The sequence below is a fragment of the Rhizobium sp. CG5 genome (genome assembly GCF_023701945.1).
Classification (GTDB): Bacteria; Pseudomonadota; Alphaproteobacteria; order Rhizobiales; family Rhizobiaceae; genus Allorhizobium.
The window spans coordinates 112,805-226,294 of sequence record NZ_JABAEF010000008.1 but is presented as its reverse complement, the minus strand read 5'-3'; the positions used below and the strand labels follow the sequence as shown (position 1 = coordinate 226,294).

107 protein-coding genes and 1 tRNA gene (2 of these 108 only partly in view) are annotated in these 113,490 nt (G+C 62.3%); 68 read left to right on the top strand and 40 right to left on the bottom strand.

Going from position 1 to position 113,490, the window contains the following annotated elements:
* The 9 genes from HGO38_RS15425 to HGO38_RS15385 all read left to right on the top strand — a co-directional run.
* A protein-coding gene (locus HGO38_RS15425) for an ABC transporter substrate-binding protein (protein ID WP_250956779.1) crosses the window boundary here: on the top strand, positions 1-180 show its 3' portion. The gene continues 1,056 nt to the left of window position 1, outside the view; 180 of the gene's 1,236 nt are visible here — the last part of the coding sequence; its start codon lies off the left edge, out of view; it ends in the stop codon at positions 178-180.
* 179 nt (positions 181-359) lie between these two features.
* Positions 360-1,265, top strand: a complete 906-nt coding sequence (locus HGO38_RS15420; protein ID WP_250956778.1) for a carbohydrate ABC transporter permease — start codon at positions 360-362, stop codon at positions 1,263-1,265.
* 19 nt (positions 1,266-1,284) lie between these two features.
* On the top strand, positions 1,285-2,193 hold the full coding sequence (locus HGO38_RS15415; protein WP_502941578.1) for a carbohydrate ABC transporter permease: 909 nt from the start codon (positions 1,285-1,287) through the stop codon (positions 2,191-2,193).
* Positions 2,194-2,196: 3 nt separating this feature from the next.
* A complete protein-coding gene (locus HGO38_RS15410) occupies positions 2,197-3,288 on the top strand; it encodes an ABC transporter ATP-binding protein (protein WP_250956777.1) in 1,092 nt (363 codons plus the stop codon).
* A 191-nt stretch (positions 3,289-3,479) separates the two neighbouring features.
* Positions 3,480-5,936: a beta-mannosidase gene (locus HGO38_RS15405; protein ID WP_502941575.1), complete on the top strand. Its 2,457-nt coding sequence runs from the start codon at positions 3,480-3,482 to the stop codon at positions 5,934-5,936.
* A gap of 72 nt (positions 5,937-6,008) precedes the next feature.
* Positions 6,009-6,770, top strand: coding sequence for a sugar phosphate isomerase/epimerase family protein (locus tag HGO38_RS15400; protein ID WP_250956775.1), 762 nt, complete (start codon positions 6,009-6,011; stop codon positions 6,768-6,770).
* Positions 6,771-6,804: 34 nt separating this feature from the next.
* The gene (locus HGO38_RS15395; RefSeq protein ID WP_250956774.1) at positions 6,805-7,938 is read left to right on the top strand and encodes a Gfo/Idh/MocA family protein; all 1,134 of its coding nucleotides are present in this window, start codon (positions 6,805-6,807) and stop codon (positions 7,936-7,938) included.
* A gap of 165 nt (positions 7,939-8,103) precedes the next feature.
* Positions 8,104-9,156, top strand: a complete 1,053-nt coding sequence (gene mgrA / locus HGO38_RS15390; protein ID WP_250956773.1) for an L-glyceraldehyde 3-phosphate reductase — start codon at positions 8,104-8,106, stop codon at positions 9,154-9,156.
* Between the two features lie 173 nt (positions 9,157-9,329).
* Positions 9,330-10,946 (top strand): glycoside hydrolase family 43 protein, encoded by a 1,617-nt coding sequence (locus tag HGO38_RS15385; protein WP_250956772.1) that lies wholly within the window; start codon positions 9,330-9,332, stop codon positions 10,944-10,946.
* Here the strand turns inward: HGO38_RS15385 and HGO38_RS15380 are convergent.
* Both HGO38_RS15380 and znuA read right to left on the bottom strand, forming a co-directional pair.
* Positions 10,943-12,856: an O-linked N-acetylglucosamine transferase, SPINDLY family protein gene (locus tag HGO38_RS15380; RefSeq protein WP_250956771.1), complete on the bottom strand. Its 1,914-nt coding sequence runs from the start codon at positions 12,854-12,856 to the stop codon at positions 10,943-10,945. The genes HGO38_RS15385 and HGO38_RS15380 overlap by 4 nt on opposite strands.
* A 293-nt stretch (positions 12,857-13,149) precedes the next feature.
* The gene (znuA, locus tag HGO38_RS15375; protein ID WP_250956770.1) at positions 13,150-14,166 is read right to left on the bottom strand and encodes a zinc ABC transporter substrate-binding protein ZnuA; all 1,017 of its coding nucleotides are present in this window, start codon (positions 14,164-14,166) and stop codon (positions 13,150-13,152) included.
* Positions 14,167-14,270: 104 nt separating this feature from the next.
* Here znuA and HGO38_RS15370 point away from each other — a divergent pair, with 104 nt between their 5' ends.
* From HGO38_RS15370 to HGO38_RS15360, 3 genes are read left to right on the top strand one after another with little or no spacing between them, the layout of a single operon-like run.
* Complete coding sequence (locus HGO38_RS15370; protein ID WP_250956769.1) at positions 14,271-15,185, top strand: ATP-binding cassette domain-containing protein; 915 nt, start codon at positions 14,271-14,273, stop codon at positions 15,183-15,185.
* On the top strand, positions 15,178-15,993 hold the full coding sequence (locus HGO38_RS15365) for an iron chelate uptake ABC transporter family permease subunit (protein ID WP_250956768.1): 816 nt from the start codon (positions 15,178-15,180) through the stop codon (positions 15,991-15,993). The genes HGO38_RS15370 and HGO38_RS15365 overlap by 8 nt, the downstream gene beginning before the upstream one ends.
* A 6-nt stretch (positions 15,994-15,999) precedes the next feature.
* Positions 16,000-16,395 carry a Fur family transcriptional regulator gene (locus HGO38_RS15360; protein WP_168474219.1) on the top strand — a complete coding sequence of 132 codons (396 nt, stop codon included), beginning with the start codon at positions 16,000-16,002 and terminating at the stop codon, positions 16,393-16,395.
* A gap of 17 nt (positions 16,396-16,412) precedes the next feature.
* Here HGO38_RS15360 and HGO38_RS15355 read toward each other — a convergent pair whose 3' ends face one another.
* The 7 genes from HGO38_RS15355 to HGO38_RS15325 form a co-directional block, all read right to left on the bottom strand.
* Positions 16,413-16,940, bottom strand: a complete 528-nt coding sequence (locus HGO38_RS15355; RefSeq protein WP_250956767.1) for a gamma carbonic anhydrase family protein — start codon at positions 16,938-16,940, stop codon at positions 16,413-16,415.
* A gap of 80 nt (positions 16,941-17,020) precedes the next feature.
* Entirely contained in the window at positions 17,021-17,290 is a 270-nt protein-coding gene (locus HGO38_RS15350; protein ID WP_250956766.1) for a hypothetical protein, read from the bottom strand.
* A gap of 50 nt (positions 17,291-17,340) precedes the next feature.
* Positions 17,341-18,729 carry a serine hydrolase gene (locus tag HGO38_RS15345; RefSeq protein ID WP_502941577.1) on the bottom strand — a complete coding sequence of 463 codons (1,389 nt, stop codon included), beginning with the start codon at positions 18,727-18,729 and terminating at the stop codon, positions 17,341-17,343.
* 182 nt (positions 18,730-18,911) lie between these two features.
* The gene (locus HGO38_RS15340; protein ID WP_250956764.1) at positions 18,912-19,697 is read right to left on the bottom strand and encodes a hypothetical protein; all 786 of its coding nucleotides are present in this window, start codon (positions 19,695-19,697) and stop codon (positions 18,912-18,914) included.
* 309 nt (positions 19,698-20,006) lie between these two features.
* Positions 20,007-20,561 (bottom strand): transglutaminase-like cysteine peptidase, encoded by a 555-nt coding sequence (locus HGO38_RS15335; RefSeq protein WP_250956850.1) that lies wholly within the window; start codon positions 20,559-20,561, stop codon positions 20,007-20,009.
* A gap of 403 nt (positions 20,562-20,964) precedes the next feature.
* A complete protein-coding gene (locus HGO38_RS15330) occupies positions 20,965-21,120 on the bottom strand; it encodes a hypothetical protein (protein ID WP_250956763.1) in 156 nt (51 codons plus the stop codon).
* An 85-nt stretch (positions 21,121-21,205) separates the two neighbouring features.
* On the bottom strand, positions 21,206-21,817 hold the full coding sequence (locus HGO38_RS15325; protein ID WP_250956762.1) for a PilZ domain-containing protein: 612 nt from the start codon (positions 21,815-21,817) through the stop codon (positions 21,206-21,208).
* 329 nt (positions 21,818-22,146) lie between these two features.
* On the opposite strand from HGO38_RS15325, the gene HGO38_RS15320 reads away from it, so the two are divergent.
* Together HGO38_RS15320 and HGO38_RS15315 are read left to right on the top strand one after the other, a co-directional pair.
* The gene (locus tag HGO38_RS15320; RefSeq protein WP_502941574.1) at positions 22,147-22,905 is read left to right on the top strand and encodes a rhomboid family intramembrane serine protease; all 759 of its coding nucleotides are present in this window, start codon (positions 22,147-22,149) and stop codon (positions 22,903-22,905) included.
* A gap of 143 nt (positions 22,906-23,048) precedes the next feature.
* Complete coding sequence (locus HGO38_RS15315) at positions 23,049-23,483, top strand: CBS domain-containing protein (RefSeq protein WP_250956761.1); 435 nt, start codon at positions 23,049-23,051, stop codon at positions 23,481-23,483.
* 84 nt (positions 23,484-23,567) lie between these two features.
* On the opposite strand, the gene HGO38_RS15310 is transcribed toward HGO38_RS15315, so the two are convergent.
* From HGO38_RS15310 to folE, 3 genes are all read right to left on the bottom strand, one after another.
* On the bottom strand, positions 23,568-24,527 hold the full coding sequence (locus tag HGO38_RS15310; RefSeq protein ID WP_250956760.1) for a patatin-like phospholipase family protein: 960 nt from the start codon (positions 24,525-24,527) through the stop codon (positions 23,568-23,570).
* A 108-nt stretch (positions 24,528-24,635) separates the two neighbouring features.
* A complete protein-coding gene (hisI, locus tag HGO38_RS15305) occupies positions 24,636-25,097 on the bottom strand; it encodes a phosphoribosyl-AMP cyclohydrolase (protein WP_250956759.1) in 462 nt (153 codons plus the stop codon).
* A 31-nt stretch (positions 25,098-25,128) separates the two neighbouring features.
* Positions 25,129-25,734 (bottom strand): GTP cyclohydrolase I FolE, encoded by a 606-nt coding sequence (gene folE / locus HGO38_RS15300; RefSeq protein ID WP_250956758.1) that lies wholly within the window; start codon positions 25,732-25,734, stop codon positions 25,129-25,131.
* A gap of 294 nt (positions 25,735-26,028) precedes the next feature.
* Here folE and HGO38_RS15295 point away from each other — a divergent pair, with 294 nt between their 5' ends.
* The 5 genes from HGO38_RS15295 to HGO38_RS15275 all read left to right on the top strand — a co-directional run bounded on the left by HGO38_RS15295 (position 26,029) and on the right by HGO38_RS15275 (position 30,360).
* Positions 26,029-26,478 carry an iron-sulfur cluster assembly scaffold protein gene (locus HGO38_RS15295; protein WP_250956848.1) on the top strand — a complete coding sequence of 150 codons (450 nt, stop codon included), beginning with the start codon at positions 26,029-26,031 and terminating at the stop codon, positions 26,476-26,478.
* Positions 26,479-26,481: 3 nt separating this feature from the next.
* Entirely contained in the window at positions 26,482-26,865 is a 384-nt protein-coding gene (yidD, locus tag HGO38_RS15290) for a membrane protein insertion efficiency factor YidD (RefSeq protein WP_250956757.1), read from the top strand.
* A gap of 3 nt (positions 26,866-26,868) precedes the next feature.
* A complete protein-coding gene (locus tag HGO38_RS15285; protein WP_250956756.1) occupies positions 26,869-27,300 on the top strand; it encodes a DUF2267 domain-containing protein in 432 nt (143 codons plus the stop codon).
* Between the two features lie 114 nt (positions 27,301-27,414).
* Positions 27,415-29,403: a threonine--tRNA ligase gene (gene thrS / locus HGO38_RS15280; protein ID WP_250956755.1), complete on the top strand. Its 1,989-nt coding sequence runs from the start codon at positions 27,415-27,417 to the stop codon at positions 29,401-29,403.
* Between the two features lie 114 nt (positions 29,404-29,517).
* Positions 29,518-30,360, top strand: coding sequence for a lysophospholipid acyltransferase family protein (locus HGO38_RS15275; RefSeq protein WP_250956754.1), 843 nt, complete (start codon positions 29,518-29,520; stop codon positions 30,358-30,360).
* Between the two features lie 9 nt (positions 30,361-30,369).
* Here the strand turns inward: HGO38_RS15275 and HGO38_RS15270 are convergent, their stop codons facing one another.
* On the bottom strand, positions 30,370-31,317 hold the full coding sequence (locus tag HGO38_RS15270) for an RgsD C-terminal domain-containing protein (RefSeq protein WP_250956753.1): 948 nt from the start codon (positions 31,315-31,317) through the stop codon (positions 30,370-30,372).
* A 117-nt stretch (positions 31,318-31,434) separates the two neighbouring features.
* On the opposite strand from HGO38_RS15270, the gene HGO38_RS15265 reads away from it, so the two are divergent.
* Together HGO38_RS15265 and HGO38_RS15260 are read left to right on the top strand one after the other, a co-directional pair.
* Positions 31,435-32,019 carry a nitroreductase family protein gene (locus HGO38_RS15265; protein ID WP_250956752.1) on the top strand — a complete coding sequence of 195 codons (585 nt, stop codon included), beginning with the start codon at positions 31,435-31,437 and terminating at the stop codon, positions 32,017-32,019.
* Entirely contained in the window at positions 32,019-32,636 is a 618-nt protein-coding gene (locus tag HGO38_RS15260) for a flavin reductase family protein (RefSeq protein ID WP_250956751.1), read from the top strand. Before HGO38_RS15265 ends, HGO38_RS15260 begins: the two co-directional genes overlap by 1 nt.
* Here HGO38_RS15260 and HGO38_RS15255 read toward each other — a convergent pair.
* Positions 32,633-33,406 (bottom strand): aldolase/citrate lyase/malate synthase family protein, encoded by a 774-nt coding sequence (locus HGO38_RS15255; protein ID WP_250956750.1) that lies wholly within the window; start codon positions 33,404-33,406, stop codon positions 32,633-32,635. The two genes, HGO38_RS15260 and HGO38_RS15255, sit on opposite strands and share 4 nt — an antisense overlap.
* A gap of 89 nt (positions 33,407-33,495) precedes the next feature.
* Here HGO38_RS15255 and HGO38_RS15250 point away from each other — a divergent pair, with 89 nt between their 5' ends.
* The gene (locus HGO38_RS15250) at positions 33,496-34,632 is read left to right on the top strand and encodes a DUF2336 domain-containing protein (protein WP_250956749.1); all 1,137 of its coding nucleotides are present in this window, start codon (positions 33,496-33,498) and stop codon (positions 34,630-34,632) included.
* 24 nt (positions 34,633-34,656) lie between these two features.
* On the opposite strand, the gene HGO38_RS15245 is transcribed toward HGO38_RS15250, so the two are convergent.
* Entirely contained in the window at positions 34,657-35,109 is a 453-nt protein-coding gene (locus HGO38_RS15245) for a hypothetical protein (RefSeq protein WP_250956748.1), read from the bottom strand.
* 196 nt (positions 35,110-35,305) lie between these two features.
* Positions 35,306-36,439, bottom strand: coding sequence for an esterase-like activity of phytase family protein (locus HGO38_RS15240; protein WP_250956747.1), 1,134 nt, complete (start codon positions 36,437-36,439; stop codon positions 35,306-35,308).
* Between the two features lie 267 nt (positions 36,440-36,706).
* On the opposite strand from HGO38_RS15240, the gene HGO38_RS15235 reads away from it, so the two are divergent.
* Positions 36,707-38,434, top strand: coding sequence for an ABC transporter ATP-binding protein (locus HGO38_RS15235; RefSeq protein WP_250956746.1), 1,728 nt, complete (start codon positions 36,707-36,709; stop codon positions 38,432-38,434).
* A 37-nt stretch (positions 38,435-38,471) separates the two neighbouring features.
* Here the strand turns inward: HGO38_RS15235 and HGO38_RS15230 are convergent, their stop codons facing one another.
* From HGO38_RS15230 to parE, 3 genes are all read right to left on the bottom strand, one after another.
* Positions 38,472-39,638 (bottom strand): AI-2E family transporter, encoded by a 1,167-nt coding sequence (locus tag HGO38_RS15230; RefSeq protein ID WP_250956847.1) that lies wholly within the window; start codon positions 39,636-39,638, stop codon positions 38,472-38,474.
* Between the two features lie 269 nt (positions 39,639-39,907).
* On the bottom strand, positions 39,908-44,956 hold the full coding sequence (locus HGO38_RS15225; RefSeq protein WP_250956745.1) for a putative Ig domain-containing protein: 5,049 nt from the start codon (positions 44,954-44,956) through the stop codon (positions 39,908-39,910).
* Positions 44,957-45,299: 343 nt separating this feature from the next.
* Complete coding sequence (parE, locus tag HGO38_RS15220; RefSeq protein ID WP_250956744.1) at positions 45,300-47,363, bottom strand: DNA topoisomerase IV subunit B; 2,064 nt, start codon at positions 47,361-47,363, stop codon at positions 45,300-45,302.
* 218 nt (positions 47,364-47,581) lie between these two features.
* On the opposite strand from parE, the gene HGO38_RS15215 reads away from it, so the two are divergent.
* From HGO38_RS15215 to pyrG, 4 genes are all read left to right on the top strand, one after another.
* Positions 47,582-48,469: a lysophospholipase gene (locus HGO38_RS15215; protein ID WP_250956743.1), complete on the top strand. Its 888-nt coding sequence runs from the start codon at positions 47,582-47,584 to the stop codon at positions 48,467-48,469.
* Between the two features lie 156 nt (positions 48,470-48,625).
* Positions 48,626-49,396, top strand: a complete 771-nt coding sequence (tpiA, locus tag HGO38_RS15210) for a triose-phosphate isomerase (protein WP_250956742.1) — start codon at positions 48,626-48,628, stop codon at positions 49,394-49,396.
* Between the two features lie 97 nt (positions 49,397-49,493).
* On the top strand, positions 49,494-49,895 hold the full coding sequence (gene secG, locus HGO38_RS15205; RefSeq protein WP_250956741.1) for a preprotein translocase subunit SecG: 402 nt from the start codon (positions 49,494-49,496) through the stop codon (positions 49,893-49,895).
* Positions 49,896-50,028: 133 nt separating this feature from the next.
* Positions 50,029-51,666 carry a CTP synthase gene (gene pyrG / locus HGO38_RS15200; RefSeq protein ID WP_352230490.1) on the top strand — a complete coding sequence of 546 codons (1,638 nt, stop codon included), beginning with the start codon at positions 50,029-50,031 and terminating at the stop codon, positions 51,664-51,666.
* Between the two features lie 148 nt (positions 51,667-51,814).
* On the opposite strand, the gene HGO38_RS15195 is transcribed toward pyrG, so the two are convergent.
* Positions 51,815-52,852: a glutamine synthetase beta-grasp domain-containing protein gene (locus tag HGO38_RS15195; RefSeq protein WP_250956739.1), complete on the bottom strand. Its 1,038-nt coding sequence runs from the start codon at positions 52,850-52,852 to the stop codon at positions 51,815-51,817.
* A gap of 519 nt (positions 52,853-53,371) precedes the next feature.
* Between HGO38_RS15195 and HGO38_RS15190 the strand changes: the two genes are divergently transcribed.
* A complete protein-coding gene (locus HGO38_RS15190; protein WP_250956738.1) occupies positions 53,372-53,569 on the top strand; it encodes a DUF2735 domain-containing protein in 198 nt (65 codons plus the stop codon).
* Between the two features lie 67 nt (positions 53,570-53,636).
* Here the strand turns inward: HGO38_RS15190 and HGO38_RS15185 are convergent, their stop codons facing one another.
* Genes HGO38_RS15185 through HGO38_RS15165 form a run of 5 tightly spaced genes read right to left on the bottom strand, consistent with a single transcriptional unit; the run spans position 53,637 to position 59,115 of the window.
* Complete coding sequence (locus HGO38_RS15185; protein WP_250956737.1) at positions 53,637-54,863, bottom strand: molybdopterin molybdotransferase MoeA; 1,227 nt, start codon at positions 54,861-54,863, stop codon at positions 53,637-53,639.
* On the bottom strand, positions 54,860-55,348 hold the full coding sequence (gene moaC / locus HGO38_RS15180; RefSeq protein WP_250956736.1) for a cyclic pyranopterin monophosphate synthase MoaC: 489 nt from the start codon (positions 55,346-55,348) through the stop codon (positions 54,860-54,862). The genes HGO38_RS15185 and moaC overlap by 4 nt, the downstream gene beginning before the upstream one ends.
* A complete protein-coding gene (gene trpC / locus HGO38_RS15175) occupies positions 55,345-56,160 on the bottom strand; it encodes an indole-3-glycerol phosphate synthase TrpC (protein WP_250956735.1) in 816 nt (271 codons plus the stop codon). The genes moaC and trpC overlap by 4 nt, the downstream gene beginning before the upstream one ends.
* Positions 56,161-56,175: 15 nt before the next feature.
* Entirely contained in the window at positions 56,176-57,192 is a 1,017-nt protein-coding gene (trpD, locus tag HGO38_RS15170; protein ID WP_250956734.1) for an anthranilate phosphoribosyltransferase, read from the bottom strand.
* A gap of 30 nt (positions 57,193-57,222) precedes the next feature.
* Positions 57,223-59,115: a peptidylprolyl isomerase gene (locus tag HGO38_RS15165; protein ID WP_250956733.1), complete on the bottom strand. Its 1,893-nt coding sequence runs from the start codon at positions 59,113-59,115 to the stop codon at positions 57,223-57,225.
* 268 nt (positions 59,116-59,383) lie between these two features.
* On the opposite strand from HGO38_RS15165, the gene HGO38_RS15160 reads away from it, so the two are divergent.
* Positions 59,384-62,023, top strand: a complete 2,640-nt coding sequence (locus HGO38_RS15160; RefSeq protein ID WP_250956732.1) for a cation-translocating P-type ATPase — start codon at positions 59,384-59,386, stop codon at positions 62,021-62,023.
* Between the two features lie 77 nt (positions 62,024-62,100).
* Here the strand turns inward: HGO38_RS15160 and gltA are convergent, their stop codons facing one another.
* Positions 62,101-63,390, bottom strand: coding sequence for a citrate synthase (gene gltA / locus HGO38_RS15155; protein ID WP_250956731.1), 1,290 nt, complete (start codon positions 63,388-63,390; stop codon positions 62,101-62,103).
* A 277-nt stretch (positions 63,391-63,667) separates the two neighbouring features.
* Between gltA and HGO38_RS15150 the strand changes: the two genes are divergently transcribed.
* The gene (locus HGO38_RS15150) at positions 63,668-66,226 is read left to right on the top strand and encodes a ComEC/Rec2 family competence protein (RefSeq protein WP_250956730.1); all 2,559 of its coding nucleotides are present in this window, start codon (positions 63,668-63,670) and stop codon (positions 66,224-66,226) included.
* Here the strand turns inward: HGO38_RS15150 and lexA are convergent.
* On the bottom strand, positions 66,207-66,926 hold the full coding sequence (gene lexA, locus HGO38_RS15145) for a transcriptional repressor LexA (protein WP_250956729.1): 720 nt from the start codon (positions 66,924-66,926) through the stop codon (positions 66,207-66,209). The genes HGO38_RS15150 and lexA overlap by 20 nt on opposite strands.
* A 291-nt stretch (positions 66,927-67,217) precedes the next feature.
* Here lexA and HGO38_RS15140 point away from each other — a divergent pair, with 291 nt between their 5' ends.
* The 20 genes from HGO38_RS15140 to HGO38_RS15045 all read left to right on the top strand — a co-directional run bounded on the left by HGO38_RS15140 (position 67,218) and on the right by HGO38_RS15045 (position 82,390).
* The gene (locus tag HGO38_RS15140) at positions 67,218-67,754 is read left to right on the top strand and encodes an HXXEE domain-containing protein (RefSeq protein WP_250956728.1); all 537 of its coding nucleotides are present in this window, start codon (positions 67,218-67,220) and stop codon (positions 67,752-67,754) included.
* A gap of 17 nt (positions 67,755-67,771) precedes the next feature.
* Positions 67,772-68,665, top strand: a complete 894-nt coding sequence (locus HGO38_RS15135; RefSeq protein WP_250956727.1) for a VOC family protein — start codon at positions 67,772-67,774, stop codon at positions 68,663-68,665.
* Positions 68,662-69,510, top strand: a complete 849-nt coding sequence (gene kdsA, locus HGO38_RS15130) for a 3-deoxy-8-phosphooctulonate synthase (protein WP_250956726.1) — start codon at positions 68,662-68,664, stop codon at positions 69,508-69,510. The genes HGO38_RS15135 and kdsA overlap by 4 nt, the downstream gene beginning before the upstream one ends.
* 178 nt (positions 69,511-69,688) lie before the next feature.
* On the top strand, positions 69,689-70,963 hold the full coding sequence (gene eno / locus HGO38_RS15125) for a phosphopyruvate hydratase (RefSeq protein WP_250956725.1): 1,275 nt from the start codon (positions 69,689-69,691) through the stop codon (positions 70,961-70,963).
* Between the two features lie 145 nt (positions 70,964-71,108).
* Positions 71,109-71,426, top strand: coding sequence for an FtsB family cell division protein (locus tag HGO38_RS15120; RefSeq protein ID WP_168474176.1), 318 nt, complete (start codon positions 71,109-71,111; stop codon positions 71,424-71,426).
* A 152-nt stretch (positions 71,427-71,578) separates the two neighbouring features.
* Positions 71,579-72,625, top strand: a complete 1,047-nt coding sequence (gene pdhA / locus HGO38_RS15115) for a pyruvate dehydrogenase (acetyl-transferring) E1 component subunit alpha (protein WP_250956724.1) — start codon at positions 71,579-71,581, stop codon at positions 72,623-72,625.
* Between the two features lie 17 nt (positions 72,626-72,642).
* Complete coding sequence (locus HGO38_RS15110) at positions 72,643-74,055, top strand: pyruvate dehydrogenase complex E1 component subunit beta (protein ID WP_250956723.1); 1,413 nt, start codon at positions 72,643-72,645, stop codon at positions 74,053-74,055.
* A gap of 12 nt (positions 74,056-74,067) precedes the next feature.
* Positions 74,068-74,361, top strand: a complete 294-nt coding sequence (locus HGO38_RS15105) for a hypothetical protein (protein WP_250956722.1) — start codon at positions 74,068-74,070, stop codon at positions 74,359-74,361.
* A 1-nt stretch (position 74,362) separates the two neighbouring features.
* Positions 74,363-75,727: a pyruvate dehydrogenase complex dihydrolipoamide acetyltransferase gene (locus HGO38_RS15100; protein ID WP_250956721.1), complete on the top strand. Its 1,365-nt coding sequence runs from the start codon at positions 74,363-74,365 to the stop codon at positions 75,725-75,727.
* A gap of 125 nt (positions 75,728-75,852) precedes the next feature.
* The gene (locus HGO38_RS15095) at positions 75,853-76,116 is read left to right on the top strand and encodes a hypothetical protein (protein WP_250956720.1); all 264 of its coding nucleotides are present in this window, start codon (positions 75,853-75,855) and stop codon (positions 76,114-76,116) included.
* A 54-nt stretch (positions 76,117-76,170) separates the two neighbouring features.
* Complete coding sequence (locus HGO38_RS15090) at positions 76,171-76,809, top strand: SGNH/GDSL hydrolase family protein (protein ID WP_250956719.1); 639 nt, start codon at positions 76,171-76,173, stop codon at positions 76,807-76,809.
* A gap of 1 nt (position 76,810) precedes the next feature.
* Positions 76,811-77,407 carry a GNAT family N-acetyltransferase gene (locus HGO38_RS15085; protein WP_250956718.1) on the top strand — a complete coding sequence of 199 codons (597 nt, stop codon included), beginning with the start codon at positions 76,811-76,813 and terminating at the stop codon, positions 77,405-77,407.
* A gap of 121 nt (positions 77,408-77,528) precedes the next feature.
* Positions 77,529-77,768: an HP1242/YdcH family protein gene (locus HGO38_RS15080; RefSeq protein ID WP_250956717.1), complete on the top strand. Its 240-nt coding sequence runs from the start codon at positions 77,529-77,531 to the stop codon at positions 77,766-77,768.
* 79 nt (positions 77,769-77,847) lie between these two features.
* Positions 77,848-79,293 (top strand): dihydrolipoyl dehydrogenase, encoded by a 1,446-nt coding sequence (gene lpdA, locus HGO38_RS15075; RefSeq protein ID WP_250956716.1) that lies wholly within the window; start codon positions 77,848-77,850, stop codon positions 79,291-79,293.
* 105 nt (positions 79,294-79,398) lie between these two features.
* Positions 79,399-79,614: a GlsB/YeaQ/YmgE family stress response membrane protein gene (locus HGO38_RS15070; RefSeq protein WP_250956846.1), complete on the top strand. Its 216-nt coding sequence runs from the start codon at positions 79,399-79,401 to the stop codon at positions 79,612-79,614.
* Positions 79,615-79,763: 149 nt separating this feature from the next.
* Positions 79,764-80,729 (top strand): lipoyl synthase, encoded by a 966-nt coding sequence (lipA, locus tag HGO38_RS15065; RefSeq protein WP_168474166.1) that lies wholly within the window; start codon positions 79,764-79,766, stop codon positions 80,727-80,729.
* Positions 80,730-80,760: 31 nt separating this feature from the next.
* A complete protein-coding gene (locus tag HGO38_RS15060; protein ID WP_250956715.1) occupies positions 80,761-81,042 on the top strand; it encodes a type II toxin-antitoxin system RelE/ParE family toxin in 282 nt (93 codons plus the stop codon).
* An 8-nt stretch (positions 81,043-81,050) separates the two neighbouring features.
* Entirely contained in the window at positions 81,051-81,347 is a 297-nt protein-coding gene (locus HGO38_RS15055) for a HigA family addiction module antitoxin (protein ID WP_250956714.1), read from the top strand.
* Positions 81,348-81,361: 14 nt separating this feature from the next.
* Entirely contained in the window at positions 81,362-81,928 is a 567-nt protein-coding gene (locus HGO38_RS15050) for a P-loop NTPase family protein (RefSeq protein WP_250956713.1), read from the top strand.
* Between the two features lie 9 nt (positions 81,929-81,937).
* Positions 81,938-82,390 carry a type II toxin-antitoxin system RatA family toxin gene (locus HGO38_RS15045; RefSeq protein WP_250956712.1) on the top strand — a complete coding sequence of 151 codons (453 nt, stop codon included), beginning with the start codon at positions 81,938-81,940 and terminating at the stop codon, positions 82,388-82,390.
* Here HGO38_RS15045 and HGO38_RS15040 read toward each other — a convergent pair.
* Both HGO38_RS15040 and HGO38_RS15035 read right to left on the bottom strand, forming a co-directional pair.
* The gene (locus HGO38_RS15040; RefSeq protein WP_250956711.1) at positions 82,375-82,881 is read right to left on the bottom strand and encodes a CinA family protein; all 507 of its coding nucleotides are present in this window, start codon (positions 82,879-82,881) and stop codon (positions 82,375-82,377) included. The genes HGO38_RS15045 and HGO38_RS15040 overlap by 16 nt on opposite strands.
* Positions 82,878-84,092 carry a bifunctional 2-C-methyl-D-erythritol 4-phosphate cytidylyltransferase/2-C-methyl-D-erythritol 2,4-cyclodiphosphate synthase gene (locus HGO38_RS15035; RefSeq protein ID WP_250956710.1) on the bottom strand — a complete coding sequence of 405 codons (1,215 nt, stop codon included), beginning with the start codon at positions 84,090-84,092 and terminating at the stop codon, positions 82,878-82,880. Before HGO38_RS15035 ends, HGO38_RS15040 begins: the two co-directional genes overlap by 4 nt.
* 152 nt (positions 84,093-84,244) lie before the next feature.
* Between HGO38_RS15035 and dusB the strand changes: the two genes are divergently transcribed.
* The 9 genes from dusB to HGO38_RS14990 all read left to right on the top strand — a co-directional run bounded on the left by dusB (position 84,245) and on the right by HGO38_RS14990 (position 96,183).
* Positions 84,245-85,261, top strand: a complete 1,017-nt coding sequence (gene dusB / locus HGO38_RS15030) for a tRNA dihydrouridine synthase DusB (RefSeq protein ID WP_250956709.1) — start codon at positions 84,245-84,247, stop codon at positions 85,259-85,261.
* On the top strand, positions 85,258-86,403 hold the full coding sequence (locus HGO38_RS15025; protein ID WP_250956708.1) for a two-component system sensor histidine kinase NtrB: 1,146 nt from the start codon (positions 85,258-85,260) through the stop codon (positions 86,401-86,403). Before dusB ends, HGO38_RS15025 begins: the two co-directional genes overlap by 4 nt.
* Positions 86,403-87,854, top strand: coding sequence for a nitrogen regulation protein NR(I) (gene ntrC, locus HGO38_RS15020; protein WP_250956707.1), 1,452 nt, complete (start codon positions 86,403-86,405; stop codon positions 87,852-87,854). Before HGO38_RS15025 ends, ntrC begins: the two co-directional genes overlap by 1 nt.
* 219 nt (positions 87,855-88,073) lie before the next feature.
* Complete coding sequence (locus tag HGO38_RS15015) at positions 88,074-90,347, top strand: sensor histidine kinase NtrY-like (RefSeq protein WP_250956706.1); 2,274 nt, start codon at positions 88,074-88,076, stop codon at positions 90,345-90,347.
* Positions 90,337-91,701 (top strand): nitrogen assimilation response regulator NtrX, encoded by a 1,365-nt coding sequence (gene ntrX, locus HGO38_RS15010; protein WP_250956705.1) that lies wholly within the window; start codon positions 90,337-90,339, stop codon positions 91,699-91,701. Before HGO38_RS15015 ends, ntrX begins: the two co-directional genes overlap by 11 nt.
* A 60-nt stretch (positions 91,702-91,761) precedes the next feature.
* Entirely contained in the window at positions 91,762-93,138 is a 1,377-nt protein-coding gene (gene trkA / locus HGO38_RS15005) for a Trk system potassium transporter TrkA (protein WP_250956704.1), read from the top strand.
* A gap of 218 nt (positions 93,139-93,356) precedes the next feature.
* The gene (gene hfq, locus HGO38_RS15000; RefSeq protein ID WP_003539403.1) at positions 93,357-93,599 is read left to right on the top strand and encodes an RNA chaperone Hfq; all 243 of its coding nucleotides are present in this window, start codon (positions 93,357-93,359) and stop codon (positions 93,597-93,599) included.
* A 74-nt stretch (positions 93,600-93,673) separates the two neighbouring features.
* The gene (gene hflX / locus HGO38_RS14995) at positions 93,674-95,014 is read left to right on the top strand and encodes a GTPase HflX (RefSeq protein ID WP_250956703.1); all 1,341 of its coding nucleotides are present in this window, start codon (positions 93,674-93,676) and stop codon (positions 95,012-95,014) included.
* A 230-nt stretch (positions 95,015-95,244) separates the two neighbouring features.
* On the top strand, positions 95,245-96,183 hold the full coding sequence (locus tag HGO38_RS14990) for a hypothetical protein (protein ID WP_250956702.1): 939 nt from the start codon (positions 95,245-95,247) through the stop codon (positions 96,181-96,183).
* Between the two features lie 18 nt (positions 96,184-96,201).
* Here the strand turns inward: HGO38_RS14990 and mazG are convergent, their stop codons facing one another.
* On the bottom strand, positions 96,202-97,050 hold the full coding sequence (gene mazG / locus HGO38_RS14985) for a nucleoside triphosphate pyrophosphohydrolase (RefSeq protein WP_250956701.1): 849 nt from the start codon (positions 97,048-97,050) through the stop codon (positions 96,202-96,204).
* Between the two features lie 47 nt (positions 97,051-97,097).
* Entirely contained in the window at positions 97,098-97,688 is a 591-nt protein-coding gene (locus tag HGO38_RS14980; protein ID WP_250956700.1) for a deaminase, read from the bottom strand.
* A gap of 390 nt (positions 97,689-98,078) precedes the next feature.
* On the opposite strand from HGO38_RS14980, the gene cysG reads away from it, so the two are divergent.
* The 5 genes from cysG to HGO38_RS14955 all read left to right on the top strand — a co-directional run bounded on the left by cysG (position 98,079) and on the right by HGO38_RS14955 (position 103,149).
* Positions 98,079-99,500: a siroheme synthase CysG gene (gene cysG / locus HGO38_RS14975; RefSeq protein WP_250956699.1), complete on the top strand. Its 1,422-nt coding sequence runs from the start codon at positions 98,079-98,081 to the stop codon at positions 99,498-99,500.
* A 2-nt stretch (positions 99,501-99,502) separates the two neighbouring features.
* Positions 99,503-99,817, top strand: coding sequence for a DUF2849 domain-containing protein (locus HGO38_RS14970; protein WP_250956698.1), 315 nt, complete (start codon positions 99,503-99,505; stop codon positions 99,815-99,817).
* An 8-nt stretch (positions 99,818-99,825) separates the two neighbouring features.
* Positions 99,826-101,496, top strand: coding sequence for a nitrite/sulfite reductase (locus HGO38_RS14965; protein WP_250956697.1), 1,671 nt, complete (start codon positions 99,826-99,828; stop codon positions 101,494-101,496).
* A gap of 10 nt (positions 101,497-101,506) precedes the next feature.
* Positions 101,507-102,013 carry a DUF934 domain-containing protein gene (locus HGO38_RS14960; RefSeq protein WP_250956696.1) on the top strand — a complete coding sequence of 169 codons (507 nt, stop codon included), beginning with the start codon at positions 101,507-101,509 and terminating at the stop codon, positions 102,011-102,013.
* Between the two features lie 323 nt (positions 102,014-102,336).
* Positions 102,337-103,149, top strand: coding sequence for a ferredoxin--NADP reductase (locus tag HGO38_RS14955; RefSeq protein WP_250956695.1), 813 nt, complete (start codon positions 102,337-102,339; stop codon positions 103,147-103,149).
* Positions 103,150-103,399: 250 nt separating this feature from the next.
* On the opposite strand, the gene HGO38_RS14950 is transcribed toward HGO38_RS14955, so the two are convergent.
* From HGO38_RS14950 to HGO38_RS14925, 6 genes are all read right to left on the bottom strand, one after another.
* Positions 103,400-104,023, bottom strand: a complete 624-nt coding sequence (locus tag HGO38_RS14950) for a GntR family transcriptional regulator (protein WP_250956694.1) — start codon at positions 104,021-104,023, stop codon at positions 103,400-103,402.
* A gap of 161 nt (positions 104,024-104,184) precedes the next feature.
* On the bottom strand, positions 104,185-105,390 hold the full coding sequence (locus tag HGO38_RS14945; RefSeq protein ID WP_250956693.1) for an ABC transporter permease: 1,206 nt from the start codon (positions 105,388-105,390) through the stop codon (positions 104,185-104,187).
* Positions 105,380-106,096 carry an ABC transporter ATP-binding protein gene (locus tag HGO38_RS14940; protein WP_250956692.1) on the bottom strand — a complete coding sequence of 239 codons (717 nt, stop codon included), beginning with the start codon at positions 106,094-106,096 and terminating at the stop codon, positions 105,380-105,382. The genes HGO38_RS14945 and HGO38_RS14940 overlap by 11 nt, the downstream gene beginning before the upstream one ends.
* Before the next feature lie 4 nt (positions 106,097-106,100).
* Positions 106,101-107,399 carry an efflux RND transporter periplasmic adaptor subunit gene (locus tag HGO38_RS14935; RefSeq protein ID WP_250956691.1) on the bottom strand — a complete coding sequence of 433 codons (1,299 nt, stop codon included), beginning with the start codon at positions 107,397-107,399 and terminating at the stop codon, positions 106,101-106,103.
* A 401-nt stretch (positions 107,400-107,800) separates the two neighbouring features.
* Entirely contained in the window at positions 107,801-107,995 is a 195-nt protein-coding gene (locus HGO38_RS14930) for a hypothetical protein (RefSeq protein WP_250956690.1), read from the bottom strand.
* Between the two features lie 159 nt (positions 107,996-108,154).
* Positions 108,155-108,469 carry a hypothetical protein gene (locus HGO38_RS14925; RefSeq protein ID WP_250956689.1) on the bottom strand — a complete coding sequence of 105 codons (315 nt, stop codon included), beginning with the start codon at positions 108,467-108,469 and terminating at the stop codon, positions 108,155-108,157.
* Between the two features lie 282 nt (positions 108,470-108,751).
* Between HGO38_RS14925 and HGO38_RS14920 the strand changes: the two genes are divergently transcribed.
* Positions 108,752-108,988 (top strand): DUF4189 domain-containing protein, encoded by a 237-nt coding sequence (locus tag HGO38_RS14920; RefSeq protein WP_250956688.1) that lies wholly within the window; start codon positions 108,752-108,754, stop codon positions 108,986-108,988.
* 169 nt (positions 108,989-109,157) lie between these two features.
* Here HGO38_RS14920 and HGO38_RS14915 read toward each other — a convergent pair whose 3' ends face one another.
* Positions 109,158-110,033 carry a class I SAM-dependent methyltransferase gene (locus HGO38_RS14915; RefSeq protein ID WP_250956687.1) on the bottom strand — a complete coding sequence of 292 codons (876 nt, stop codon included), beginning with the start codon at positions 110,031-110,033 and terminating at the stop codon, positions 109,158-109,160.
* 337 nt (positions 110,034-110,370) lie between these two features.
* Here HGO38_RS14915 and HGO38_RS14910 point away from each other — a divergent pair, with 337 nt between their 5' ends.
* Entirely contained in the window at positions 110,371-111,240 is an 870-nt protein-coding gene (locus HGO38_RS14910) for an FkbM family methyltransferase (protein ID WP_250956686.1), read from the top strand.
* 77 nt (positions 111,241-111,317) lie between these two features.
* Here HGO38_RS14910 and HGO38_RS14905 read toward each other — a convergent pair.
* Positions 111,318-111,393 (bottom strand) — tRNA-Lys (locus HGO38_RS14905).
* A gap of 193 nt (positions 111,394-111,586) precedes the next feature.
* Between HGO38_RS14905 and HGO38_RS14900 the strand changes: the two genes are divergently transcribed.
* Together HGO38_RS14900 and HGO38_RS14895 are read left to right on the top strand one after the other, a co-directional pair.
* Positions 111,587-112,333, top strand: coding sequence for a cytochrome c biogenesis CcdA family protein (locus tag HGO38_RS14900; RefSeq protein WP_250956685.1), 747 nt, complete (start codon positions 111,587-111,589; stop codon positions 112,331-112,333).
* A gap of 66 nt (positions 112,334-112,399) precedes the next feature.
* Positions 112,400-113,362: an AEC family transporter gene (locus HGO38_RS14895; RefSeq protein WP_250956684.1), complete on the top strand. Its 963-nt coding sequence runs from the start codon at positions 112,400-112,402 to the stop codon at positions 113,360-113,362.
* Here HGO38_RS14895 and HGO38_RS14890 read toward each other — a convergent pair.
* Positions 113,291-113,490 carry the 3' portion of a UbiH/UbiF family hydroxylase gene (locus tag HGO38_RS14890; RefSeq protein WP_250956683.1) on the bottom strand. Its footprint extends 1,051 nt past the window's final position, so the window shows 200 of its 1,251 coding nt (coding positions 1,052-1,251); the start codon falls outside the window, past its right edge — the gene reads right to left on this strand; its stop codon occupies positions 113,291-113,293. The genes HGO38_RS14895 and HGO38_RS14890 overlap by 72 nt on opposite strands.

Here is a 113,490-nt window from a genome sequence, read left to right as displayed (position 1 = left end):
ATGAAGAAGGGCCTTGATATCCTGGCCAAGGGCAATGTCATCATCAGCACCGACCAGCTGGTATCGGCCGACACCCAGAAGCAGCTCGAGGATCTTTTCTCGGAGTTCTTTGCCACGGCCACGATGACGCCGGACGACGCGCAGAAGCGCTTCACCGCCATCATTGCCGCCGCCGACTGAACGTAAAGGTTCGTTGTCTTGAAAGGCCGGTCCCGCATGGCGGGGCCGGCTATCGAACCCGAAACACTTTCGCTGGGACCGGCTCGGGCAGGTCGTCGCCATCGCTCGCAGAGCGTGCCGCGGTGTGCTGACCTGTCGCCACCATCAGCAAAGTCGTTGTGAGCCAGGAGGACCAACCCATGACGGGCCAAGCGCGCGCCGGCCGGCCAAACCAATGGCTGCGCAATCTGAATTCCAAGATTGCCTCCATCCCGATGATCATCACCTCCGTCGTCATCTTTCTGGGCGGCACCTTATGGACGGTGTTCTATTCCTTCACCAATTCCAAGCTCCTGCCGCGCCTATCCTTTGCCGGGCTTGATCAGTACGAGCGTCTCTGGGCGGCACCCCGCTGGGTCATGTCGATCCAGAACCTGGCGATCTACGGGCTTTTCTCGCTGGTGTTCAGCCTGCTCATCGGCTTCGTGCTGGCGGCCCTGATGGACCAGAAGATCCGCTTCGAAAACACCTTCCGCACCATCTTTCTCTATCCCTTTGCCTTGTCCTTCATCGTCACCGGCCTGGTCTGGCAATGGATCCTCAATCCGGAATTTGGCGTGCAATCCGTGGTGCGGTCGCTGGGCTGGACGAGCTTTGCCTTCGATCCGCTCTACAATTCCGACATCGTCATCTATGGCATCCTGATCGCGGCCCTCTGGCAGGGCACCGGGCTGGTCATGTGCCTGATGCTGGCCGGCCTGCGCGGCATCGACGAGGATATCTGGAAGGCCTCGCGCATCGACGGCATCCCGATGTGGCGAACCTATATCTTCATCATCATCCCGATGATGCGCCCGGTCTTCATCACCACGCTGGTGATCATCGCCAGCGGCATCGTCCGGGTCTACGACCTTGTGGTCGCGCAGACCTCCGGCGGTCCGGGCATCGCCTCGGAAGTGCCGGCCAAATATGTCTACGATTACATGTTTCAGGCGCAGAACCTTGGCCAGGGCTTTGCGGCCTCCACCATGATGCTGCTGACGGTCGCCATCATCATCGTGCCCTGGGCCTATCTGGAATTTGGCGGAGGACGCAAACGTGGCTGACACTATCGCTGACAACACCATGGCTGCCGGGCGCAGCGCGCGTATGGCGGACGGTCCTCGCGGCAAGAAGCCGAAGCCGACATTCTCGCCCCGCAACATCATGCTCTACGGCACGCTGTTCGTGGCGGCCGCCTATTATCTGCTGCCGCTCTATGTGATGGTCGTGACCTCGCTGAAGGGCATGCCGGAAATCCGGCTCGGCAACATCTTCTCGCCGCCGGTGGAAATCGTCTTCGAACCCTGGGTGAAGGCCTGGAGCGAGGCCTGCACGGGTCTGAATTGCGACGGCCTGTCGCGCGGTTTCTGGAATTCGGTGCGCATCACCATTCCCTCCACCATCGCGTCGATCGCCATTGCCTCGGTGAACGGCTATGCGCTGGCCAACTGGCGCTTCAAGGGAGCGGAGATCTTCTTCACCATTTTGATCATCGGCGCCTTCATCCCCTATCAGGTGATGATCTACCCGATCGTCATCGTGCTGCGCGAAGTCGGGCTCTATGGATCGCTGACCGGCCTGATCATCGTGCATTCGATCTTCGGCATGCCGATCCTGACGCTGCTGTTCCGCAATTACTTCGTGTCGCTGCCGGAAGAGCTGTTCAAGGCGGCCCGTATCGACGGGGCGGGCTTCTGGCAGATTTTCCTGCAGATCATGGTGCCGATGTCGCTGCCGATCTTCGTCGTCGCGATGATCCTGCAGATCACCGGCATCTGGAACGACTTCCTGTTCGGCGTCGTCTTCACCCGGCCTGAATATTACCCGATGACGGTGCAGCTCAACAATATCGTCAACTCGGTCCAGGGCGTGAAGGAATACAACGTCAACATGGCAGCGACGCTGCTGACCGGCGCCGTTCCGCTCATCGTCTATTTTGTTTCCGGCCGTCTGTTCGTCCGCGGCATCGCTGCCGGCGCAGTCAAGGGTTAAGCCATGTCCATCAGTGTATCGATCAAGGATCTCTCGCTCAGCTTCGGTGCCGTCACCGTGCTGAAAACCCTCAACCTCGACATCAAGGATGGCGAATTCCTGGTGCTGCTCGGCTCGTCCGGCTGCGGCAAGTCGACCCTGCTCAACTGCATCGCCGGCCTGCTCGAGCCGACCGAAGGGCAGATCTTCATCAAGGACAAGAACGTCACCTGGGAAGAGCCCAAGGACCGCGGCATCGGCATGGTGTTCCAGTCCTATGCGCTCTATCCGCAGATGACGGTGGAGAAAAACCTGTCCTTCGGCCTGCGCGTTGCGAAAGTGCCGGCCGACAAGATCAAGGAGAAGGTGGCCCGCGCCGCCGAAATCCTGCAGATCGAGGCGCTGCTCAATCGCAAGCCGGGCGAATTGTCCGGCGGTCAGCGCCAGCGCGTTGCCATCGGCCGTGCCCTGGTGCGCGATGTCGATGTCTTCCTGTTCGACGAACCGCTGTCCAACCTCGACGCCAAGCTGCGCTCGGAACTGCGCGTCGAGATCAAGCGGCTGCATCACTCGCTGAAGAATACGATGATCTACGTCACCCATGACCAGATCGAGGCGCTGACGCTGGCCGACCGCATCGCCATCATGAAGAGCGGCGTCATCCAGCAGCTTGACGATCCCATGGTGATCTACAATCGCCCGACCAATCTGTTCGTCGCCGGCTTCATCGGCTCGCCCTCGATGAATTTCCTGCAGGGCGAACTGGTCGAGCGCAACGGCGCGATCGTGTTCGAGACCGGCCGCGTCACCTTCTCGCTGGCCGGCTATGACGCCGGTGAGCCCTTGACGGCGGGCCGCAAGGTCACCCTCGGCGTCCGGCCCGAGCATATCAAGGTCGACGACGACATCCCGGCCGGTGCCGAGATCCATAGCGCCGTCGTCGATATCGAGGAACCGATGGGCGCCGACAACCTGCTCTGGCTGAAACATGCCGGGCATATCATGTCGGTGCGCATCGGCGGCACCCGCCGCTTCGCGCCGGGCGCCTCGGTGCGCCTCAGCTTCGACATGTCGGTCGCCTCGCTGTTCGACGCGGCAACCGAGGAGCGGATCTGAGACGGCGTAACCTGCCCCTCACCCTGACCCTCTCCCCGCAAGCGGGGAGAGGGGACGGCCGGGGTGGTGCCTCTTGTCCCTTCTCCCCGTGAACGGGGAGAAGGTGCCGGCAGGCGGATGAGGGGCATGCGACAGCGGCCCTTGTGACCGCGAAAATTGGAATGGGCCGACGACCCGAAATTGAGATGACCATGATAATTGCTACACCCAAGACCATCGATCTTTCCGGCACCTGGCAGCTGCGTTCGGCGGACGGCGAGCATGCCACGGACATGCGGGTGCCGGGCGACGTGCATTCGGCGCTGCAGGCGGCCGGTATCATCGAGGACCCGTATCAGGGTCGCAACGAGATCGACGGGCAATGGGTGGCAAAGCGCGACTGGATCCTGGAGCGGACCTTCACGCTCAGCGACCTGGAAACCGGCTGGTATCTCGATATCGACTATCTCGACACGGTCGCGGTCGTCTTCGTCAACGATATCCCGGTTCTGTCGGCCGACAATTGTTTCCGCCGCTACCGGCCCGATGTCTCCTCGGCCCTGCAGCCGGGCGACAATACCATTCGCATCCACATCCATTCGAGCATAACCGCCGGTGCCGAGCGCCAGGCCCGCCAGCCGTTCTACGTGCCGTATTCCACCGACAACTCGCCGATCCCCAATGGCAACATGCTGCGCAAGCCGCAATGCCATTTCGGCTGGGACTGGAATATTGCCCTGGCACCGCTCGGTCTTTACGGCACCGTTGCCCTGAAGAAGCTCGACCCGGCCCGCATCGAGCATCTGGTCACCCGCCAGGTCCATCATGGCGACGGCAGCGTCGATCTGCATGTGGCGCTGACGCTTTATTCCGAAGACCCGGCCATCGTGCCGGTGCATTTCGGCCTCGATGGCGAACGGCTCAGGCTCGACTGCGGCATCGGTGCCGGCGAGACGGTGGTCAACCACGTCTTCCACATCGACAGCCCCAGGCTCTGGTGGCCGGCCGGCAGCGGCGAGCAGGCACTTTCTGCGCTTGAGGTCGACATCCCCGGCGAGACCGCCCACCGCCAGATCGGCTTCAGAACCGTGGAACTGCTGACCGACAAGGACGCGGCCGGCAATCGTTTCGCTTTCCGCATCAACGGCCGCGAAATTTTTTGCCGCGGCGCCAACTGGATCCCGGCCGACGCCCTGTTCTCGCGCACCAGTCCGGAAAAGACCGAGGACCTGCTGCGCTCGGCGGTCGATGCGAACATGAACATGATCCGCGTCTGGGGCGGCGGCTTCTACGAGCAGGACCATTTCTACGATCTCTGCGACCGGCTCGGTCTTCTGGTCTGGCAGGACTTCATGTTTGCCTGCAATCTCTATCCCTGCAGCGAGGATTTCCTGGAGAATGTCGCAGCCGAGGTCGACTATCAGGTTAAACGGCTGTCGTCCCATGCCTCGATCGCGCTGTGGTGCGGCGACAACGAACTGGTCGGCGCGCTCAACTGGTTCAAGCCATCGCGCGACAACCGCGACCGCTATCTGGTCGCCTACGACCGCCTGAACCAGGTGATCGAGCAGGGGCTGAAGAAGGCGGCGCCCGAGGCCCTGTGGTGGCCGTCGAGTCCGGCGTCCGGCTATCTCGACTACGGCGATGCCTGGCATGCCGATGGTTCGGGCGACATGCATTACTGGTCGGTCTGGCACGAGAACAAGAGCTTTGACAATTACCGGACCGTCCGGCCGCGCTTCTGCTCGGAATTCGGCTTCCAGTCCTACACGTCCCTGCCGGTGATCGAGAGTTTTGCGGCGGCAAAGGACATGAACATCGCCTCGCCGGTGATCGAACTGCATCAGAAGAATGCCGGCGGCAACGAGCGCATCGCCGGCACCATGTTCCGCTATTTCCGCTTTCCCCGGGACTTTGCCAATTTCGTCTATCTGAGCCAGATCCAGCAGGGCCTGGCCATCAAGACGGCGGTGGATTTCTGGCGCTCGCTGAAACCCCATTGCATGGGCACGCTCTACTGGCAGCTCAACGACACCTGGCCGGTCGCCTCCTGGGCAAGCCTCGACTATGGCGGCGGCTGGAAGGCGATGCATTTTATGGCGCGCCGTTTCTTCCAGCCGGTCGCGGTTGCCGCCATTCCCGCGCAGGACGGCCGGTCGATCGCCTTTTCCATGGTCAACGATACGGCCGAGCCGCTGACCATCGACATGAACCTCTATGCGCTCACCCTGGACGGTGTGCGCGTGCCCATGAAGACCGCCAACGATGTCTGCGAAGCCGATCGCGCCGGCACGCTGATGACGCTGGACACAGCAGAGATCAAACCGGGCCAACTGATCGTCTGGAGCTTTATCGCCTCCAACGGCATGAGCGGCGAGGGCCATTACGTGCACGGCACCTACAAGGCGCTGGAGCTGCAACCCTCCGGCCTGACGATCACGGCAGCGCCGCTCAGCAGCAGCGGCTATGAGCTGACCGTCAGCGCGACCGGCCTCGCCCTGTTCGTGATGATCAACAGCGATGTGCCGGGTCGGTTTTCCGACAATGCCTTTGATCTCACGGCCGGTGAAAGCCGCCGCATCCTGTTCACGCCGTCGGCCGCGATGCCGGGCGGCGTGGAGCCAAGATTTACCGCCTACGATCTCCAGTCCTGCCAGCAGGCAGCGTAGGCCCATGACCCACCACAACAAGCCTCAATGGCACCCGACCGTTGATGCAGCCGATCTCGAGGAGGAGACGATATGACCAAGCTAGGTTTCCAGCTCTACAGCGCCCGCAATTTCCAGCCCTTCAGCGCCATCCTGCCGCTTCTGTCGGAAGCGGGATATGCCTCCGTCGAAGGCTACGGCGCCATGTATGCCGCCGTGGACGAGGCGGGCCTGCAATCCCTGAAGGCCGATCTCGACAGGAACGGCCTGACCATGCCGACCGGCCATTTCGGCCTCGATCTCCTGGAAAGCGATCCGAAGCGCGTTCTGACGATTGCCGCAACGCTCGGCATCGAGGCGGTCTATTGCCCCTATCTGCTGCCCGACCAGCGGCCGAGCGATGCGGCCGGCTGGTTTGCCTTCGGCCAGCGCCTGCAGGCGGCCGGCAAGCCGATCCGCGATGCCGGTCTGCGCTTCGGCTGGCACAATCACGATTTCGAGTTTGTCACCTTGGAGGATGGCTCGACGCCGCAGGAGCAGATCTTTGCCGGCGGCCCCGATCTGCTCTGGGAAGCCGATATCGCCTGGATCATCCGTGGCGGCGCCGATCCCTTTGCCTGGATCGAGAGCTACGGCAAACGCATCTCCGCCGTTCACGTCAAGGATATCGCCGCTCCCGGCGAGAACAAGGACGAGGATGGCTGGGCCGATGTCGGCCATGGCACCGTCGACTGGAAGGGCCTGATGGATGCGCTGAAGGCCTATAAGGTGCGCGACTTCGTCGTCGAGCATGACAATCCGAACGACATTGGCCGGCTGATCAGCCGCTCCATTGCGTCCTTCAATTCCTATTGATCGAAACCTGTTCTGGAAAAAACTGGATAGCCCCATGACACGCGAACTCGGCGTCGGCATCATCGGATGCGGCAATATCTCGACCACTTACTTTTCTCTGGCCCCGCTGTTCAAGGGGCTGAAGGTGCTGGCCTGCACCGACCTCAACATGAATGCCGCCGAACTCCGGGCGGAAGAATATGGCGTCATCGCCCAGCCGATGGAGGAGCTGCTCGCCAATCCGGATCTCGACATCATCGTCAACCTGACGATTCCGGATGCCCATTTCGCAGTCTCGAAGCGCATCCTGGAGGCCGGCAAGCACGTCTATTCGGAAAAGCCGCTGGTGCTGAGCCTGGAGCAGGGCGAGGAACTCAGGCGCATTGCCAGGGAGAAGGGCCTCTTCGTCGGCTGCGCGCCGGATACGTTTCTCGGCGGCTCGCACCAGCTGGCGCGGCAATTCATCGACCAGGGCGGCATCGGCCGCATCACCTCGGGCACCTGCCATGTGATGAGTCCCGGCATGGAAATGTGGCATCCCAACCCGGATTTCTTCTTCCTGCCCGGCGGCGGACCGATCCTCGACCTCGGGCCCTATTATATCGCCAATCTGATCAACCTGATCGGCCCGGTCAAACGGGTGGCGGCGCTGACTTCGATGGCGTCTGAGACCCGCACCATCACCAGCCAGCCGCGCAGCGGCGAGACCATTCCGGTCAAGACGCCGACCAATATCCACGCGCTGCTGGAGTTTCAGAACGGTGCGACGATCACGCTGTCGGCAAGCTGGGATGTCTGGTCGCACCGCCACGCCAATATGGAACTCTACGGCACCGAGGGCTCGCTCTATGTGCCGGATCCGAATTTCTTCGGCGGCATCGTCGAGGCCAGCGGCCGCAACAAGGAGATTGCGCCGCTCGCCGAATGGGACCATCCGTTCGGCATCAACAACCAGGAACATGCCAACGGCCCGCGCGCCAATTATCGCACCGCCGGGCTTGCCGACATGGCGCTGGCGATCCTCGGCGGCCGTGACGCGCGCTGCTCGCTGGAGCGCGCCCTGCACGGCGTCGATGTGATGGTATCGATCCTGAAATCCGGCGAAACGGGGCAATTCGTGACGCTGTCGACGACATGTACCCAGCCGGCAGCTCTCGGGGTGGACGAAGCGCGGGCTTTGCTGAGATAAAGCGTTGTTGCCCCTCATCCCCCTGCCGGGACCTTCTCCCCGCAGGCGGGGCGAAGGGGGCAGAGCGGCGACCCCATCGGCCTTCTCCCCGTTTACGGGGAGAAGGTGGCGGCAGCCGGATGAAGGGCAATCCCGCTTCGACGCGCATTGGAGAGAGAACCGCCCATGACCTATACCCCGGCCGAGAACCGCTATGCCAAAATGGCCTACAATCGTTGCGGCAAGAGCGGCCTGACACTGCCGGCCATCTCGCTTGGCCTCTGGCACAATTTTGGCAATGACACCCCCCATGCCACCAAGCAGGCGATCTGCCGCACGGCCTTCGATCTCGGCATCACGCATTTTGATCTCGCCAACAATTACGGCCCGCCGGCCGGCAGCGCCGAAACCGCCTTCGGCGAGATACTGAAGACCGATTTTTCAGGCTACCGCGATGAGATGATCATCTCGTCCAAGGCCGGCTACAACATGTGGCCGGGACCTTACGGCGAATGGGGCAGCCGCAAATACCTGATCGCCTCCTGCGACCAGAGCCTGAAGCGCCTGGGCCTCGACTATCTCGACATCTTCTATTCGCACCGCTTCGATCCCGATACGCCGCTGGAAGAAACCTGTGCCGCGCTCGATCACATCGTCCGGTCGGGCAGGGCACTTTATATCGGTATCTCCTCCTATAATTCGCAGCGCACTCGCGAGGCCCATGCGATCCTGAAACGCCTCGGCACGCCGCTTTTGATCCATCAGCCGAGCTATTCGATGATCAACCGCTGGATCGAGGTGGACGGTCTGGTCGATACGCTCGAAGAGCTGGGGGTGGGTTCCATCGTCTTCTCGCCTCTCGCGCAAGGCATGCTGACCTCGAAATATCTCGGCGGCATTCCGGAGACCAGCCGCGCTGCCCAGGGCAAGTCGCTCAACAGGGATTTTCTGACCGACCGGAACGTCGACAATATCCGCAAGCTCAACGCCATTGCCGAGCGGCGCGGCCAGACGCTGGCGCAGATGGCGCTGGCCTGGGTGCTGCGCGGCGGACGCATCACCACCGCCCTGATCGGCGCCTCGAAACCGTCCCAGGTCGAGGATTGCGTCAAGGCCCTCGACCGGCCGGATTTCACCGGGGAAGAACTGGCCGAGATCGATGTTCATGCCAGGGACGCCGACATCAACCTCTGGGCCGCATCCGCTGAGCGCAAGGGGCCGGAGCGGAAGAAGACATAGAGAACGCCGGTGCCCCTCATCCGCCTGCCGGCACCTTCTCCCCGCAGGCGGGGAGAAGGGACCTGCCGCAGCGTCTCCGCTCCTTCGCCCCGTTTACGGGGAGAAGGTGGCCCGGTAGGGCCGGATGAGGGGCATTTAGACCGGTAACCGATATTTTTTGGGAGGACACCCGCATGATTCAAAACCCCATCCTGTCGGGATTCAATCCCGATCCGTCGATCTGCCGGGTCGGCGAGGACTATTATATCGCCACCTCCACCTTCGAGTGGTATCCGGGCGTGCAAATCCACCATTCGCGCGATCTGGCCAACTGGACGCTGGTGCGCCGACCCCTGGAGCGCCGGAGCCAGCTCGACATGCGCGGCAATCCCGACAGCTGCGGCATCTGGGCGCCGTGTCTCTCCTATGCCGATGGCCTGTTCTGGCTGGTCTATACGGACGTCAAGCGGCTCGACGGCAATTTCAAGGACGCCCATAACTATATCGTCAAGTGCCCGACCATTGATGGCGTGTGGTCCGATCCGGTCTATGTCAATTCCTCCGGCTTCGACCCCTCGCTGTTTCACGACGAGGACGGCCGCAAGTGGTTTCTCAACATGCAGTGGAACCACCGCACCGAAAGCTACGGCGGCTCGCCGAAACATCCGGCCTTCGACGGCATCCTCTGCCAGGAATGGGATCCGTTGCAGAAGACGCTTGTCGGTCCGATCAAGAATATCTTCGCCGGCAGCTCGCTCGGCCTGGTCGAGGGGCCGCATCTGTTCAAGCGCAACGGCTGGTATTATCTCACCACCGCTGAGGGCGGCACCGGCTACGATCATGCCGTGACCATGGCCCGCTCGCGGACCATCGACGGTCCCTATGAGATGCACCCCGACATCCATCTGATCACCGCCAAGGATCACCCGGAAGCCCCGCTGCAGCGGGCCGGCCATGGCCAATATGTCGAGACGCCGGACGGGCAGCCCTATCACACCCATCTCTGCGGCCGTCCGCTGGCGCCGAAGCGGCGCTGCACGCTGGGCCGCGAAACCGCCCTGCAGAAATGCGTCTGGAAGGACGATGACTGGCTCTATCTGCAGCGCGGCGGCCCGGTGCCGGCACTTGAGGTCGAGGCGCCCGGCGGCGCATCCTCAGCGGTCAGCACGGCGCCTATCCGCATCGACTTCGACAGTGCAGACTTACCGATGGACTTTCAGTGGCTGCGCACCCCCGAGCCCGATCGCCTGTTCAGCCTTTCGGCCCGGGCCGGGCATCTGCGCCTGTTCGGCCGCGAGAGCATCGGCTCCTGGTTCGAGCAATCGCTGGTCGCCCGACGGCAGGAGCATCATCGTTTCCGCGTCGAGACCGTTGTCGATTTTGCCCCCGACACCTATCAGCAGGCCGCCGGCCTCACCCATTATTATAACCGCCACAAGTTCCATGCTTTGGCCGTCACCCTGCATGAAAAGCTCGGCCGGGTGGTCACCCTCTTCTCCTGCCCGGGCGACTTTCCCCATAGCCGCCTGCAGTTTCCGGTCGATCACGGCGTGCCGGTGCCGGACGGCCCGGTCGAGCTGTCGATGGAGATTTCCGACAATGACCTGCAGTTCGCCTGGCGTCCGGCCGGCTTTAACGACTGGCAGCCGATCGGCCCTATTCTCGACGCCGGGGTGATTTCCGACGAGGGCGGCCGCGGCGAACACGGATCCTTCACTGGCGCCTTTGCCGGACTGTTCGCCTTCGACACCAGCGGACGGGCCAAGCCGGCCGATTTCGATCACTTCACCTACGAGCCGCTTCAGAGCTAAAGAAACGGCTCCAGTCGCGGCGAAAGCCTCGGCACGTCGAAAGGCTCGGGCGCCAGCCCCTGGCGCGCCCGCTCCGCCATGGTCGCGAAGGCGGTTTCCAGATGCCGGCAGAAGCGTTCGGCATCGAACAGCGGCGCGCGGAAACGATTGTAGGCGAGCTTTTCGCGGATTGCGGTGATGCGGCCGGGCTCATTGACGATCGCCGTGCAGAGCGCCACGAAATCGTCGGCATTGTTCGCGACCAGATCCGGCAGGCCGACGGCGTTCAGCAGGCTTTCCGACACGCGGGAGGCAAAATTGCTGCCCTTGAAGGTCACAACCGGCACGCCGGCCCATAGCATGTCCGAGGTCGTCGTATGACCGTTATAGGGAAAGCTGTCGAGGCCGAGATCGGCGGCTTGCGCCCGCGCCATATGGGCGGCATAGGCCATTTTCGGCGCAAACAGGAATTGGTGGGATTTGACGCCGAGCCGGCGGAACTGGTCGGCGGTGTTCTGCCGCGCCGTATTGCCATTGACCATCAGCCACAGCATGGCGTCGGGATTGGCGCGCAGCACGGCTGCCCAATGGGCCATGGTTTCCGGCGAATTCTTGCGCTGGCTGTTGAAGGCGCAGAACACGAAACGATCGGTCGGCAGTCCATAGGCCCGCCGCGAGGCTGGCGTCGGCAATGCCCGGTGCAGCGGGTCGTTCGGCTGGTAGGTTTCCGGCAGGCGGCAGAACGTTTCATGATAATGGGGTTTCGAACTGTCCGGCAGCACGAAGGGATCGCCGATCACATAGTCGCAGCCGACATGCACGCAACTGCCCGGAAAGCCCAGCCATTGCACATGCACCGGCGCCACGGGCTGGTTCATCAGCTGCGAGCGGGTGTGGCTGGTATGGCCCTTGAGGTCGACGAGGATGTCGATGTTGCAGGCCCGGATCGCCTGGATCGCCTCGGCATCGTCCATCGCCCCGATGCGCACGATCCGTCCCCAGCTCTGGCGGTTGCCGCCATCAAAGGCGATGAAACGGTCCTGGGTGTAGCAGAACAGCGTCACCTCGAACCGGTCTGGATCATGGGCCGTCAGAACGCTCTGGAACAGCCGCATCGTCGCATGGTCGTCCCACAGATCATTGGAGAGATAGCCGATGCGGATCTTGTCGCCCCAGCGATGCGGCATGGCGCGGCGCCGGGCTGCGGCATCGCCCGGAGGCGGCGCAACGGGCACATTGCTGGCCAGCCGATTGAGCGCCTCGTCGCCCAGCCACATCAGATTGTAATGGGGTGTCTCGGCGGCAAGGGCGGCCGTCTGGCCCTCAGAAAATTCCAGCCGCAGGGCGGCTTCCTCGGCCTCCAGCACCTCGAAATCGCAGAATTCGCGGGCATAGGCCAACAGCGACATGCGGATATGGGCGTCGTCAGGATGCAGCCGGCGCAGCTTCTTGTAGAGGATCAGATTGTTCTCGTTGCGGGCATCGCTGGAGATCAGCTGCGCCGCCAGCGCCAGATGCGCCGGGTCGTCGCTGGCCACCAGATCGTTCTTCATGGCCTCGACGAACGTATCCCGGCCAAGCCGCCGCGTCACGGAAATCAGGATATAGGCCGCTTCCGGATCGTCCTGAACCCGGCCGCGCAGGTCGAGCGCCAGGGCCGCCGCCTTATCGGTCTCTCCGGCGTCGAAGTAAAGCCGCGCCGCGCGCCGCAGGTGTATCTCCGGCGCATGGTCATCGCGCCGGGCGGCATGTTCGAAGGTCTCGGCCGCCGCGGTCGGCAGGCCCAGCTTCAGCAGTGTCTCGGCCAGCAGCAGCACGGGGGCCAGATCGGGGGAGGTGGCGATCAGGCCGTTCAGCGCCGTCAGCGCATCGTTATAATCGCCGGCGTCGAAAGCGGCCCGCGCCTTGGCAAGATTGTCGTTGAAAGGCAAGCCGATTCTCCCGGAGCATCACTGCGATGAAAGCCGGTAAGCTAGGCAGCGGGCCTTGCGCAGGGCTAACGGAGACCTCGCTTTTCCGTCATCCCGCGAAAGCGGGAATCCAGCCACGGCGCGTCCGCGCCGTCAAAGAGTCTCGTGTGATCAAGAACTTGATCACGCTGGTTCCCGGCGCAAGGCCGGGATGACGGGAAGGGATTGCATCGCTGCAGAGGGCGATGCCCGGCTTCCTATCGTGCTCAGAACGGAGGCGGTCACGATGGCCGCCCTATTGATGCAAATCCCGCTCAGTTGGTCTGCGACAGGCAGGTGACCAGCGATGTGCCGATGCCGCGCATCAGTTCGAAATAGAGATCCGGACCGGCTGCAAGCGTTGCCGCTTCCGGGTCGAGCGTGCCGGCTCTGGCCGGCGTGCCCTCGGTCACCACCTTGACCAGTTTCGGTTCGAACTGCGGTTCGGCAAACACGCAGGTCGCGCCAAGCTCGGTCACCTTCTTGTGGATCTCGGAAATCCGCTCGGCACCCGGCGTCGCCTCCGGGCTGACCGTGATCGATCCGGCGACCCGCACCCCGTAGCGGTGCTCGAAATACTGATAGGCATCATGGAACACCACGAAAGGTCTGTCCTTGATCGGTGCGACGGTGGCCTTCAGCTCCGTGTCGAGGGCGTCCAGCCGGTCGGACAGCGCCTTGGCATTCGCCTTGTAGGCTGCAGCATGGTCCGGATCGGCGGCCGACAGGGTCTGTTCGATCTCGGCCGTCATCGCCTTGGCATTGATCGGATCGAGCCAGAGATGCATATCGTGGCCGCCATGCTCGTGATCATGGTCTTCATGGCCCTCTTCGGCATGGCCGGCCTCGGCTGTGTCATGATCATGGCCCGCTTCCGCGGCGTGATCGTCATGGTCTTCATGCTCGCCATGATCATGCGCCTCGAAGGCGCCGCCCTCGCGAAAGGGCAGGGTCGTGATGCCGGGCGCTTCTTCCAGTTCAACCACGGTTGCCTTGCCGGCCAGCGCTTCAAGCGGCTTCTCCAGAAACGCTTCCAGGCCATGCCCCACCCAGAACACCACATTGGCATTCTGCAGCGCGCGGGCGTTCGATGGCTTCAGCGTATAGGTATGGGGCGAGGCGGCCCCTTCGACGATCAGCTTCGGCTCGCCGACGCCGTCCATCACGGCGGCGACCAGCGAGTGGATCGGTTTGATCGACACGACGACTTCGGGCGCAGCCGCCAGCGCCAGAGACGGCAGAAGCGACAGACCGGCCACGCCGGCCAGCAGGGACAGTTTTGACAAGGACATCAGCTTACTCCGGCTTGATATGACGACGTAATGTTATTACATCAATTGCGTTATGCTATAACGTGTGCCATAGCCTCTTGCAACAGCGAAAATTTGGAAAATCCATGGACGCTCCCCGATCCCATCGTCAGCCGCCGCTCGTCTCCCTGACCAATGCCGGTATTTCCCGCGGCGGTCGCTGGCTGGTGCGCGGCGTCGAGTTCTCGGTCAGCCCCGGCGAGATCGTCACCCTGATCGGCCCGAACGGGTCCGGCAAATCGACGAGCGCCAAGATGGCGATCGGCGTGCTGGAGCCGAGCGAGGGCAGGGTGGAACGCCGCCCCGGCTTCAAGGTCGGCTATGTCCCGCAGAAGCTGGCCGTCGACTGGACCATGCCTTTGACTGTGCGCCGGTTGATGACGCTGACGGGGAAACTTGCCGCCCGTGAGGTGGATGAGGTGCTCGACTCCGTCGGCATTGCCCATCTGGCCGGCGCCGAGGTGCAGAACCTGTCCGGCGGCGAGTTCCAGCGCGCCCTGCTGGCCCGCGCCATCGCCCGCAAGCCCGACCTGCTGGTCCTCGATGAGCCGGTTCAGGGCGTTGATTTCACCGGCGAGATCGCGCTCTACAATCTGATCACCTCGATCCGCGACCGCACCGGCTGCGGCATCCTGCTGATTTCCCACGATCTGCATGTGGTGATGGCCGAGACCGACACGGTGATCTGCCTGAATGGCCATGTCTGCTGCCGCGGCACGCCGGAAGCCGTCAGCCAGAGCCCCGAATATACGCGCCTGTTCGGTGCCGCCGCCGGCCGCACGCTGGCGGTCTACAACCACCATCATGACCATACCCATCTGCCGGATGGCCGTGTCCAGCATGAGGATGGCACGGTGACCGACCATTGCCACCCGGATGACGGTCATCATCACGATCACGATCACGCGCACGATCATGGGCACGACCATGACCATCACGACCATGGCCACGCCCACGATCACGCGCCGGCGCATAAGCACGAGGGCCATCCCCATGCTTGACGATTTCTTCATCCGCGCGTTGCTGGCCGGAATTGGCCTGGCGCTGACCGTCGGACCACTCGGCTGTTTCGTCATCTGGCGGCGCATGGCCTATTTCGGCGATACCATGGCCCATTCGGCGCTGCTGGGCGTGGCGCTGTCGCTGCTGTTTTCCTTGAACCTGATGGTCAGCGTCTTTCTGGTCGCCGCCCTCGTCTCGCTGCTGCTGATGGCCCTGCAGCGCCGCCAGGGTCTGTCGGCCGATGCGCTGCTCGGTATCCTCAGCCACGCGACCTTGGCCATCGGCCTCGTGTTGGTCGCCTTCATGACCTGGGTGCGCATCGACCTGATCGCCTTCCTGTTCGGCGATATCCTCGCCGTGACGCCAACCGATGTGGCGATCATCTGGATCGGCGGCCTGTTCGTTGTCAGTGTGATCGCCATGCTCTGGCGGTCCTTGCTGGCCTCCACCGTCAATGCCGAACTGGCCGAGGCGGAAGGCATGAAGCCCGAGCGCGCCCGCCTGATTTTCATGCTGCTGATGGCGCTGGTCATCGCCATCGCCATGAAGATCGTCGGCATCATGCTGATCACGGCGCTGTTGATCATCCCAGCTGCCGCCGCCCGCCGGTTTGCCGCAACGCCGGAGATGATGGCGGTCTATGCCTCGCTGATCGGCGCCGTCGCGGTGGTCGGCGGCCTGTTCGGGTCGCTCAGCTACGATACGCCGTCCGGTCCGTCGATCGTCGTCGCCGCGCTGATCCTGTTTGTCGCAAGCCTGCTGCCGTTTGCCCGCAAGCGGACCGATGACGCGGCCCTGAAAGGATAGAACCCCATGACGATTCCGAAGCTCACCCGCAACCAGTCGCTGGTCTTCGGCGCGCTCGAAACCGCGGAAGGTCCGCTGTCGGCCTATACCATCCTCGACAAGCTGCGCGACAACGGCTTTCGCGCCCCTTTGCAGGTCTATCGGGCGCTGGAGAAACTGCTGGAACTCGGCCTCGTCCATCGGCTGGAAAGCATCAACGCCTTCGTCGCCTGCTCCCATCCGCAGGACAATTGCGGCAGCCACGGGACGGTGGCCTTTGCCATCTGCAATGGTTGCGGCCAGGTCATCGAGTTTCATGACCACGCCCTGGATCATCGCCTCGCCGATTGGGCCAAGGGCCAGCATTTCAAGGCGGAGAAGACGACGATCGAGATCCGCGGCCTGTGCCAGGCCTGCGCCTGAGCCGAACGGCCAGCAGCCTACAGCGGCCGCAGCTCTTTCGAAAAGCGCTGCCAGTTGCCGATATAGCTGGCGGCCGAGCGTCTCAGCCCGGAAATGGCGGCCTCGTCGAGCACGCGGATGGCACGGGCCGGTGAGCCGACGATCAGCGAATTGTCCGGAAATTCCTTGCCCTCGGTCACCAGCGCATTGGCGCCCACCAGGCAATTGGCGCCGATCCTGACACCGTTCAGAATGGTGGCGCCCATGCCGATCAGCGAATTGTCGCCGATCGTGCAGCCATGCACGATGGCATGATGGCCGATCGTGCAGCCCCTGCCGATGGTGACGGGAAAGCCGGGGTCGACATGCACCATGACGCCTTCCTGGAGATTGCTGCCGGCACCGATCACGATCGGCTCGTTATCGCCGCGCAGCACGGCGCCGAACCACACGCCGACATCCTCGCCAAGTTCGACCTGGCCGATGACATGGGCGTCCGGCGCGATCCAGAACCGTCCGGCCTCCGGTGTTTTGGGCTGATGGGTGCCCAGAGCATAAAGCGGCATGTTATCCCTCCCGGAACATGCAAACGGCCGCCATCGGATGCGGCGGCCGTCTGAAAATTTGGACCAGTGCCAGACTACGGTCAACGCAGCCGGATGACAACTGGATAGCGTCCGGACTGCTTGCCGACATGCAGGTGAATGCGGGCTTCCGGCTGCGAGTAGCGCCAGGCACGGGCGCCGTGACACATCAGAAGATTCATCAGCTCCTTGGTGCGGGACCGCGACCGATGCAGGCCGAAATCCGCGAGCCGGACCGCCGCCTCGTGCAGCGGGTTGAGCGCCAGGCGCGGATTGCGCCTGGAACTATCCGGCGGGTTGCCGACGTCCAGGTGGTCTTCGTTCAGTGCCATAACAAATGCCTCGTACAAAATACAAATCGAGGGTTGCGGAGACGGCAGGGCTATTGCATCGCAGCCCAGCAGCCAATTCCAAGTTTCTTCAGTGCCTTGCAGGTGTTGACCGCGGTTTTCTGGTTGTCGAAGCCGGCAAAACGGGCCCGGTAGAGCTGCTCGGCCCCGTCGCCATAGGCCACGGTAAAGGGCTTTGCGGATCCCAGCACCTTGCCGCCCTTGTCCTGCGCACTGCGCAGCAGATCCATGGCCATCTTCTGGTCCGGGGAGGCGCCGATCTGGATGATCCAGCCCGATTGCGGAGCGGTCGAAGAGGTGACCGTACGGTCGACAGCAACACTTGGAGCCACGGGTGCCTTCAGGACCTGGGCAGGCGGGGCCATGGCGACGGACTGTTGGGCCGGCTTTGGCGCCGGGTTTGCCACGACGGACAGGGCCGCTGCGGCCGCACTGGCCGGCGACGGAGCGGCATAGGCGACTTCGCCAGTGCCGTCGTCATAACGGGTGACCGGCACCGGACCGTTGCTCGGCAGCGCAAAGCGATCGGTGGCGAACGGCGCGTCTGTCGTCACGGTTTCGGCTGCAGCCACTTCGACGGCGGCACCCGGATTGCTCGGCAGGGTCGAGCCATGCTTGGCAATCAGGTTGTTGCTGCCGCCCGAACGGCTGGCCTTCGGCATATAGGTCGCGACGAGCTGGCGCATGGTGGCATCGCGCTTGGCACCCGACTGGCCGCCAAGCACCACGGCGACGATCGAGCGACCGTCCGCTTCGGCTGACGTCGCCAGGTTGAAGCCCGCAGCCCGGGTGTAGCCGGTCTTGATGCCGTCGACGCCGCGCACATTGCCGAGCAGCCGATTGTGATTGCCGATCACCTGCTTGCCGAACGTGAAGCTGCGGGTGGAGAAATAGCCGTAATATTGCGGAAAATGCTGGCGCAGCGCGATGCTGAGGCGAGCCTGGTCGCGCGCCGTGGTCATCTGTGCCGTATTGGGCAGGCCATTGGCATTGCGATAGGTCGTCTTGGTCATGCCCAGCGCCCGCGCCTTGGCGGTCATCTGCTGGGCAAAACGCTGTTCCGATCCGCCGATGAATTCGCCCAGTGCCGTTGCCATATCATTGGCCGAGCGGGTCACCAGCGACTGGATGCCCTGTTCGACGGTCACGCTTCCGCCGGCGCGAACGCCGAGCTTGGACGGCGGCTCTGCCGCGGCATGGGCCGAAACCGGCACTTTGGTGTCGAGACGGATACGACCCGATTCCAGCGCTTCGAAAACCAGATAGAGGGTCATCATCTTGGTCAGCGAGGCCGGATAGCGCAACTCGTCGGCGCTCTCGTCGTAAAGAACCTTGCCGGTTTTCGCATCGATGACGATGCCGGCATAGCGCGGCGCCGCTTGGGCCGGTTGCACCATGGCGAAACAGGCTGCAAACAGCATCATCATGATCGCTGCAAATCGAGATCTTTGGGGGAAGGAGGAGCCCCGGCGATTTAGACTTGGAAATGTATGTTTCACCACGAAAATCTTTACCCGACATTCGAATTTGAACCAGCCGCCCCCCGACGACGTTGAAAGGGGAGTTTAGGGCCGTAGCGTTACCAAGTGGTTTATGATGAAGATTAGGTTTCGTTGTCCGTGCGTTTTTTATCGAATGGAAGCGCGGCATGGGGTGCGTCGCTGATCCGCGATTCCATATACGAGCGGACGGCATCGTCGATGCGGTCCCAGTCGGCCAGCAGGGAGCTCGAGAACCGATAAAGGACGGACAGATCGCGCCCGACATGGATGTCGCGCTGGCAGTCGCCGCTCGAGGCCGGCGTTCCCGGTTTTGGCAGGATGCAACGCACCGCATAGTCCGGCTGGCCAAGCCGTGGGGCGGTCAGAAGCACCTCGTTTTCATAGCCGGTCTCGCTGCGTAACCGGTGCAATGTCAGGCCGTAAGGTCCCTGTTCCGGCGGGCCGCTGAAGAGCTTCGAATAGATCGGTTCGATCCGTCCGGACATGTCGCGCGACATGGTGCTTTGCGAGATCTGCAGGAAAAGCAGGGTGTCTGAGAGAGAGATATCATCGAATCGGCGGCGATATTCCTGGTGGTAGCCGGTCATCTCCGGCCAGAGGAGGTAAAGATCCACCCGTTGCGCCGGCCCGTCATGCCGCTGGCCTTCGAAGCGGATCGTGTTGGCGGTCAGTCTCAGACGGTCCTGGCCGATCGATACCGTATAGATGTCACTGCTGACGCTGTGCCCGGCCAGCGACAGGCGCTCGCCGAACCAGTGGCCGGCGATGCTGATGCCGCCCGACAGCAAAGCAAGCAGTCCGATCACGATGGCCGTGCCGAACAGAAAGCGGTTGGAAACAAGCGGCTGCTCGTCCGCCGAAAGGCCTGATGAAAAGCGATTGTCCATGGCAGGCCCCGCGCTTGGGTGTGACCGACTGAAAACCCGTCAATATCGGTGGCCGTTCCGGCCGAATCCTTGGGGCAGTCGATCACGAGAGATTTGAAAATTGATGCAATATGGTTAATCGACGGTAAACGTGGCCGTCCTGGCTTGTGCGGCGGTTGCGCTGCAACATGGCCGGTCGATTATGTGTCGGGGCCAAAAATGGGGGAGCCGGTCCCGCGGGGAGCGGGACCGGCTCTTGGCTCCGGTCGGGGACGGGTATGCGGGGGGGACTGACCGGGCCAATGGGAATTGGCTGTCGTCTGCTTGTGCTTACTGGGACTTGACGCTGCCGACGGCGACGGCGCGGCCATCCTGAAGTTTGACCCAGCGCCCGGGGTCATCGGAAGACTGGCGCTTGAGATAGGTGTATTCGGTATCCGACCACAGCAGCACCTTGTTGCGCATGTTGTCGAGAATGAAGTCGCCGTGATCTGTCCTGACGGTCAGCACCGCATGGCCTTCGCCATTGGGCTGCAGCACCACGGTCAGCAGCAGGTCGGACGGTTCGAAACCCTGCTGGATCAGCAGCTTGCGCTTGAGCAGGGCAAAATCCTCGCAGTCGCCGACGCTGGTTGGATAGTCCCAACGTTCCTCGACACCGTAGATTTCCTGGTCGGTCAGCGGCTGCACCGTCGCATTGACCGTATAGTTGATGTCGAGCAATTCCTTCCACCGCAGTTCGGTGAGCGGCGCAGGACCCGGATCCGATTGCGTGGCGCGGCACTCATTGCCATAGGTCTTGCAGAATTCGTAATGGCCGATCGGCGGATTGGCCTTGCCGGCAAGCCGCATATTGGCGGGCAGGGCAGCGGCCGGCACCGTCATCGCACCGGTGATAAGGGCAGTCAGGAGGGAAAGTCCCAAAGTCTTCTTGTTTGTCATTTCTTGTCTCCCCGTGTTGAGGAAACAATGGCACCGATAATTTTATCGCTCGCAAAGGATCGCGCTAAAATACAGTATTAAATCAAGTAAAAAATGAGTAGAACAAGAATAAACAGAGAATAAAATACGAATTGTATTTGTTGCGAACTTGACGAAAATTTTACCAAAATTCGAACCATCCTACTGCCAGATTTCGCTGGATGAGGATTCAAGGCACTGAAAGATATAGATTAAATTGGAAGGTCCCGATCGGGGAGACGACGCGTTAGGTGGTGCGGCGTCACCCCGGCCTACCCATTCGCAAACCAACAAAGTTGCCCAGGATGCGGCGTAATTCATATTTTATTCAAACTGAATTGAATATTGTTATCAAAACGAGACAAAAAACTTCGGCCAAAGCCGGAATAATGGTGCGGATGGCGAACGGAATTGTCCTGAACTGACGCAGTTTGGCGAGGCGGACATGCCGCGAGCGGCCGACGCGGCGCAAATCGCCGCTCAAGACGGACTCCCAATGGAGCAGATCTTATCATTTCAAATCGAAGGAAAACGGGGCGGCGGGCGTCAAAGTGCCCGCATGCGGCTGCTCAGAGAAACTCTGTGAGCGCTTCGCGCGATTGCAGCGTGGTGAACTCGATGGCTACGCCTTCGAGAAAATGGCGGATGATGCGGCCGCGCATGCTGCCGAGGCGAACCGCCGTGCCGATGGCCGGACGGAAGTCGATATCGACGGCGGCCCCGGACAGGGACAGGTCCATCAACCGGCAGGGATAACGCCGGCCATCGTCGAGCGTCAGCTCGGTCAGCGTCTGGCGCGGCGTCAGGCGGTCGTGGCGGCGGTCTTCGGGCAGGCCCAGTTCGTGCTTGTTGGCAATCCAGGTCAATTGCGCCGCCAGCTTTTCGCGCTTGCGTTCGGTGGCGACCAGCGACATCACGAAGCCATCGTCGGTCAGCTTGAGGACCGTACCTTCCAGCCGGCCGAGATGATCGATATAGGCGATGATCCGTTCATGGGTGCGCGGGCGTCCGGCGCAGGCCAGGCGCGCGTCGCCCGGCGACATGTCGACGACGGAGCAGACATATTCGTCCTGGCTGGCCAGCATCAGGCGGCCCTGCAGGTTGACAGTCACGCGCTGAAAGGCCCGCGGGGTGGCGGCCGGCGTGGTTTTACTGTTCTGCGTTGCCTGAAACGAATACATACAATAACTTCTTGCGTCGTTGCGCCATGGTTAAAGTCTTACTCGCAAGGCGTTAACAGAAGGTTTTGGCAAGTCTTCGCTTTTTCGGTGCAGCCGTTTCTTCTCCGTGAAATTAAGGTTAATCAATGCTTTCGATTGCGGGCAGCGGCAGGCTGTGGCATCTCAACGCCAAGACATCACGACGCCGTGGTGTTCAGCACTGAGATTTCGGGCACGGGATATTCCCGCGGGGGCCCTGAAGCCGTCCGGGTCAAGCCGGGCGGCTTTTTTTTCGTGTGCGCCTGCGCTAAGACCCGTTGGCGCGTTCCGCCAGGAAAGAGAAACAGATCATGAATGCCATGCCCGAGCCGCCGGAAGGCGAAAGCCGACGGAGTGACGAGATCCCGCGGCCGCCCAAACGCGAACCCGTCTTCAATCTGCCGACCGGCATCCTCGTCTCGCTGCTGTTGCTGGCCGGCATTTTTGCCGTGCAATCGCTGCTGCTGGATGCGGCAACCGAGGAGTGGTTTGTCACGACGCTCGGCTTTTCGCCGATACGCTATGTTTATCCGCTGTCCGAACAGGGTTTTGAGTGGCTCTGGACGCCGGTCACCTATTCCCTGCTGCATGGCGGCATCGAGCATCTGGTGTTCAACAGCCTGTGGCTGGCGGCCTTCGGCACGCCGGTTTACCGGCGTATCGGCGGGCCACGCTTCGTCCTGTTCTGGATCGCCGCGTCCGCCGCCGGTGCGCTGGCGCATACGCTGGTCAATTGGGGCCAGCCGACCCTGATGATCGGCGCATCCGGTGTCGTTTCGGCGCTGATGGGGGCCGCCTGCCGCTTTGCCTTAGGGGGCGACCGGCAGTTACGTCGGCCGGATCACCGATTGCGAGCCCGCCGGCTGTCGATCCTTGAGGCTCTTGGCGACCGCACGATCCTGGTCTTCGTCGGCGCCTGGCTGTTCGGCAATGTGGCAATCGCGGTCGGCCTACCGCTGTTTGGCGATCTGTCTCAGGCCGTCGCCTGGGATGCCCATATCGGCGGCTTCGTCTTCGGCTTCCTGCTGTTTTCTCTCTTCGATCGCTCGCCAAGGCCGACAGCCGCTTGATTCTGGCGATCGCAGAACGCCGACTTCGTATTGCATTCCTTTCTAAATAAGGGCACCATTTCGGGATCGGACCAGCGTCGCGGGAGGGGTGGCGGCGGTCTGACCGCATGGTTCATGCGGTGGCTCGTTTGAAGGAGGATAAAATGTCGGCTACAGTCAGGAGCATACTTCAGGAAAAAGGGCGCGACGTCGTGACCGTCGGTCCCAATATCACGCTGGCGGAGGCCGCGCGGATTCTGCAGGAAAACCGCATCGGCGCCGTCGTCGTGGTGGGCATGGAAGGCCGCATCGTCGGCATCTTCACCGAACGCGACGTGGTCACGGCCATCGGGCGGGGCGGCCAGGACAGCCTGTCGCAGCCGGTCTCGACCATGATGACCGCCAATGTCTATCGCTGTGCGGAAGAGGCGACCGTGAACGAATTGATGGAAGTCATGAGCGCCCGGCGCTTCCGCCACGTGCCTGTCGAGAGCGGCGGCAAGCTGTGCGGCATTATTTCGATCGGTGACGTGGTGAAGTCCCGCATCCGCGAGATCGAATTGGAATCCGAGCAGATCAAGGCCTATATCGCCGGCTGAACCAGTCCGGCCGTAGCGCGCCTGCGGCCGGTCATCGGGCTTGATGCGCGTTGCCAGATGCTGAGCGGCGCAAAGCCGCTCGGCTCAACGCATATAGGCGTCCTGCATGCGGCGCAGTTCGGCGATCTTTGCCTTGGCCTCGTCATAACCGCGGTCGATCGCTTCACCGGCCCGGTGGAATTCCGACAGGCCGATATCGTTGACGCGCGGATGCAGCGCCAGATCCGGCGGATCGCCGGCCAGCCGCGCCCGCGAGATGCGGTCCTGGATGATGTTGAACGACTGCACCATCACCCCGGTCATGCCGAGTCGCCCTTGCGAGCGCGGCGTGTCATCGATCATTCCAAGGTTGCTGGCCTTGTGCTTGACCACGGCCGAGCGGCCGTAGAGGTCGTAGTGCAGGTTGACCGCCATCACCAGCGGCTGCTCGTAGGAGCGGCACACGGAGACCGGCACCGGATTGACCAGGGCGCCGTCGACCAGCGTGCGGTTGTTGCAGCGCACCGGCTCGAAGATGCCGGGCAGGGCGTAAGATGCGCGCAGCGCCGTCACCAGGTTGCCGCCGTCGATCCAGACTTCGTGGCCGCTATGCAGTTCGGACGCCACCGCCACGAAGGGGCGCGGCAGATCCTCGATATTGAGGCCTTCGAGATGTTCCTGCATGCGCTTGGTCAGCCGCATGCCGCCCAGAAGCCCGCCGCCACCGATCGTCAGGTCGAGCAGCGAGGCGATGCGGCGCATGGTCAGCGAGCGCGCGAAAACTTCGAGTTCGTCCAGCTTGCCGGCCAGGTAACAGCCGCCGACCAGGGCGCCGATTGAGGTGCCGGCGATCATGCCGACTTCGACGCCTTCTTCATCCAGCGCCCGCAGCACGCCGATATGCGCCCAACCGCGGGCAGCACCGCCGCCGAGGGCCAAAGCGATCTTGGTCTTGAGGGGAGGTGTCTGGGCCGTTTCAGGAGGCAGAATGGTTTTCAGCGGCGTTTCGCCCTTGGGCGCCGTCGGCGCCGCAGCAGCATGACCCTTCAAACTCCAGTTCAGCATATTGCGTACCCTTTTTGGCTGAACGACTCCCAGTACATCATCAAACCATCAGATGCTTACGAATTCGTTTAGCGCCTGCCGGGAGTCGTCCAATAAATGAGCAGACGCTTATTTTTCGGGTTTGTCGGTATAAACGGCTTCAGGATCGAAATGCCGGTGATTGTCGGTTATTTCAAGGCGGGCCTGTCCATCATCGGTGACGACGCGCCGATAGAAGCAGGATCGCCGGCCGGTGTGGCAGGTGGCGTCATGGCCGGCGACCTCGACCTTGAGCCAGATGGCATCCTGATCGCAGTCGGTGCGGATTTCCACCACCGTCTGCAGATTGCCGGAGGTCTCACCCTTTTTCCAGATCTTTGCGCGCGAGCGGCTGAAATAGTGCGCAATGCCGGTCTCAAGCGTCAGCGACAGCGCCTCGGCATTCATATGGGCGACCATCAGCAATTCGCCGTCGCGGCTGTCGGTGACAACAGCCGTCAGCAAACCGTTGGCGTCAAATTTCGGCGTGAAGCCGCCCGCAGCTTCCAGGGCATGGCTGTCGGCGGGCGGGGCTTGAAAGGTGATGGCCATGCGAAGGGGTTCCGAAAGTGTGGGCGACCGTTTAGCGGCCGCGAACCATGGACATGAAGCGGACCTGCTCGGTGGCATTGTCCTTGAACGAGCCGGTGAACGTCGTCGTCAGCGTCGTCGAGCCGGATTTCTGCACGCCGCGCATTGCCATGCACATATGTTCGGCCTCGATGAACACGGCAACGCCGCGCGGCGCCAGGCTTTCGTCGATCGCCATGGCAATCTGCGCCGTCATCGCTTCCTGGGTCTGCAGGCGCCGACCGAAGACCTCGACGATGCGGGCGATCTTCGACAGGCCGAGAACGCGGCCGTCCGGCAGATAGCCGACATGGGCCTTGCCGATCACCGGCAGCATGTGGTGCTCGCAATGGGAAAAGAACGGAATATCGCGCACCAGCACCATGTCGTCATAGCCGGCCACCTCTTCGAACGTCGTGCCGAGCACGTCATCGATATCGGCACCGTAGCCGGAAAACAGCTCCTCATAGGCCTTGGCGACCCGCTTCGGCGTGTCGAGCAGACCTTCGCGCTGCGGATCGTCGCCGGCCCAGCGCAGCAGTACCCGCACGGCGGCCTCGGCCTCTTCGCGGCTCGGCTTGGCGGTGTCTTGCGGCAACTTCTTCACGATGGCATCCATGCCCTTGGCCTCCAGGTCATCGACCTTAGAACGTGTCTGTTTGGCGTTTCTAGCCTGTAAATGCGCAACTCGGCTCATCTTGGCAAGCCCAATCCTTCTTGAGGGTGCATCAAACGGTCGTGGACACCGTTGATCTCTTTGAACCGCAGCACCACTTATTCTATAATACGGTCTCTTATATAGATCGGTTTTGCCGCCTGTGAAGAAAGGATGGCGCGACAGAGTGTTGCGCCGGCGACGATAATCGCCTCGATCGGCAACGACCTGACATGACCCTTGGAGTGTCTTTTGACCATGGACGACATCTACAACAGCAGAATTCTGGAATTCGCCGGCAATATCGAGCGTATTGGCAGTCTTGGGAATGCCGATGCGGTGTCCGAGAAGCACTCGAAACTGTGCGGTTCGCGGGTCAAGGTCTTTCTGAAAACGGACGGTGAGCGGATTTCCGATTTTTCCCATGTGGTGAAGGCCTGCGCGCTCGGCCAGGCCTCGTCGTCGGTCATGGCCCGCCACGTCGTCGGCGCCACCGCCGCCGAGATCCGCCAGGCGCGCGAAGACATGCTGGCCATGCTAAAATCCGACGGCGAGGGACCGTCCGGCCGCTTCGAGGACATGCGCTACCTGAAACCCGTCAAGGACTACAAGGCCCGCCACGCCTCGACCATGCTGACCTTCGATGCCGTGGTCGACTGTCTCGACCAGATCGGCGTGAAGAGCGCTGCCGTCGCTGCGGCAGGCTAGGCCATGTGCGACAATCCGGGTTGCGAGGGTTCCCATCCGCCCGACCAGCCGAAGTCCCGATCCCGCAATTATCCCGGCCCGTTTCGCAAGACGCCCGACCGGCTGCTCGGCATGGGCCTGATCCGCCTCTACCAGCTGACTTTGTCCGGCTTCATCGGCAATTCCTGCCGCCATATGCCGACCTGTTCCGAATATGGCTATGAGGCCGTGGCGCGGCATGGGCTGTGGGCGGGCGGGTTTCTGACCCTGTTCCGGGTCGGCCGCTGCGGGCCGGGCGGAACCTGGGGTTATGACCCGGTGCCGGAGACGCTGGAGGCGCGTTATCGCTGGTGGGCGCCGTGGCGCTATTGGAAAGCAGGGCTGCATCGCAGCCAGATCGACAGGTAGAGCATGCCAATGCCCATGGAGTATCGTCAGGCCTCGGTCGATTTCGACCGGTTCATGGAGGATTTGAAGGCCATCTCGATGCTGCGGACCTCCCACCAGGCCTATACCATGCTGCAGGCGGTGTTGCAGGTCTTTCGCCGGCGGTTGACGATCGAACAGGCGATTGCCTTTGCCGGTGTCCTGCCGCCGGTGCTCAGGGCGATTTTCGTCAGCGACTGGGATATCGCGGAGGAACGCCGACCCTTTTTGAGCGAAAGCGAGATGATGCTGGAGGTCAAGGCGCTGCGTCACAATCACAATCTGTCGACGGAGACCGCCATCCGCGACGTCGCAGCGGCTCTCCGTCGCCATGTCGATGCCGCGGCGTTCGAGCGGGCGCTGTCGCAATTGCCGCAAGGCGCGCGCGATTTCTGGCAGGTGCCCGCCACCCGCTAAAATTCTTTACTCCCGGCGCATTTCGCACTATCACCCGCCCGTTCACGACCGTGCCCCTGCGCCGGCCATTTTTACCACCCGCATTGGTTGGCGGGACTGGATAAGGAGAGACCCATGTCTGAAGCCATTTCCCTTACATTTCCCGACGGCTCCGTCCGCGTTTACGACGCCGGCACGACCGGGCGCGATGTTGCCGAATCGATCTCGAAGTCGCTGGCCAAGAAGGCCGTGGCGATCGCGCTCGACGGCCAGCTGCGCGACCTGTCCGATCCGGTGACCTCCGGCACGCTCGAAATCGTCACGCGCACCGATGGCCGCGCGCTGGAGCTGATCCGCCACGACGCCGCCCATGTGATGGCGGAAGCCGTGCAGGAACTGTGGCCCGGCACCCAGGTGACGATCGGCCCGGTCATCGAAAACGGCTTCTACTACGACTTCGCCAAGAACGAGCCCTTCACGCCGGAAGATCTGCCGAAGATCGAAAAGCGCATGAAGGAGATCATCCAGCGCAACAAGCCCTTCACCAAGGAGATCTGGCCGCGCAACAAGGCGCGCGAGGTCTTTGCCGCCAAGGGCGAGGCCTACAAGGTCGAGCTGGTCGATGCCATTCCCGAGGACCAGGACCTGAAGATCTATTATCAGGGCGACTGGTTCGACCTCTGCCGTGGCCCGCATATGGCCTCCACGGGCCAGATCGGCACGGCCTTCAAGCTGATGAAGGTGGCCGGCGCTTACTGGCGCGGCGATAGCAACAATCCGATGCTGACCCGCATCTACGGCACGGCCTTTGCCGAGCAGGAGCAGCTCGACAATTACCTGCATCTGCTGGCCGAAGCCGAAAAGCGCGACCACCGCAAGCTCGGCCGCGAAATGGACCTGTTCCATTTCCAGGAAGAGGGTCCGGGCGTCGTGTTCTGGCACGGCAAGGGCTGGCGCATTTTCCAGACGCTGGTCGCCTATATGCGCCGTCGCCTGGAAGGCACCTATCAGGAGGTCAACGCGCCGCAGGTGCTGGACAAGTCGCTGTGGGAAACCTCGGGCCACTGGGGCTGGTACCGCGACAACATGTTCAAGGTGACGGTTGCCGGTGACGACACCGACGACGAGCGCGTCTTTGCGCTGAAGCCGATGAACTGCCCCGGTCACGTGCAGATCTTCAAGCATGGCCTGAAGTCCTATCGCGAGCTGCCGGTGCGTCTGGCCGAGTTCGGCAATGTGCATCGCTACGAGCCCTCGGGCGCCCTGCATGGCCTGATGCGCGTGCGTGGCTTCACGCAGGACGACGCCCATGTGTTCTGCACCGAAGAGCAGATGGCGGCCGAATGCCTGCGCATCAACGACCTGATCCTGTCGGTCTACGAGGATTTCGGCTTCGCCGAGGTTGTCGTCAAGCTGTCGACGCGCCCTGACAAGCGGGTCGGTTCCGACGAGCTATGGGATCGCGCCGAAGGCGTGATGCTGGAGGTTCTGAAGACCATCGAGGAGCAGTCGGGCGGCCGCATCAAGACCGGCATCCTGCCGGGCGAGGGCGCCTTCTACGGTCCGAAGTTCGAATATACCCTGAAGGATGCCATTGGCCGCGAATGGCAGTGCGGCACGACCCAGGTCGACTTCAACCTGCCGGAACGCTTCGGCGCCTTCTATATCGACCAGAACTCGGAAAAGACCCAGCCGGTGATGATCCACCGCGCCATCTGCGGCTCGATGGAGCGTTTTCTCGGCATCCTGATCGAGAACTTTGCCGGCCATATGCCGCTCTGGGTGGCGCCCCTGCAGGTCGTGGTGGCGACGATCACCTCCGAGGCCGACGACTATGGCCGCGAAGTGGCCGAAGCCCTGCGCGAGGCCGGTCTCCAGGTCGAGACCGACTTCCGCAACGAGAAGATCAACTACAAGGTCCGCGAACATTCGGTGACCAAGGTTCCGGTGATCATCGTCTGCGGCAAGCGCGAAGCCGAGGAACGCACGGTCAATATCCGCCGTCTCGGCTCGCAGGACCAGACGCCGATGTCGCTGGATGACGCCGTTTCCAGCCTCTTGGCAGAAGCAACGCCGCCGGACCTGAAGCGCAAGGCTGCCCGAAAGGCCGCCGCCCGCGCCTGATCGTCCACCCTTGACAGGGCCTGCCAGACAGGCCCTGTCAACAATCCGTCACATCCGTGTCATGTCTCTGATATATCGCTCCGGTGGACAATGCCGGACTGCCGGAGGAAGACCATGCGTTTCAAAGAGCTTTCCTATGCCAACGAGCGGGATCCCCGCCTGAAGCGCTGGTTCATCCGTTCGATCGAAGGCCTGTCCGGCCGTGATCGCTATGCCCGGCTCTACGATATCTGGCGCAATGATATCGTCGGCAAGACCGAACGCATTTTCGGCAAGATGCTGGACCTGATCGACGTTCGCCTCGACCTGCAGGGCCAATGGCCGCCGGCCAATCTGCCCGACGGTCCGCTGGTGATCATCGCCAACCATCCGTTCGGCATTGGCGACGGCATTGCCGTTCTGGCCATGGCGGAAGAGCTTGGTCGCCCGTTCCGCGTGCTGATCAACAACGAATTGCTGAAAGTGCCGGAAATCCTGCCCTATTCGCTGCCCGTCTCCTTCGAGGAGACCAAGGAGGCGCTGGCCGTCAACATGCAGACCCGCCATGAAGCGGTGCGGCTGCTGAAAGAAGGCGTCACCGTCATCGTCTTTCCGGCCGGCGGCGTGGCGACGGCGAAGAAGGGTTTCGGCCGTGCCCAGGACCTGCCGTGGAAGATCTTTCCGGCAAAACTCATCCAGGCCGCCAAGGCCAATGTCATTCCGGTCTATTTCGAAGGCCAGAACGGCGCGCTGTTTCACATCGCCAGCAAGCTGTCGATGACGCTGCGCATCTCGCTGCTGATCCGCGAATTCCGCCGGCTGTCCGGCAGCACGATTACCGCGCGCATCGGCTCTGTTATCACCTGGGACGAAATGTCGAAACAGTCCGACCGCAAGCTGCTGCTCGCCACCCTCTACGACCGGGTGTTCTGCATGGCGCCGGTACGTCGCCGACTCAGCCTGCGGCTGGTGAGCTGAGGCTGGCTGCTACGGGTTGAGCAGCAGCTCGACATCGCTGTTGCGACCGGCGGTCACCGTAAACTCCTGCTGGTAGATCTTGTCCTTGTTGCGGGCGATGGCGGTATAGCCGCCTTCGGCCAGCACCATGGTGGGAAAGGCGCTGACGCTTTCCGCGACGATATCGCCTGCCGAGGTCAGGACCGACCAGGCCGTGTCGGCGATCGCTTCGCCGCCATGTTCGGACACCAGCTTCAGATTGATCTGCGAGGCGCGATGCTGGATGGTCGCCTCGGTCAGCTTGCCGGCTTCGACCTTGATGTCGGCGCGCACCACGGCATTGACCTCGCCATATTCGGAGACGATGTGATAGGTGCCCGAATTGAGCCGGACGATGGTATTGGCCTTGACGTCGTCCATGACAAGGCCGCGTTCGCCGTCGTCGAGGACTTCCGAGGAATAGATCTTGAATTTCAGGTTGGCCGGCGGAATGCGCGTGTCGGGTCCCGAGACGGCATTCAGCACCATGCCGCCGGCATCCAGCACCATCACCTGCTTGTCGAGCGTGCCGTCCTTGGGGATCGACAGCTTCTTGGTCGCACCGGCCCGGCCGAACGAGACATTGACGAAATAGTCGCCCGGCACCAGCTGGAAATCGGCCGTCCCGCCTTCGGCGCTCGCCAAAAGCGGCAGCTTGCCATCGGCCGAAGGAATGGGGCTGAACACGCGCCACGACAGACCCTGCTGCATGGGCTCGCCATCACTGGTCAGCCGCGCCTCGAAGGTGATGCTCTGGCTCTGTGAGGGGCTTGCGGCCCCGGGGAGGCTCGGAGAAAAGGCATTGAGCTTCGGCATCTTCGCCGTGCTGTCGAGCTGCTTGAATGTCTTGAAGGCTTCCTGGCCATTCGCATGAACGACAGGCGCCAACGCAGCCGTGAGGGCTAGCACCAGGCGCGCAGCGAAGGGTATGACTGTCATTGAATGTGCAACCGGTTGACTTCCTCAGCAATGCTAGCAACTTCAACCGCAATGCGGTGGCAATTTCAAGACAATTGATTCACAGCGAACGCCCAATAGCCTCGAAAGCACAGAAACATGAATGTTAATCGCGAACTCGTCGACTACCTGAAGATCCGCCGCTCCATGCCGGCCTTCCAGATGTGCGAACCCGGCCCATCCAGAGCGGAAATCGAGGACATGCTGCAGCTGGCCGTCCGGGTTCCGGACCATGGAAAACTGGCGCCCTGGCGCTTCATCGTCTATCGCGGCGCGCAAAGGGTCGAGATCGGCGAACAGCTGCTGGCCATGGCGCTGGCCAAGAAGCCGGATCTGAGCGCCGAGATGATCGAGGTCGAGCGCAACCGCTTCACCCGCGCCCCTGTGGTCATTGCCGTGGTCAGCACGGCAGCGCCCCATGGAAAGATCCCCGAATGGGAACAGGTCATGTCGGCCGGTGCCGTTTGCCTCAACCTGCTGATGGCGGCCAATGCCCATGGCTATTTCTCCAATTGGCTGACGGAATGGTTTGCCTATGACAGTGATGCCCATCCTCTGCTCGGCATCACTGCGGGAGAAAAGGTCGCCGGCTTCATCCACATCGGTTCCAGCACATTCCCTGTGGTCGAGCGGCCGCGTCCCGCCATCGAAGACGTCACCACCTGGATCGGCGGCGACGCCTGATGTTCTACGACACGGACGGCAATCATCACGGCCTGGCGCACGATCCCTTCAAGGCGATCGTCGCGCCGCGGCCGATCGGCTGGATCGGTTCGAAGGGCAGGGACGGTTCGATCAACCTCTCCCCCTATTCCTTCTTCAATGCCGTCAGCGACCGGCCGAAGATCGTCATGTTCTCCTCCAGCGGCCGTAAGGATTCGCTGCGCAATGCCGAGGAGACCGGCTGCTTTACCACGAGCTTCGCCGGCTATGATCTGGCCGCCCAGCTCAACGCCTCGTCGGTGGCCGTGCCCTATGGCGTCGACGAGTTTGCCTTGGCGGGTCTGACGGCGGTTCCAGGGCAATTGGTCGATGCGCCCTATGTCGGCGAGGCGCTGGCAGCACTCGAATGCCGTGTCACCGAGATCCATCAGTTGAAAACGCTGACCAGTGACAAGGCCGAGGCCTATGCGGTGTTCGGCCAGGTGGTCGGCATCCATATCCAGGAAAAAGCCATTCGCGACGGCCGGTTCGCGGCAGACCTTAACCGCCCGCTGGCACGGCTCGGCTATATGGATTTCGGCGATGTCAGCGAGACCTTCGAACTGCTCAGGCCGCAGCGTCCAGGCTCGGGCCGTTAGCGGCGACCGTCCCGGTAAGCCGCGTTGATCGCCCCGATCTGATCCGCATTGGTGCAAACGAGGGCGGAAAATCCCTCGTCACGCGCCGCCCGGCAGGCCTCTCTGAGCCTCTCGCCTTCCAGTGGCGGATCGATCCAGTCGAGACAGCCAAGCTGCGCAGAGGCCGCGGCAAGCTGCACCAGCCCGCGCGCCACGGCGATCGCATTCGGCTGTGCCGTGCCGTGGGCCGGCGCCGGCAGGCGAAGGGCCTGCGCCAACCGTCGGCCATCAAAGCCGAGTGCTGCAAGCCGTGCCGAGGTTTCGGAGCGGCATTGCTGCGCGGCCAGTACGCCGGCCGGAGTGTCACCGCAGAGCGCCACAATGGCGGTCGCCCCTTCAGGCCTGCCAAGCCGCACTTCGGCCACCGACAGCATCACGTCGAGCCTTTGGAGTTCGGCAGCAGCCGTCACGCCGCCGAGAATCACCCCGGCCGGCGCAAAGGCCATCAGAGTTTCGACCTCGGCCGCCATCGCGTCGCTATCGGCATGGTTCGGCACCGCGAAGAAGAGCAGGGGCCGGTCCGGCTGCGCCAGCATATCCGAAAAATCGGCCGGCTGCGCGATGGCGCCCCGTGCCGTCAGATCGATCATCAGGCCATCCGCATGGCTCGAAAGGCCGCCGCGGATGCCCATCTCGTCGCCCATTGGCACGGCCAGCAAAGAGCGGATCACGCGCCCGGCAATCACGATGGCGTCCGGCGGCGAGGGGGCATTGTCATGGTTAATCAGCATGGTGAACCAATCATAAACTTTTTGTCGCTAGCGTGAAGTCCTGGCCGCGTGGCCATAGCATTGCCTCTTTGCACCGGTTGGGACTGACAGTGATAGTACAGGCTTTTCTTCGTTGGGCGGAAACGGCAAAGACGGTCGAGCGCGCGAAAGCCGCCAATGCGCTGGGCCGCGCCTATCTCGCGTCGTCCATGGCCGACGATGAGCGCCGTGCCGCCTATGTGGCGATGACCTATCTGCTCGATGATCCGTCGCCGCGCGTCCGCCTGGCGCTGGCCGAAGCATTGGCCGATTCGCCCGCCGCTCCGCGTCCGCTTCTGGTGTCGCTCGCCCAGGATCAGACCGAGATCGCCTGTGCCGTCATCCTGCGCTCGCCGGTCCTGACCGATTCGGATCTGGTCGATCTGGCCGGCCGCGGCGATGTCTGCGCCCGCTCGCTGATCGCCGCCCGCCGCGGCTTGTCGCGCGCCGTGGCTGCCGCCCTTGCCGAGATCGGCGATGTGCCGGAGATTGCCGTGTTGCTCGAAAACGAAAGCGCCGCCATCTCTCGCTTTTCCCTGAAGCGTATTGCCGAACGGCTGGGTGGCGACGACGGTATCCGCGGCGCACTGATCGAGCGCGATGATCTGCCCGCCGATGCGCGCCATCTTCTGGTCCAGCATGCCACGGCCGCTTTGTCTGGCTCCCATCTCGTTCAGGCCGCCATCGGCAGCCGTCGCATCCAGCGTGTCACCCGCGAAGCCGATGCCGCCGCGACGGCACTCATCGTCAGCAACGTTCCATACGCGGACATTCCGGCGCTGGTCGACCATCTGCGCCTGGCCGGCCGCCTGACGCCGGCCTTCCTGATGCGCATCCTGTGTCTCGGCAAGGCGGATTTCTTTGCCTGTGCGGTCACGTCGCTCTCGGGTCTCGACGAGCGCCGCGTCCGCTCGATCCTCGCCACCGGCCGCCAGCATGCCGTTCGCGCCCTGATCGAATCGGCGGGCCTTGATCGCGCCATCAGCACCATCTTCGTCGAAGCCGTCCTGCTGTGGCGCCAGGCGGTTCAGTCCGCCGTCGATGTGGAACTGGAGAGCATTTCGGCGCGGCTGCTGGAGCGAAGCCGTCGAATCGAACAGAGCACGGCCGCGACCGGACTTCTCGACCTGGTCGAGGCTCTCGAAATGGACGAGCAGCGCCGCAAGGCGCGTGATTATGCCAGCGGCCTGGCCCTGGCCGCCGCCTGAGGCGGTAGCCGACCGTCGGGGGACTTACTGCGTCAGTTTCTTGGCGACCCAGGAATAGCTGTCGGCAATGACATGCACCGGCGTTTCAAACACCATGCGGATATCGGATGTGCCGGGCAGCGCCTCGCGGATGCGCGACACGGCTCTGGCCGCAAAGTTCCGCTTGGTCTCTTCCGGGATCGGCGCTTCCGGGATCGGCGCTTCGGGCAAAGCTGTGGCCGGCGCTGCAAGCTCCGGCTCTTTGTCGGCTTGCTTCGGCGCGGCTGCGGCCTGTAACCCGTCTTTGGCGTCCGGAGGCTGGCAGACCGCCACGACCATCGGATAATTGACGTTGGAATACCGCTCCAGCACCTTTTCGGATGCCGCGTCGCAGAGTTCGACGGAGACATAGTGCTGCTCGGGTTTGGCAATGAAGTGACACTGGCTGACACTGTCGTCGCAGCCAAGGATGGTCATCATGATCAGCGCAGTATTCATCGGGGAAGCCTTCGCAACGAGGAACGGTCACATTGTTGTTATCGCCAACAATTGAGCAGCAGCAAGGCGAAAACCAGTCCTATTCGGGAGCTTCCCGCAATAGCCTCCACAATTTCGGAATTGGCCACCCCTTCGAGGCCGGAGATGATCGTCGTGCCCGCGCACTCACCGTGGGCACGACGATCCAAACGTTCGGCTAAGGCCGTTTCAAAACCCGAAAGGCGTAGAACTGGGTCTTCTGACTGGCATTGAAATTGTTGTCGGAGGCAAGGATCAGCAGGTCCGTGCCGTCTGTGCCCTTGGCAAAGGTCAGTGCCTCGATATTGTCGGGGATCAGGCCGACGGCACGCAAATCGAGCAACTCGCTCTTGCGCAACGGCACGACGTGTTTGTCGGTGCTGGCTAGCGACGGAATGGAGGAGACGTCCGTCGCGCCATCGAGATCCGCCATGAACAGTTTGATCGAGCTGCCGAAATCCTCGGCAAAGCCTCGCTCGACGGCCAGCAGGCGGTGATCGTCGAGGGCCAGCATTTCCGGCAGACCGTTGTCGTTCCAGCCGTTTTCCTTGGCCGGAGCCTGGGGAATGGGAGATACGGGATAGACATATTGTGCCGTCGGCTCACCGGATTTCACATCGTTACGGATAATGCGGGCGAGACTGCCGGACAGCAACGTCGCTGCGGGACCGTCCTGATAGAGAGCCGCTTCCAGCGCCACCAGCAGGTCGCCGGAGGGCAGCAGGGCCATGCTCTCAAACGCATTGTTGTTGCGGATGCCGCTGGTCTTGTCGGCGGTCGGCGCAAAGCCCTCCGGCAGCTTGAACTCCCGCAGGAAGGCGCCATCCCGGCTGGCCAGACGGACGAAAGGCGCTATGCCGGCCTTGGCATCGCCTTCGCTGGACCAAAGCAGACCCTCGGCACTGATGCGCAGCGATTCCGGATCCACCGTCTTGGCGGCAAAGGCCTCGCCGTTCTTGTCCTTGAGCACGACTGTTTTGGCCACGGTGACGCCTCTGATGCCGGTGGCATCCGCATCGATGGCCAGCTCATAGAAGCGGGCCGGACCCTTTTCGGAACGATCGTCGCTGATCGCGATATAGCGGCCGGTCGAGGCGTCGAAATCGAGGCCTGAAATGCCGCCGAACTCGATCCCATCGACCATCTCGCCGGTCGGGATGGAAAACTCGCCGAGATAGGCAAGCGCCATGCCCGCCCGGCAGTCACCAAATGGGCAGGGCAGGTCGACGCTTTTGCCTGCCTCCAGCGCACTGGCCGGAGCGACGGCGATGATCAGGGAAAGGGCAGTGGCGGAAAGCGGCAATCTCAACATGGCTCTCTCTCAGAGTGGGAATGACATCGGCAAGGCGATCGGGCGGCGTGACCGCACCAAACCGTCCCCATCGCCATTCCTGCCCCTTTTTCTTGTCGCTGGTATTACCGTTCCTTGTCGAATCGGTGACAACCGAGGTCTCAATGTGTCCGGCGGGTCTTGGCCCATCGGCCGAAATATGAGACGAAGCGACAAGTTTGTTGATAGAGCGCCGGCCGCTCAGTGCTCAAGACAGGGCACAGCCAAAGCGCAGAAAGTCAGATAGCCATGCTCAGGCGGTTTTTTGCCCATTATCGTCCTTACCGAGGGCTTTTCATTCTCGATTTTACCTGTGCCGTGATCTCCGGATTGCTGGAGCTCGGCTTCCCGATGGCCGTCAAGCTTTTCGTCGACGATCTGCTGCCGGGGGGAGAATGGGCGGTGATCATTGCTGCCTCGATCGGGCTTTTGGCAATCTACTGCATCAATACCGGCCTGATGGCGACGGTCACCTATTGGGGTCATATGCTCGGCATCAATATCGAAACCGATTTGCGCCGCATGGCCTTCAGCCATGTGCAGAAACTGTCGTTCCGCTATTTCGACAACGAGAAAACCGGCCATCTGGTCGGTCGGCTGACCAAGGATCTGGAAGAGATCGGCGAGGTCGCCCATCACGGGCCGGAAGACCTGTTCATCGCCATCATGACCTTCATCGGCGCCTTCCTGCTGATGCTGTCGATCAACTGGCAGCTGGCCGTGCTGACCGCCATCGTCGTGCCGCTGACGGCCTGGGTCACCAGCCGCTATGGTAGCCGCATGACCGACAATTTTCGGGCGCTCTACGGTCGCGTCGGCGACTTCAACGCCCGCATCGAGGAAAATGTCGGCGGCATGCGCGTCGTCCAGGCCTTTGCCAACGAGGACCATGAGCGCTCGCTGTTCGAGACCGACAACCAGAATTATCGGCTGACCAAGCTCGCCGCCTATCGCATCATGGCCGCCAGCACCTCGCTCAGCTACATGAGCATGCGGCTGATCCAGATGATCGTCATGATCGCCGGCTGCTATTTCGTCCTGTCCGGCGAACTGACCAATGGCGGCTTCGTCAGCTTCCTGCTGCTGGTCGGCGTCTTCTTCCGGCCGGTCGAAAAGATCAATTCGGTGATCGAGACCTATCCGAAGGGCATTGCCGGCTTCCGCCGCTTTACCGAGCTGATGGACACGGCGCCCGATATCGCCGATGCCGCCGATGCCATTGCCGCGCCGCCGCTCAAAGGCGATATCGCCTATCGCGATGTCAGCTTCGGCTATAGCGACAGCAAGCTCGTCCTGCGTCATATCGATCTGGAGATCCGTGCCGGCGAAACGGTGGCCTTTGTCGGTCCTTCCGGGGCCGGCAAGACGACGCTCTGTTCGCTACTGCCGCGTTTTTACGATGTGCAGGGTGGCGCGATCTCCGTCGACGGCATCGATATTCGCCACATGACGCTTGCCTCGCTGCGCAGCCAGATCGGCATCGTCCAGCAGGACGTCTTCCTGTTCGGCGGCACGGTGCGCGAAAACATCGCCTATGGAAAGCTCGGCGCCAGCGACGCGGATGTGATGCAGGCGGCCCGCCGCGCCAAGCTGGACGGCGTGATCGCTGCCATGCCCGAGGGCCTCGATACGGTGATCGGCGAGCGCGGCGTCAAACTGTCCGGCGGCCAGAAGCAGCGTTTGGCGATCGCCCGCATGTTCCTGAAGAACCCGCCGATCCTGATCCTCGACGAAGCGACCTCGGCGCTCGACACGGAAACCGAGCGGGCCATCCAGCAATCGCTGAGCGAGCTTGCCAAGGGCCGCACGACGCTGATCATCGCCCATCGCCTGGCCACCATCCGCGACGCAGCGCGGATCGTCGTGGTCGACGAGACCGGCATTGCCGAAGTCGGCGCCCATCAGGAACTGATTGCCGCCAAGGGCCCTTACAGCCGGCTCTATGACGCCCAGTTCGGCATCCAGGCGGCGGAATGACGGTGGCGTTCCGGCTTGGCCGGACGCCGACCTAGCTTTACGCGGATGACATTTTCTTGGCCACCGGTGGCTCGTCGGGGATCGGCGGAGGCGCCGGCACGGCCGGTTCCGGCACATCGGCAAGCTCGACTTCCCGCATCCATTCGCGCCAGATCGCCACGATCAGCGCCATCAGGACGGGGCCGATGAACAGGCCGAGGAAGCCCATGGTCTTGACGCCGCCGACCAGCCCGAAAAAGGTCGGCAGGAACGGCAGCTTGATCGGTCCGCCGACCAGCCGCGGCCGCACCGTCTTGTCGACGATGAACAGTTCGACCGTGCCCCAGATGAACAGGCCAAAGCCGGCGATATAGGAGCCCCGCGCCAGCAGATAGCCGCTGACAAGGGTAAACGACAGCGGTGCACCACCCGGCACCAGCGCCATGACACCGGTCAGCACGCCCAGCGTCACCGGCGATGGCACGCCGGCCAGCCAATAGGCAATGCCCAGAATGAAGCCCTCGCCGATGGCGATCAGCGTCATGCCGGTCACCGTCGAGCTGATGGTCGCCGGCACCACCCGCGACATGCGCTCCCAGCGCAGGGGCAGGATGCGTTCGCCCAGAAGGTCGAGCTGCCGGGCAAACGACGCACCGTCGCGATAGACGAAAAACAGCGCAATCAGCATGAACAGCATGGTGAGCAGCAGATGGAAGGCCCCGTCACCGGCGGCGATCACCGCCCGGTAGATATTGCCGATATTGGCGCCGCTGACCAGTTGCACGAGCTCGCCGATGGCGCCAGGCAAGCCGATATGCCGATCCCATTGTTGCCCGAGCCAGACCCCGACCTTGGGCAGCGCCACGATCCAGTCCGGCGGCGGCGATCCGGATCGGTTGGCCTCGATCGCCCAGCCGATCAGCACCCGCAATTCACCGACGGTATAGGTCGCCGCAATGCCGATTGGTACGACCAGGAAGGCGAGGATCAGCAGGATCGCAAGGGTCGCGCCGATGGTTTTATTGCCGCCGACATTGGCCAGCAGCTTGCGATAGAGCGGCCAGCTGGCAAAGGCGATGACCAGCGCCGCCAGAACCGGCACGATGAACCCGTGAAAGAAATAGATCGCGGCAACGGCGATCAGAAACATCAGCCAACGTGCGGCGGAAATCGGCGTGACGAGCGCCGTCCGGCTCGGAGCGACCGGCCCCAGCCAGCGCGGCATGTCCGGGGAACTGCGATCCTCTTTTTTTCGCACGATGAATACTTCCTGTTTGCACAGCCAAGACTATGAACGATTTCGCGGATCCAACGCAAGCGCCGGCCGTTGGAGACCATGAGATAGTATCCCTGGCGCGCCAGCGCAATTCCAATCTGGAAACGGCAGCTGCTATATTTGTTCTGTCATATTCGCCGCAACGGCCGCGGCGCCTGCAGGGTGCCGGGTTAGCTCCTCGATCGGCCGGTTGGCCGCAAGCGTGTTGCTGTCGTCGTTCAGAACCTGCCGCCAAGATCGAGGCCGAAACGCTGCGATCGCAGGCCGTCGCCGTCAAAGGTCGCGCCATAGCGGCCGGTCAGGGCGGCGCCCTTCACGGTCGCCAGCTTCAGCGCGAACACCGTGGACATCGAGTTGGTGCGGCCGCTGGTTCCGTCGATGACATAAGCGCCGCCGCCATCGGCATAGGACACAGCGATGTCATCGTCCTCCTGCAAGGCGTGGGAGAAATCGAGGGTGAGCTCGGGTGTCAGAACCATGTCTTCGAGCCGAATGTCGTGCGAGACGGTCAGGCCGAGCGTCGCCTTCAGGCTGTCGATTTGCTGCTCGCCGTAGGCGATGTTTTCCCAATCTGCGCCGGTTTCGCTCACCGCGTCGAGGATCGAGCGCGATGCACTGATGCGGCCATGGGGCGAGATCAGCCAGCCGTCAGCCTTCCAGTCGTAGCCGAGGCCGAGCGACAGATAGACCTGGTGGCCCTCGCGATCGGCTTCGGCCTGCGCGCCGCCGGAGGTTACTCTGAGCGAACTGAAGTCGAGCAGGCCGGCTCCGGCCAGCGCGTCGATGTAGAAGCCATTGCCCGGCTGGTAGAGGGCATAGGCGGTGGCGCTCAGCGCGTCGTTACGGCTTTCGGTGCCATTCGTGCCGATATCGCTGTAGTCGCGGCCAAAGCCGAGGCTGAGGCCGGCGACGATCTTGTCGGTGACGCGGTAGTCGAGCCCCGCCGAAAATGACCCCATGGCCTGTTCGATACTGTATTGGCCGCTCTCGTCGCCAAAGCTGGCGGAGCCGGCGATCCAGAAGGCGAGGTTGCCGCCGGCGAATGGCGAGCAGCTCGTCGAGGCGCTGACCGGGGCATCGCCGTCGTGGCCGTCGCTCAGCGATAGGCCCAGGCTGTTTTCCAGGCAGCTCTTGCCGCGCAACGCGCGCAGGTGATCGGTAACGGTATCGATCTGCCCTTCCGCCAGCCGTCTGGCGGCCGATGCCTGCGCTGTGACCAGGCCGACGACGTCGGCATCGGTCGTAAGGTCGTCGCGGGCGGCAACGGCAAAGGTGATCGTTCCGGGATCTGACGTGCCGAGTGCGCTGGAAAGGGTATAGGTGGCGACCGCGGTCCCGGTATAGCCGGGCTTGGGCGTGAATTTGAGCGTGTAATTGCCAGCCGCGTAGGCGGCGCCGAAGGCGCCATCGCTTGTACTGGCGGCGGTATCGCCGAGCGTGATGATCGCGGTGCCGGCCGAGGCCGGCGACAGGGCGACCAGATTCGCGCCGGTAAACGGACCGCCGCTGGCGCCATCGGTCAGGCTGACAGTCGTGGCGCCGCCGGTGCTGACGGTGACGGTCTTGGGTGACGGGGTGCTGACACCGGTCTCGATGTCGAGGCTGACCGAAATGGTCGTCGTCGCGCCGAACGTGTCGGTCGCCGTGAGATTGAACTCGGAACTGCCGACAGCGAGCGGGGTGCCGGAGAGCTCGGCGCTGCTGGCCTTGAAGGTCAGGCCGCTGGGCAGCGTGCCGGAGACGCTGAAGCTGTAGGGGGCGGTGCCTCCACTGGCGGAAAAGGCTTGAGAGAAGGTCTGTCCGGTCTTCAAGGAAAACGGGCCCGCCGGGCTGATGGTGAGCGTCGGCGCAGTGACGGTGATCGACACGGTCGCGGCGCTCGACGTGCCCGTGGCATTGGTCGCGGTATAGGTGAAGCTGTCGGTGCCGGAATAGCCTGATGTCGGCGTATAGGTGATCGCGGTGCCGCTGGCGGTCGCTAAGCCATGGGAGGGCGCCGAGGCGATCGCGACGCTGGCCGCGGTCCCGCCGCCCAACGACAGGGTGATGGCATTGTCGGACGAGTTGGCCGCCACGGTGGCGCTGACCGCAGCCGGTGTCGGGGCCTGCACGGCCACGGCGACGCTATAGGCCCGGCTGCCGATGGCGCCATAGGTATCCGTCGTGGTCAGCGTGAAGGAAAAGCTGCCGTCTTCTGTCGGCGTGCCGGACAGGAGGCCGGCAGACGACAGGGTCAGCCCATCGGGCAGGGCGCCGGAGGTGACGGAGTAGCGATAGGGTGCGGTGCCGTTGGCGCTGCTGAGCGATACGCTATAGGCCGTCCCGACCGTTCCGCCCGACAGGGTGGTTGGACGAATGGTGAGCGTCGGCTCGCTGACCGTGATCGACACGGTCGCGGCACTCGACGTGCCCGTGGCATTGGTCGCGCTATAGGTGAAGCTGTCGGTGCCGGAATAGCCTGGTGTCGGCGTATAGGTGATCGCGGTGCCGCTGGCGGTCGCCGTGCCATGGGAGGGTGCCGAAGCGATGGTGACGCTGGAAGCCGTACCGCCGCCCAGCGACAGCGTGATGGCATTGTCGGTGGAGTTGGCGGCCACGGTGGCACTGACCGCCGCTGCTGCCGGGGCCTGCACGGCCATGGCGACACTGTAGGCCTGGCTGCCGATGGCGCCGTACGCGTCTGTCGAGGTCAGCGTGAAGGAAAACGTGCCGTCTTCGGTCGGCGTGCCGGACAGGAGGCCGGCCGACGTCAGGGTCAGGCCATCGGGCAGGGCCCCGGAGGTGACGGCGTAGCGATAGGGCGCGGTGCCATTCGCGCTGCTCAGCGAGCTGCTATAGGCCGTCCCGACCGTTCCGTCCGCCAGGGTGGTCGGACTGAGGGTGAGCGTCGGCTCGCTGACGGTGATCGATACGGTCGCGGCACTCGAGGTGTCCGTGGCATTGGTCGCGGTATAGGTGAAGCTGTCGGTGCCGGAATAGCCGGATGTCGGCGTATAGGTGATCGCAGTGCCGCTCGCCGTCGCCGTGCCATGGGACGGTGCCGAGGCGATGGTGACGCTGCTGGCCGTTCCGCCGGACAGGTCGAGCGTGATCGTGTTGTCGCTGCTGTTTGCCGCCACGGTGGCGCTGACATCGCTGGCGACCGGCGCGGCAACGGCAATGGCGACGGAATAGGCCGGCGCGCCCTGGGCGCCATACCGGTCGGTGACACCGAGGACGAACGAATAGGTTCCCTGCGTTGTCGGGCTGCCCGACAAAACACCTGCGGAAGACAGGATCAGGCCGGGGGGCAAGGTTCCGCTGGAGAGCGAATAGGAATAGGGCGCGGTGCCGTTGCTCGCCGACAGCGTCTGGCTATAGCCGACGCCGGCGGTTCCGTCGGGCAAACTGGACGGCGCGACCGACAGGGGGGGGGCCGTCACGGTGATCGAAACGGTGGCCGTGGAATCGCCGCTCGCGTTGCTTGCCGTATAGGTGAAGCTGTCGGTACCGGAATAGCCTGACGTCGGCGTATAGGTGATCGCGGTGCCGCTGGCCGTCGCCGTGCCATGGGAGGGCGCCGAGGCGACGGCGACGCTGCTGGCCGTTCCGCCGGACAGGTCGAGCGTGATCGAGTTGTCGCCGCTGTTTGCATCGACGGTCGCGCTGACATCATCGGCGACCGGGGCTGCGATGGCGATCGCAGCGGTATAGGCCGGCGCACCCCAGGCGCCATACTGGTCCGTGACACCCAGGACGAACGAATAGGTTCCCTGCGTTGTCGGTGTGCCCGATAAAATGCCCGCCGACGACAGGGTCAGGCCGGGCGGTAAAGTGCCGCTGTAGAGCGAATAGGAATAGGGCGCGGTGCCATTGCTGGCCGACAGCGTCTGGCTATAGGCGACGCCGACGGTTCCGTCGGATAACGTCGTGGGCGTCACGGTCACCACGGGTGCCGTCACGGTGAGGGAAACCGTCGCCGTGGAATCTCCGGTCGCGTTGCTCGCCGTGTAGGTAAAGCTGTCCGTGCCGGAATAGCCGGATGTCGGCGTATAGGTGATCGAGGTGCCGCTGGCGGTTGCCGTGCCATGGGAGGGCGCCGAGGCGACGGTGACGCTGGCGGTCGTGCCGCCGGACAGGCTGAGCGCGATCGTGTTGCTGCTGCTGTTTGCCGCCACGGTGGCGTTGCTATTGCTGGCGACGGGCGCCGCTATGGCAATGGCCAGCGTATAGGCCTGGCTGCCGGTCGCGCCATAGGCGTCGGTTGCCGTGACGGTCAGGGATTCGCTTCCTGCGCTTGTCGGCGTGCCCGAGATCGCGCCCGAGGACGATAGCGACAAGCCGTCGGGCAGGGCGCCGGACGTCACGGCATAGCTGTAAGGCGAGGTGCCGCTGGTTGCCGACAGCGTCTGGCTATAGGTGGTCCCGGCGGTCCCGTCGGGCAAACTGGACGGCGCGATCGACAGGGTGGGGGCCGTCACCGTGAGGGAAACGGTGGCGCTGTCGGAAAGGCCTGACGCGCTGTCGGTCACGGTATAGGTGAAGCTGTCGGTACCGGAATAGCCTGACGTCGGCGTATAGCTCAGCGTCGCGCCGCTGATGCTGGCCGAGCCATGGCTCGGCGTCGAAACCGCGGTCAGCGATTCCGTGCCGGACACCGTCACGCCGATGGCGTTGCTGCTGCTGTTGGCCGCGACGGTTGCGGTGACGTCGTCGATGTGCGGGCCGACAGCGATCGTCATTGATTGCAGCGCGCTGTAGCCATCTCCGTTCGCTGCGTGGAACTGAAAGTATGAGGTTCCGCTTGCCGATGGTATCCCGGAGATTGTCCCGCTTTGAGTGTCTAAGCTGAGGCCTGCCGGCAGCGTGCCGGCGCTGACCCAATATGTGACACTCTGCGATCCAGCATTGAAAGACGCCGTCACCGACTGGCTGTAAGCCTCTCCCTGCTTCGCGTTTGGCAAGGTTGATGAAGAGAACGTTATCTTTGGCTTCACGGTGATATGGATCGTATCCGTGCCGACGGCCACCCACGCGTCGCTATAGGCCGTGTAGGTGAAGACGTCCGTTCCGACAAAGCCGTTTCGAGGCGTGTACGTCACGTCGAAAGTCAGATCGTATACCGGTTCGATCAGACCGACAGTGCTGGTATGATCATATCCGACAGCATTTTGACCGTAACTGTTGACGGGGATCCTGACGGTGTCGCCATAGTAGATGGTGTAGTAGAGATCTGCCGCCGCGGCAGGTGAGGATGAAACGTAGGCGATGGTCCAAAGCGCAAGCATCGCACAAACCGCGAATTTTTGAATTCGATTAAATTTCATCAATGGCATAGCTAGTTTTGCTCGCAGGGGCATGGACCGCTGATCAGACCAGCGGTGGCGCGTCATTCCGAACGACGTCTAGCGTGAGGTGGGGTAATTCTGATCGGCCAATACTGGGTCGAAAGGAAATCCTAGAGGCCAAATGTGGGCTCTTTGCATCCGCACACTTTGATAGCGACGGAGCACGTAGAGAACACCGTTGACTTCTATCGCAGAAGGTCAGGGGGAGGCAATGCTCGGCGCCCCAGGCGGCGGCCAGCCTCGGCAGCCAGTGGAGCGAGTGAGGCTAACCGGGCGAAGGTTGTTAGATATCCAGGTTTTCGGCAAAGGCCGCCCGGTCCTGGATGAAGCGGAAGCGGGCGTCGGGCTTGGTGCCCATCAGCGCATCCACGGCGTCACGCGTGCCTTCGAAATCGATGTCATCGATCGCCACGCGCAACAGCATGCGCTTGGACGGATCCATGGTGGTTTCTTTCAGCTGCGCCGGCATCATTTCGCCAAGGCCTTTGAAGCGGCCGATCTCGACCTTCTTGCCCTTGAACATGGTTTCCATCAGCTCGGCACGGTGGATATCGTCGCGGGCATAGGCTGTTTTGGCGCCCTGGCGGATGACATAGAGCGGCGGCACGGCCAGATAGAGATGGTTGCCGCGGATCAGCTCCGGCATTTCCTGGTAGAAGAAGGTGATCAGCAGCGAGGCGATATGGGCGCCGTCGACATCGGCATCGGTCATGATGATGATGCGCTCGTAGCGCAGGTCCTCGTCGCGATATTTCGAGCGCGTGCCGCAGCCAAGCGCCTGGATCAGGTCGCCGATCTGCTGGTTGGCCGTCAGCTTGTCGCGGCCCGCACTCGCCACGTTGAGGATCTTGCCGCGCAACGGCAGGATGGCCTGGTTCGAGCGGTTGCGCGCCTGCTTGGCCGAGCCGCCGGCCGAATCGCCTTCGACGATGAACAGTTCGGCGCCGTCCGCGGTGTTCTGCGAGCAGTCGGCCAGCTTGCCCGGCAGGCGCAGCTTGCGCACCGCCGACTTGCGGTTGACTTCCTTTTCCTTGCGGCGGCGCAGCCGCTCCTCGGCGCGCTCGATCACCCATTCCAGCAGCTTGGCCGCTTCGTTCGGATTGTCGGCGAGATAATGGTCGAACGGATCGCGCAGCGCATTTTCCACCAGACGCTGCGCCTCGACGGTCGCCAGCTTGTCCTTGGTCTGGCCGACGAATTCCGGCTCGCGGATGAACACCGACAGCATGCCGACCGCCGAAATCATCACGTCGTCGGTGGTGATCTCGCGGGCCCGCTTGTTCTGGGTCAGCTCGGCATAGTTCTTCAGGCCCTTGGTCAGCGCGATGCGCAGGCCCGCCTCATGGGTGCCGCCCTCGGGCGTCGGAATGGTGTTGCAATAGGAATGCAGCTGCGGATCGCCGCCGTACCAGGTGACCGCCCATTCCATGGCGCCATGCCCGCCGGACTTGTCGGTCCGGCCGGCAAAGATCTCGCGGGTAACGGTAAAGTCCTTGCCGAGTGTTGCGGCCAGATAGTCCTTCAGACCGCCTGGAAAATGGAACACGGCCTTTTCCGGAATGTCGCCGCCTTCCGGCACCATGCCCGGATCGCAGGACCAGCGGATCTCGACGCCACCGAACAGATAGGCCTTGGAGCGCGCCATGCGAAAGATCCGGCCCGGATCGAATTTCGCATGGTCGCCAAAGATCTGCGGATCGGGATGGAAGCGCACCCGCGTGCCGCGGCGATTGTGCACTTCGCCGAGTTCCTCCAGCCCGCCGACCGGCACGCCGCGCGAAAAGGTCTGGCGATAGAGTTTGCGATTGCGCGCCACTTCCACTTCGAGCAGATCCGACAGGGCATTGACGACCGAGACGCCGACGCCGTGCAGGCCGCCGGAGGTCTCATAGGCCTTGCCGTCGAACTTGCCGCCGGCATGCAGCTTGGTCATGATCACTTCGAGCGTCGACTTGCCCGGCACCTGCGGATGCAGTTCCACCGGAATGCCGCGGCCATTGTCGGTAACGGTCAGGAAGCCCTGCGTATCGAGATGGACGTCGATGAAATTGGCATGGCCCGCCACCGCTTCGTCCATCGAATTGTCGATGACTTCGGCAAACAGGTGATGCAGCGCCTTTTCGTCCGTGCCGCCGATATACATGCCGGGACGCATGCGCACCGGCTCGAGGCCTTCCAGCACCCGGATGGACGAGGCGCCGTATTCGCTCTCGCTGCTGGTCTGCGCCACATGCGGCACGCGCGGCTTTTCGACCGGAGCGGCCGGCGCTTTCACGGCAGGGGCAGATGCGGCTTCCGGCTTGGGGGCAAGCGGCAGGCCGGCAAAGAGATCGCTGTTATCGTCCATGGCGTCGTTCAATAATCTGTTCCATCTGGCAGCACGAGGGCCGGAATGCCGTGCGCAAATCTTGCCGCATGTCCGTGTCAGTCTTGCGAATCGGCTGGATTTTGCCAGAAAGGCGGCGCGTGCGCGACTTTGCCGGCGGGGCCCGCATGCTTTTTCGAGAGCATTGCGTTTCTCCGGTTCTAAAGGCAAGGCTGACGCCCAAGGGAGACACCGTTGTCATGCAGATGTCCACAGCTCATTTCCGCATTGCGGCAAGTTTTTTGACCTGGCTTTGTCTGGCCGGCGCGGCTGCCGCCGATCCGCTGGTCCTCAAACCCTTCAAAGACGAGCTCTTCTCGCAGCAGACCGTGCTCGAAAGCCGCGATGGCGGCGATTTCGAGGTGCTCGATTACGATGAAATGCGCGATATCAACGGCCGCGACCAGATCCCCGAGCGCCGCGTCAAGCAGGCCTATGTGGCACTGGGTGTGCGTCGCTCTGAGGTCAAAGAGACGCTCGATTTCGGCGCGCGCCAACTGGAGGTCGCCCGCGTCGGCGCGGCCCAGGGCGGTCGCTTCACGGTGATCTTCATTCATGGCCGCGGCGGCGACCGCCGGCTTGGCGTCAACGATTTTACCTTCGGCGGCAATTTCAACCGGCTGAAGAACCTCGCCGTCGACAACCAGGGCACCTATTACGCGCCGAGCGTCACCTCCTTCGACAGCAAGGGCGTGGCCGATATCGCAGCCCTGATCGCCTATAGCGCGGCCCAGTCGCCCGGCCGGCCGGTGGTGCTGGCCTGTGCCTCGATGGGTAGCAGCATCTGCTGGGACATTGCCCGCGATCCCACGGCTTCGTCGGTTCTTTCCGGCATGGCCCTTCTCGGTGGCGCAACCGACCCGGATTTTGCCAAGAGTGCTGCCTTCAAACGCAGATTGCCGGTCTATTTCACCCATGGCAGCGCCGACAGCGTCTATGCCGCGGCAACCCAGATCGCCCTCTACGACAGCCTGCACGGCAAGGGATATCCGGTGCGCTTCACGCTGTTTCAGAGCGGATCGCACGGTACGCCGGTGCGCATGACGGACTGGCGAAAGATCCTTAACTGGATGATAGGGCAGGGCTGAAATATTAGCCTTTGCTGTTTGGTTTTGACGCAGAAAGTGATTTCGCCTCGATTTTCACCATATCTGCCGATTTAACAGCCAAAACGCCGCGATAACCTTTCCTTTGTCCTCGTCTTTTGCTAGTCCCCCTATAAATCAAATGGATAGGGGGCTGATATGACGCCGGATATACGTCCACTTGTGGCCGGCAATTGGAAGATGAACGGCACCCGAGCCTCGCTTGATCAGATCAAGGCGATCGCGGAGGGCGTCAAGTCGCCGCTGGCTGAAAAGGTCGATGCGCTGATCTGCCCGCCTGCAACCCTTCTCTACGTGGCGACGGCTCTGTGCGATGACAGCCCGCTGCTGATCGGTGCTCAGGATTGCCACCAGAACGTCTCTGGCGCCCATACCGGCGAGATTTCCGCCGACATGATTGCCGATTGTTTCGGCACCCATGTCATCGTCGGCCATTCCGAGCGTCGCACCGATCACGCCGAGACCGATCATCTGGTCCGCGCCAAGGCCGAAGCCGCCTATGCGGCCGAGCTGACGGCGATCATCTGCATCGGCGAGACCGCAGACGAGCGCAAGGCCGGCCAGACCCTCGACATCCTGAAGCGCCAACTGGCCGGCTCCGTGCCGGACAGTGCCACGGCCCAAAGCACCGTCATCGCCTATGAGCCGGTCTGGGCGATCGGCACGGGCGTCACACCGACCACCAGGGACGTGACGGAAGCCCATGCCTTCATGCGCTCCGAGCTCGTCAAGCGCTTTGGCGACGAGGGTGCCAAGATGCGCATCCTCTACGGCGGCTCGGTCAAGCCGTCCAATGCCAAGGAACTCATGGCCGTCGCCAATGTCGATGGCGCACTGATCGGTGGTGCCAGCTTGAAAGCCGCTGATTTCCTCGCCATATACGGCGTCTACAAGGATCTGGTGTCCTGAATTGACGGCGAGGGGCTTTCCATGCCCCGTCACCTCATGTAAAGAGCCGCCGAAGCCATAGAAGATTTTGCCCTGATGAGGGCAGGACGGATTATACATGCAGACCGTATTGATTGTCATTCACCTCATGATCGTGCTGGCGCTTGTCGGCGTGGTGCTGATCCAGCGCTCTGAGGGCGGTGGTTTGGGCATCGGCGGCGGCTCCGGCTTCATGTCGGCCCGCGGTACCGCCAACGCGCTGACGCGCACCACGGCCATCCTGGCGGGCCTGTTCTTCGTGACCTCGCTTGGGCTCGGCATTCTGGCTCGCTACGAATCGAAGCCGACCGACATTCTCGATCGGATCCCGGCCGGCACATCGCAGGGCCAGGGCAGCAATGTTCTCGATCAGCTTCCGGGCGCAGCCCCGGCCGCACCTGCGACCAATGGCGCTGCTCCGGCACCCACGACGCCGGCCGCTCCGAAGGCGGATCCGAACGCCGTTCCGACTGGAAACTGATCGTTTCGTCCATATAGCTCCGGCGGGCTCATCGAGTCCGCCGGTTTTCTTTTGTCCATATTCCGGCCGGCTGATAAAAAATGGGGGTAATTCCTCTTTTGGGCTGGTGGAATCAATTTCAAATCGGTATCCGGTGAAGCCCATGGCGCGATATGTATTCATCACTGGCGGCGTGGTTTCCTCACTTGGTAAGGGAATAGCGGCCGCAGCACTCGGAGCTTTGTTGCAGGCCCGCGGTTACCGCGTTCGCCTTCGCAAGCTGGACCCCTATCTCAACGTCGATCCCGGCACCATGAGCCCCACCCAGCACGGTGAGGTTTTCGTGACTGATGACGGCGCCGAGACGGACCTCGACCTCGGTCATTACGAACGCTTCACGGGGCGTTCGGCCACCAAAACCGACAACATCACCACGGGTCGGATCTACAAGAACATCATCGACAAGGAGCGGCGCGGCGACTATCTCGGCGCCACCGTCCAGGTCATTCCGCATGTCACCAACGAGATCAAGGATTTCGTCACCGAGGGCAATGACGATTACGACTTCGTCATCTGCGAGATCGGCGGCACGGTCGGCGACATCGAGGCCATGCCGTTCATGGAAGCGATCCGCCAGCTCGGCAACGACCTGCCGCGCGGCACCGCGATCTACGTGCACCTGACGCTGATGCCCTATATTCCGGCGGCCGGCGAATTGAAGACCAAGCCGACCCAGCATTCCGTCAAGGAATTGCAGGCGCTGGGCATCCATCCCGATATCCTGCTGGTGCGCGCCGATCGGGAGATCCCGGAAGCCGAACGTCGCAAACTGTCGCTGTTCTGCAATGTCCGTCCGTCCGCCGTCATCCAGGCGCTGGATGCGGCCAATATCTATGACGTTCCGATCGCCTATCACCGCGAAGGGCTGGATTCGGAAGTGCTGGCCGCCTTCGGTATCGAACCGGCCCCCAAGCCGCGTCTGAAGGCCTGGGAAGACGTCTGCAACCGCATCCGCACCCCGGAGGGTGAGGTGACGATTGCCATCGTCGGCAAATATACCGGCCTGAAGGACGCCTACAAGTCGCTGATCGAAGCCCTGCATCACGGCGGCATCGCCAACCGGGTCAAGGTCAAGCTGGAATGGATCGAGTCGGAGGTCTTCGAAAAGGAAGATCCCGCGCCCTGGCTGGAAAAGGTGCATGGCATCCTGGTGCCCGGCGGTTTCGGCGAGCGCGGCTCCGAAGGCAAGATCCTGGCGGCGCAGTTTGCCCGCGAACGCAAGGTTCCCTATTTCGGCATCTGCTTCGGCATGCAGATGGCAGTCGTCGAAGCGGCCCGCCATCTGGCCGGCATCGACCATGCCTCCTCGACCGAGTTCGGCAAGACAGACGAGCCGGTGGTCGGCCTGATGACCGAATGGATGAACGGCAATCAGCTGGAGAAACGGGCCTCGTCCGGCGATCTCGGCGGCACGATGCGCCTCGGCGCCTACAAGGCCTCCCTCAAGAAGGGCACCAAGATCGCCGAAGTCTATGGTTCGACGGATATTTCCGAGCGCCATCGTCATCGCTATGAGGTCAATGTCGACTACAAGGAGCGGCTGGAAGACTGTGGCCTGGTGTTTTCCGGCATGTCGCCCGACGGCCTGCTGCCCGAGACGGTCGAATACCCGGATCATCCGTGGTTCATCGGCGTTCAGTACCACCCGGAACTCAAAAGCCGCCCGCTCGATCCGCATCCGCTGTTCGCCAGCTTTATCGGCGCTGCCATGGAGCAGAGCCGTCTGGTCTAAGACAAGAGCAATCCAGTTCTAAAAAGCAAAAGGCCCGCAGCGATCCGGGCCTTTTGTTTGTGCGGGATAAAGACAAAGCGAGCGCAAACAAAAAAGGCGACGGCCTGGAGACCAAGCCGTCGCCTGTCGATTGTCAGCGCAGACGCCGTTAGGCGGCAGCAGCGGCCTTGCCGAGCGGAACTTCGGCAATGGTCTTCAGGACCTGCGAAGCGATCTGGTAGGGGTCGCCCTGGCTGTTCGGGCGGCGATCTTCGAGATAGCCGCGATAGCCGTTGTTGACGAAGGAGTGCGGCACGCGGATCGAGGCGCCACGGTCGGCCACGCCATAGGAGAAGCTGTGGATCGAAGCGGTCTCGTGCTTGCCGGTCAGGCGCATGTGGTTGTCCGGACCGTAAACGGCGATGTGCTCTTCGCGGTTCTTTTCAAAGGCTGCCATCAGCGCTTCGAAATATTCCTTGCCGCCCACTTCGCGCATGTACTGGGTCGAAAAGTTGCAATGCATGCCCGAACCGTTCCAGTCGGTGTCGCCGAGCGGCTTGCAGTGATACTCGATGTCGATGCCGTATTTTTCGGTCAGGCGCTGCAGCAGATAGCGGGCCATCCAGATTTCGTCGGCGGCCTTCTTGGAGCCCTTGCCGAACACCTGGAATTCCCACTGGCCCTTGGCCACTTCGGCATTGATGCCTTCGTGGTTGATGCCGGCGGCCAGGCACAGGTCGAGATGTTCTTCGACGATTTCGCGGGCAACGCTGCCAACATTCTTGTAGCCGACGCCGGTGTAATACGGGCCCTGCGGAGCGGGGAAGCCGTGTTCCGGGAAGCCGAGCGGACGGCCGTCTTCGTAGAAGAAGTATTCCTGCTCGAAGCCGAACCAGGTGCCTTCGTCGTCGAGAATGGTTGCACGGCTGTTGGTCGCATGCGGGGTGACGCCATCGGGCATCATGACTTCGCACATGACAAGAACGCCATTGGTCCGAGCCGGATCCGGGTAAACGGCGACGGGCTTCAGCACGCAGTCGGAGCTGCGGCCTTCGGCCTGCATCGTGGAGGAGCCGTCAAAGCCCCAGAGCGGCAGCTGTTCGAGCGTCGGGAAAGTCTCGAATTCCTTGACCTGCGTCTTGCCGCGGAGATTAGGTACCGGAGTGTACCCGTCGAGCCAAATATACTCGAGCTTGTATTTTGTCATTGCGAACCTCTCATGGGTTAGTGATGCGAAGTGAGGGAGGTCGTTCGGCCAGCACCGCGGTCAAATCCCACCCGTCAACATCCGCGAAGTGCCTTGCATTTGACGTGCCAAACGGACCGGTTGTGTCGAAAAAATTTATGAAGATTTAGAAAAATGCGAATCGGGGACAAATGATCGTCGGTTCGGCCGCCAGTTGGTGTGTATCTGCGGCGGCACTAATAATGGTAAAACCTCCGTAGAACGGCGAGTTTTGGCCGGCTGCGGACGGTTTTCTGATGAAATTCGTCCAAAAAGGCTCGTCATTTTTTAAGCGACCCGCAAATCTGCCCAAAATGATGTCGGAACCGAAAAATCCGCTTCGTTCCTCGTTCGGCAAAACGGCACATTGCAACGATGCATAAAAAAGAGGCAATGTGTGATTTATTTTTAGGCAGATGATGCAATCGCTATACAGGTCTGCTATATTAGGAGTTGAAAAAGATATTCAGGGTAGCATTGCTTTTAGAAGGAGACGCCCCAATGACCATGAGTTTCCATCGCGAAACCGCAAAGATTTATCAGTTCCCGAACATCGCCCGCAAAGCGTTCCGGGATCTCCAGGCGATCGAACGCATGGCCGGCGACGCCGGACCGATGACGCGTTGCGATGCCGCATCCGGCGGAAGCTGGTATCACGAAGAGGCCGTTCGGGAAGCCGACAAGACGACCAAGTCCTGACGCCATCCGCCGCGTCTGCCAACCACAGGGGCGGCCGAGGGATCAGTGTGGGCTTCAGTTGTTGGGCTTAGCCGTCGAACGGCCTCAGCAGCAGGACCGGAACGGCAGCGCCGATCTCGACGCTTTCGCCATGCGGCGGCCGCACGATCAGGCAGTCGGACTGCGCAAAGATCTTCATCATCGATGAATCCTGCTTGCCGTAGCTGGTGACGACCAGTGCGCCGGCCTCGTCGCGCCCAAGCCGGGCGCGCAAAAAATCCTGGCGCTTGTCATTGGCGGCAAGCACCGTCGTGGTGATGGCCACGGCGTCGCGCGGCAACGGGGTCAGACGCGTCATCCGGGCCAGCAGCGGTTCCAGAAACAAGAGCGCGCAGACCATGCTGGACACCGGATTCCCCGGCAGGCCCAGCACCCGCATGTCGCCGAGCGAACCGACCATCAGCGGCTTGCCCGGACGCATGGCGATCTTCCAGAAATCGAGCTGCATGCCGCAGGCAATCAGCGTCGACTGCACGAGATCATGATCCCCGACAGAGGCGCCGCCGAGCGTCACCAGGATATCGGCCTTGGCCCGCGTGGCCCGCTCGATTGCCTCGGCAATCGCCTCCGGCTTGTCCGCCACAATACCGAGATCGAGCACGTCGGCGCCATTCTGGCGGGCGAGTGCGGCGATCCCGAATGTATTGGAGCCGACGATCTGGCTCGGACCGGGCGCCGTGCCCGGCCGCACCAGTTCGTCGCCCGTGGCGATCAGGGCGACCAGCGGCTTGCGGTAGACGGCGATCTCCCCATGGTTCATCGCGGCGACCAGCGTCAGGCGCGCGAAATCGAGCGGCGTGCCATCGGCAAGCACGGTCTCGCCCAGCAAAAAATCCTGGCCGCGTGGCCGCACATGCCGGCCGAGGGCGATGGGGAATGTCGTTTTGATGCGGCGACCGTCATCCAGCCGCTCGGCATCCTCCTGGATCAGCACCGTATCGGCGCCATCCGGCATCGGCGCGCCGGTAAAGATCCGCACGGCCTCGCCGGCGCCGACCGAGCCGGAAAAGCCGTGTCCGGCCGCCGATTCCCCGATCACCGACAGAACGGCGCCGGGCAGCGGCGCATCGGCGCCCCGCAGGGCATAGCCGTCCATCGCCGAGGCATCGAAGGGCGGCTGGGTCAGATTGGCGGCAATGGCGCCGCACAGCACCCGCCCATCGGCGTCGTGCAGGCCGACGGTCTCGCTGTCGGCAATCGGGGAGACGCCGCCCAGCAGGCGGCTCTGCGCCTCGGTAACCGTCAGCAGGCTCACGAAGCGGCCTCCGGGTGGCGATAGGGACCTGATTTACCGCCGGTCTTTTCCATCAGCCGGATGCCGCCGATCTCCATGGATTTGTCGACAGCCTTGGCCATGTCGTAAATCGTCAGGCAGGCGATCGACACCGCCGTCAGCGCTTCCATCTCGACGCCGGTCTTGCCGGTCAATTTCACGGTCGCGGTCACGCGCAGGCCGGGCAGGGCGGTGTCTTCCTCGATGTCGACGGTGATCTTGCTGAGCATCAGCGGATGGCAGAGCGGAATGAGGCTCGACGTCTGCTTGGCGCCCATGATGCCGGCAATGCGTGCCGTGCCGATCACATCGCCCTTCTTGGCATTGCCCTCGCGGACCAGCGCCAAAGTCGAGACTGCCATGCGGATATGGCCCTCGGCGACCGCGACGCGAACCGTCTCGGCCTTGTCGGCGACATCGACCATATGGGCTTCGCCGGAGGCGCCGATATGGGTGAGGCCTGTCATTCGGCCGCCAGGGTGCCAGCGGTGCCGGTGAGCAGTTCGATGGTCGCCTGGCTGACATCGTCGCGACGCATCAGGCTTTCGCCGACAAGGAAGGTGGTGATGCCGCTTGCCTTCAGGCGCAGGCAATCCGCATGGCTGAAGATACCGCTTTCGCCGACCAGCAGGCGGTCGCTCGGCACCAGCGGCGCAATTCGCTCGCTGACGGACAGGCTGACCTCGAAGGTCCGCAGATCGCGATTGTTGACGCCGATCATCGGCGAGGTAAGTTTCAGGGCGCGTTCGGTCTCGTGCTCGTCATGCACCTCGACCAGCACATCCATGCCAAGCGCCAGTGCCTCCTGCTCCAGCCGTGCCGCGTCACTGTCGGACAGCGAGGCCATGATCAACAGGATGCAATCGGCGCCCCAGGCGCGCGCTTCGTGGACCTGATAAGTGTCGAACATGAAATCCTTGCGCAGCGCTGGCAGGCTGCAGGCGGCCCGCCCCGTGCGAAGAAACTCCGGCGAACCCTGGAAGCTCGGGCCGTCGGTCAGGATGGACAGACAGCTGGCACCGCCTGCCTCGTAGGCGCGCGCCAGCGCCGGCGGATCGAAATCGGGGCGGATCAGGCCTTTCGAGGGGCTGGCTTTCTTGATTTCGGCGATCAGTCCGAACTGGCCGGCCGCCTGCCGCGCCTTGAGCGCCGCATAGAAGCCGCGCGGCGCATCCTGATCGGCCGCCATCGCCTTCAACTCGGCGAGCGGACGCGCCAGCTTGGCAGCGGCGATCTCGTCGCGCTTGTAGTCTTCGATCCGCTTCAGGATATCGGTCATATCACGATCCTAGCCTCAATTGTTGGCGTTGGAAACCGCCACGAGTTTTTCGAGCGCCGTCGCCGTCGCGCCGCTGTCGAGCGATTGCGTGGCGATCGCCATGCCGTCGCGCACGTTCGATGCCTTTCCGGCAATCACCAGCGCTGCAGCAGCATTGCAAAGCGCAATGTCGCGATAGGCGTTTTTAGCGCCGTTCAGCACCGCAGTCAGCGCTGCCGCATTCTCCACGCCATCGCCGCCCTTCAGCGCTGCCAGCTCCACGGTGTCGACGCCGAAGTCCGACGGCTGCAGTTCGAAGCTGCGGATCTCTCCGTTCTCCAGGGCCGCCACCTTTGTCATGCCCGTGGTGGTGATCTCGTCGAGACCATTGCCATGCACCACCCAGGCGCTCGTCGAGCCGAGGTCGCGCAGCACTTCGGCAAGCGGCATCACCCAGTCGGGCGAGAAGACGCCGAGCAATTGCTGGCGCACGCCGGCCGGGTTGGAGAGCGGACCTAGCAGATTGAAGATGGTGCGTGTGCCGAGCTCGACGCGGGCCGGTCCGACATGGCGCATGGCCGAATGGTGCAATTGCGCGAACATGAAGCCGATACCGGCTTCGGAAATGCAGCGCGCAATGCCGGCCGGATCGATATCGAGCTTGACGCCCAGCGCCGACAAGCTGTCGGCCGCTCCGGATTTCGAACTGAGTGCCCGGTTGCCGTGCTTGGCGACCGGCAGGCCGGTGCCCGCCACGATCAGGGCGGCCAGCGTCGAGATATTGTAGGTTCCCGTTCCGTCGCCGCCGGTGCCGACGATGTCGATGGCGTCGGATGGCGCATCGACGGGCAGCATCTTGGCGCGCATGACGCTGACGGCACCGGCAATCTCGCCGACCGTCTCGCCGCGCACCCGAAGCGCCATCAGGAACCCGCCGATCTGCGCCGGCGTCGCTTCGCCGGACATCAGGATTTCAAACGCCTCGCTGGCCTCGGCCCGCGACAGCGCGTCTCGATTGGCCACCTTGGCGATAAACGGCTTGAGCCCAGACATGAAGCTGTGTCCCCCAAATACGCGTGTCGATCAGCGAACCATGGCCTGCTCGGCCAGCGCCTGATTGACGCTGACACCATAGTTCGCCTGCAACTCGTTGACCATCTGGTCGAGAATGTCGTCGCCGGCAGCCTTGGCCGTGGCAATCACCTGCTGGTCCTGATTGTCGAGCGCATTGACCGTCGGCTGGTTGTTGATCTCGGTCACCTTCAGCAGGATCTGCGTGTCCGGGTCGTTGCCGGGCGCCGAGCCAAGCGTTCCTACCGGGCCGGTAAAGGCCGCAGCCACAGCGGCGGCACCGAGCACCGGATCATCGCTGCTGCGGCGCAGGCCCGTCTTGTTTTCCACCGAGATCGCCAGTTCGGCGGCGATATCTGCCAGCGGCGCGCCCTGTTCTGCCCGTTCCTTGAGGCTTTCAACCTTGGCGCCAAGCTCGATCTTCTGCTGCTCGGCGGTCCAGTCGGCGACCGCCTTTTCCCGCACTTCAGCCAATGGGCGGTCCCGTTCGGCAACGATGTCGCGCACCTCGAACCAGACATAGCCGTCATTGCCGATCGACAGCGGCAGGGCTTCGACGCCGATGTCGGTCTGGAAGACTTCGCCAATCAGCGCCTGTTTTTCCGGAATGCCGGCAATGTCCTTTTCGGACTTGTCGCGGCCCTGGCGGTCGATGGCGTCGATGATCACCGGCTTCAGGTTCAGTTCCTTGGCGGCGTCCTCCAGCGACGAGCCGGAGGCGCGCAGGTCCTCGAACCGGTCATGGGCCGTGGTGATGTCCTCGATCGCCGCAGCGGTGGCCAGGCTCTCGCGGATCTGCTCCTTCACTTCGTCGAAGCTCTGGGTCCGGCCCGGCTTGATATTCGACACGCGCAACACGACCGGCCCGAACGAACCGTCGATGACGGGCGAGGTTGCCCCTTCCTTCTCGATGGCGAAGGCGGCCTCGGCAAGCGCCGGGTCGGGAACCCTGTCCTTGGTAAAATCGCCGATCAGCACGTCGGTGGCCGTCTTGCCCTGGTCGGTCACCAGCTGATCGAAGGACGCACCTTCTTTCATCGCGACCACGGCAGCCTCTGCCATTTCGCGGGTCTCGAAGGTCAGCTGTTCGATCGTCCGCGTGCCGGCGATTTCATAGCGTGCCTTGCGCGCCTCATAGTCCTGCCGTGCCATCTCGTCGGAAACGCTGGCCGGATCGGCAAGGTCGGCAGGCTGCAGCTTGACATAGGAGAAGGCGCGATACTCGGGCGCCCGGTAGCGGGCCTTCACCGTTTCGAACCAGGCGGCCAGCGTGGCGTCGTCCGGTGCCTTGATCGGGTCGACATTGGCACTGGAGAGCAGCAGGTAATCGATGGTGCGGCTTTCGTCGCGGTATTGCCGCAAGGCATCGACCAGCACCTGGGGCGGCGTAAAGCCGTCCGAGGTGGCTTCGACGATCTGGCTGCGCACCGCAACCTTGGAGCGCTCCAGGATATAGTCTTCCTCGCGCAGTCCGGAATTGCGCAGCCGCGACGCAAACAGCTGACGGTCGAACTGGCCGGTGCTTTCGTTGCGGAAGGCGGGGTCCTCGGCAATCAGGCCGGCCAGCCGGTCCTCGGAGAGGCCAAGGCGCATCTCGTCGGAAAGCTGATCCAGCGCCGCACCGGCAGCAAGCTGGGCATAGACCTGGGTGTCGATGCCGAGCGCCCGGGCCTGCTCGGTGGTCAGCTGTGTGCCGAACCGGCGGCTGAGATCAGACATCTGACGCTGATAGGCCAGCCGGAACTCGTTTGTGGAGATCGTCTGGTCGCCGACGGTGATCACGGCGTCGGAATTGTCGCCGATGAGCGAGCTCGAAACACCCCAGATCCCGAAGGACGCGACAAGCAGCAGCAGCAGCCCCTTGGCAAACCAGGTACGTGAAGCTTTTCTCAGTAATTCGAGCATCGGAACGCAAACCTCAATCAATGATCCTCGCAAGCCTGCGAAGCAGTTGACGTTCCTTAAATCAAACCGTCACGGAAATGAAGGCATGTTTGGCGAAAAGCCGTCTCGACAGCTGCAGCCAGCCGGCGCCGCCGGCCGGCTTGTCACTCCTTCGGCCTAGCAAAGGCAGGTATCGGCACCCGGCGGTTGACAAATATCAATGCCGCGCCGCTGGGTTGCTCCCTATAGTGCGCCGCACACTGCCTGTGACCAGCTCAAGGACGATTGCGTGAAAAATCTCGATGGCAAGACCGTTTCGACGCAATCGGGCGGTTTGACGTCCGATCAGGCACAAGCGGCGCTGCAGCATTTCGGGCCGAACCGTCTTCCGGTCGTCCCGCCACCACGGTTCCTGAAAGTGCTGGCGCTGCAGTTTCTCAGTCCGCTGATCTATATCCTGATGGCGTCTGCGGCCCTGTCCATGGTGCTGAGCGAGGTCACCGACGCCCTGTTCATCGCCGTTGTGCTGATCGTCAACGGCATTGTCGGGGCCATCCAGGAATATTCCGCCGGAAAATCCGCCGATGCACTGCGTGCCCTGGAACAGGCCCATGCCACGGTGGTGCGCGACGGGCAGCGCCAGATGATCGATGCAGCCGAGCTGGTACCGGGCGATCTGGTGATGCTCGAATCCGGCGAGCGCGTGCCGGCCGATATCACGCTTCAGCATGTCGAGGGCCTGCAAAGCGACGAGGCGGCCCATACCGGCGAGTCCCGGCCGGTGATCAAGAGCGATGGCGATCCGGTCTTTGCCGGAACCATCGTCACCAGGGGCAGGGCGCGCGGCATCGTCGCCGCCACCGGCAGCCAGACCGAACTCGGGCGCATTGCCGGTGCGATCCAGGAACGGTCGACCGCAAAGCCGCCGCTGATGATCCGCATGCAGGGTTTTACCCGCCTGATCGCCATTGCGGTCGGCGTCGCCATCGTCTTTCTGGTGGCGGTCGGCCTCCTGCGGCAGATGCCGCTTGGCGATCTCCTGACCATGTCGATCGGCCTTGCCGTCAGCGCCATCCCCGAAGGCCTGCCGATTGCCATCACCGTGGCGCTGGCGATCAGCATGCGGCGCATGGCGCGCGCCAATGTGATTGTTCGCAACCTGCCGGCGGTCGAGGCGCTGGGCTCCTGCACGATGATCGCCACCGACAAGACGGGCACGTTGACCCTCAACGAACTGACGGTGACCGATATCCGGCTGCCCGACGGCACCCATTGGCTGCTCGATACCGGGACGGATCCGGTCGCCGGCGGCATTCGCAGCCATGACGGCGTCCATGAGGGTCCAAGTGCCGCCGTCACCCGGCTGCTGACGGCCGCCAGCCTGCCGAACGAGGCCCAGCTGATGGGCGGCAACGATACGTTCGAGCCGATGGGCGATACGGTGGATATTGCCCTGCTGGCCGCCGCCCACAAAGGCGGCGTGATGCGGAAGCAGCTGCTCGAGGATTTTCCCCTGCACAGCCGCATCCCCTATGAGCCGGAACAGAAATACGCCGCCTCCTTTCATCATGCGCAGGATGCGCTGCGGGTCTTCGTCAAGGGCGCGCCGGATATGTTGATGGCGATGTGCGAGACCATGCAGGGCGGCAGCGGCGTCTTGGCGCTCGACCGTCACCTCCTGCGCACCCAGATCGATGCCATGGCCGGGCAGGGGCTGCGCGTTCTGGCCTTTGCCGAAGGCAAGATCGCTCCCCCTGGCGACGTGGCCTATGATGGCCGCATGCTGATCGACCTGAAGTTCCTGGGGCTTGCCGGCATGCAGGATCCGATCCGTCCCGAAGTGCCCGCGGCGCTGGCGGCCTGCCGCAGCGCCGGCATCGATGTGGCCGTCATCACCGGCGACGACCCGAAGACGGCTGCCGTGATCGCCCGCCAGGCCGGCCTCCTGTTTTCCGATGCGGATGTCGCCAGTGGCGAGCGCGTTGCCGAAGCCAGTGAAGCCGGAGACCAGGAACTCGATGCGTTGACGCGCCATGTCCGGGTCTTTGCGCGGGTCAAGCCGGAGCAGAAGCTGTCGATCGTCCGGTCGCTGGCCCGCAACGGCCATTACGTGGCCGTGACCGGCGACGGCGTCAACGATGCGCCGGCCCTCAAGCACGCCCATGTTGGCGTGGCGATGGGGTTGAAGGGCACGGATGTCGCCAGGGAAAGTGCCGATATCATCCTGACCGACGACAATTTTGCCTCGATCGTCGCTGGCATCCGCGAGGGGCGGGTGGCCTATAACAATATCCGCAAGGTCATTTTCATGCTGGTCTCGACAGGCGCGGCCGAAGTGCTGCTGTTCGTGCTGGCGATGATCGCCGGCACGCCGATGCCGATGACTGCCGTGCAGCTTTTATGGCTGAACCTCGTGACCAACGGCGTGCAGGACGTGGCGCTGGTGACGGAACCTGCCGAAGGCGACGAATTGCAGCAGCCGGTGCGCGGCCCCGGCGAGCCGATTTTCGACCGGCTGATGCTGCGGCGAATCGTGACCGCCACCCTGACGATGAGTGTTGGCGGCTTTACGCTGTTTTACTGGCTGCTGTCGCAGGGTGTCTCGCTGCCCGTGGTCAGCAACCTGTTGCTGCTGCTCTTCGTGCTGTTTGAAAACTTCCAGTGCCTCAACAGCCGATCGGAGCGGCGCTCGGTCTTCCGCCAGAAACTGACGTCCAATCCCTACCTGCTGCTCAGCATTATCGGCGCCCAGTCGCTCCATATCGGCGCCATGTATGTGCCGGGGCTGAGCGACCTGCTCGGCATTGCGCCAATCAGTCTGCGCGAATGGGTGTTGCTGCTGCTGGCCGCCTCTTCGGTGCTGCTGGTCAGCGAACTGGACAAATGGATCGACCGCCGGCACCGCGAGACGTCGAAAGCCGCGGCCTGAACAAAGAAAAACCCGGCAAAGCCATCTGGCTTGCCGGGTTTCGTTGATGGATCGCGGTCGGCGCGATGTGCCGGTCTTTAACGCTTGGAGACCGGCGTGTAGTCGCGCTGCGGAGCCCCGGTATAGAGCTGGCGCGGACGGCCGATGCGCTGCTGCGGATCCTCGATCATCTCGTTCCACTGGGCGATCCAGCCGACGGTGCGGGCAAGCGCGAACAGCACGGTGAACATGGTGGTCGGGAAGCCCAGCGCACGCAGCGTGATGCCGGAATAGAAGTCGACGTTCGGATAGAGCTTCTTCTCGATGAAGTAGCTGTCGCTGAGCGCGATCTTTTCCAGTTCAAGCGCGACCTGCATCAGCGGGTCGTCACCGTGGCCGGTCGCTTCCAGCACTTCGTACATGGTCTTCTGCATGATCTTGGCGCGCGGGTCGTAGTTTTTGTAGACCCGGTGGCCGAAGCCCATCAGACGGAACGGATCGTTCTTGTCCTTGGCGCGGGCGATATATTCCGGAATGCGGTCGACCGTGCCGATTTCCATCAGCATGTTGAGCGCCGCTTCGTTGGCGCCGCCATGCGCCGGGCCCCAGAGGCAGGCAATGCCGGCCGCGATGCAGGCGAACGGATTGGCACCCGACGAGCCGGCCAGGCGCACCGTCGAGGTCGACGCGTTCTGCTCGTGATCGGCATGCAGGATGAAGATGCGGTCCATGGCGCGGGCCAGGACCGGATTGACCACATATTCCTCGCAAGGCACGGCAAAGCACATGCGCAGGAAGTTCGAGGCATAATCGAGATCGTTCTTCGGATACACGAAGGGCTGGCCGATATGGTACTTGTAGGCCATGGCGGCGATCGTCGGCATCTTGGCGATCATGCGCAGCGATGCGACCATGCGCTGATGCGGATCGGTGATGTCGGTGCTGTCATGATAGAAGGCCGACAGCGCGCCGACGGTACCGACCATGACGGCCATCGGATGGGCGTCGCGGCGGAAGCCGGTGAAGAATTTGCTCATCTGTTCATGCACCATGGTGTGATGCGTGACGCGATGGTCGAAGTCCTTCTTCTGGGCAGCGGTCGGCAGTTCGCCGTAGAGCAGCAGGTAGCAGACTTCCAGGAAGTCGCCCTTTTCGGCCAGCTGTTCGATCGGGTAGCCGCGGTGCAGCAGCACGCCTTCGTCGCCGTCGATATAGGTGATCTTGGACTCGCAGGAGGCCGTCGAGGTGAAACCGGGGTCGTAGGTGAAGGTGCCGGTGTGCTTGTAAAGCGCGCCGATGTCGATGACGTCAGGGCCGATGGTCCCGCTCTTCACGGTCAACTCGACCGATTTGTCTCCAAGTTTGAGTGCAGCGCTTTTGTCCGTCATGCGAATCCTCCGGAAGTGGCGGGAAGGCGCCCGGGGGCGCCACAGGTTTTAAGCGTTCGAATTAGCTATATGATACAGAGGTTAATGCCAAGCTATCCGAAGGGCAAATTGTGCATCGCGATATAATCGTTATGGATCACAATTTTCGCATTCTGGGGCAGGTGCCGATTCGCTGCCGCCGCTTTCCTCGGCTTTCATTGCTTGTTACCATCGTCGTTCAGAGCGCCTTCTAGAGGCGCGAAAGCCGACAGGGCGATGCACCATGCAGGAGCCGTTCTTGACCGAAGCCAGGCGAGCTCCGGTGGGCATGACCGCCCGCCTGGAGAGGCTGCCGGAGCGGTCGCAAGGCCCTGGCGATGATGATGATGATCCCGGCCCGCTCGCCCTTCTGTCCGGTGACGCAAGGTCCGAGCTTGCGCTCTCCCCGATCGGCCGGCTTGCCCGCCGCGGAGCCGTCGCCTGGGACAGGGAGGTCGCCTTTGGCCATGCCTTCCTGCTCGTGCCCGTCTGCCTTGGCGTCGGCGCTGTCGCCTGGTTCACAGCGCGGACGACACCGCATTTTCTGGCCGTCATCCTCGCCCTTGCGGTCCTCGTGCCGTCTGCGATCTATGCCTGGAGCCGCAACCGCACCCTCTACCACGCGCTTGCCGCCCTGGCGCTGATGGCGACCGGCATGCTGCTGGCCGATTTGGAGACAGCCAGGCGGTCCACCGTGCTGATCGACACGCCCGTCACCACCTGGATCACCGGCCGGGTCGAGGCGCGCGAGCCGGATGGCGCCGGGCGTTGGCGCTATGTCGTGAAGCTGGATGCGACGCGGGATCCGGTCCTGAAGCGTCCGCCCTCCCGCGCGGCACTTCTCGCCAGAAGCGCCCATCAGCCGCTTGTGCTGGGCCAGGCCATATCGGGCCGGGCCCGGCTGCAGCCGCCCTCCGGTCCGGCCCTGCCGGGCCTCACCGATTTCGCCTTCGGATCCTATTTTTCCGGCATTGGCGCCATCGGCTATTTCTATGGGCCGCCGCAGGCCGTTGCCGCTCCGTCGCTCGAGCAGCCCGGCTGGCTGACGGCGGCCGAAACACGCCTGTCGATGCTGCGCGGTAACGTGACCTTGCGGATCCGTAGCGTCATCCCCGGCGATGCCGGCGCCTTTGCCGCCGCCATCGTCACCGGCGAACGGCGCGGCCTGTCGGAGGAGACCAACGAAGCGCTGCGCATGGCGGGCCTGTTCCACATCATCTCGATTTCCGGCCTGCATATGGCGCTGGCCGGCGGCCTGTTCTTCGTCGGCCTGCGATTTCTGCTCAGCCTGTCCGGCGCGTTGGCGGAGGCCTATCCGATCAAGAAGATCGCGGCCGCCGGCGCGCTCTTGACGACGACCGGCTATTTCCTGATCTCCGGCTATCAGGTGACCGCCCAGCGCGCCTTCCTGATGATGGCGATCATGCTCTGCGCGGCCTTTGTCGATCGCCCCGTGATCAGCATGCGCAACGCCGCCGTCGCCGCGATCATCGTGATTGCCATATCGCCCTCGCAGATCCTCGGCCCGAGCTTTCAGATGTCCTTTGCCGCCACTGCGGCACTGATTGCCGGCTATGCCGCCTGGCGGCGCCGGCCGCGCTTTGACACCGCCCTGGCAAACCTTCCCGGAGCGCGCCTTGCAAAACCCGTGGCGACGCTGTTCGGCGGCATCATCCTGACATCGCTGATCGGCGGGCTCTCGACCTCGATCTTCGCGCTGTCGCATTTCCATCGGATCGGCGCCCACAGCATCGAGGCCAATCTCGCCGCCATGCCGATCATGTCGCTGCTCGTCATGCCGGCCGGGCTTATCGGCATGCTTCTGATGCCCTTCGGTCTCGACGCCGTTCCTTTGAAAATCATGGGCTTCGGCCTCGACATGGTGATCGCCGTCGCACGCTACGTGGCCGGCTGGGGCGGCGAAGTGGCAACCGGCCGGCTCTCTCAAGGATTCCTGCCGCTGGCTTCCGCCGGCCTGATTGTGCTGACGCTGCTCGGCTCCAACCTCCGTCATCTCGGCACGGCCTGCCTGGTGATGGCATTCGCCTGGGAGTTTCTGACGCCACCGGCTCGCCCGCCGGACATTGTCATTGCCGAAGACGGCCGGCTCGTCGGCCTGCTGCAGGACGGGGTGATGGCCACCAACCGCCGCCGCCCGCCGGACTTCATCTATCAACAATGGCAGACGGCGCTCAGCATCGCCGAGTATGTCGCGCCAATCCCTGTCGAACCGAAAGGATTCGTGCCGGCGGCCTTGCGTCCCGCCACCATGCCTTCGCCCAGCGACCCCCCATCCCGGGAGCGCCCAGTCGGTGCGCCGTCGACCTCCAAACCGCCATCCAGCGACAGCATCCGGGCGCCGCCTCTCACAAAAGCCGATCGCGACGCCGCCCTGACAGCCGCCCGCGCCGCCATGGCCGAGATGATCGGCAAAACCGAATCCGGCCGGTTTGCCTGCATCGACAAGGCCTGGTGCGTCGCGCGCACCGCAAGCGGCTGGCGTATCGCGGCCGTCGAACACTACGCCTATGTTGGAATGGCCTGTGACATGGCCGATCTCGTCATTTCAGCGCAAAGGCCAAGCTTCACCCAGTGCCGCTCCGGCGCCCGGCTGATCACCGTCGAAACGCTGCGCCGCACCGGCTCACTGGAACTCGTGCTCGGCGATCCGCCGTCCCGAACCTTTGAGCAAAGGGCCGCACTTACGCTTTCCGATCGGCCATGGTCGGTCCATCGCCGCTACGACTGGCGAACCGACGCCTATCTCGATGTCGCGCCGCCGTATCGCCCAAGACCCGTCAGTGATAGCGGCGGATAAGACCCACCAGCTTGCCCTGGATCTTCACCCGGTCGGGGCCAAAAATCCGGGTCTCATAGGCCGGGTTTGCCGCTTCCAGCGCAATCGACGCGCCGCGGCGGCGGAAGCGCTTCAGCGTGGCTTCCTCGTCGTCGACCAGCGCCACGACGATGTCGCCGGGATTGGCATTGCTGGCATTGCGGATGATCACGGTATCGCCGTCGAGAATGCCGGCCTCGATCATCGAATCGCCCTTGACCTCCAGCGCGTAATGTTCGCCGGACCCCAGCATTTCGGACGGCACCGAAATATCGTGCGTATTGTTCTGGATCGCCGAGATCGGCACGCCGGCGGCGATCCGGCCCATCATCGGCACCGAAGTCGAACGGGATGGCTCGTCGGCACTGCTCTTCTGCGGTACGGCGGCAACCGGCGGGATCTTGCCGAGGCTGCCCTCGATGACGCTCGGCGAAAAACCGCGGCGCGGCTGAAGGCTGGGTGTATAGGCTTCCGGCAGCCGGATGACCTCCAGCGCCCGGGCCCGGTTCGGCAGGCGGCGGATGAAGCCGCGCTCCTCGAGCGCCGTGATCAGCCGGTGAATGCCCGATTTCGACGCCAGGTCCAGCGCATCCTTCATCTCGTCGAAGGACGGCGGAACGCCTGACTCCTTCATCCGCTCGTGAATGAACAGCAGCAGTTCCTGTTGTTTGCGCGTCAGCATCTGGCCAAATCCCCGAATTTTGTGAAACAAATCCAGAACATACACTATATGTTCCATTTGTGTTCTGCAAGTCCCTAATTTGCGGTGAATCCATGCCCTCAACGCCACGGTGGCGGAAAATCGGGATTTTGGCGCATTGCCAGGCACCTCGGCGTCGCCATCATATTTCGCAGCACCGCTGTCCTGTGCTACGTCCCGGATTGCGGCTTCTCCTCTCTGGCGGCGGAGCCGTTTTCGGAGGCCGGCGGATAGCGCCGTGTCCGCATTTTGTCCTTGTGCTGCGAGGCATCCATGGATTTCGAATCGCTGTGCTGGTTATTTGCCGCGGCCCTCACACTGCATAACCTGGAGGAGGCGGTCTATCTTCCGGCCTGGACGCGGTCGGCGCCCACTTGGTTCGCCAAAGCGGGAGCCTTCGAGTTCCGCCTGGCGGCTGCCTTTCTGACCGTGCTGGGCTATGGCGCGGCGCTGCTGGTCAGTACCGGCAGTGGGGTGGCACTCTATTTTCTCTGCGGTTATGCCCTGGCGATGCTGATGAACGTCTTGGTTCCGCATGTCGTCCTTACGCTCTGGCAGCAGCGTTATATGCCGGGGACGGCGACGGCGGTGCTCTTTATCCTGCCGGCAGCCGCACTTCTGTTGCAAGCCGCCATCGACGAGGACCGCATATCGCTCTCGGTGTTCGTCTGGTCCGGACCGGCCACCGCTCTCGGTCTGGCCCTGAGCCTGCCGTTGCTGTTTGTCGGCGGACGCCGCCTTCGCTTTGTGGGCGCGCGTCTTTGGTCCGGCTTGCAAGCGGCGGCAATATCGCGCAAATCTGGCGGATAACAGCGAGGGTTTCAAACATGACATTGCCCGCCAGTGAACGGCGCCCGCTCGATCATCTGGTCCTGCCGGTGAAAACGCTTGCCGAGGCCAGGGCGCGGCTGGCGGCGCTCGGCTTCACCGTCGCCCCGGAGGCGCGCCACCCCTTCGGCACCGAGAATGCCTGCGTCTTTCTGGCGAGCGGTACCTATCTGGAGCCTTTGGCCGTCGCCAGTCTCAAGGAGTGCCAGGCGGCGGTGGAGCAGGGCAATGTCTTCGTGGCGCGCGACCAGGCGTTTCGCCTTCGCCATGCCGAAGGTCTTTTGGCCATTGTCGGGCAGACGGCAGATGCCGGGCTCGATCATGCCCGTTTTGTGGAAAACGGCCTGTCGGGCGGCGATATGCTGGCATTTGAGCGGCCCGTACTGCAAGCCGATGGGCAAACCGCGCAAGCCGGGTTCAGGCTCGCTTTTTCAGCCGATCCGCAGTCGCCCGATTTTTTCCTGTTTACCTGCCAGCGTGTCCGGCCGCTGACGGTCGACAGGGCGGCCCTGGAGCGCCACGACAACGGCGCTCTGGCGATCACCTCGGTGATCTTGACGGCAGACGACCCGGCCTCCCATCTTCCCTGGCTGCGGGTGGTGCTCGGCGAGGGCTGGGCCGAAGCACGGCCGTACGGCGTTGCCTTTTCGACGGCAGCAGCGCAGATCGAAATCGTCGATGCGGCCGGCTTGCAGGCCATGACCGGCCTGCCGGAGCGGCCGGCTGCCGAGGGCCTGTCGGGGGCTGCGGTCGTGTTTGGCGTTGCAGATCTGCAGGTGACAGAGCGCCTGCTGGCTGATAAGGGCGTGGCCACTATCCGTCGGCAAAGCCGCCTGATCGTACCGCATCAGGCCGGGCAGGGCGCGCTCTATCTATTCCAGGAGGTTTCATGAGCAATTCGACCAATTCCACCGTCACCACAGGCGACGGCGCCACCAAGGTCTCCTTTTCCAACAGCGCCCGCTTTTCGCTGATTGCCGGCCCGTGCCAGATGGAAAGCCGCGATCATGCCTTCATGATGGCCGGCGCCTTGAAGGAAATCTGCGACAAGCTCGACATTGGCCTGGTCTACAAATCGTCCTACGACAAGGCCAACCGCACCTCGCTGTCGGCCGGCCGTGGCATCGGCCTTGAAAAGGCGCTGGAAGTCTTTGCCGACCTGAAGAAGGAATACGGCTTCCCGGTTCTGACCGACGTGCACACCGAAGAGCATTGCGCCGCCGTGGCGCCGGTCGTCGACGTCCTGCAGATCCCGGCCTTTTTGTGCCGCCAGACCGACCTGCTGGTCGCCGCCGCCAAGACCGGCCGCGCCATCAACGTCAAGAAGGGCCAGTTCCTGGCGCCCTGGGACATGAAGAACGTCCTGCACAAGATCGTTGCCAGCGGCAATCCGAATGTCATGCTGTGCGAGCGTGGCGCGTGTTTCGGCTATAACACACTGGTCTCCGACATGCGCTCCCTGCCGATCATGGCCGCCATGGGCGCGCCGGTGATTTTCGACGCCACCCATTCGGTGCAGCAGCCGGGCGGCCAGGGCGGTTCGACCGGCGGACAGCGCGAATTCGTCGAAACCCTGTCGCGTGCGGCCGTCGCGGTCGGCGTGGCCGGCCTCTTCATCGAATCCCATCAGGATCCCGACAACGCGCCGTCGGACGGTCCGAACATGGTGGCGCTGAAGGACATGCCGCGGCTGCTCGAAAAGCTGCTGGCCTTCGACGCCATCACCAAGGCCGTCTGATTCGCGCTGCCACTCACTATAGTCACGGCTTCTACGCCGGCCTTCGGGCCGGCGTCTTGCGTTGAAGGGCACGGGCCGGCATCGGTTACAGGCTTCTGTCATATTGCCGCCATTGTATTTTCGCCATCTTCGATTAAGACAGGCCATCCTCAAGTCCCACAGAAGCAGGGAGGCCCCCATGACTGCGATCACTGACATCATCGGCCGAGAAATTCTCGACAGCCGCGGCAATCCGACCGTCGAGGTCGATGTTTATCTCGAAGACGGCAGCATGGGCCGTGCGGCCGTTCCCTCGGGCGCCTCGACCGGCGCCCACGAAGCCGTCGAGCTTCGCGATGGCGGAAAGCGCTACCATGGCAAGGGCGTCGAGAAGGCCGTCGAGGCGGTCAATACCGAACTGTTCGACGCCATCGGCGGACTGGACGCTGAAAACCAGATCCAGATCGACAATATCATGATGGAAATGGACGGCACGCCGAACAAGTCGCGCCTCGGCGCCAACGCCATTCTCGGCGTGTCGCTAGCGGTCGCCAAGGCGGCTGCCGAAGCCTCCGGCCTGCCGCTCTATCGCTATGTCGGCGGCCCGAACGCCCATGTCCTGCCGGTGCCGATGATGAACATCATCAACGGCGGCGCCCATGCCGACAACCCGATCGACTTCCAGGAATTCATGATCATGCCGGTCGGCGCCGACACCCTGCGCGACGCCGTGCGCATGGGCTCGGAAATCTTCCACGTCCTCAAAAAGGAACTGGCAGCCCAGGGCCACAACACCAATGTCGGCGACGAGGGCGGCTTTGCGCCAGGCCTGAAGAGCGCACCGGAAGCGCTTGATTTCATCATGAAGTCGGTCGAAAAAGCCGGCTACAAGCCCGGCGACGACGTCTGCCTGGCGCTCGACTGCGCCGCAACCGAGTTCTTCAAGGGCGGCAAATACGCCATGGAAGGCGAGGGCCGCACCCTCGAATCAGGCGCCATGGCCGAATACCTGGCCGAGCTGGTCGGCAAATATCCGATCATCTCGATCGAAGACGGCATGGCTGAAGACGATTGGGACGGCTGGAAGACGCTGACCGATCTGATCGGCGACAAGTGCCAGGTGGTCGGCGACGACCTGTTCGTCACCAACACCGCGCGCCTGCGCGACGGCATCAAGATGGGCGTCGCCAATTCGATCCTCGTCAAGGTCAACCAGATCGGTACGCTGACGGAAACGCTGGATGCCGTCGAAACGGCGCACAAGGCAGCCTATACCGCCGTCATGTCGCACCGCTCCGGCGAAACCGAGGATTCCATCATCGCCGATCTCGCGGTTGCCACCAACTGCGGCCAGATCAAGACCGGCTCCCTGTCGCGCTCGGACCGTCTGGCCAAGTACAACCAGCTGATCCGCATCGAGGAAATGCTTGGCCCCCAGGCCCGCTACGCCGGCATGTCGATCCTGCGCGGCTGATTATTGCCCGAGTATTCGCTTGTTTTTGCCCGCGCCTCTTGATCGAGGCGCGGGCTTTTTCATGCTTGCCCGCCTTGGTCAACGATCGGTTAAACAATCGACGCTACGGTGTGCTCATAGTTTTGCGTATTAGGGCATCTCAAGCATGTGGACTCGGCACCATAAAAAGAGAAAATTCGGTCGCCTTATTCTTCCAGCAGTCACCACGGCCTTTCTTGGCTATTTCGGCTATCACTCCGTGCATGGCGACTACGGCCTGCGCGCCGCCGAGACATTCGAGCAGCTGCGCAGTGCCCGCAGCGCCGAGCTCGCGTCGCTCGTTTCTCGCCGCAAGATGTTGGAAAAGCAGGTCGAATTGCTCAGCGACGGTTCGCTGGAGCGCGACATGATCGACGAAAAGGCGCGCTATCAGCTGAATGTTTCGCGTCCCGACGAGATTGTTATCTTCAATAGCTATTTCTAATTAACTGGAATTCAGTTAATCGACTAAAGTCGTTTACTTTCAAATGCATAACATGAATGGTTGCTATGCATTTATTGCATTGCCGACCGGTCCATTCTTGCATATGGTGTCGGCAACAAAAGAGTTAGATCTCAAGTCTCAGGGAGGGATATATGGCGCCGCGAAAATCCGCGACTGCTTCCAGCCGCAAGCCCACGGCCAAGTCTGCCAAGAAGGACCTCGTCGATGGTCTGATAGTTGAATTCGATCGGGACACCGAACTGAAGGCCTACCGCGAAATGCTGCTGATCCGCCGCTTCGAGGAAAAGGCCGGCCAGCTCTACGGCATGGGCTTCATCGGCGGCTTCTGTCACCTCTATATCGGCCAGGAAGCTGTCGTCGTCGGCATGCAGATGGCGCTGAAGGACGGCGACCAGGTCATCACCGGTTATCGCGACCACGGCCACATGCTGGCCACCGGCATGAGCGCCCGCGGCGTCATGGCGGAACTGACGGGGCGCAAGGGCGGCTATTCCAAGGGGAAGGGCGGCTCCATGCACATGTTCTCCAAGGAAAAGAATTTCTATGGCGGCCACGGCATCGTCGGCGCCCAGGTGTCGCTCGGAACGGGCCTCGCCTTTGCCAACCGCTATCGCGGCAATGACAATATTTCCGTCGCCTACTTTGGCGATGGCGCATCCAATCAGGGCCAGGTCTACGAAAGCTTCAACATGGCCGAGCTGTGGAAGCTGCCGGTCATCTACGTGATCGAGAACAACCGCTATGCTATGGGCACCTCGGTCTCGCGCGCCTCGGCCCAGACCAATTTCTCGCAGCGCGGCGCCTCGTTCAATATTCCCGGCCTGCAGGTCGACGGCATGGATGTGCGCGCCGTCCGCGCCGCGGGTGAACAGGCGGCCGACTATTGCCGCGCCGGCAAGGGTCCGGTCATCATCGAAATGATGACCTATCGTTATCGCGGCCATTCCATGTCGGATCCGGCCAAGTACCGGTCGAAGGACGAAGTGCAGAAGATGCGCTCCGAGCATGATCCGATCGAGCAGGTGCGGTTGCGGCTCCTGGAAAAGAGCTGGGCGACCGAGGACGAGTTGAAGGCAATCGACAAGGATGTCCGCGATATCGTCGCCGACAGCGCCGATTTTGCCCAGGCCGATCCGGAGCCGGATGTATCCGAGCTCTACACCGATATCCTGTTGTGATTGGGGAGCATTAGCCCATGTCCGTTCAAATTCTGATGCCCGCCCTGTCTCCGACCATGGAAGAGGGCACCCTGTCGAAATGGCTGAAAAAGGAAGGCGACAAGGTCGTCTCCGGCGACGTCATTGCCGAAATCGAAACCGACAAGGCCACCATGGAAGTGGAGGCCGTCGATGAAGGCGTGATCGGCAAGCTGCTGATCGAAGCCGGCACCGAAGGCGTCAAGGTCAACACGCCGATCGCCATCCTGCTGCAGGACGGCGAAAGCGCGTCTGATGCGGCCGCAGCCGCACCGAAGGCGGCAGAAGCCGCGGCACCCGCTGCCTCTGACGCAGCCGGCGGCAAGGCCCGCGAAGCGACCGACGAGCCGACCGCCACCAAGACGGCAACCGTCCCGGCAGCGCCGAAGATGGAGATTGCCTCCGACCCCGATATCCCGGCTGGCACCGAAATGGTGTCGATGACGGTGCGCGAAGCCCTTCGCGAAGCCATGGCCGAAGAAATGCGCGCCAATCCCGATGTCTTCATCATGGGTGAGGAAGTCGCCGAATATCAGGGCGCCTACAAGATCACGCAAGGCTTGCTGGCCGAATTCGGCGCACGCCGCGTCGTCGATACGCCGATCACCGAACACGGCTTTGCCGGCGTTGGCGTCGGTGCCGCCATGGCCGGTCTGCGTCCGATCGTCGAGTTCATGACCTTCAACTTCGCCATGCAGGCGATCGACCAGATCATCAATTCGGCCGCCAAGACCCTCTACATGTCGGGCGGCCAGATGGGCGCGCCGATCGTGTTCCGTGGTCCGAACGGCGCTGCGGCCCGCGTTGGTGCCCAGCACAGCCAGGACTATGCCGCCTGGTACAGCCAGATCCCCGGTCTGAAAGTCGTCGTGCCCTATACGGCCGCCGACGCCAAGGGTCTGCTGAAGGCGGCCATCCGCGATCCGAACCCGGTCATCTTCCTGGAAAACGAGATCCTCTACGGGCATTCGTTCGAAGTGCCGAAAATGGATGATTTCGTCCTGCCGATCGGCAAGGCGCGCATCCACAAAACAGGCAAGGACGCAACGATCGTCTCCTTCGGCATCGGCATGAACTATTCCGTCAAGGCGGCCGAAGAGCTTGCCAAGATCGGCATCGACGTCGAGATCATCGATCTGCGCACCATCCGTCCGATGGACCTGCCGACGGTGATCGAATCGGTCAAGAAAACCGGCCGTCTGGTCACCGTGGAAGAGGGCTATCCGCAGTCTTCCGTCGGCACCGAAATCGCCACCCGCGTCATGCAGCAGGCCTTCGACTATCTCGATGCGCCGATCCTGACGATTGCCGGCAAGGACGTTCCGATGCCTTATGCGGCCAACCTCGAAAAGCTCGCTCTGCCGAATGTCGGCGAAGTGGTCGAGGCGGTGAAAACCGTCTGCTACAAGTAAGGGATCCGGCTGATGCCGAAATCGTCTGTGAAGCAGATTCTTCCTGTTTCGGGTTCGTGGTTCAGGGTGATCGGAACGCGCGAACATCCCGTTCTCGAACGGATCGTCTTTTGGGCCTTGGTCAAGACCGAGGATACCGAAGTGATCGTCGGCGTTCCCCGAGAAGAGATCGGTGTGATCGGCGCGGTAGACGGTTGGCTCGAAAACGTAGCGGGATATATCGAAGTGCCTCCTGAGCAAGTCGCCGTGATCATGGAAAATCCGGAAGAACTTGCCCAGTATGAACTTGTGTGGGCGGAGGACTAACATGCCAATTAACATCACAATGCCCGCCCTCTCTCCCACCATGGAAGAGGGCAACCTGTCCAAGTGGCTGGTCAAGGAAGGCGATACCGTCAAGTCTGGCGATGTGATTGCCGAAATCGAGACCGACAAGGCGACCATGGAAGTGGAAGCCGTCGACGAAGGGATCGTCGCCAAGCTGGTCATTCCGGCCGGCACCGAAGGTGTCAAGGTCAATGCCCTGATCGCCATCCTGGCGGTCGATGGCGAGGATGTCGCGGCAGCGGCGTCGGGCAGCGGCGCTGCCGCTCCGGCCAAGGCTGACGCCGCTCCGGCAAAAGCTGACGCTGCGCCTGCCAAGGTCGAGTCTGCGGCCTCCACACCGGCACCTCAGGCGGCTCCTGCTGCTGCGGCACCGGCCAAGGCTGACGGCGAGCGCATTTTTGCCTCGCCGCTCGCCCGCCGCATCGCCAAGGAAGCGGGCATCGACCTGTCTGCCGTGTCGGGCTCCGGCCCCCATGGCCGCGTCGTCAAAAGCGATGTCGAAAAGGCGGTGTCGGGTGGCACCGCGAAACCGGCCAGCGCACCGGCTGCTGCCGCAGCACCTGCCTCTGCTGGGGCCGCTCCGGCTCCGAAGGGTGCTTCGGATGACGCCGTGCTCAAGCTGTTCGAGGAGGGCTCCTACGAGGTCCTGCCGCACGACGGCATGCGCAAGACCATCGCCGCCCGCCTCAGCGAATCGAACCAGACCGTTCCGTCCTATTTCGTCTCGATGGATTGCGAGATCGACGCGCTGTTGAAACTGCGGGCCGAGATCAACAAGGCCACGCCGATGCTGAAGACCGAGAAGGGCGAGGTTCCGGCCTACAAGCTCTCCGTCAACGATTTCGTCATCAAGGCGATGGCGCTGGCATTGCGCGACGTGCCGATGGCCAACGCCTCCTGGACCTCGACGGCCCGCATCAAGCACAAGCATTCCGACGTCGGCGTCGCCGTCTCGATCCCCGATGGACTGATTACCCCGATCATCCGCAAGGCCGAAACGAAAACCCTGTCGGTGATCTCCAACGAGATGAAGGATCTGGCACGGCGCGCCCGCGACAAGAAGCTGAAGCCCGATGAATACCAGGGCGGCACCACGGCGGTGTCGAACCTCGGCATGTTCGGCGTGTCGAACTTCACCTCGATCATCAACCCGCCGCACGCCTCGATCGTCTCGATCGGTGCGGGCGTGGAAAAGCCGGTGGTCAAGAGTGGCGAGATCAAGATCGCAACGGTGATGACGGCAACCTTCGCCTTCGACCACCGGGTGATCGACGGCGCGCTCGGCGCCGAACTCGCCGCCGCCTTCCAGCGGCATATCCAGAACCCGATGGGCATGCTGGTATAAGCGATCTTCCCTTCCCGGTTAGGGGAAGGGATTTCATTGTCTGCGACACCGTGCGCCGGATCGACATTTTGCCATCGGCTCTCCATATTTGTGAGATCAAGCGCAACGTGTGAAGGAGGTCTCGTATGGTGAATGAACCGGTCGATATGATCATGCCAATGCTGCGGGAAATGCGTGGTGAGATGCGGGAAATTCGCGGTGAGATGCGTGACATGCGTGGCGACATGCAAGAGATGAAGCAGCAGCTGGACAAGCTGGAGAGTGGCCAGAAGACCATTCGCCAGGCGCTGCAGGCGGACACAATGATGTCGAGGCTCGTGACAGGCGAGTTCGAAGATCGGATATTCGAGCTGGAGCGCAAGGTCGAAGCGCTGATCAAGGATAAGTGACGGGCATGGGTGGGCACGCTTTCTTTGCAGTGATGTCAGGGGCTGAGGGCTGATATGAAGTCCGTTCTTTGCTACGGCGACAGCCTCACCTGGGGATACGATCCGGTTAATCCGGGTCGTCATGCCTATGAGGACCGCTGGACGAGTGTTTTGCAGAAGGGGCTCGGCCACGGCGTCCGGGTGATTGCCGAGGGGCTGAACGGCCGCACCACCGCCTATGACGACCATCTCGCCGATTGCGAACGCAACGGCGTGAAGCTGCTGCCGAGCGTCTTGGAAACCCATGCGCCAATCGATCTGGTCATCCTGCTGCTCGGCACCAATGACATGAAACGCGGCATGGCCGGCACGGCGATTGCCGCGGCCAAGGGCATGGGACGTCTCGTCAAGCTCATCCGGCACCACGAATGGGGTTTCGACTACGATGCGCCGGAAATCCTGATCGTGGCACCGCCGGCGATCTGCGAGACCGCCAATGCGCCGTTTGCCGCGATGTTCAAGGGCAGCCTTGACGAATCGGCCATGCTGGCGAGCCTCTATCGGGATCTGGCCGACGAGACCGGCTGCGGCTTCTTCGATGCCGGATCGGTGGCCAGCACCACGCCGCTTGATGGCATCCATCTCGATGCCGACAACACCAGGGCGCTCGGCCGTGGCGTGGAGCCGGTGGTGCGTATGATGCTGGGCCTTTGACGTGACGGCGCCGGGTGTCGTGTCGCGCGTTCCGCTGCGCAATGCCACCCGAAGCGACGCTGCGGATCTGGCTCTGCTGGTCGACATTGCCTCCCATGGCTTTGCCTCCTGGCTCTGGCATGGTGCGGTGGCGATAGGCCTGGCCGATACGCCCCTGGAGCACGGGCGGTCGAAGCTGGCCGAGGATGGCGGCACGGGCGCATGGCAGGATGCGACGGTTGCCGAACTGCAGGGTGCGATTGCCGGGGCGGCGATCGGCTACCTACTGACCGACGCGGTGCGGGATCTGGAGGCGGGACATGCCGTGCTGGAGCCGATCATGTCCTTGCAGAAGCATGCGGTCGGCAGCTGGTTCGTCAGTACGCTGGCAGTCTATCGCCAGCAGCGGGGCAAGGGAGCGGGGCGTTACCTGCTTCTGGACCAGATGAGACAGGCAGATGGTGGGCCGGTCAGTCTGATCACCGAGAGCCACAACGAGATGGCGCAGACGTTTTATCGGCGCCATGGTTTTTCGGAAAGGGCACGTCTGGACGCCGTGCCGCTTTTCGAAAAGGCTAGGCGCCATGCCTGGGTGCTGATGGTCAACGACGGCCGCTGATGTCTGAGGAAATACAGGGTGCAAACCCACGGACGACGAGAAAAGTTGACTGAGATCAAGGAGTAAAGGGGTCAAGTGGTTAGGCTCATCGTATCGACCGACATGAAAGAGGAGATACGATATGTCGAACACCCCGCACCAACTGGCGGAAGAATTCCCCGAACATGCGGCCAAGATGCACGCCCTGAAAATGAGCGACACGCATTTCGCCAAGCTGTTTGAGGAATATCACGACGTCAACCGCGCCATTCACCGCGCGGAAACGGATGTGGAACCGGTCGGCGACACGCATATGGAAACGATGCGCAAGCAAAGAGTGGTTCTGAAGGACGAAATTTACGGGATGCTGACAAAGGCCTGACGGCTGCTGCTTCATCCCGAGGGTAAGGGGCCTGGCCGCAGTGCCAAGCCCTGAACCTGACCAAGAGGAGATGAAGGCAGTGTCCAACGCTTATGACGTCATCATTATCGGTTCCGGCCCCGGCGGTTACATCGCCGCCATTCGTGCCGCCCAGCTTGGCCTGAAGACCGCGATCGTCGAGCGCGAGCATCTGGCCGGCATCTGCTCGAACTGGGGCTGCATTCCGACCAAGGCGCTGCTGCGCTCGGCCGAAATCCTGCATTATGCCCAGCATCCCGGCGATTACGGCATCAAGATCGAAGGCGCTGTGACGCCGGACCTGAAGGCCATCGTCAAGCGGTCGCGCGGCATTGCCGAGCGCATGAACGGCGGCGTCGGGTTTCTGATGAAGAAGAACAAGGTCGATATCATCTGGGGCGAGGCAAAGCTCTCCAAGCCCGGTGAGATCGTTGTGTCCAAGACCACCAAGAAGATCGTCGAGCCGCAGGGGCCGATCCCGAAGAACACGCTGGGCGAGGGCACCTATACCGCCAAGCACATCATCATTGCCACCGGTGCCCGTCCGCGCGCACTGCCCGGCATCGAGCCGGATGGCAAGCTGATCTGGACCTATTTCGAGGCGATGAAGCCCGAAGAGATGCCGAAATCCCTGCTGGTCATGGGATCCGGCGCCATCGGCATCGAATTTGCCTCCTTCTACCGCACCATGGGCGTCGATGTGACCGTCGTTGAAGTGATGAAGCAGGTCATGCCGGTCGAGGATGCCGAGATCTCGGCCTTCGCCAAGAAGCAGTTCGACAAGCAGGGCATGAAGATCCTGCTCGAAGCCAAGGTATCGAAGGTCGAAAAGGGCGCCAATTCCATCACCGCCCATGTCGAGCTGAAGGACGGCACCATCCAGCAGATCACCGCCGACCGGATGATTTCGGCCGTCGGCGTGCAGGCCAATATCGAGAATATCGGCCTGGAGGCGCTCGGCGTGAAGACCGACCGCGGCTTCATCGCCATCGATGGCTACGGCAAGACCAATGTGCCCGGCATTTACGCGATTGGCGATGTCGCCGGTCCGCCGATGCTGGCCCACAAGGCCGAGCACGAGGCGGTCATCTGCATCGAGAAGCTGGCCGGCCTGCCGAATGTCCATCCGATGGACAAGGCAAAAATCCCCGGCTGCACCTATTGCCATCCCCAGGTCGCCTCGGTCGGCCTGACAGAGGCGAAGGCCAAGGAACAGGGCCGCGACATCCGCGTCGGCCGTTTCCCCTTCGTCGCCAACGGTAAGGCAATTGCGCTGGGCGAAGACCAGGGCATGGTCAAGACGATCTTTGACAAAAAGACCGGCGAACTGCTGGGCGCCCATCTGGTTGGCGCCGAAGTCACCGAACTGATCCAGGGGTTCGTGATCGCCATGAACCTCGAGACCACGGAAGAGGATCTGATGCACACCATCTTCCCGCATCCGACCATTTCCGAGACCCTCAAGGAAAGCGTTCTGGACGCCTATGGCCGGGCGCTCAACGCCTAAGGCCAGTTGCGACACCCCATTCCGCCGCCTATATAGGCGGCGGGGTTTCAACCGAAGGAGCGGATCGTGACGGGATTTCAAATTGGCTGGTTTCTGACGATCATCATGGGCGGCCTTGCTGGCTGGCTTGCCGGCAAGTTCATGAATGTGCGCTTCGGCATCCTGATGAACATTCTTATCGGCATCGTCGGTGCGGTCGTCGCTTCGGCCATCTTCCGTCGCTTAGGCATCGGCGTCGAAGGCGACTGGCTCGGCTATCTGATCACCAGTTTCGTCGGGGCCAGCATTCTGCTGTTCGTCGTCAAGCTGGTACGGCGCTAAAGCATGTCGCCCGAAAGTGGGCACCGGTTTCGGGATGACGACATGCGACAAGACAGAGAGATAAAGCGTGACGAGCGAATCTGAAAGATCGCGAGACGCTTTAGAACAAGGATCCGCGCTCTGACGGCGGATAGACGGGTATTGCTACCATGGTAACCATCCTCGACAGGACCAATCTCGACGAAAAGCGCGTGCGCCATCCGGAAAAGGCCCACAAGCCCGATACCGAAGTGCTGCGCAAGCCGGAATGGATCCGGGTGCGAGCGCCGACCTCCAAGGGTTATGCCGAGACCCGCGACCTGGTGCGCAGCCACAAGCTGGTCACCGTCTGCGAAGAGGCCGGCTGCCCAAATATCGGCGAGTGCTGGGACAAGAAGCACGCCACCTTCATGATCATGGGCGAGATCTGTACCCGCGCCTGCGCCTTCTGCAATGTCGCCACCGGCAAGCCAAACGCGCTTGACATGGCCGAGCCGGAGAATGTTGCCAAGGCTGTCAAACAGATGGGCCTGATGCATGTCGTCATCACCTCGGTCGACCGCGACGATCTGCCAGATGGCGGCGCTGAGCATTTCGAAAAGGTCATATGGGCGATCCGCGCCGCCTCGCCGGAGACGACGATCGAAATCCTGACGCCCGACTTCCTGAAGAAGCCCGGCGCGCTGGAGCGGGTCGTTGCCGCCAAGCCGGATGTCTTCAATCACAATCTGGAAACCGTGCCGGGCAACTATCTGACGGTTCGCCCGGGCGCCCGTTATTTCCACTCGATCCGGCTGCTGCAGCGGGTCAAGGAACTCGACCCGACCATGTTCACCAAATCCGGCATCATGGTCGGTCTTGGCGAGGAGCGGAACCAGGTCCTGCAGCTGATGGACGACCTGCGCACCGCCGACGTCGATTTCATGACCATCGGCCAATATCTGCAGCCGACCCGCAAGCACCACAAGGTCGAGCGTTTCGTCACCCCGGAAGAATTCAAGTCCTATGAGGATATCGCCTATACCAAGGGCTTCCTGATGGTCGCCTCCAGCCCGCTGACCCGCTCGTCTCATCATGCCGGCGACGACTTTGCGCGGCTGAAGGCCAACCGGGAAAAGCTGCAAGCGGGGCGGTGATGCACGGGGCTCTGTCTGCGGCTTGTCATTCATGATAAAGGGTTTCAAGGACAAGCGGACGGAGCAACTGTTCCTCACCAGCAAGGCCCGAGGGTTGCCGACGGAGATCGTTGATCGTGCCCGGCGCAAGTTGATGATGCTGAACGCCGCGAATTCGTTGGACGATCTACGGGTGCCGCCGAGCAATAGACTGGAATTGCTGAAGGCCGAACGCGCCGGCCAGCATTCCATTCGTATCAACGACCAGTGGCGGATTTGCTTCCGTTGGCTGGATGGCGATGCGCTTGATGTCGAAATTTGCGACTACCACTGAGGAACCGCATGTTGCACACTCCCCAAGATGCCATTCATCCCGGACAGATACTGAGAGAAGAGTTTCTGGCGGATTACGGGCTAACCCTTGAGAAGGTGGCGGCCGATACCGGGATCGATCCTCTAGAACTTGCCGCCGTTTATCAAAGCTCCGCACCTGTGACTGCTGAAATGGCGTTGCGCCTGTCGCGCTATTTCTCCAATAGCCCGGAATTCTGGCTCAATCTGCAGCGGACCTATGACCTTTCGCTCGCCCTGAAAACGGCGCAGGGGTTGGACAAGATATCGCCGGTTCGCGCAGCTTGAGACAGCCAGGCGAGATGCCAAAATTCGTTTCCATCTCTACCGCCGCCGAACAGCTGCGCTCGGCCAACCGTATCCTCGTGATCGGCTGCTCCGGCAGCGGCAAGAGCACGCTGTCGCAAAAGCTGTGCCGACGGCTAGGCCTCCCTTATATCTCGATGGACCGCGACGTCTTCTGGCTCGCCGGTTGGAAGATGCGGCCGCGTGCGGAAATCGTCGAGCGCATGAAAGCCTTCGTGGCCGGCGAGCGATGGCTCATCGATGGCAACAGTCCCGGCACATTGCCGATCCGCCTGCAGCGGACCGAGTTCGTCGTCTGGCTGCGGCCGCCGCGCTGGGTTTCCGTCTATGGCATCCTGTCGCGCTGGATACGTTATCGCGGGCAGACAAGGCCCGAACAGGCGGAGGGGTGCCCGGAGAAAATGGACTGGCCGTTCTTCCGTTATGTGTGGAACTTCGAGAAGACGGAGGTGCCGGAGATTTTAGGGCATTTGGATGCTGCAGGGGCGGAATTGCCGGTTCTGGTGTTGAAATCCCATGCAGAAAGCCACCGGCTACTTGCCATTCTCGATCGCGGTCATTAGCTGAGCTTCATGCCGCAATTCGAAACCCGCCGTCCCGTCAAGCATTCTCCCGAACGGATGTACGATCTCGTCGCCGATATCGAGAGCTATCCGCAATTCCTGCCGCTCTGCGAGGCGCTCACCGTCCGGTCGCGCAAGGAGCGCGATGGCAAGGTGCTGATGGTGGCCGACATGACGGTCGGCTACAAGGCGATCCGCGAGACATTCACAACGCAAGTGCTGCTCAATGCGAGCGAGCGCGCCATCGATGTCAAATATATCGACGGGCCGTTTCGCTATCTTGAAAACCGCTGGCGTTTCGAGTCGGCCGGCGAGGGCGGCTGCTCCGTTCATTTCTTCATCGACTACGAGTTCAAGAACCGCCTGCTCGGCGCCCTGATGGGCTCGATGTTTGACCGCGCCTTCCGCATGTTCAGCGAGGCCTTCGAGGCCCGCGCCGACAAGATCTACGCCGCGTCCTGACCGAGTTCCCGTAACAGTTCGAGAGCGGTTCTGACGGTCGCCAGTCGGATGCCGTTGCGGCCAAGATCGCCATAGCGCATCTCCCGGTGCATCATCTGGCCGGCTTTGCCGACGGCTGCCAGATGGACCAGGCCGACCGGCTTGTCCACCGATCCGCCGCCCGGCCCGGCAATGCCGGTGACGGCGACGGCGACCGATGCGCCGGAGCGCATCAGGGCGCCTTTGGCCATCTGCAGCGCTGTTTGCTTCGAGACCGCGCCATAGACTTCGAGCGTCGCGGCCTGCACACCCAGCATGTCCCTCTTGGCCTGGTTGGAATAGGTGACAAAGCCTCGGTCGACCACGGCAGACGAGCCGGAAATGTCGGTGAGCGCCCCGGCAATCAGGCCGCCGGTACAGGATTCGGCCGTGGCGATCGTCAGGCGGCGCTGCGCATAGATCTCGATGATCTGCCGTGCCTGCGCTTCGATATCGGCCGGAAACAGGCTCATGACGGCTGTCCTGCAAAAACGACGGTCGCCGTGGCGATGGCGGCAATGCCCTCGCGCCGGCCGACAAAGCCGATCGTCTCGTTTGTCGTCGCCTTGACCGAACAGCGCTCCAGCGAAAGCCCAAGGATCTCGCTCAGTTTCTCGCGCATGGCAAGGCGATGTGGGCCGATCTTCGGGGCCTCGGCGATCAGCGAAATATCGGCATTCATGATCGTGCCGCCATGGTCGCGGACGATTTTTGCTGCATGTTCCAGGAAGATGCGCGACGCGGCACCCTTCCACTGCATGTCGGACGGCGGAAAATGGTCGCCGATATCGCCGGCACCGCAGGTCGCCAGCAGCGCGTCGGTCAGCGCATGCAGCGCCACGTCGGCGTCGGAATGGCCCTTGAGCTTCTGGTCGTGGGGAATGAAGATGCCGCAGAGCGTCACGCCGTCACCGGCTTCCAACTGATGCACGTCATAGCCATTGCCGGTGCGCACATCGGGCAGGGCGGCAGCAGACAGTTTGGCATCGGCCATGGCGATATCCCTCTGGATGGTGAGTTTCACATTATCCGGCGAGCCTTCGACCAGGCGGACGGCAAGGCCGGCCCATTCGGCAATCGCCGCATCGTCGGTGAAGTCGGTCCGGCCATCCGCCTCGGCCCGCTGGTGAGCGGCAAGGATCGCCGCATAGGCAAAGCCCTGCGGCGTCTGCGCGGCATAGAGGCCGGCCCGTGAGACGGTACCGTCGATCAATCCGTCCGGCGTGCCGCGCTTCAGCGTATCGGTGACCGGCATGGCCGGAAGCGCTCCGTCGGCACCGCCTTCCAGGGATGATACCACCCGTGCGATCAGATCCGTCTCGACAAACGGCCGGACGCCATCGTGGATCAGCACCGTATCGATCGCGGCGTCGTGCAGCGCCATCAAGCCCGCCAGGACGGAGGCCTGCCGCGTCTGTCCGCCAGAGACGATCCTGATATCGCTGTTGCGCTGCGGCAGAAATGTCAGCGCCCGGTCCAGCAGCGCCCGGTCGTCGGGATGGATGACCACGACAACAGGCATATCATCGGCAAAGCTCTGGAAATGCTCGATTGTATGAGCGATCACCGGCTTGCCGCCAATCGTCCTGTATTGCTTGGGTCCCTCGACGGAAGCACCGGCTCTTTCGCCGCGTCCGGCAGCGACGATGACGATTCCGGTTGACCTTGCCTTGTCATGTTTCATATGCACAACAAATCCCGAATTGCTGGTGGAGCCCGACAGTCCTCTATCGGCTCCGGCGCGAAGATTCCAGCATATGCCCGGATTATTATCGCTCCGCCGCGATTTCGCTTGGCAAAACCTTATTCTTTGTCTAAAAATCAAGCAGAAATATAATGTGCCCGAAAGATAGCCATTTGTCCGATAAACTTCAGGCGCCTTTTCAGATCGGCCCGATTGCCATCCGCAACCGCGTCGTGCTTGCGCCGATGTCGGGCGTCAGCGATCTGCCGTTCCGCAGCCTGGCCTGGCGCTATGGCGCCGGACTTGTGGTGACCGAGATGGTGGCAAGCCGCGAACTGGTGCACAATGCCGAGGAATCCTGGGTTCGCCTGAAGGGCGCCGGCCTGACGCCGCATATGGTGCAGCTTGCCGGCCGTGACCCCCATTGGATGGCGGAAGCCGCCAAGATCGCCGAGGCCAATGGCGCCGATATCATCGACATCAACATGGGCTGCCCCGCCAAGAAGGTCATCGGCGGTTATGCCGGCTCGGCGCTGATGCGCGAACCCGATCATGCGCTGGCCATCGTTGAAGCGACCGTCAAGGCGGTCCAGGTGCCGGTAACGCTGAAAATGCGGCTTGGCTGGGACGAGAATTCCATCAATGCCCCGGATATTGCCCGCCGCGCCGAACAGGCCGGCATTCAGGCCGTGACCATCCATGGCCGCACCCGCATGCAGTTTTACGAAGGCCGCGCCGACTGGGACGCCATTGCCGCCGTCCGCCAGGCCGTCGCCATTCCGCTGATTGCCAATGGCGATGTCGATAGCCGCGAGGATGCGCTCGAAATTCTGCAGCGCTCCGGCGCCGATGCCGTCATGGTCGGCCGCGCCTGTCAGGGGCGTCCCTGGCATGCCGGCGTGCTGGCGGGCGGTTCACCGCCGCCGGCCGACAGGATCGGCGACATCGTCACCGAGCACTATCGCATGATGCTGGAGCATTATGGCTCGGCGGTCGGCGTGCGCCATTCCCGCAAGCATCTGGGCTGGTACCTGGATCGCTTCGCGCCCGGCATCGACCCGGCCCGAAGGGCAGAGATCATGACGTCCCGGGATGCCGGTTTCGTCGAGAATTGCCTGCGTCGTGCCCTTGATAGCGGCGCGATCGAACAATGTCAGGAGGCCGCATGAGCACGGATGGCGTCATCTCGGGAAGCGGCAACGGTCTGGCCATGGCGGTGCTGAACGCCATCCAGAACCCGGTGATCATGGTCGATTCGAACGGCCATATCGCCTTTGCCAATTGGGAGGCGGAGGCCTTTTTCGGCGCCAGCGCCAGTCATCTGGCCCGATACCGCGTCTCCACCTTCATCCCGTTCGGCAGTCCCCTGCTGGCCCTGATCGACCAGGTGCGCGAGCGCCGCGCCCCGGTCAACGAATACCGGGTCGACCTCAGTTCGCCGCGGCTCGGACAGGACAAGCTGGTCGATCTCTACGTCGCCCCTGTCATGAGCGAGCCGGGCTGCGTGGTCGTGGTTTTCCAGGAACGCTCGATGGCCGACAAGATCGACCGGCAGCTGACCCACCGCGCCGCCGCCCGTTCGGTCACCGGCCTTGCCTCGATGCTGGCCCACGAGATCAAGAACCCGCTCTCCGGTATCCGGGGTGCTGCGCAATTGCTGGAAATGTCGGTGCCCGACGATGATCGCGCACTCACCCGGCTGATCTGCGACGAGACCGACCGCATCGTCTCGCTGGTCGATCGCATGGAGATTTTCTCCGACGAACGTCCGGTCGACCGCATGTCGATCAACATCCACTCGGTCCTCGACCATGTCAAAGCCATTGCCAAGGCCGGCTTTGCCCGCAATATCAAGATCACCGAGAGCTATGATCCGTCGCTGCCGCCGGTCTATGCCAATCGCGATCAATTGGTGCAGGTGTTTTTGAACCTGATCAAGAACGCCTCGGAAGCCGTCGGCGACAAGCCGGATGGCGAGATCCAACTGACCACCGCCTATCGCCCGGGCATCCGCCTGTCGGTGGCAGGCTCCCGCGAAAAGATCTCCCTGCCGCTGGAATTCTGCGTGCATGACAACGGTCCCGGCGTGCCCGAGGATCTGTTGCCGCATCTGTTCGATCCGTTCATCACCACCAAGACCAACGGATCCGGCCTCGGCCTGGCCCTGGTCGCCAAGATCATCGGCGGCCATGGCGGCATTGTCGAATGCGACAGCCAGGCCAGCCGGACAACCTTCCGGGTTCTCATGCCGGTCTCGAAATCCGACATGATTGACGACTTCCACCCTGCGACATCCACAGGAAAACGCTGATGACTGCCACGATTCTTGTTGCCGATGATGATGCTGCCATTCGCACCGTGCTGAACCAGGCGCTGACCCGGGCCGGATATGATGTGCGCATCACCTCCAATGCCGCCACCCTGTGGCGCTGGATTTCCGCGGGCGAAGGCGATCTGGTGGTGACCGATGTCATCATGCCGGATGAAAACGCCTTCGACCTGCTGCCGCGCATCAAGAAGGCAAGGCCCGAATTGCCTGTTCTGGTGATGAGCGCCCAGAACACCTTCATGACGGCCATTAAGGCGTCGGAAAAGGGCGCTTACGATTATCTGCCGAAACCCTTCGACCTCACCGAACTGATCGCCATCATCGGCCGCGCGCTGTCCGAGCCGAAACGAAAGCCAGCGCGGCTTGACGACGACATGCAGGATGGCATGCCGCTGGTCGGCCGTTCGGCCGCCATGCAGGAAATCTACCGGGTATTGGCCCGGCTGATGCAGACTGATCTGACGCTGATGATCACCGGCGAATCGGGCACCGGCAAGGAACTCGTCGCCCGCGCGCTGCATGATTACGGCAAGCGCCGCAACGGTCCTTTCGTTGCCATCAACATGGCGGCCATTCCGCGCGACCTGATCGAATCGGAACTGTTCGGCCACGAGAAGGGCGCCTTTACCGGCGCGCAGAACCGCTCCACCGGCCGCTTTGAACAGGCCGAGGGCGGCACGCTGTTCCTCGACGAAATCGGCGACATGCCGATGGATGCCCAGACCCGGCTGCTACGCGTGCTGCAGCAGGGCGAATATACGACTGTGGGCGGCCGCACGCCGATCCGCACCGACGTGCGCATCGTCGCGGCCACCAACAAGGATCTCAAGCACTCGATCAACCAGGGCCTGTTCCGCGAGGACCTCTATTACCGCCTCAACGTCGTGCCGCTGCGCCTGCCGCCCTTGCGAGATCGCGCTGAGGATATCCCCGACCTGGTCCGCCATTTCATCCAGCAGGGCGAGAAGGAAGGCCTGGATTCCAAGCGCTTCGACACTGAGGCCATCGAGGTCATGAAGTCCTATGCCTGGCCCGGCAACGTGCGCGAACTGGAAAACCTGGTGCGCCGGCTGATGGCGCTTTATCCCCAGGATGTGATGTCCCGGGAGATCATCGAATCGGAATTGCGCTCCGATATCACCGACAGCCCGATCACCAAATCCGGCACTGGCGGCGGCTCCATGTCGATTGCCCAGGCGGTCGAGGAGAATATGCGCAGCTATTTTGCGAGCTTCGGCGACGCCCTGCCGCCGACCGGCCTGTACGACCGGGTTCTGACCGAAATGGAATACCCGCTGATTCTGGCGGCATTGACCGCCACGCGCGGCAACCAGATCAAGGCGGCCGATCTGCTCGGCCTCAATCGGAACACCCTGCGCAAGAAAATCCGCGAACTCGGCGTTTCGGTTTACAGAAGCTCGCGCAGCGCTTGACAATCGACGAAGCTGCGTTGCAATTTCGCCACAATGCGTTGCTCAATGGCAACGCAGTCGTGATTTTCTGCAGCCCCATTTGCCTTCGCCCGGTCATCCAGAGGCAAGCGCCGGGGCAGGGGTCGCGATAAGCGTCGTGCGCGGGTCTGATCGGCACTCGCACGGCCATCATGTCGGTGATACCTCGGACAGTTTTCCGGGGCGGGGAGTGGAATTGTCATGGCGAAGCGCCAGATCGTAAGCAGCGCCGACGAAGAAGCGTTGGCTGTCGCGCAGGATCGCCGGGCATCTTTCGCTCTGCCGGGCCTGCTATTGGCAGGCGGCGCGCTGCTTTGCGCCATTTTCACGCTGCCCGTTTTGCTGGGTTTGACGCCGATCGAGCCGACGTCGCGCGTGCTGATTGCCTCGGCCATCCTCAATGCCCTGTTCGTCGTCGGCCTGATATTTCTGATCGGCCGCGAGGTCGGGCGCCTGCTCAAGGCGCGCACCCGCGGACGGGCCGCTGCCCGCCTGCATGTGCGCATCGTCGTGCTGTTTTCGATCGTGGCGATCACGCCGGCGATCCTAGTGGCGATCTTTGCCAGTATCACCCTGAATGTCGGCCTCGATCGCTGGTTTTCGCTCCGCACTCAGTCGATCGTCAGTTCGTCGATGAATGTCGCGCAGGCCTATATGCTGGAAAATGCCAGCTATCTGCAGGGCCAGACCATTTCGATGGCCAACGATCTGGAGCGCAACCGGGCGCTCTATTACCTCGACCGCACCGGCTTTGTGCAGTTGATGACCCGCCAGGCCAAGGGCCGCGGCCTGCTCGGCGCCTTTCTGGTGCGCCAGGACGGCTCGGCCATGGTGCAGGCCGATATCCCGACCGAAAAGCCCTTGCCGGCGATACCGGCCGATGCGCTGGACAAGGCCGCCGCCGGCCAGCCGACGCTTATTCCGCCAGGGGTGACCAACCTGGTCGGCGCGATCATCAAGCTCGAATCGATCACCGGCGGCTTTCTCTACACGATCCGTGCCGTCGACCCGAAGGTCATGGCGGCGATGCGCGAGATGGAGGAAAACACCGCCGAGTACCAGTCGATGGAGGCCGGCCGCACAACGCTGCAGATCGCCTTTGCCGTTCTCTATCTGGGCTTTGCGCTGATCGTGCTGCTGGCCGCCATCTGGACGGCGATTGCCGTCGCCGACCGGATCGTCCGGCCGATCCGGCTGTTGATCAGCGCGGCCGACAATGTCGCCTCCGGCAATATGAATGTGATCGTGCCGGTGCGCGTTGCCGACGGCGATGTCGGCAGCCTATCGCGCACCTTCAACAAGATGATTTCCCAGATACGCACCCAGCGCGACGAGATCCTCGAGGCCAAGGACGAGGTGGATGATCGGCGCCGCTTCATTGAGGCCGTTCTGTCGGGCGTCACGGCGGCGGTCATCGGCGTCGAGGACGATGGCGTCATCACCATCGTCAATCCGTCTGCTGAACTCTTCCTCGCCCAATGCACCGATCAACTGATCGGCGAGAAGCTGGAGCGCGTGGCGCCGGAGATCAATGCCGTCCTGTCCGAGGCCTCGATCCGCCATCGCGGCAATTTCCGCAAGCAGATCAACCTGATGCGTGGCGGCAAGGAGAGAACCCTGAGTGTCCAGGTGACCCGCGAGGAGACCCGCAATTCGGTCGATTCCTACGTGATCACCCTGGATGACATCACCGATCTCGTGATCGCCCAGCGCTCCACCGCCTGGGCCGATGTGGCGCGGCGCATTGCCCACGAGATCAAGAACCCGCTGACCCCGATCCAGCTCTCGGCCGAGCGGCTGAAGCGCCGCTACGGCAAGCAGATCGACGAGAGCGACCGCGCCGTCTTCGACCAGTGCACCGACACCATCGTCCGGCAGGTCGAGGACATCGGCCGCATGGTCGACGAGTTCTCGTCCTTTGCCCGCATGCCGAAGCCCACCAAGCAGCGGTCCGACCTGCGCGATATCCTGCGCGATGCGGTTTTCCTGCGCGAGATGGGCAATACCGATTGTGAGTTCCTGCGCGAATTCGGCGACGAGCCGCTGGAGGGCCTGTTCGACGCCCGCATGCTGTCGCAGGCGGTCGGCAACCTGATCAAGAATGCCGTCGAGGCCATCGAGGCGGTGCCCGGCGATCAGCCGCGCCAGCAGGGCAAGGTGCTGGTCCGGGCGCAGCGCGACGAGGCCCAGGACCGCTTCGTGGTCGATGTCATCGACAACGGCAAGGGGCTGCCGATCGAGAACCGTCACCGGATTCTCGAGCCCTACATGACGATGCGCGACAAGGGTACCGGGCTTGGCCTGGCCATCGTCAAGAAGATTATTGAAGAGCATGGCGGACAGCTCGAACTGCATGACGCACCGGCGGAATTCGATCATGGCCGAGGCGCGATGATCCGGATCATCCTGCCGCGTCAGCCGGTGCAACTGGCCGCCGATACGGACATGGACAAGGAAGCAGCATATGGCCTCTGATATTCTCGTAGTGGATGACGAGGAAGATATTCGCGAAATCGTTTCGGGCATCCTCAGCGACGAGGGCCATGAAACCCGCACGGCCTATGATGCCGACAGCGCGCTGGCGGCCATTTCCGACCGGGTGCCGCGGCTGATCTTTCTCGATATCTGGATGCAGGGCAGCCGGCTCGACGGTCTGTCGTTGCTCGACGAAATCAAGGCCCGCCACCCCGACCTGCCCGTCGTGATGATCTCCGGCCACGGCAATGTCGAGACCGCGGTCTCGGCCATCAAACGCGGCGCCTTCGATTTCATCGAAAAGCCGTTCAAGACCGACCGGCTGATCCTGATCGCCGAGCGGGCGCTGGAAAATTCCAAGCTGAAGCGCGAAGTCTCCGACCTGAAGCGCCGCACCGGCGATGCCGTCGAACTGATCGGCACGTCGGTGGCCGTGTCGCAATTGCGCCAGACCATCGAGAAGGTGGCGCCGACCAACAGCCGCATCATGATCGTCGGCCCGTCGGGTGCCGGCAAGGAACTGGTGGCGCGGATGATCCACAAGCGCTCGGCGCGCTCCGGCGGTCCCTTCGTGACGCTGAACGCCGCGGCGATCACGCCCGACCGCATGGAAGTGGCCCTGTTCGGCACCGAAGGCGCACCGGGGCAGGCGCGCCGCATTGGCGCTCTTGAAGAAGCCCATCGCGGTATTCTCTATCTCGACGAGATCGGCGAAATGCCGCGCGAGACCCAGAACAAGATCCTGCGCGTGCTGGTCGACCAGCAGTTCGAACGGGTCGGCGGATCGAAGCGCGTCAAGGTCGATGTGCGCATCATCTCGTCCAGCGCCTACAATCTGGAGGGCCTGATTGCCGAGGCGCGGTTCCGCGAGGATCTGTTCCATCGCCTGGCCGTGGTGCCGGTCCGGGTGCCGGCGCTGGCCGAGCGCCGCGAGGACATTCCCTTCCTGGTCGACATGTTCGTCCGCCAGATCTCCGAGCAGGCCGGCATCCGCCAGCGCAAGATCGGCGAGGACGCCATGGCGGTGCTGCAGGCCCATGACTGGCCGGGCAATATCCGCCAGCTGCGCAACAATATCGAGCGGCTGATGATTCTCGCCCAGGGTGACAGCCCCGAGGCGCCGATCACCGCCGATATGCTGCCGACCGATCTCGGCGACATGCTGCCGAAAATGTCCGGCAAGAGCGACTATCACATCATGACGCTGCCGCTGCGCGAGGCCCGCGAAATGTTCGAGCGCGATTATCTGATTGCCCAGATCAACCGCTTCGGCGGCAATATCTCGCGCACGGCGGAATTCGTCGGCATGGAGCGCTCGGCCCTGCATCGCAAACTGAAATCGCTTGGCGTATAGAATGTCCAGCGGCAGGCGCGCCGCGGTACCGATGCCGGTCACCTCAGTGAAAGAGACGTCATGAAAGTCATCATTTGCGGTGCGGGGCAGGTCGGCTACGGCATCGCCGAGCGTCTGGCCCAGGAGGATAATGACGTCTCCGTCATCGATACCTCGGCCTCGCTCGTCGCCCATATCACCCAGACGCTCGATGTGCGCGGCTATGTCGGCCACGGCGCCCATCCCGATGTGCTGGCCAAAGCCGGCGCCGACCAGGCCGACATGATCATCGCCGTGACGCTCTACGACGAGATCAACATGGTGGCCTGTCAGGTCGCCCATTCGCTGTTCAACGTGCCGACCAAGATCGCCCGTATCCGCGCCCAGAACTATTTGCGGCCGGAATATTCCGACCTTTTCAGCCGCGATAATATGCCGATCGACGTCACCATCTCGCCGGAGATCGAGGTCGGCAAGATGGTGCTGCGGCGCATTTCCTTTCCTGGCGCCACCGACGTGGCACGTTTTGCCGAAGACAATATCGCCATGGTGGCGATCGAGTGCATGGAGGAATGCCCTGTCGTCAACACGCCGCTGCAGCAGCTGAGCCAGCTGTTTCCGGACCTGATGGCAACCGTGGTCGGCATCTATCGCAACGGCCAGCTGATCGTGGCGCGCTCCACCGATCAGTTGCTGGTCGGCGACCTCGCCTATGTGATCTGCGAGCGCGGCCACACCAGACGCACCCTTGGCCTGTTCGGCCATGAGGAGCAGGAAGCCGGCCGCATCGTCATCGCCGGCGGTGGCAATATCGGCTATTACGTCGCCCGCACCATCGAGGACCTGCAGCCGAAGACCAAGATCAAGATCATCGAGAGCGACCGCGACCGGGCCGTCACCGTCTCCGATCAGCTGCGCAATACCATCGTGCTGCACGGCTCGGCGCTGGACCAGAACATGCTTTTGCAGGCCGATATCCAGGATGCCGACCTCGTCGTCACGCTGACCAACAGCGACCAGACCAATATGCTCTGTGCTGCCATGGCAAAGCGGCTCGGCTGCCGCTCCGGCATGGTGCTGATCAACAACCCGTCGTTCCAGGAACTGACCACGTCGCTGGGCATCGACGCCTATATCAACCCGCGCGCCGTCACCATCTCGCGCGTGCTGCAGCATGTGCGCAAGGGCCGCATTCGCTCCGTCTATGCCGTCCAGAAGGGGGCTGCCGAAGTGATCGAGGCGGAAGCGCTGGAGACCTCACCGCTGGTTGGCCGGCCGTTTCGCGATCTCGAACTGCCGGCCGGTATCCGCATCGGCGCGCTGTACCGTGATCGCCGCGTCATCCGGCCGGATGGCGATACCAAGATCAAGGCGAAGGACCGCGTCGTGCTGTTTGCCACCGCCGGCGCCGTGCGTGTCGTCGAGCAGATGTTCCGGGTCTCGATCCAGTATTTCTAGGCGAAGCGCACTCCGCCCGGCGCCGTTTATGCCGGCATAAAATCTGTCGCCGCACGGTGTCACACAAAATTCGCAGTGCCTTTTTCGACGTTGCGGAAAAGACTGCGATTTGATACCAACTTGTCGTTACGGGGCATTTTGGGGCGACAGTGATCCAAAAAGACTTGATGCGATAATTCACCGGCCTATGGGCCGGCAAGAAAGAAAGAAGCGGCGCGATGGCGGAACGTTCTCAGAATTTGCAGGATCTATTTCTCAATACGGTTCGCAAACAAAAGATTTCATTGACAATTTTCCTGATTAACGGCGTCAAGCTGACCGGCGTCGTGACATCCTTCGACAATTTCTGCGTCCTGCTGCGCCGCGACGGCCATTCGCAGCTGGTCTACAAGCATGCGATCTCGACGATCATGCCGGGCCAGCCGATGCAGATGTTTGAAAGCGAAGAAGCCGCTTCGTAACGGGAATTAAAAAGATCACCAGAGACACAACTAGCGATTCGATTATTCCGGAGCTCGAAAAGCACCGCGACGACATGCGCGCCGTGGTCATCGTGCCGGTTTTGAAACAATCGCGATCCGCCGCCCAGGGTAGTGCGTCCGATGCGCCGCCGGCCCCGACCCGCTCCAGCGAGGCACGGTTAGAGGAGGCCATGGGCCTTGCCCGTGCCATCGACCTGGTCGTGGTGCAGGGCCTCGTCGTGCCGGTCAGCCAGCCGCGTCCCGGCACGCTGCTCGGCAGCGGCAAGATTGCCGAGATCAAGGCGCTGCTCGACGAGCATGATGCCGGCCTGATCATCGTCGATCATCCCCTGACGCCGGTGCAGCAGCGCAATCTGGAAAAGGAATGGAACGCCAAGGTCATCGACCGCACCGGCCTCATTCTGGAAATTTTTGGCCGCCGCGCCTCCACCAAGGAGGGCACGCTGCAGGTCGATCTGGCCCATCTCAACTACCAGAAGGGCCGTCTGGTCCGCAGCTGGACCCACCTTGAACGCCAGCGCGGTGGTGCCGGTTTCATGGGTGGTCCCGGTGAAACCCAGATCGAGGCCGACCGGCGCATGCTGCAGGACAAGATCATCAAGCTCGAAAAGGAGCTTGAGCAGGTGGTGCGCACACGGCAGCTGCACCGCGCCAAGCGCCGCAAGGTGCCGCATCCGATCGTGGCCCTGGTCGGCTATACCAATGCCGGCAAGTCGACGCTGTTCAACCGCATCACCGGAGCCGGGGTGCTAGCCGAGGACATGCTGTTTGCCACGCTCGACCCGACGCTGCGCCGCATGAAGCTGCCGCACGGTCGCACCGTCATCATGTCGGACACCGTCGGCTTCATCTCCGATCTGCCGACCCATCTGGTTGCCGCCTTCCGCGCCACCCTGGAAGAGGTGCTGGAAGCCGATCTGGTGCTGCATGTGCGCGATATGGCCGATCCGGACAATGCAGCCCAAGCCGGCGACGTCATGCGCATCCTCGGCGATCTCGGCATCGACGACAAGGAAGCCGGCGAGCGGATCATCGAGGTCTGGAACAAGATCGACCGGCTCGATCCGGAGATGCACGATGCGCTGCTGCAGAAGGCGGCCACCCGCGACAACGTCATTCCAGTCTCTGCTGTCAGCGGCGAGGGCGTCGACACCCTGCTCGACGTGATCTCGCAGCGCCTGTCCGGCGTGCTGACGGTAGCCACGATCTCCATTCCCGCCGACAAGCAGGCGCTGATTTCCTGGGCCTATGAAAATGCCGTGGTCGACGGCCGCGAAGACCACGAAGACGGCTCCGTCAGCCTCGACCTGCGCCTGACCGCCCGCCAGGCGGACGAGCTGGAGCGCAAGCTCGGTACGGGGCAGAAGCCCGCGAGGGAAGACTGGGAAAACTAAGGTGGCATACAACTACGCAGCCAGAGTTTTGCTGCCTCTTTTGGCGAGTTTGGACGATCTCACTCAGAGTTAGCTTGGGCTGGGAGGGGTGCGCCACTACCAAGCTGTGAGCGTCAACCTGGCATTGGGAAGGCTGGCTTGTTTGACTGGTGCCTGCTTTTCCGCAATGTATGTTCTTGGGATTTTTTAAATAGTCACCGCTGGTGTATTTTGAAATGAAAAGAACACTAGTGTCTCCCCAGATCGACTTTGCGAAGCGCCATATCGTGTCTCAGGTCTCTACTTTTAATGCCGCCTCGGCAATTTATAGACTAGAGGCGCTTATCGATGATGCAAAGGAGGTTTCTGGGCTCCTTACCCCGCAGCAAAGCCATAAAACATTTGAGTTCGTTTCATATTATCAAGTGGGATTTGTCACTTGTTTGGAGTGGCATGCAAAGTCTAGGCTCTACGATCTGTTTGTTTTCGATCCGAAGCAGATTTCGGCGAATGATGTAAAACAGGGTTTTTCTGATGCGAAACTCGCACTAATGATTTCAGAAGGCTTGGAAATACCCCATCTTATCGCCAGTGGTTCAAGCGTATCGACTTATGAATCATATATCTCGACTATAGATAGAGTATTAACCGCGCTGGGCGCAAAGGGTGAAATCAAGAATCTGCTAGGAACCGATGCTCAGGTCATCGAAGACCTTTATGTGAGCAGAAACACATTGGTTCATGAAATTGGAATTCAGGCTATAGGGCACCCAAACGTCAGAGATTTTTCGACGTTTAAGGAAGTTCTAGAGCAAGGAAATATTGTTCTTTCATTGATCAGGGGCGTTGAAGCTCAGATCACTGCTTTCGCTTCGGAGGGTTTTCCAAATCAGTTAGATTCCGCAGGCTACCCAGTTGATGAGGTGGGCACGCTGATGACGAAGATAAGGACAATGGAAGCGGCGATTAGTGATGCCATCGCGGAGGGGAATTGCGCGGAAGGCCTGACAATTGACAGATGGACAGCATTGCTCGCGAAAAGCAATGCTGGACTGATTGCTGAACTCGAATTTATTGCCACGCTCGATCTTGCTGGCTGGCAGTATTTTGACGTTCGACCATCTCTGAAAGCCCACCTTCTCCGGCAGCGGCTTAAATATCTGGAGAATCTTGCAAAAGAAATAATCTAGCGGATAATTGGGACTTCTTCACTCTAGCGCCCGTTCAATTCCCTTCGCCGCCTGCCACAATTCCTCCATGCGCTCCAGGCTTGCCTCTTCCAGCGTCTCACCTGACGCTTGAAGATTTTCCTCTATAAAGCGGAATCTCCTGCGGAATTTCGTGTTGGTGCCGCGCAGCGCCTGTTCCGGTTCTGCATCCACATGCCGGCCGATATTGACCAGCGCGAAGATCAGGTCGCCCAACTCGTCCTTGACCTTGTCCGGACGGCCTTGCGTCAGCGCCTCGCGCAGCTCGCCGATTTCCTCTTCGATCTTGTCGAGGATCGGCGCTGCTTCCGACCAGTCGAAGCCGACCTTGGCGGCCCGTTCCTGCAATTTCAGAGCCTCGGTCAGTGCCGGAAAGCTGCGCTGCACGGAGCCCAGGTGACCTGAGGTGAAATCCTCGGCCGGCCTGCCGGTCTCAACCGTCCGCGCCGCATGGCGGGCGGCCCGCTCGGCCTTTTCCTCTCGCTTGATCTCGTCCCACTGCAGCTTGACCGCCTGCGGCGTATCGGCGTCGGAGCGGGCAAACACATGCGGATGACGGCGGATCATCTTTTTCGTGATCGCCTCGACCACGTCGCCGAACGAAAACAGCCCGGCTTCCTCGGCGATCCTGGCATGGAACACCACCTGCAGTAAGAGGTCACCCAATTCGTCGCAGAGATCGTCGGGGTCGTTGCGCTCGATCGCATCGGCCACCTCATAGGCTTCCTCGATCGTGTAGGGCTTGATCGTCTCGAATGTCTGGACCAGGTCCCAGGGGCAGCCGGTCTCGGGCTGGCGCAGCGCCGCCATGATCTCGATCAGCCGCGCAATATCCTTCGATGCATCCATCGTCTTCTGCTCCAATGCCCCGCGGCCCGGCCGATCGTTCAGGGTGTTCAATTCAGGGGAATGGCGTTGTCGGTCTTGCTCGACTGATAGCGATCCGAAAGCCCGGCATAGGTCTGTTTGATGCGCCGCGACTGTTCTGTGAGGGTTTCGCGTCGCGGTGTGTCCTCGACGGCGACCAGATCGCCGATGGCATGGCAATGCCAGAAGGCATTCTGCTTGCGATAGCCGCCGGGCTCCAGACCAAAAACCTCTTTCAGGATCTTCAGATCATGGGGGATGGCAAAGGCGTCGCGGCTGTCTTCATGGCTGAAGAAATAATAGAAATTGTCAAAGCCCGCCCAGGCGATCGCCGACATGCACATGGTGCACGGTTCATGGGTCGACAGGAAGATCAGTTCCTTGGTGTCCGGCCGCTCGCCCAGTTCGTAGAAGCGTTTCAGCGTATGCACTTCGCCGTGCCAGAGCGGGTTTTCCAGCTCGTTATTGGTTTCCGCCAGCACCAGCGACAGATCGGATTTCCGCAGAATCGCCGCGCCGAAAACCTTGTTGCCGGCGGCGACGCCCTGGGCGGTCAGCGGCAGGATGTCGTGCTCGATAACATCGAGCAGACGGGCGGTCAGGGCGGTGGAATCGGACAAGGACATGCTCGCGGCTATTGGGGTCGGCTGCACACTACCGACCGTCGGTTGGCCTGTAAATCTCCGGCCGCGACGTACCCGCCTATTTCGTCAGGGGATCGAGCGCAGCCGGGCCATCACCAAGGCTCGGTCCTCAAGCGTGCGCGCGCCGGAATAGACTATCTTGACGCTCGTTTAGCCAGTGCTGCCCGCAGTTCCGTCCGTCGGTCCAGCCTTTAGGAGCTGCTGCCGAACCGGCCAGCGCGCCTTATGCTCCAAACGGCGGGCAGGGGAGCAAAGAAATTTGGTCTTCTCGCCCAATGCGCATTTTTGTTCCTTCATTTTTGACTTTTCAGACGTAATACTGGCGCCATGATAGCCAGATCGCCATCCACAGCCCATGATCCTGCCTTGCTCAGCCATTTCCCGGCTTTCTTCCGGGTGGCCGGGCAGGTGGTGGCCGTATTCGGCGATGGCGATGAGGCCTATGCCAAGGTTCGGTTGCTGCGCAATACCTCGGCGCGCATCGTTGCCTTCACGCAAAATCCGATGGCCTCCTACGCGGCCTTGCTGGCGCGCCACGCCATTGAGATCGATCGCCGCGATTTTGTCCCTGATCTGGTCAGGGGTGCCACGCTGGTGTTTGCCGCAACCGGCGAGGCGGAGAGGGACCGCACCATCGTTCAGGCGGCCCGCGCCGAACGCATTCCGGCCAATGCCGTCGACCAGCCGGACTATTGCGATTTCTATACGCCGGCGCTGGTCAATCGCGCCCCGATCGCCATTGCGATTGGTAGCGAGGGCGTCGGCCCTGTTCTGGCGCAGATGATCCGCGCCGAGATCGATCGTCGCCTGCCGCGCTCGCTCGGTCGGCTGGGCAGGCTGGCCGAGGACTATCGCTCCGCCGTCGATCGCCTCATTCCGCGCGGTGTCAGCCGCCGTCTGTTCTGGCGCTCGTTCTTCAAGGGCGACATTGCCGATGCCGTGGAAAAGGGCGACATGGCCGAAGCCCGGCGGGGCGCAACCCTGCTGATGCTGGCCGGCACCCGCCGGTCGGTGGGTCGGGTCTTCCTGGTTGGCGCCGGACCGGGTGCTGAAGACCTGCTGACCCTTCGCGCCCACCGCCTGCTGATGGAAGCCGATGTCATCGTCCATGATGCGCTGGTGCCGCAGGCCGTCATCGACATGGGCCGCCGCGATGCGACCCGCATTCCGGTCGGCAAGCGCAAGGGCTGCCATTCGAAGTCCCAATCCGAGATCAATGACCTGCTGGTCGAACTGGCGCGCGAAGGAAAGCGTGTCGTGCGCCTGAAGTCGGGCGATCCGCTGGTGTTCGGCCGGGCGGCGGAAGAGATGGCGGCGCTGCGCGATGCCGAGATCCCCTACGAGATCGTGCCGGGCATCACCTCGGCGCTGGCCGCGGCTGCCGATTTCGAGCTGCCGCTGACGCTGCGCGGCGTCGCCTCGTCGCTGGTCTTCACCACCGGTCACGATCTGACCGGCGACATTCTGCCGGATTGGGCAAGGCTTGCCCTTTCGGGTGCCACGGTTGCCGTCTATATGGGCCGGACCGTCGCGGCCTCGGTGGCCGAACGCCTGATGGCGGCAGGCCTTGCCGAAGATACGACCGTTGCGATCGTTGAAAATGCCGGCCGGCAGGACAAGCGCCTGCTGCACGGCACGTTGAAGGAATTGCCGGGTCTTGAAGCCCGGGTTGAACTGACCGGCCCGGTCATGGTGATTATCGGCGATGCGGTGGCGGGTGCCGATTTCAGCCGCTCGCAGCCGTTGAATGGCGTCGCGTCAGAAGCGCCTGTATTGTTGAGGAATTGAAGATGGCAGAGAAAGTCCTGACCGCAAATCGCCTGAGCGACGGCATCGCCGTCTGGCTCGATGCTGCCGGCCAGTGGAACGAAAAGCTGCAGGAGGCCTTTGTGGCGCGCCATGCCGAGGCCGTGGCCGCCCTTGAGGCGACCGGCAAGCAGGCTCTGGCCGACAATCTCGTCGTCGACGTCAATGTCATCGACGTGGAGGAACGCAACGGCCGTCTGCATCCGCTGCGGCTGCGCGAACGGATTCGCGCCGAAGGGCCGACCATGGCCTATGCCGAGGGACACGGCTTTGCCGATCCCGACTTTATCGCTGCCTGAGGAATATCATGTACCGTTACGATGAATTCGACCACGCCTTCGTGTCTGCGCGCGTTGAGCAATTTCGCGACCAGGTGGCACGCCGGCTGTCGGGCGAACTGTCCGAAGATGCCTTCAAGCCGCTGCGGCTGATGAATGGCGTCTATCTGCAATTGCATGCCTATATGCTGCGCGTCGCGATCCCTTACGGCACGCTGAACGGCCGGCAGATGCGCATGCTGGCCCATATTGCCCGCCGCTACGACCGCGGCTACGGCCATTTCACCACGCGCCAGAACATCCAGTACAATTGGCCAAAACTCTCCGACACGCCGGATATCCTCAATGAACTGGCCAGCGTCGAGATGCATGCCATCCAGACCTCGGGCAATTGCATTCGCAACGTCACGGCCGATCATTTTGCCGGTGCTGCCGCCGACGAAATGGCCGACCCGCGCCCCTATGCCGAAATCCTGCGGCAATGGTCGTCGGTGCATCCGGAGTTTTCCTTCCTGCCGCGCAAGTTCAAGATCGCGGTTACCGGCGCGCCGAGCGACCGCGCCGCCATCCAGGTCCACGATATCGGCCTGCATCTGAAAAAGGACGCGGCTGGTAATCTCGGCTTTGCCGTCTATGTCGGCGGCGGGCAGGGGCGTACCCCGATGATCGCCAAGCTGGTGCGCGACTTTTTGCCGGAAGAAGACCTGCTGTCCTATGTGACCGCCATTGTCCGGGTCTACAATCTGCACGGCCGCCGCGACAACAAATACAAGGCACGCATCAAGATCCTGGTGCATGAAACCGGCGTCGAGGAACTGACCCGCGAAATCGAGGCCGAATTCGATGCGCTGCGCCACGGCGAGCTGAATCTGCCGGACAGCGATATCCGCAGCATCGAGACCTATTTTGCGCCGCCGGCACTCACTGATCGGCCGGAAGGCTGGGCCGATCTGGCCCGTGCCAAGAAGGCCGATGCCGGCTTTGCTGCTTGGGTCAACCAGAATGTCGCGGCCCACAAGCATCCCGACTACGGCATGGTGACGATTTCGCTGAAGCCGATCGGCGGCATTCCGGGCGATGCCAGCGACAGCCAGATGGACATCGTCGCCGACATTGCCGAGCGCCTGGCCTTCGACGAGATCCGTGTCAGCCATGAGCAGAACCTGATCCTGCCGCATGTGGCGCGCGCCGATCTCTACGAGGTCTATTCGCTGCTGGCGACGTCAGGCCTTGCCACCGCCAATGCCGGGCTGATCACCGACATGATCGTCTGTCCGGGCCTGGATTACTGCGCGCTGGCCAATGCCCGCTCGATTCCCGTCGCCCAGGAAATCTCGACGCGCTTCGGCTCGGCCGAACGCCAGGCCGAAATCGGCGAGCTGAAGATCAAGATCTCCGGCTGCATCAATGCCTGCGGCCATCACCATGTCGGCCATATCGGCCTCTTGGGGGTCGAAAAGAAGGGCGCCGAACTCTACCAGATCACCCTTGGCGGTTCCGGCGACGAGAACACCTCGATCGGTGAAATCATCGGTCGCGGCTTCGAGCCGGACAAGGTGACCGATGCGGTGGAAACCATCGTCGACACCTATCTGGGCCTCAGGCTTGATCCAAAGGAGACCTTCCTGGCCGCCTATCGCCGGGTGGGTCCACAACCCTTCAAGGACGCCCTTTACGGCGAAGCGGCCGAAGCCGCGTGAGGAGCCTCAAATGACCCGTATCTGGACCGAAAACGGCTTTGCCGACAGCGATGCCTGGATTGTCGAGACCGACGAGCAGAAGGCCGGCGAGGGCCAGCGTCCGCTGCTTGGTCTCGAAGCCTTCCTGGCGGCAGCCGACGCCACCAATGACGGCGATTTCGGTGTGCTGCTGAAGCCGGCTGACGATGTCAGGCGTCTGGCGCCGCATCTGGGCCGCCTGGCGCTGGTGGCCGTCGCCTTTCCCGCCTTCAACGACGGCCGCGGCTTCAGCCAGGCCTCGCTGCTGCGCGATCGGCTGCGCTATCAGGGGGAACTGCGCGCCGTCGGCGACGTACTGATCGACCAGATCCCGCTGATGCAGCGCACCGGCTTCGACAGTTTTGCCGTGACCAATGCCACAGCGCTGAAGCGTCTGGCCGACCGCCACCTGACGGGCATTGCCGAGCATTATCAGCCGGCTGCCCGCGGCGATGGCGAGATCGGTGCCTATAGCTGGCGCCGGCGGGCGGCTGTGTAAAACATTAAAATAATGCTATGTAAATGGCGACTTTTGACGGATGTCAAAGTGCGATGGCCGGCTTTCGGGCATGCTGACCACGGAAAAATCGATCAGGATTCGGCAATCGTGTCCTGATCTTGCAAATCGCCTCTTGAAGCATCGGGAAACTTTCGGCAAGGGTTCAACATTCCGCCGTATCCCTGAAGCATGTCGCCCGAAAGTGGGTACCGGTTTCGGGACAACGACATGCTGCAAAACAAAGAGATAAAGCGTGAAGAGCGAATCCGAAAGATCGCGACATGCTTTAGCTGCAAGCCATATGTTTGAGGACCTGACCGCGCATGAATGCTCCAGCCAAGACCGAGACAGCCGAACTGATCGTGCCGGAAGGCGTCTACGCCGAAACCGTCCTCAGCGTCACCCATTATACCGAACATCTGTTCCGCTTTCGCATGACCAGACCGGCCGGCTTCCGCTTCCGCTCCGGCGAGTTTGCGATGATCGGTCTGATGGTCGAGGGCAAGCCGATCTATCGCGCCTATTCGATCGCCAGCCCGTCCTGGGACGAGGAACTGGAATTCTTCTCGATCAAGGTGCCGAACGGCCCGCTGACGCAACACTTGCAGCGCATCCAGCCGGGCGACCGGGTGCTGATGCGCAAGAAGCCGACCGGCACGCTGGTGCTGGACGCCCTGACGCCGGGCAAGCGCCTCTACATGTTTTCGACCGGCACCGGCATCGCGCCCTTTGCCAGCCTGATCCGCGATCCGGAAACCTATGAGAAGTTCGAAGAGGTCATCCTGACCCATACCTGCCGCGAAGTGGCGGAACTGAAATACGGTTTCGACCTGATCGAGGAGATCCGCGCCGACGAGATGCTGCGTGAAATCGTCGGCGACAAGCTCAAGCACTACGCGACGGTGACCCGCGAGGACTATCCGTTCCAGGGCCGCATCACTGACCTGATCGCCAACGGCAAGCTGTTTGCCGATCTCGGCCTGCCGCCGCTCGATCCCGCCGTCGACCGCGGCATGATCTGCGGCTCGACCGCCATGCTGAAGGACACCAAGGCTGCCCTTGAAAACGCCGGCCTGACTGAAGGCGCCAACAACAAGCCGGCAGAATTCGTCATCGAACGGGCCTTCGTCGGCTAATCCTCTACGGAATTTGCGCGAACGATTCAGAGCCCGGCGGAAACGCCGGGCTTGGTTTGAGGGCAGGCCGCGTTTGTTCTGCGACGTCATGCTCGGCCTTGTGCCGAGCATCCGCAACATTCGGATTTCACAGCCAAGTTCAATTCATGGTGCTCGGCGGCAGACCCTCGGGACAGGCCCGAGGGTGACGAAAGGCTGTACCCTTTCTCGTGTTCGAGGAGGCGTAGCCGGCCTATCAGCAAGCACATCCTCACGCCTGCGAGAGATAGCCGATCAGGTTTTCCATGGCCGACTGGGCAAGGGCTGCATCGCCCTGCTGGATGGCGCGGATCACGCCGACATGCAGGGCCACCGAGCGATCCATCTTCTCCAGCGTCGCCTGCGCATACCACAACCGGCGTGCATGGGTCTGCAACGGCTGCAGGGCTGATATCAGGAAGGCATTGGGGCAGGCGGCTTCGAGGATCTCGTCGAACCGTTTGTCGGCCGCCAGGAAGCCGTCGAAATCGCCAGAGGTCGCCGCGCCCGTCATCGCCTTGGCGCAGTCGACCAGTGCCGCCCGCTGCTCGTCCGTCGCGGCCTGCGCTGCAAGGCCTGCCGCCAGCGGTTCCAGCCTGCCGCGCACTGCCATGATCTGGCGAAGATCCTCCGGATGGATGTCGGCGATCTGCAATCCGACGCGGGGGCGGACCAGGATCAATCCCTGCCAGTCGAGCCGCTGGATCGCCTCGCGCACCGGCGTGCGCCCGTGGCCGGATCGCTCGATCAACTCGCGTTCGTTGACCAGCGCACCCGGAGCAAGCTTGAGGGTGACGATCAACTGTTCCAGGACCCGATAGGCCTGGTGGCTCTGGGATTCATGCGGACTGGCCATGCCATCCTCCCCTTCTGATATATCAGATCATTGCACAGTGTTTTCGCCGTGGCAATGGCTCTGATATATCAGAACGGGTTTTGCACGCAGGTCACTTGTCGCACTTTGGCCAGCGGCACGCCGGGAAATTAAGAAAAGATCTATCAAAAACATGCAGTTGATTACTCGTGGCGGAGCGCTTCGATGGGGTTGAGCTGGGCCGCGCGGCGGGCCGGGAAATAGCCGAAGATCATGCCGATCGCCGCCGAGAAGACGAAAGCCAGCAGAATGACCGAGGGGCTCGCAACAAAGGGCACGCTCAGAAGGCTGACGGCCGTATAGGCAAGGCCGAGGCCGAGCAGAATGCCGACCACGCCGCCGAACACCGACAGGGTCACCGCCTCGACCAGGAACTGCATCAGCACCTGCTGCTCGACGGCGCCGATCGCCAATCGGATGCCGATCTCGCGGGTGCGCTCGGTGACGGAAACCAGCATGATGTTCATGATGCCGATGCCGCCGACCAAAAGACTGACGGCGGCCACGGCCCCGAGCAGGCCGGTCATCAGCGTCGTTGTCCCGGTCAGGGTCGCGGCCATCTGCGTCATGTCATTGACGTTAAAATCGTCTTCGCGGCCGGCGATGATCTTGCGCCGCTCGCGCAGCAGCCGTTCCACATCGGCCTGCACCTTGGCGGTGGAAACGCCATCATTGGCCGACAGCACCATGCTCGACACCTCGTTCGAGCCGCCGATCCGGCGCTGAAAGACCTTGAGCGGCATGACGACGATATCGTCCTGGTCGCTGCCCATGCTGCTCTGGCCTTTTTCGGCCAGGATTCCGATCACTTTGCAGGAGACGCTGCCGACCCGCAGGTTCTGCTCCAGCGCCGGCGTCGAGCCGAACAGTTCGCTTCTGACCGTCGCACCGATCACGCAGACGGCCTGGCCGCCGCGTTCCTCGGATGCCAGGAAGGTCCGTCCGCTCTTGATGTCCCAGTCCTGGGCAATGAAATAGTCACCCGTCGAGCCGGTCACCGTCGTCGAATGGTTTTCGCCGCCGAAAATGACCGTCTGCGAGGACTGGTTGATGCCGGCCGTCGCCCGCAGGCCATTGATCTGGCTCTTGACCGCCTCGATGTCGCGCTCGGTGAATTTCTTGGCTTCGGTGCTGGCCCGTCCCGGGCCGAACTGTCCGGGGCGCACGAACAGCAGATTGGTGCCGAGTTTGGAGATCTCCGCCGAAACCTGCGCCGTCGTACCGTTGCCGATCGTCACCATGGCGATGACGGCGGCAACGCCGATCACCACGCCGAGCACGGTGAGGAAGGAGCGCAGCAAGTTGCGGCTGATGGCGCGCAGTGCCAGCTTGATCGTTTCATAGAACATCGGCTTCGACCTTGTCGTTCTGCCTGTCGGACTGCAGGCGCCCATCAACGAAGCGCAGGTTGCGCCGGGCATAGGCGGCAATGTCGTCCTCATGGGTGACCATGATCACGGTGATGCCATGGTCGCGATTGAGCCCGGTGATCAGGTCCATGATCTCCTTGCTGGTCTTGGTGTCGAGATTGCCGGTCGGCTCGTCGGCCAGCAGCACGGCCGGGCTAGTGACGATCGCCCGAGCAATGGCGACGCGCTGTTGCTGGCCACCGGACAGCTGCTGCGTCGTGTGGTTTTCGCGGCCGGCCAGGCCCACCTGCGCCAGCGCAATGGTCGCCAGCCGCCGCCGTTCCCGCGCCTCCATGCCGCGATAGACCAGCGGCAATTCGACATTCTCGACCGCTGACGTGCGGGCCAGCAGGTTGAAGCCCTGGAATACGAAACCGAGCATGTGCCGGCGCAGCAGCGTGTGCTGGCCGCGGTCGAATTCGGAGGTCTTGATGCCCTGGAACAGATATTCGCCGGCCGACGGCACGTCGAGGCAGCCAATAATGTTCATCGCGGTCGATTTGCCGGAGCCCGACGGGCCCATGATCGCGACGAATTCGTGTTTTTCAATCACCAGGTCGACCCGATCGAGCGCCCGGATCGTCGCCTCACCGGAGCCGTAGACTTTCGAGACCTGCTGGAATTCGATCAGGGGAGGAGGGGCCATCGGATCAGCCGCTCGTTTCGAGCGCGTCGGTGATCAACAGATCGCCCTCGACCAGTTCGCCCTTGGTGACGACCGTATTCTGCCCGTCGCTGGAGCCGATCTCGATATTGACGGCTGTCGGCACGCCATTGCGCAGCAGCCAGACGGTGCGCTCGCTGCCCTCCGGCTCAGGCGCCGAAATCGAGCCCATGCGCGGCGGGCGAAACAGGCTGAACATGCCGCCGCCGCCGCCCGTCTCCATGGCGGTCACGGCGTCGGGCGGCGAATAGCGCAGCGCCCCATTGGGGATCAGCAGCGCGTTGTCGATGGCCTGTACGGTGATGTCGGCCGTTGCCGTCATGCCCTGGCGCAACAGTAGCTTGTCGTTCTCGACCGCCAGGATGCCCATATAGGTGACGACATCGTTGACCGTCTCGGAGGCATAGCGGATCGAGGTGATTTCGGCCGGAAAGCGCATCTCCGAAAAGGCATCGACGGTGAAGGTCGCCTTCTGCCCGACGGCCACCTGGCCGACATCGGCCTCGTCGATATCGACCTGCAATTCCATATGCCGGAGATCGCCGGCGATGGTGAAAAGCGTCGGCGCCTCCAGCGATGCGGCAACCGTGGCGCCGGGATCGACATCCCGCGACAAGACGATGCCGTTGATCGGCGAGACGATGGTCGCCTTGGACAGGTTGAGTGCGGCCAGTTCCAGGTCGGCCTCTGACGACAGCACGTCGGCCTCGGCGCTTTCCTTGGTGGCGACCGCCGCCTGATAGGTGAACTCCGCGGCATCGAGGTCCTGCTGCGTCGAAACGCGGCTGCCGACCAGGGTCTTCAGGCGCTCGAACGTGGCCTTGGCCGATTTCATATCGGCATCGGCCTTGGAGACCGACGCCTTGGCTGCCAGAAGTTTGGCCTGGTTGCTCTTGACGTCGGCTTCCAGCTTGGCGGTATCGAGCCGGGCGACGACCTCGCCCTCCTTGACCGTGCTGTTATAGTCGACGAACACCTCGCGCACCGTGCCCGACTGTTCGCTGGACACATCGACCTGCACGGTCGGCTCCACCGAACCCGTGGCGGTGACGATAACCGTGAGATTGCCTCTCTTGGCGGCCGATGTGGTGTAGCTATAGCTCGCGCCGCCGGCGGGGACGAGATAATAGCCGCCGCCGACTGCCACTATGGCGCCCAGGCCCAGGATTCGCCACAGCCAGCGCGACCGGCCCGCGGGTTTCCTCGCTGTTGCCAGCAGCGAGGCCAGGTCGGCGGTTTCGACCTTGGGCGGCGGAGAGGAGGGCGTGTCGCCAGTGCTGCTCATTGAGGATCCATGTCGGGTTGTGGTCTTGCCATCATACTCTTATCGGCTGAAACGGCCTCCCCTGGACGGATCGTCATCAAGCTCTCGCGTGTCGAATCCCAAAGGCTTCAACGGCGACAGGCCCAGGGAAGCCACTCTGCGGCAAATTCCCATATATATCTTTGAAATTGAAGTGAAAATTTCGTAATTCACGGCGTTTTGGCAATCGCTAATCGTCGCGATGGTGCCGGGCAGTTATGAAATATAATGATATCAGCGACTTGATGCGCGGGCGCCAAGATTAGGGGCGGCTGGCCGGCTGTGGAGTAGGGACAGGAGGCATGCACCGCCGTCTTGCCGGGTCACCCGGCCATGGCGGTGCCGGCCCGTACCCATCCGGATCAGGCGTAGCCCCATCGGGATCAGGCGTAGCCGATGACGTCGGGATTGACCTTGCGCTCCATGCCATAGTCCCGCGCATGAGGATTGCTGCGACGCTCGCGGCGCGACAGGACCTGCAGATCGAGCGAGGCGACACTCGGCATGCCATCGGCATAGGTGCCGGTGTCGGGTGTGTCGCGCGTCGTCTGGCGAATGGCGGTCAGCAAAGCGTACATGATGGGTCCTTTCAAGCACTGCAGAAACGGTGCAGCCGTGGATAAGTTCCCAGCCTATCGCAAGGCGATTGACCAAACGTTAACCATATCCGGTTCGGGCGAACCCAACGGGTCCGCCCGAACCATTCGAAGCTCTTGATGGATGATGCGCCGCGCGGATTAGCTTCGCCGGCGCGGATCGTTCTGATCGACGCAGCCGCGCTCGTCGCAGATCGGTCGTTTGGTGGTGGGGCGCCGATCCCGCTCGCTGGGGCGACGAACCCGGTCGTTGCGGTCGACCCTGTCGTGACGATCGGGATTGGCGGCGCGGCGGGGGCGATGGTCGTTGGCGCGGTAGTCCTGGCGGTATTCGACGACGGGTTCGCGATAGACCGGCGGGCGGGAACGATAGGGTTCGCCTTCACTGACGCAGCCGGCAAGGGTGAGGGTTGAGAGGCCGAGGGCGGCAAGGGTAATCAGGGATTTACGGGTCATGGTGTCTCCATTCATCGCCGCGGTATGGCAGGATCCTCACGGAACGCAAAGCGACGTCATCTGTTCCCGCCATTCGGTACATTTGTCGCAGGATCGTAATCCGCCTCAGATGCGGCTTGCGTTACTCATCGCTGACAGACTATTTTTGACGATTGCTTCCCGGCTCTTGTTCGCTGCTGGAAATCCCGTCATCAGATCGTTGTGGCGTCCTGCAGGCCGTGGCGGACGACCACCCATAACGGCGCGGGCGCGCTCGACAATCCCTGGGAGGGGAACAGAGTCATGACTTCGATTTCAAGACTGGGGCTTGCTGCCCTCGTACTGGCCGGCTCGCTCAACGCATCGACCAGCCAGGCATTCGCCTGGGGCTGCATCGCTGTGTCCGATGAAGGCAGCTACGGCTATAGCTACAACTACGACGATGAGGACAGCGCCCGGGCAAAGGCCCTCAACGAATGCGCCGCCAACACGACAGTCGATTCGGTCTGCGAAATCACCGAATGTGACGACGAATCGTAAGACTGTTCGTCTTGAAGGTCACCCGACAGGTGGCCTTCAAAGCCTCTCAGAGGATGCCGACAACCACGCGATCTCGCGTTGCGCCGGGCGGACAACGCCCCAAGACATCCCTGTGTTGGTAGTGACGGTCCGCAAGGACAAACCGAGCCACTGCGCTGTCGGCGTGTCGTCAGTCCTTTGTCAGATCTTTGACAATGGCCTCCTTGCCATGGTGTGCTTTGACCTTGCCGGCCCGGGCCCTCTCCTTGAGCACTTCCGGATTCTGCACCCCATCCCAATAGTCGTCGACCCACTGTTCGTTGACGGCGGAAGACGCCTTCGTCGCCGAAAACACCGCACGTCCGATCTTGCGTTCAAAGGATGCGTCGAGACTGGCATTATCGGTCTTTAGCCGCTCGTGTCCGTCCCCTGCGTGTCGGATCATCGAGTCCAGTTTGACATCGATAAAGCCCATGGATTGCAGCGTGCACTTCATGCCCGTGACATTGAAGAATGTGCATGACGTCGGATCATAAGGACCTTTGACCTCGCCAGCGGGGCAGAACATCATTGGATACTGATTCATGGACGTCAGGATGCCCGACTCGATCACCATGACACCGCCCGGTTTCAGGCATTCCTGCAGCTTCTTGATCACCCAGAACGGATAGCGCAGATGATACAGCACACCGGCAAAGATGATGACGTCGAAGGTTCCGAATGTCTCCTGCCGGAGATCGTTGACGTTCATTTCGACCATCTGCACCTTTGATTGCCTGGCGGGGATAATGAGTTCGACGGCCCCCGTGGAGATCAGGTTGTCGATCCCGATGATTTCAGCAGCCCCCTTTTCTTCAGCGTAGAAGCTGAAAAGGCCGTCCCGGCAGCCGATGTCGAGAACACGCTTTCCCTTGAAATCGATCGTATCCAGGGATTCGATGACCAGGTCCCACATGTATTTGAAATGGGGTCGGCCCGGCGTCTTAAGCCCGCCCGGGAGATCGATGATATGATAGAATTGATGGTTATTTAACTGTCTTTCCAGTTCGCCGATGTCCATAGTCATGCTTCGTCCTCCTGATATCCCCCATGACGGATCATTCGCCGTTCATCATTGACTTCGGTCTTTTTTCACGCTCTCTCGGCTATGATGATCCTATACTTAAAAACAAGAACATGGATGACGCAGGTTGTCCAATTTCTATTTGCAATATTTGATTGTTTTGACTGCGCTCGTCGGCCCGTGATGTCGATGGCGCCGGACCGCCGTGACGCCATGCGTTTTGACGGAACGTTTTCAGAGGCTCTGGGCGTCCTTTAGAGTGAGGCGCGGCACAGGACTGGAATCCGCTCCGAAAGAACAGTACGGAAGACCGACGGTTTTTATAGAAAGCATGGTGCGGATGATGGATCTGTTCAAATTTCTGGAGATAGGCAGCCCCATCGACGTCGTCGATGTCGGCGCTTCGCTGGGAGGGAAAAAGACGGTCTATCACGGGATTGCCGAGAAGGGCTGGGCCGCCGTCGTGGGTTTCGAGCCGAGCGCGGTCGAGCTTGAAAAACTGGATGCTCAGAAGAAGCCCTATGAGCGATATTTTCCTTACTTTGTGGGCAACGGGGAGACGCAGACATTCTACGAGACGAACTGGCCGCTCACCAGCTCCCTCTTCGAACCGAACCCGGAGCTGCTGAGCAAGTTCAACAACCTCAATGAGGTCTGTCAGATTACCGGGACCCATGCGGTGGCGACCAAGCGAATCGATGACATCGCCGAGATCGCGAATATCGACCTGTTCAAGCTGGATATTCAGGGCGCCGAGCTCAGCGTCCTGCAAAACGGCCTGACCAAGCTTAAGGATGCGCTGGTGGTGCAGGTCGAAGTGGAGTTTGTCGAGCTTTACAAGGGGCAGCCCTTTTTCGCCGATGTCGACCTCTTCATGCGCAAGCAGGGCTTCCAGTTCCATACCTTCTATTCGACGGGCACTCTGGCCTTCAAGCCGCTCCTGGTCGGCAAGAGCGTCAACCGCGGCCTGCGGCAGCACCTGTGGGCGGACGCCGTCTACGTCCGCGACTGGCTGCGTCCGGAGTCCATGTCGTCCGAGAAACTGAGGAAGTGCGCACTGATCCTGGGCGAGTGTTATGGATCGTTCGATCTGGCCCATCTCCTATTGCAGGATCATGACCGGCTTTTCGGCAGTGATTTTGCGGGTCCGTATCTGGCAATGGTGCTGGAGGAGCAGACCGCCAATGGTCTGGCGCTGTCGCGCGCTTAGATCTGGAAACCACCCAGCTACAGAGGGCACAAAGTTTGCCATGGTCTCGCTTTAAGTCATCGAAAGCTGGACATGAATGGTGAGAGCGTCGGGGTTCGAACCCGAGACCTACTGATTAAAAGTCAGTTGCTCTACCAGCTGAGCTACGCTCTCCCGAAAGGCGAGCAAATCAGCTCCCCTGGAAGTGCGCGGAACATAGGCAGGTGACCCCGGCGGGTCAACCCAAAAAACGTCGAAATTGCGCGTCTCCTGCGGTTTTACGTCACGTGCGCGAAAAGGTGATTGGCAGAGCGCGCCGTCGGGCGATAGGAAGGGCCGCTGATGTGCCTGAAGTGGAGCCCGTGCCGTGTCGATTGCCGATATTTCCTTCTTCAGTGCGCTGCTGGCCGGGACGCTCTCTTTCCTGTCGCCCTGCGTGCTGCCGCTGGTGCCGCCCTATCTCTGTTACATGGCCGGCATTTCGGTGGAGCAGTTCCGCGGCGAGACGGTTAAGGCTAAGGCCGATACGCGCCGCGCCGTGCTTCTGTCCTCGCTGCTCTTCACGCTCGGTTTTGCGACCGTCTTCGTGGCGCTAGGGGCAGGGGCCTCGACCATCGGCGGGCTGCTGCGCCAGCATCTCGATCTGCTCTCGAAGCTCGGCGGCCTGATCATCATCCTGATGGGCCTGAACTTTCTCGGCGTGTTCCGCATCGGCTTGCTGTCGAGCGAGATGCGCTTTCAAGGCGGCGGCAAGCCGGCGACGCTGACCGGTGCCTATGTCATGGGGCTGGCCTTCGCCTTTGGCTGGACGCCCTGCATCGGCCCGGTGCTGGGCGCCATTTTAGGCGTCGCCGCATCGCGCGACACGGTCGGCGACGGCGCCCTGCTGCTGGCCGTCTATTCGCTGGGCCTCGCCGTGCCGTTCTGGATCGCCGCCGGATTTTCCGGCGCCTTCATGCGCTTTCTGACCCGCTTCCGCCGCCATCTCGGCCTGGTCGAAAAGCTGATGGGCGGACTTCTCGTGCTGACCGGCCTTGCCTTCATCTTCGGTTATGTCAGCGATCTGGCGATTTGGTTCCAGCAGACCTTTCCAATCCTGTCGCAAATCGGCTAAGGCCGAGGCAGGGAAAAGTGGCTGGGTCTTGGTGAGGTTCGGCATGGTGAGGCGGAGCGCCAAGAGATGGCCGACATTGTCGCATTGGTTTTGCCGTTCTTCGGGCTGATCCTGATCGGCTATGTCGCCGCAAGGCTCGCCTATCAGCCGGCCGGCGCTTTGGGATGGCTCAATTTCTTCATCATCTATGTCTCCTTGCCGGCGCTGTTCTTCAAGCTGGTGTCGCGCACGCCGATCGAACAATTGGCCCGCGTCGATTTCATCCTGGCAAGCATGGCCGGAACCTATGCGATCTTTGTGCTGGTTTTCCTGATCGGCCACGTCGGACGTGGCAGTAATCTGGCCGACAGCACCATGCAGGCGCTGGCCGCCGCCTATGGCAATATCGGCTATATGGGACCGGCCCTGGCGCTGCTGGCCTTTGGCGACGCCGCGGCGGTGCCGGTGGCGCTGATCTTCTGTTTTGAAAATGCCGTACATTTCATGGTGGCGCCGGCGATGATGGCGCTGGCCGGCGGCGATTCCCGGCCGCGCGGTCTGCTGGTCCTGGATGTGGCGAAGAAGATCGCCTTTCATCCCTTCATCCTGGCAACCGCTGCCGGTTTCGTGGCGGCCGCCGGCGATATCGAGCCGCCGCTCGCCCTGCAGCGGCTGATCGATTATCTCGCCCAGTCCGCCGCCCCTTGCGCCCTGTTTGCCATGGGGGTGACGCTGGCGCTCAGGCCGCTCAAGCGCATTCCAGCCGAGATCGTCTATATCGTGCCGATCAAGCTGATGCTGCATCCGCTGGTGGTCTATGTCGTGCTGGGCGCCGTCGGCAATTTCGACCCGCTGTGGATCTATACCGCCGTGCTGCTCGCCGCCCTGCCGACCGCCACCAATGTCTTCGTCATCGGTCAGCAATACGGCGTCTGGCAGGAGCGGGCCTCGGCCACCATCCTGCTGACCACGGTGTTTTCAGTCCTGACCGTATCCGGCCTGCTCTTTGCCATTACGACCGGACGCCTGCCGGCCGATCTTTTCCCGTAACAGGGCCGGAAACGATCCGAAGCCGCGGCCGGGCTCGACGCCTTCGCGCATGACGAGATGGCGCAATGGCGCCACCGATTTCAACAGATGCAGGCCCGCCGCCCGCAGCATCTGCACCGGCAGGAAGC

What these genes read in the sequence shown, in the direction of transcription:
- HGO38_RS15420 (WP_250956778.1), top strand. Translation starts at nt 360, where the DNA reads ATGACGGGCCAAGCGCGCGCCGGCCGGCCAAACCAATGGCTGCGCAAT.
- thrS (WP_250956755.1), top strand. Translation starts at nt 27,415, where the DNA reads ATGTCTGAAGCCATTTCCCTTACATTTCCCGACGGCTCCGTCCGCGTT.
- HGO38_RS15025 (WP_250956708.1), top strand. Translation starts at nt 85,258, where the DNA reads ATGAGCACGGATGGCGTCATCTCGGGAAGCGGCAACGGTCTGGCCATG.
- HGO38_RS14955 (WP_250956695.1), top strand. Translation starts at nt 102,337, where the DNA reads ATGAATGCTCCAGCCAAGACCGAGACAGCCGAACTGATCGTGCCGGAA.
- HGO38_RS15355 (WP_250956767.1), bottom strand. Translation starts at nt 16,940, where the DNA reads ATGCCGCTTTATGCTCTGGGCACCCATCAGCCCAAAACACCGGAGGCC.
- HGO38_RS15100 (WP_250956721.1), top strand. Translation starts at nt 74,363, where the DNA reads ATGCCAATTAACATCACAATGCCCGCCCTCTCTCCCACCATGGAAGAG.
- HGO38_RS15190 (WP_250956738.1), top strand. Translation starts at nt 53,372, where the DNA reads ATGACCATGAGTTTCCATCGCGAAACCGCAAAGATTTATCAGTTCCCG.
- HGO38_RS15120 (WP_168474176.1), top strand. Translation starts at nt 71,109, where the DNA reads ATGTGGACTCGGCACCATAAAAAGAGAAAATTCGGTCGCCTTATTCTT.
- trkA (WP_250956704.1), top strand. Translation starts at nt 91,762, where the DNA reads ATGAAAGTCATCATTTGCGGTGCGGGGCAGGTCGGCTACGGCATCGCC.
- lexA (WP_250956729.1), bottom strand. Translation starts at nt 66,926, where the DNA reads ATGCTGACGCGCAAACAACAGGAACTGCTGCTGTTCATTCACGAGCGG.
- znuA (WP_250956770.1), bottom strand. Translation starts at nt 14,166, where the DNA reads ATGTCCTTGTCAAAACTGTCCCTGCTGGCCGGCGTGGCCGGTCTGTCG.
- HGO38_RS15270 (WP_250956753.1), bottom strand. Translation starts at nt 31,317, where the DNA reads ATGACAGTCATACCCTTCGCTGCGCGCCTGGTGCTAGCCCTCACGGCT.
- HGO38_RS14895 (WP_250956684.1), top strand. Translation starts at nt 112,400, where the DNA reads ATGGCCGACATTGTCGCATTGGTTTTGCCGTTCTTCGGGCTGATCCTG.
- eno (WP_250956725.1), top strand. Translation starts at nt 69,689, where the DNA reads ATGACTGCGATCACTGACATCATCGGCCGAGAAATTCTCGACAGCCGC.
- HGO38_RS14920 (WP_250956688.1), top strand. Translation starts at nt 108,752, where the DNA reads ATGACTTCGATTTCAAGACTGGGGCTTGCTGCCCTCGTACTGGCCGGC.
- HGO38_RS15095 (WP_250956720.1), top strand. Translation starts at nt 75,853, where the DNA reads ATGGTGAATGAACCGGTCGATATGATCATGCCAATGCTGCGGGAAATG.
- parE (WP_250956744.1), bottom strand. Translation starts at nt 47,363, where the DNA reads ATGGACGATAACAGCGATCTCTTTGCCGGCCTGCCGCTTGCCCCCAAG.
- HGO38_RS15275 (WP_250956754.1), top strand. Translation starts at nt 29,518, where the DNA reads ATGCGTTTCAAAGAGCTTTCCTATGCCAACGAGCGGGATCCCCGCCTG.
- HGO38_RS15135 (WP_250956727.1), top strand. Translation starts at nt 67,772, where the DNA reads ATGACATTGCCCGCCAGTGAACGGCGCCCGCTCGATCATCTGGTCCTG.
- HGO38_RS15405 (WP_502941575.1), top strand. Translation starts at nt 3,480, where the DNA reads ATGATAATTGCTACACCCAAGACCATCGATCTTTCCGGCACCTGGCAG.
- HGO38_RS14935 (WP_250956691.1), bottom strand. Translation starts at nt 107,399, where the DNA reads ATGAGCAGCACTGGCGACACGCCCTCCTCTCCGCCGCCCAAGGTCGAA.
- dusB (WP_250956709.1), top strand. Translation starts at nt 84,245, where the DNA reads ATGTGCCCGAAAGATAGCCATTTGTCCGATAAACTTCAGGCGCCTTTT.
- HGO38_RS15370 (WP_250956769.1), top strand. Translation starts at nt 14,271, where the DNA reads ATGGACGCTCCCCGATCCCATCGTCAGCCGCCGCTCGTCTCCCTGACC.
- HGO38_RS15195 (WP_250956739.1), bottom strand. Translation starts at nt 52,852, where the DNA reads ATGACAAAATACAAGCTCGAGTATATTTGGCTCGACGGGTACACTCCG.
- HGO38_RS15050 (WP_250956713.1), top strand. Translation starts at nt 81,362, where the DNA reads ATGCCAAAATTCGTTTCCATCTCTACCGCCGCCGAACAGCTGCGCTCG.
- HGO38_RS15140 (WP_250956728.1), top strand. Translation starts at nt 67,218, where the DNA reads ATGGATTTCGAATCGCTGTGCTGGTTATTTGCCGCGGCCCTCACACTG.
- HGO38_RS15295 (WP_250956848.1), top strand. Translation starts at nt 26,029, where the DNA reads ATGGACGACATCTACAACAGCAGAATTCTGGAATTCGCCGGCAATATC.
- HGO38_RS15255 (WP_250956750.1), bottom strand. Translation starts at nt 33,406, where the DNA reads ATGCTGATTAACCATGACAATGCCCCCTCGCCGCCGGACGCCATCGTG.
- HGO38_RS15385 (WP_250956772.1), top strand. Translation starts at nt 9,330, where the DNA reads ATGATTCAAAACCCCATCCTGTCGGGATTCAATCCCGATCCGTCGATC.
- secG (WP_250956741.1), top strand. Translation starts at nt 49,494, where the DNA reads ATGCAGACCGTATTGATTGTCATTCACCTCATGATCGTGCTGGCGCTT.
- HGO38_RS15035 (WP_250956710.1), bottom strand. Translation starts at nt 84,092, where the DNA reads ATGAAACATGACAAGGCAAGGTCAACCGGAATCGTCATCGTCGCTGCC.
- hfq (WP_003539403.1), top strand. Translation starts at nt 93,357, where the DNA reads ATGGCGGAACGTTCTCAGAATTTGCAGGATCTATTTCTCAATACGGTT.
- HGO38_RS15325 (WP_250956762.1), bottom strand. Translation starts at nt 21,817, where the DNA reads ATGTATTCGTTTCAGGCAACGCAGAACAGTAAAACCACGCCGGCCGCC.
- HGO38_RS15410 (WP_250956777.1), top strand. Translation starts at nt 2,197, where the DNA reads ATGTCCATCAGTGTATCGATCAAGGATCTCTCGCTCAGCTTCGGTGCC.
- hflX (WP_250956703.1), top strand. Translation starts at nt 93,674, where the DNA reads ATGCGCGCCGTGGTCATCGTGCCGGTTTTGAAACAATCGCGATCCGCC.
- HGO38_RS14910 (WP_250956686.1), top strand. Translation starts at nt 110,371, where the DNA reads ATGATGGATCTGTTCAAATTTCTGGAGATAGGCAGCCCCATCGACGTC.
- HGO38_RS15105 (WP_250956722.1), top strand. Translation starts at nt 74,068, where the DNA reads ATGCCGAAATCGTCTGTGAAGCAGATTCTTCCTGTTTCGGGTTCGTGG.
- ntrX (WP_250956705.1), top strand. Translation starts at nt 90,337, where the DNA reads ATGGCCTCTGATATTCTCGTAGTGGATGACGAGGAAGATATTCGCGAA.
- HGO38_RS15350 (WP_250956766.1), bottom strand. Translation starts at nt 17,290, where the DNA reads ATGGCACTGAACGAAGACCACCTGGACGTCGGCAACCCGCCGGATAGT.
- yidD (WP_250956757.1), top strand. Translation starts at nt 26,482, where the DNA reads ATGTGCGACAATCCGGGTTGCGAGGGTTCCCATCCGCCCGACCAGCCG.
- gltA (WP_250956731.1), bottom strand. Translation starts at nt 63,390, where the DNA reads ATGACGGACAAAAGCGCTGCACTCAAACTTGGAGACAAATCGGTCGAG.
- HGO38_RS15315 (WP_250956761.1), top strand. Translation starts at nt 23,049, where the DNA reads ATGTCGGCTACAGTCAGGAGCATACTTCAGGAAAAAGGGCGCGACGTC.
- HGO38_RS14940 (WP_250956692.1), bottom strand. Translation starts at nt 106,096, where the DNA reads ATGGCCCCTCCTCCCCTGATCGAATTCCAGCAGGTCTCGAAAGTCTAC.
- HGO38_RS14945 (WP_250956693.1), bottom strand. Translation starts at nt 105,390, where the DNA reads ATGTTCTATGAAACGATCAAGCTGGCACTGCGCGCCATCAGCCGCAAC.
- HGO38_RS15345 (WP_502941577.1), bottom strand. Translation starts at nt 18,729, where the DNA reads ATGCTGTTTGCAGCCTGTTTCGCCATGGTGCAACCGGCCCAAGCGGCG.
- mazG (WP_250956701.1), bottom strand. Translation starts at nt 97,050, where the DNA reads ATGGATGCATCGAAGGATATTGCGCGGCTGATCGAGATCATGGCGGCG.
- folE (WP_250956758.1), bottom strand. Translation starts at nt 25,734, where the DNA reads ATGGATGCCATCGTGAAGAAGTTGCCGCAAGACACCGCCAAGCCGAGC.
- HGO38_RS15395 (WP_250956774.1), top strand. Translation starts at nt 6,805, where the DNA reads ATGACACGCGAACTCGGCGTCGGCATCATCGGATGCGGCAATATCTCG.
- hisI (WP_250956759.1), bottom strand. Translation starts at nt 25,097, where the DNA reads ATGGCCATCACCTTTCAAGCCCCGCCCGCCGACAGCCATGCCCTGGAA.
- pdhA (WP_250956724.1), top strand. Translation starts at nt 71,579, where the DNA reads ATGGCGCCGCGAAAATCCGCGACTGCTTCCAGCCGCAAGCCCACGGCC.
- HGO38_RS15080 (WP_250956717.1), top strand. Translation starts at nt 77,529, where the DNA reads ATGTCGAACACCCCGCACCAACTGGCGGAAGAATTCCCCGAACATGCG.
- HGO38_RS15310 (WP_250956760.1), bottom strand. Translation starts at nt 24,527, where the DNA reads ATGCTGAACTGGAGTTTGAAGGGTCATGCTGCTGCGGCGCCGACGGCG.
- HGO38_RS15070 (WP_250956846.1), top strand. Translation starts at nt 79,399, where the DNA reads ATGGGCGGCCTTGCTGGCTGGCTTGCCGGCAAGTTCATGAATGTGCGC.
- HGO38_RS15365 (WP_250956768.1), top strand. Translation starts at nt 15,178, where the DNA reads ATGCTTGACGATTTCTTCATCCGCGCGTTGCTGGCCGGAATTGGCCTG.
- HGO38_RS15055 (WP_250956714.1), top strand. Translation starts at nt 81,051, where the DNA reads ATGTTGCACACTCCCCAAGATGCCATTCATCCCGGACAGATACTGAGA.
- trpC (WP_250956735.1), bottom strand. Translation starts at nt 56,160, where the DNA reads ATGACCGATATCCTGAAGCGGATCGAAGACTACAAGCGCGACGAGATC.
- lipA (WP_168474166.1), top strand. Translation starts at nt 79,764, where the DNA reads ATGGTAACCATCCTCGACAGGACCAATCTCGACGAAAAGCGCGTGCGC.
- HGO38_RS15235 (WP_250956746.1), top strand. Translation starts at nt 36,707, where the DNA reads ATGCTCAGGCGGTTTTTTGCCCATTATCGTCCTTACCGAGGGCTTTTC.
- HGO38_RS15040 (WP_250956711.1), bottom strand. Translation starts at nt 82,881, where the DNA reads ATGAGCCTGTTTCCGGCCGATATCGAAGCGCAGGCACGGCAGATCATC.
- HGO38_RS15320 (WP_502941574.1), top strand. Translation starts at nt 22,147, where the DNA reads ATGAATGCCATGCCCGAGCCGCCGGAAGGCGAAAGCCGACGGAGTGAC.
- HGO38_RS15060 (WP_250956715.1), top strand. Translation starts at nt 80,761, where the DNA reads ATGATAAAGGGTTTCAAGGACAAGCGGACGGAGCAACTGTTCCTCACC.
- HGO38_RS15165 (WP_250956733.1), bottom strand. Translation starts at nt 59,115, where the DNA reads ATGCTCGAATTACTGAGAAAAGCTTCACGTACCTGGTTTGCCAAGGGG.
- trpD (WP_250956734.1), bottom strand. Translation starts at nt 57,192, where the DNA reads ATGTCTGGGCTCAAGCCGTTTATCGCCAAGGTGGCCAATCGAGACGCG.
- HGO38_RS14970 (WP_250956698.1), top strand. Translation starts at nt 99,503, where the DNA reads ATGGCAGAGAAAGTCCTGACCGCAAATCGCCTGAGCGACGGCATCGCC.
- HGO38_RS15225 (WP_250956745.1), bottom strand. Translation starts at nt 44,956, where the DNA reads ATGCTTGCGCTTTGGACCATCGCCTACGTTTCATCCTCACCTGCCGCG.
- HGO38_RS15360 (WP_168474219.1), top strand. Translation starts at nt 16,000, where the DNA reads ATGACGATTCCGAAGCTCACCCGCAACCAGTCGCTGGTCTTCGGCGCG.
- kdsA (WP_250956726.1), top strand. Translation starts at nt 68,662, where the DNA reads ATGAGCAATTCGACCAATTCCACCGTCACCACAGGCGACGGCGCCACC.
- mgrA (WP_250956773.1), top strand. Translation starts at nt 8,104, where the DNA reads ATGACCTATACCCCGGCCGAGAACCGCTATGCCAAAATGGCCTACAAT.
- HGO38_RS14960 (WP_250956696.1), top strand. Translation starts at nt 101,507, where the DNA reads ATGACCCGTATCTGGACCGAAAACGGCTTTGCCGACAGCGATGCCTGG.
- HGO38_RS14915 (WP_250956687.1), bottom strand. Translation starts at nt 110,033, where the DNA reads ATGACTATGGACATCGGCGAACTGGAAAGACAGTTAAATAACCATCAA.
- HGO38_RS15285 (WP_250956756.1), top strand. Translation starts at nt 26,869, where the DNA reads ATGCCAATGCCCATGGAGTATCGTCAGGCCTCGGTCGATTTCGACCGG.
- HGO38_RS15090 (WP_250956719.1), top strand. Translation starts at nt 76,171, where the DNA reads ATGAAGTCCGTTCTTTGCTACGGCGACAGCCTCACCTGGGGATACGAT.
- HGO38_RS15400 (WP_250956775.1), top strand. Translation starts at nt 6,009, where the DNA reads ATGACCAAGCTAGGTTTCCAGCTCTACAGCGCCCGCAATTTCCAGCCC.
- HGO38_RS15260 (WP_250956751.1), top strand. Translation starts at nt 32,019, where the DNA reads ATGTTCTACGACACGGACGGCAATCATCACGGCCTGGCGCACGATCCC.
- HGO38_RS15110 (WP_250956723.1), top strand. Translation starts at nt 72,643, where the DNA reads ATGTCCGTTCAAATTCTGATGCCCGCCCTGTCTCCGACCATGGAAGAG.
- HGO38_RS14930 (WP_250956690.1), bottom strand. Translation starts at nt 107,995, where the DNA reads ATGTACGCTTTGCTGACCGCCATTCGCCAGACGACGCGCGACACACCC.
- HGO38_RS15215 (WP_250956743.1), top strand. Translation starts at nt 47,582, where the DNA reads ATGCAGATGTCCACAGCTCATTTCCGCATTGCGGCAAGTTTTTTGACC.
- HGO38_RS15340 (WP_250956764.1), bottom strand. Translation starts at nt 19,697, where the DNA reads ATGGACAATCGCTTTTCATCAGGCCTTTCGGCGGACGAGCAGCCGCTT.
- HGO38_RS14965 (WP_250956697.1), top strand. Translation starts at nt 99,826, where the DNA reads ATGTACCGTTACGATGAATTCGACCACGCCTTCGTGTCTGCGCGCGTT.
- HGO38_RS15335 (WP_250956850.1), bottom strand. Translation starts at nt 20,561, where the DNA reads ATGACGGTGCCGGCCGCTGCCCTGCCCGCCAATATGCGGCTTGCCGGC.
- HGO38_RS15015 (WP_250956706.1), top strand. Translation starts at nt 88,074, where the DNA reads ATGGCGAAGCGCCAGATCGTAAGCAGCGCCGACGAAGAAGCGTTGGCT.
- moaC (WP_250956736.1), bottom strand. Translation starts at nt 55,348, where the DNA reads ATGACAGGCCTCACCCATATCGGCGCCTCCGGCGAAGCCCATATGGTC.
- HGO38_RS14950 (WP_250956694.1), bottom strand. Translation starts at nt 104,023, where the DNA reads ATGGCCAGTCCGCATGAATCCCAGAGCCACCAGGCCTATCGGGTCCTG.
- HGO38_RS15240 (WP_250956747.1), bottom strand. Translation starts at nt 36,439, where the DNA reads ATGTTGAGATTGCCGCTTTCCGCCACTGCCCTTTCCCTGATCATCGCC.
- tpiA (WP_250956742.1), top strand. Translation starts at nt 48,626, where the DNA reads ATGACGCCGGATATACGTCCACTTGTGGCCGGCAATTGGAAGATGAAC.
- HGO38_RS15415 (WP_502941578.1), top strand. Translation starts at nt 1,285, where the DNA reads ATGGCTGCCGGGCGCAGCGCGCGTATGGCGGACGGTCCTCGCGGCAAG.
- HGO38_RS15230 (WP_250956847.1), bottom strand. Translation starts at nt 39,638, where the DNA reads ATGCCGCGCTGGCTGGGGCCGGTCGCTCCGAGCCGGACGGCGCTCGTC.
- HGO38_RS14925 (WP_250956689.1), bottom strand. Translation starts at nt 108,469, where the DNA reads ATGACCCGTAAATCCCTGATTACCCTTGCCGCCCTCGGCCTCTCAACC.
- HGO38_RS15245 (WP_250956748.1), bottom strand. Translation starts at nt 35,109, where the DNA reads ATGAATACTGCGCTGATCATGATGACCATCCTTGGCTGCGACGACAGT.
- HGO38_RS15045 (WP_250956712.1), top strand. Translation starts at nt 81,938, where the DNA reads ATGCCGCAATTCGAAACCCGCCGTCCCGTCAAGCATTCTCCCGAACGG.
- ntrC (WP_250956707.1), top strand. Translation starts at nt 86,403, where the DNA reads ATGACTGCCACGATTCTTGTTGCCGATGATGATGCTGCCATTCGCACC.
- HGO38_RS15265 (WP_250956752.1), top strand. Translation starts at nt 31,435, where the DNA reads ATGAATGTTAATCGCGAACTCGTCGACTACCTGAAGATCCGCCGCTCC.